The organism is Rhizobium sp. Root483D2 (assembly GCF_001426685.1).
GTDB lineage: Bacteria > Pseudomonadota > Alphaproteobacteria > Rhizobiales > Rhizobiaceae > Pararhizobium > Pararhizobium qamdonense.
This window is the reverse complement of sequence record NZ_LMFB01000044.1, coordinates 227-83,225: the sequence shown is the minus strand read 5'-3', so window position 1 is coordinate 83,225 and position 82,999 is coordinate 227. Positions and strand designations below refer to the sequence as shown.

The following is an 82,999-nucleotide window of genomic DNA, read 5'->3' as shown; positions in this document are numbered from 1 at the left end:
GGTTAGAGTGCCGGCCTGTCACGCCGGAGGTCGCGGGTTCGAGCCCCGTCACTCGCGCCATTTTCCGCTAAGATTTCAAATGCAAGTGTGATTTGAAAGCCGGCAGGACCTTAGGTCCCAGCCGGTTCTTGCCGTTTTCCTCGGCCGCGCTCGCCCGTGTCAAATGCGGATGGCGCGCGTCTTGACGTAGATATGCGCCTCGATCGCCGCTGCGATCAGATCCTGGCGGGCGAGTTCCGGCGGCTGTTTGCCCCGGAAGGAATCGAGGCAGGTCATCACCGCCAGCTTGTAGCTGGGGCCACGTTTCTTCGGCCATCCGTTCAAAAGCAGATCGGCAGCCTCCAGCGAGCTGGAAATGGTGATCACGTCTTGGCGATCGTTCATCTCGAGTAAAACACTCTCGTGCCAAACAATATTATCCATGAAATATGCCCTCTATTAGAAACACATTACACAACCAATCTTGCGTGAAGGTTGTGATTGTTCTTCAGGGTTGCAAATCAAGCGGAAGAGAGCCTTCGGTGTCACGCTGCCCGTGTTTGAATATTCGGGAAGGAGCGGGGTGGGGATGCCTCACCCATGCAAAAGCCGGATAGGGGCCATGCAGTCTTGTTGCAGCTCGGGTTTTCCGGCCGGGTGCGCCCGCGTCCCCGTCTTGCGCGCATCTGGCGTCCAGGTTTCAATCGATTTGACGAGGCGCGACCTTATGTCCCCGGCATTGCCGCACAGGGGTTTGCCGGTCAGCCCTGCATGCCCCGGCCGGGATTCCACGGTATTTGCGCCTGCCTGCCGGAGATGCTAGCTTTTGGCGTGTCTTCATTCCCGCCACACGAGGGGGTGAAAACCGTTCTGAAGGCTTGCACAGCGGCGCTGGCTGCGCTAACCACTCTGGCGTTGCAACATATTTTTCGGCCTGTGAGCCTTTGTTTTGCGCTTCTCCAGCGCGCCTCGCAGGCAGGGACGGATACAATGACAGACCTTCTCGGCTCCTACATTCCGATCGCGATTTTCATCGGCATTTCGCTGGTTATCGGGCTGGCGCTGCTGATTGCGCCGTTCGCCGTCGCCTACAAGGCGCCCGACGATGAAAAGCTTTCGGCCTATGAGTGCGGCTTCAACGCATTCGACGATGCCCGCATGAAATTCGACATTCGATTCTACCTCGTGTCGATTCTCTTCATCATCTTCGACCTCGAAGTGGCGTTCCTGTTTCCCTGGGCGGTGTCGTTCAAGGATATGGGCTGGTTCGGCTTCTTCTCGATGATGTCGTTCCTCGGCGTGCTGACAATCGGCTTTATCTATGAATGGAAGAAGGGAGCGCTGGAATGGAACTGACATCCAGCACGACGCTCGTCGCGCCAAAGCCGAAGGGGATCGTAGATCCCGCAACCGGCCAGCTGATCGGCAGCAATGACAAATATTTCGGCGAGATCAACAATGAGCTCGCCGACAAGGGTTTTCTGGTCACCTCGACCGACGAGCTGATCAACTGGGCCCGCACCGGCTCGCTGATGTGGATGACCTTTGGTCTCGCCTGCTGCGCCGTGGAAATGATGCAGATGTCGATGCCGCGTTACGACGCCGAGCGTTTCGGCTTTGCACCGCGCGCCTCACCGCGCCAGTCCGACGTGATGATCGTCGCCGGCACGCTGACCAACAAGATGGCTCCGGCTCTGCGCAAGGTCTATGACCAGATGCCCGAGCCGCGCTACGTCATCTCGATGGGCTCCTGCGCCAATGGCGGCGGCTACTATCACTATTCCTATTCGGTGGTGCGCGGCTGTGACCGCGTCGTGCCGGTTGATATCTATGTGCCGGGCTGTCCTCCCACGGCAGAAGCGCTCCTCTACGGTGTGCTCCTGCTGCAGAAGAAGATCCGCCGCACAGGCACGATCGAACGGTAAGGGCAGGGGACTTGAACATGAGTGAAGCCCTGAACGGACTTGCGACCTATATCCGCGAAACGCGCGGCGCGCTGATTTCGGATGCCGTGATCAGCTATGGCGAGCTGACGCTGACATCGACAGCGGACAATCTGATTGCGCTCCTGACGTTCCTGCGCGATGACGCCCGCTGCGGCTTCATCAACTTTACGGATATTTGCGGCGTCGACTGGCCGCAGCGTCCCGAGCGTTTCGACGTCGTCTATCACATGCTGTCGCCGAAGCAGAACCTGCGCATCCGCGTCAAGGTCGCAACCGGCGAAGACCAGCCCGTGCCGTCGGCCTGCGCCGTCTATCCCGGCGCCGACTGGTTCGAGCGGGAAGCCTACGACATGTACGGCATCCTCTTCACCGGCCATCCGGACCTGCGCCGCATCCTGACCGACTATGGTTTCGAAGGCTATCCGCTGCGCAAGGACTTCCCGACAACCGGTTTCGTCGAGGTTCGCTACAATGACGAAGTCAAACGCGTCGTCTATGAGCCCGTCGAACTGAAACAGGAATTCCGCAATTTCGACTTCATGTCGCCCTGGGAAGGAACGGATTATGTTCTGCCGGGGGATGAAAAGGCGAAACAGTGAGATGGTAGTTAGCCGGTAGTCGGTAGTGATTAGAAGGAGTCTCGGTGGCGATCGGGAAAATCAGCTCCTACCGTGATTTGAAAGTTTGGCAATTGGCGATCGATATTTCGGTTGCCAGTTACGAAGTGACGCAGAGCCTTCCACGGGAGGAATTGTATGGACTGACAAGCCAAATCAGACGTTCAGTCTCATCGGTGGCAGCCAATATTGCCGAAGGTTATGGGCGCGAAAACAGAGGCTCGTTTGTCCAATTTCTGAGAATTGCCCAAGGGTCGTTGAAAGAACTAGAAACGCACTTGATCATCGCGGGAAGGGTCGGCCTGATACAGCCGATTGTTTTGAGCGAATTGTTGGAGAGGTGCGATGAGAACGGAAAAATGCTGGGTGCTCTCATACGGACCGTCCAGCGCAGTAAAGTTGATGAGCAGGATCGCGGATGATCACTAACCACTACTCACTGGTCACTAATCACCGCAAGCGCGGAGCGCGATGAAATGAACGAACATAACGTCCGGAATTTCAACATCAATTTCGGCCCGCAGCATCCTGCGGCGCACGGCGTGTTGCGGCTTGTGCTGGAGCTTGACGGGGAAATCGTCGAGCGGGTCGATCCGCATATCGGGCTTCTGCATCGCGGCACTGAAAAGCTGATCGAGACCAAGACCTATCTGCAGGCCGTGCCCTATTTCGACCGTCTCGACTATGTCGCGCCGATGAACCAGGAGCATGCCTATGCGCTGGCCGTCGAGAAGCTGACGGCGACCGAGGTGCCGATCCGTGGCCAGCTGATCCGCGTGCTCTATTCCGAAATCGGCCGCATCCTGTCGCATCTTTTGAACGTCACGACGCAGGCCATGGACGTCGGTGCGCTGACGCCGCCGCTCTGGGGTTTCGAAGAGCGCGAAAAGCTGATGGTGTTTTACGAGCGGGCCTGTGGCGCGCGCATGCACTCGGCCTATTTCCGTCCGGGCGGCGTTCACCAGGACCTGCCGCATGAACTGGTCGAAGACATCGGCAAGTGGATCGATCCGTTCCTGAAGACCGTCGACGATATCGACGAGCTTCTGACCGGCAACCGCATCTTCAAGCAGCGCAATGTCGATATCGGCGTCGTGACGCTGGACGATGCCTGGGCCTGGGGCTTTTCCGGCGTCATGGTGCGTGGTTCGGGGGCAGCCTGGGACCTGCGCAAATCGCAGCCCTATGAATGCTATGCCGACATGGATTTCGATATTCCGATCGGCAAGAACGGCGATTGCTTCGACCGGTATCTGATCCGCATGATCGAAATGCGGGAATCGGCCAAGATCATGCGCCAATGCGTCAATCGCCTCTTGGGCGACGCCAAGATCGGCCCGGTCTCCTCGCTCGATGGCAAGATCGTGCCGCCTAAGCGTGGCGAGATGAAGCGCTCGATGGAAGCCCTGATCCACCATTTCAAGCTCTATACCGAAGGCTATCATGTGCCCGAGGGTGAAGTTTACGCGGCTGTCGAAGCGCCGAAGGGCGAGTTCGGCGTCTACCTGATCTCCGACGGTACCAACAAGCCGTATCGCTGCAAGATCCGCGCGCCGGGCTACGCCCATCTCCAGGCCATGGATTATATCTGTCGCGGGCATCAGCTGGCGGACGTCTCCGCCATTCTGGGTTCGCTTGATATCGTGTTCGGCGAGGTGGATCGTTGATGCGCAGGATGGTCCTGACACTCTTGGCCTCAATGCTTGCTGGAGCGCCTGCCTTTGCGCAGGAAACCGCGCCGGCGGCCGGTGATCCCGCGATGAGCAATTCATCGGGCAGCGGCATGGGCCGGCTCTTGAGCCAGGGTTATGAGATCAGGGCCGCAGTGCCGAACGGCACGCGCTACATCGTATTTTTGCAAAAAGACCAGTCAGCCTATGCCTGCGAATTCGTCACCCTGACGACATCGCGGTGCGGTTCGATTAACTGATAAGGTGCGGGAAGAATGTCCGTTCGTCGACTAGCCGAAGAAAATGTCCAGCCAGCGGCCTTTGCGTTCAGCAAGGACAATGCCGCTTGGGCACAGGCCACCATCCAGAAATATCCGAAGGGCCGCGAGCAATCCGCTGTCATTCCGCTGCTGATGCGGGCGCAGGAGCAGGATGGCTGGGTCACCAAGGCGGCGATCGAAGGGATCGCCGACATGCTGGACATGCCCTATATCCGCGTGCTCGAAGTGGCGACATTCTATACCCAGTTTCAGCTGAAGCCGGTCGGCACGCGCGCCCATGTTCAGGTCTGCGGCACGACGCCTTGCATGCTGCGCGGTTCGGAAGAGCTGATCAGCCTGTGCAAGAAACGCATTCATCCCAACCCGCTGACGCCGAACGAAGCCGGGACGCTGTCCTGGGAAGAGGTCGAGTGTCAGGGGACGTGCGTCAACGCACCCATGGTGATGATCTTCAAGGATACCTATGAGGATCTGACCGTTCCGCAGCTGGAATATATCATTGACAGTTTCGAGGCAGGCAAGGGCGCCGAGGTCAAGCCCGGCCCGCAGATCGACCGGATCTTCTCGGCGCCGGAAGGCGGTTTGACCACGCTGCTGACCGAAGTCAAGAAACCCGCTGCACCGCGTGCCGAACAGGCGAGCAACGGCGCGGCTGTCAGCACGCCACCGTCGAATGCCGGACGTGCCAAGACAGACGCACCGGAAACCGATCCCGCTTTGAAAACCCCTGTCACGGCAAAGTTCGAATCCGCTGCAAATGACAAGGTTGCCGGCGAAACCAAGGTTGAGGGCGGCGCGAACGCAAAGCCTGCTTCCGCCAGCGCAAAGCCGTCGCTCGAGGACAAGAACCGTCCGGCCGGCATCGCCAAGCCCGACGCTGTCGATGACCTGAAGCTGATCTCCGGCGTTGGCCCGAAGATCGAAGGCACGCTGCACGAACTCGGCATCTTCACCTTCGCGCAGGTCGCGGGCTGGAGTGGCGCGGAGCGCGAATGGGTGGACGGCTATCTGAATTTCAAGGGCCGCATCGACCGCGACGATTGGGTCAAGCAGGCTGAAGCGCTGGCCAAGGGCGGCGAAGCCGAATACATCAAAGTTTTCGGCAAGAAGCCGCGATAAGTTAGGTGAACCATGCTCGACGATAAAGATCGCATTTTTACCAATATCTACGGCATCCATGACAAGTCGCTCAAGGGCGCCATGGGCCGTGGCCACTGGGATGGCACCAAGCAGATCCTGGAAAAGGGCCGTGACTGGATCATCAACGAGATGAAGGCTTCCGGCCTTCGTGGACGGGGTGGCGCGGGCTTCCCGACGGGCCTGAAATGGTCCTTCATGCCGAAGGAAAGCGATGGCCGGCCGCATTATCTCGTCGTCAATGCCGACGAATCCGAGCCCGGTACCTGCAAGGACCGCGATATCATGCGCCACGATCCGCATACGCTGATCGAAGGCTGCGTGATCGCGAGCTTCGCGATGGGTGCGCATGTCGCCTATATCTATGTGCGCGGCGAATATATCCGCGAGCGCGAAGCGCTGCAGGCGGCGATCGACGAGTGCTATGACGCCGGTCTTCTCGGCATCAACAACAAGCTCGGCTGGGACATGGACATCTACGTCCATCACGGCGCCGGCGCCTATATTTGCGGCGAGGAAACAGCGCTGCTGGAAAGCCTCGAAGGCAAGAAGGGCCAACCGCGCCTGAAGCCGCCATTCCCGGCCAATATGGGCCTTTATGGCTGCCCGACGACGGTCAACAACGTCGAATCGATCGCGGTTGCCCCGACCATCCTGCGCCGTGGCGCGTCCTGGTTTTCGGCCATCGGCCGTCCGAACAATGTCGGCACCAAGCTGTTCATGGTGTCCGGCCATGTCAACAAGCCGTGCACGTTCGAAGACGCGATGGGCACGCCCTTCCGCGAGATGATCGAGCGCCATTGCGGCGGCATCCGCGGCGGCTGGGACAATCTTCTGGCCGTCATCCCCGGCGGTTCGTCCTGTCCGGTGGTGAAGGCCGAGGACATTATCGATGCGCCGATGGATTTCGACGGCATGCGCGACGTCAAGTCGTCGTTCGGCACGGCCGCGATCATCGTCATGGATCGCTCCACCGACATCATCAAGGCCATCTGGCGTCTGGCTGCTTTCTACAAGCACGAGAGCTGCGGCCAGTGCACGCCATGCCGCGAAGGCACGGGCTGGATGATGCGTGTCATGGAGCGCATGGTGCAGGGCCGCGCCCAGAAGCGTGAAATCGACATGCTGTTCGATGTCACAAAACAGGTCGAAGGCCACACCATCTGCGCGCTCGGCGATGCCGCTGCATGGCCGATCCAGGGCCTAATCCGCAATTTCCGTCCCGAGATGGAAGCGCGTATCGACGAATATACCCGCAATTCCTCATCGCACGGCGCGGTGCTGGCAGCGGCGGAGTAATCGGCATGGCTGGACCGGGAAACGAAACGGGCAAGGGCACGCAGACAGGATCTGCCGGATCCTCGGCCGTGCCTCCGGCCGGCAACGATCCGTTCGGCGTTGCCGAATGGTTGAAGGATATGCCCAAGGTTCCGCTGCATCCGCTGATGCAGCATCCGGCGGCAGCGATGGCAGCGGCAACGGCGATCGGTTTCGGCGTGACCAGCCAGATCGCCGGCTTCATGCTCGGAGCGATGCAGGGATTGGCGCAAACGGCGCAGAAGACCGGCGTTGCCGCAGATGAAAACCAGGCGGGAACGGTTTCCCAGCCGGTGGAAACATTGGTCGCGGCCGTCAAGCCGCAGCCGGTCGCAAAATCGGCGGCGCCGGTGAAGGCTAAGGTCAAGGTTGCGGCCAAGGTCAAGGCTGTAGCGAAGACCCCGCCGGTCGCGGAAACGCCGGCGGTGGCAGAGCCGGTTGCTGTTGCGCCGGGCAAGGCCGAAAAGCCGAAGCGGCAGAAGGCCGCCCGCGTTGCCGAAACGCAGGCGGATGATCTGAAGCGGATTTCCGGCATCGGACCGAAGCTGGAACAGGTTTTGAATGGAATGGGCGTGCGGCGTTATGCCGATGTCGCGTTGTGGAGCGATAAGGACGTGCAGCGTTTCGATGACGCCCTGGGTTTTGCCGGCCGCATCGCGCGCGACGGCTGGGTCGAGCAGGCAAAGGCCCTGATCAAGGGTTGAGATTTGAGTTTCGGGCGGGGCCGGTGGTGTTCGCTCAACAGGTTAGCGTGCCTTTATAATATCTGTTCGCCGCTTTGGCTGGCGAATGAACGACAGGATTGAGTGCGAAGATGGCAAAGCTGAAAGTCGACGGAAAAGAGATCGAGGTCCCGGATCATTTCACGCTGCTGCAGGCGTGCGAAGAGGCCGGCGCCGAGGTTCCGCGCTTCTGTTTCCACGAGCGGCTGTCGGTCGCCGGAAACTGCCGCATGTGTCTGATCGAGGTGAAGGGAGGGCCGCCGAAGCCGGCAGCCTCCTGCGCCATGGGCGTGCGCGACCTGCGCCCCGGCCCGAACGGCGAAGCGCCGGAAGTCTTCACGACCACGCCCATGGTCAAGAAGGCCCGTGAAGGCGTGATGGAATTCCTGTTGATCAACCATCCGCTGGATTGCCCGATCTGCGACCAGGGTGGCGAATGCGACCTGCAGGACCAGGCGATGGCCTTCGGCGTCGATTCCACCCGTTACAACGAGAACAAGCGTGCGGTCGAAGACAAGTATATCGGCCCGCTGGTCAAGACGGTGATGAACCGCTGCATTCACTGCACGCGCTGCGTCCGCTTCACCACGGAAGTCGCAGGCATTGCCGAACTCGGCCTGATCGGCCGTGGCGAGGATGCCGAGATCACCACCTATCTCGAGCAGGCGATGACGTCGGAACTTCAGGGCAATGTCGTCGATCTCTGCCCGGTCGGCGCTCTGACCTCCAAACCCTACGCGTTCAACGCCCGTCCGTGGGAACTCGGCAAGACCGAATCGATCGACGTGATGGACGCCGTCGGCTCGGCCATCCGCGTCGATACGCGCGGCCGCGAAGTCATGCGCGTCATGCCGCGCGTCAATGAAGAGATCAACGAAGAGTGGATCTCCGACAAGACCCGCTTCATCTGGGATGGCCTGAAGACGCAGCGTCTCGACCGCCCCTATGTAAAGAAGGACGGCCGTTTGCAGCCTGCCAGCTGGAACGAAGCCTTCGCCGCCATCAAGTCGGCGGTTTCCAGGACCAGCGGTGAGAAGATTGGCGCGATTGCCGGCGATCTGGCCTCGGTCGAGGAAATGTTCGCGCTGAAGGCGCTAATCTCCTCGCTCGGCTCGGCCAATATCGACTGCCGCCAGGATGGTGCCGCACTCGATCCGGCCTCCGGCCGCTCGAGCTACCTCTTCAACCCCACGATCCAGGGCATCGAAAGCGCCGACGCGCTGTTGATCATCGGCTCGAACCCGCGCTTTGAAGCCTCTGTCTTGAATGCCCGTATCCGCAAGCGGTTCCGGATGGCCAATTTCCCGATCGGCGTGATCGGAGAACAGGCCGAGCTGCGTTATAGCTACGACTATCTCGGCGCAGGCACAGATACGCTGTCCGAACTGGTGTCCGGCAAGGGCAAGTTCTTCGGCGTTCTGCAAAATGCCAAGCGCCCGATGGTCATCATCGGTCAGGGCGCGATCTCCGGCGGCAACGGCGCTTCGGTTCTGGCGTCTGCCGCAAAGCTTGCGGGCGCCATCGGCGCCGTCACCGAAGACTGGAACGGTTTTGCAGTCCTCCACACCGCCGCCTCGCGCGTCGGTGGCCTCGATCTCGGCTTTGTGCCGGGCGAGGGGGGCAAGACTGCCGCCGAGATGTTGACCGGCACCGACGTTCTGTTCCTGCTCGGCGCCGACGAAATGGATTTCTCCGGCAAGACCGCCGGCTTCACCGTCTATATCGGCTCGCATGGCGACGAAGGTGCCCATGGTGCCGACGTCATCCTGCCGGGTGCGACCTATACCGAAAAGTCGGGTCTCTGGGTCAATACCGAAGGCCGCGTCCAGATGGGCAACCGGGCCGGTTTCGCGCCGGGCGATGCCCGCGAGGACTGGGCGATCATCCGGGCGCTGTCCGACGTGCTCGGCAAGAAGCTGCCGTTTGATTCGCTTGCAGAATTGCGCGGCAAGCTCTACGCGGCACACCCGCATTTCGCTGCGATCGACATGATCGAGACGGGTGTTAGCGGTGAAATTGCCGCACTTGCACAAAAAGCCGGTGAGATGGCCAAATCGGCGTTTGCGTCTCCGGTGAAAGACTTCTATTTGACGAACCCGATAGCACGCGCTTCCGCCGTCATGGCTGAATGTTCGGCTTTGGCACGCAACAACTTCAAAGCTGCGGCGGAATGAGCGCGAAGGAATAAGACGAAAATGGACGCTTTCATTTCGACCTATGTCTGGCCAACGGCCATCATGATCGGCCAGTCGCTGCTGCTTCTGGTCGCGCTTTTGATCTTTATCGCCTACATCCTTTTGGCTGACCGCAAGATCTGGGCAGCGGTGCAGATGCGCCGTGGACCGAATGTGGTAGGCCCGTGGGGACTTTTCCAGTCCTTCGCCGATCTTTTGAAGTTCGTCTTCAAGGAACCGGTCATTCCAGCCGGTTCGAACAAGGTTCTCTTCCTGCTCGCGCCGCTGGTTTCCGTGACCTTGGCGCTCGCAGCCTGGGCGGTTATCCCGCTCAATGCCAACTGGGTGATGGCCAATATCAATGTCGGCATCCTTTATGTCTTCGCCATTTCCTCGCTCGAGGTTTACGGCGTCATCATCGGCGGCTGGGCATCGAACTCGAAGTACCCGTTCCTCTCGGCACTGCGCTCGGCTGCCCAGATGGTGTCCTATGAAGTCTCGATCGGCTTCGTCATCGTGACCGTGCTGCTTTGCGCCGGTTCGCTGAATCTCACCGATATCGTGGATTCGCAGCGTGATGGTTTGGGCACGATGATGGGCCTGCCGGGTTCGTTCCTGGACTGGTACTGGCTGCCGCTGTTTCCGATGTTCATCATCTTCTTCATCTCGGCGCTGGCTGAAACCAACCGTCCGCCCTTCGATCTCGTCGAAGCGGAATCGGAACTGGTCGCCGGCTTCATGGTCGAGTATGGCTCGACCCCGTACATGATGTTCATGCTCGGCGAATATGCCGCCATCTGCCTGATGTGCGCGCTGACGACGATCCTCTTCCTCGGCGGCTGGCTGCCTCCGGTCGATGTGTGGTTCCTCAACTGGGTTCCGGGCATCATCTGGTTCATCCTGAAGTCTTCGATGGTGTTCTTCATGTTCGCCATGGTGAAAGCCTTCGTGCCGCGCTATCGCTACGACCAGTTGATGCGGCTGGGCTGGAAGGTCTTCCTTCCGCTGTCGCTCGCCATGGTCTTCATTGTTGCAGTCACGCTAAAACTGGTGGTGTGGGCCTGATGCCGATATTCCGTTTCGCAAAATCAGCCGGCGCCTCCCAGGCCGGCATGTTTGGAGGTTGATGATGGCAAGTCTGTCGCAAGCCGTCAGTTCGCTGTTCCTCAAGGAATTCGTCAACGCGTTTTTCCTGTCGATGCGCTATTTCTTCGCGCCGAAGGCAACGCTGAACTATCCGTTTGAAAAAGGGCCGATCAGCCCGCGTTTCCGGGGTGAGCATGCGCTGCGCCGGTATCCGAATGGCGAGGAGCGTTGCATCGCCTGCAAGCTGTGCGAGGCAATCTGTCCTGCCCAGGCGATCACCATCGAAGCCGGCCCGCGCCGCAACGACGGCACGCGCCGTACGGTCCGGTACGATATCGACATGGTGAAGTGCATCTATTGCGGTTTCTGCCAGGAAGCATGTCCGGTGGACGCGATCGTCGAAGGTCCGAACTTCGAGTTCGCCACCGAGACGCGCGAAGAGCTCTACTACGACAAGGACCGGCTGCTTTCCAACGGCGACCGTTGGGAGCGCGAAATTGCCCGCAACATCGCAATGGACTCGCCGTACCGGTAAGACCTTGCGAAGGGGACTGCGCCTGCCGTTTCAAGGCAGGCGTTACACTGATCTTGGGCGTGGCCGGCATGAACCGGTGCGCCAGTGGGAAGGATGGCATTTGGCCATGCCTGCCCGGGGAAGACGAAAAAGGCACCGATCATGGGTCTGCAGGCTCTTTTTTTCTATCTTTTTTCATTCGTCGCGGTTGCGTCGGCGTTCATGGTGATTTCTGCGCGGAACCCTGTTTATTCCGTGCTGTTCCTCATTTTGACGTTCTTCAACGCGGCCGGCCTGTTCCTTCTGACGGGCGCCGAGTTTCTGGCGATGATCCTGCTGGTCGTTTATATCGGCGCGGTTGCGGTTCTCTTCCTCTTCGTGGTGATGATGCTCGACATCGACTTCACCCAGCTGAGGTCGGGCGTTTTGGAATATGCGCCGGTCGGCGCGCTGATCGGCCTCATTCTGGCAGCCGAACTGATCATCGTGGTCGGCGGCAGCTCGTTCTCGCCTGAAATCGCCAAATCGATCTCGATGCCGATCCCGGCAATCGCCGATCGCTCCAACACAGCCGCACTCGGCGACGTGCTCTATACGCACTACGTCTATTTCTTCCAGATTGCCGGCCTGGTTCTTCTGGTCGCCATGATCGGCGCCATCGTCTTGACGCTGCGCCATCGCGACAACATCAAGCGCCAGGATATTCCCACACAGGTTGCCCGTTCGCCCAAGACCGCTGTCGAAGTGGTCAAGGTGAAGTCGGGGCAGGGCCTTTAAGACGGACGCGAGGTCAAGGAACACATCATGGAAATCGGTATTTCCCACTATCTGACCGTCAGCGCCATCCTGTTCACGCTGGGCGTCTTCGGCATCTTCCTCAACCGGAAGAACGTCATCATCATCCTGATGTCGGTGGAACTCATCCTGCTTGCAGTCAACATCAACATGGTCGCCTTCTCGTCGTTCCTCAACGACATTACCGGCCAGGTGTTCGCCCTGTTCATTCTGACCGTCGCGGCCGCGGAAGCCGCCATCGGTCTTGCAATTCTCGTCGTCTTCTACCGCAACCGCGGCTCCATCGCCGTGGAAGACGTCAACATGATGAAGGGCTGAGCGGCCAATGAATACGATTATTCAAGCCATCGTCTTCCTGCCGCTGATCGGCTTCGTGATCGCGGGCCTGTTCGGCACGTCGATCGGCGCCAAGGCATCGGAATACGTGACCACCGGCTTCATGATTATTGTCGCTGTCCTGTCCTGGGTGGTGTTCTTCCACGTCGCGCTCGGCGAGACGGAGATGATCAAGGTCACCGTGATGCGCTGGATCCAGTCTGGCAGCTTCGATGCGGAATGGGCCTTCCGGGTCGATACGCTGACGGCCGTGATGTTCGTCGTCGTCAACACCGTGTCCTGCCTGGTTCACCTCTATTCGATCGGCTACATGCATCACGACCCGCATCGGCCGCGCTTCTTTGCCTATCTGTCGCTGTTCACCTTCGCCATGCTGATGCTGGTCACGTCCGACAACCTGTTGCAGATGTTCTTCGGCTGGGAAGGCGTGGGTCTGGCGTCCTATCTGTTGATCGGCTTCTGGTACAAGAAGCCGTCGGCATCGGCTGCGGCAATGAAGGCGTTCATCGTCAACCGCGTCGGTGACTTCGGTTTTGCGCTCGGCATTTTCGGCGTCTTCGTGCTGTTTGGCTCGATCAGCTTTGAAACCATCTTTGCCGCCGCTGCCAGCTACCTGCCGGCTGAAGGCGCTGCTGAGGGTGGCGAGGCTGTCATCAACCTGTTCGGCATGCATCTCGACAAGGCCAGCGCGATCACCGGCGTCTGCCTGCTGCTCTTCATGGGCGCGATGGGCAAGTCGGCGCAGTTCCTGCTGCACACCTGGCTTCCAGACGCCATGGAAGGCCCGACGCCTGTCTCGGCGCTGATCCATGCCGCAACCATGGTGACGGCCGGTGTTTTCCTCGTCGCCCGCATGTCGCCGCTGTTTGAACTGTCCCACACGGCTTTGATGGTCGTCACCGTCATCGGCGCGATTACCGCGTTCTTTGCGGCAACCGTTGGTCTCGTCCAGAACGATATCAAGCGCGTCATCGCCTATTCGACCTGCTCGCAGCTCGGCTACATGTTCGTGGCGCTGGGAACGGGCGCCTATGGCGCTGCGATCTTCCACCTGTTCACGCACGCCTTCTTCAAGGCTCTGCTGTTTCTGTGCGCCGGCTCGGTCATCCATGCTGTCGATGGCGAGCAGGACATGCGCCACATGGGCGGGCTTCGTCCGCACATCAAGGTGACCTTCGCCATGATGCTGATCGGCACGCTGGCCATCACCGGCGTCGGCATTCCGTTCACCTCGTTCGGTTTCGCGGGCTTCTTCTCGAAGGACGTGATCATCGAGGCGGCCTATGCATCGCACTCGCCGGTCGGCGGTTTCGCCTTCACGCTTCTGGTCATTGCGGCGCTGTTCACGAGCTTCTACTCGTGGCGCCTGATGTTCCTGACTTTCTTCGGCAAGCCGCGCGCCTCGCATGAGGTCATGCACCACGTCCACGAATCGCCGCAGGTCATGCTGATCCCGCTCTACATCCTGGCCTTCGGCGCCGTCGTGGCCGGTTTCCTCGGCGAGGGCTATTTCTATGGCCACGAATATGCCGAATTCTGGCAGGGCGCGTTGTTCACGCTGCCGGGCAACGAACTGGTCGATGAGTTCCACCACGTTCCGGCCCTGGTTGCGCTGAGCCCGTTCATCGCCATGATCCTCGGCTTCGTTACCGCCTGGTACATGTATATCCGCTCGCCGGAGACGCCGAAGTACCTCGCCGAGCAGCATCGCGGTCTCTACCAGTTCCTGCTCAACAAATGGTATTTCGACGAACTCTACGATTTCCTGTTCGTTCGTCCCGCCAAGCGCATCGGCACCTTCCTGTGGAAGGAAGGCGATGGCCGGATCATCGACGGCTACGGCCCGAACGGCATTGCCGCGCGCGTCATGGACGTGACTGACCGCGTCGTCCGCCTGCAGACCGGTTACCTCTATCACTATGCCTTCGTGATGCTCATCGGCATCGCGGCGCTCGTTACCTGGATGATGCTCGGGAGCTCCTTCTGATGACCGATTGGCCCATTCTCTCCGCGGTCACCTTCCTGCCGCTGGCCGGCGTTGCTCTTCTGCTTCTGACGCGTGAAGACAGCGCTTCTGGCCGCCGCAATATCCTGAACATCTCGTTGCTGACGACGATCGTGACGTTTCTCGTCTCCTGCTGGATCTGGTGGAATTTCGACAATTCGAACCCCGGCTTCCAGATGGTCGAAAAGCACGCCTGGCTCGGCACCGGCATTTCCTACCATCTCGGCATTGACGGCATTTCCATGCTGTTCGTCGTGCTCTCGGCGTTCCTGATGCCGTTCTGCGTCGTGGCCAGCTGGCTGTCGGTCGAAAAGCGCCTGAAGCAATACATGATCGCCTTCCTGCTTTTGGAAGTGTTCATGATTGGCGTCTTCGTGTCGCTCGATATCGTGCTGTTCTACGTGTTCTTCGAAGCCGGCCTGATCCCGATGTTCATCATCATCGGCGTCTGGGGCGGCAAGGACCGCGTCTACGCCTCCTACAAGTTCTTCCTCTACACGCTGCTCGGTTCGGTTCTGATGCTCCTCGCCATCATGGCGATGTACTGGCAGGCCGGCACGACCGATATCGCCGAATTGCTCGCCTATCAGTTTCCGCGCCAGATGCAGACATGGTTATGGCTCGCCTTCTTCGCGTCATTTGCGGTGAAGATGCCGATGTGGCCGGTCCATACCTGGCTTCCCGACGCGCACGTTCAGGCGCCGACGGCGGGGTCGGTCATCCTGGCCGGCGTTCTCCTGAAGCTTGGCGGTTACGGCTTCCTGCGCTTCTCGCTGCCGATGTTCCCGCTGGCGTCGGAATATTTCGCGCCCTTCGTCTTCACGCTCTCGGTCGTCGCGATCATCTACACCTCGCTGGTGGCGATGATGCAGTCAGACATCAAGAAGCTGATCGCCTATTCGTCGGTTGCGCACATGGGCTACGTGACCATGGGTATCTTTGCCGCCAATACTCAAGGCGTGCAGGGCGCGATCTTCCAGATGCTGTCGCATGGCCTGGTGTCCGGCGCGCTCTTCCTCTGTGTCGGCGTGGTCTATGACCGCACCCACACCCGCGAGATCAGCGCTTACGGCGGCCTCGTCAACAACATGCCGAAATATGCGGTTGCCTTCATGGTCTTCACCATGGCCAATGTCGGCCTGCCGGGCACGTCCGGCTTCGTCGGTGAAATCACCGTGCTGCTCGGTGCATTCCGTGCCAATACCTGGGTCGCGTTCTTTGCCACGACAGGTGTCATCCTCTCGGCGTGTTATGCTCTGTGGCTCTACCGCCGGGTGATCTTCGGTACATTGGACAAGGACAGCCTGAAATCGCTGCTGGATCTTTCCGGCCGTGAAAAGGCGCTGCTCTATCCGCTGATCGTGCTGACCATCTTCTTCGGCGTCTATCCGGCTCCCGTGTTCGATGCGACGGCAGCCTCGGTGGACGTGCTTATCAACAACTACACTGCGGCCGTGCAGGCAGCGCATGACGTTGCGCTTTCGGCGAAATGACGACAGGACGGGATTGAAATGACTGCTGAAACATTCCTCGCTAGCCTGCACCTGTCGACGCCCGAGCTGATCCTTGCGGTTGGCGCCATGGTGTTGTTGATGATCGGCGTCTTTTCCGGCGAGAAATCGTCGGGTTTGGTGACGTGGCTTGCCGTTGGCCTGCTCGCCGTTTCCGGCGTCTGGCTGGTCTGGCAGACCGGCGACGGTCAGGCCTATAACGGCGCGTTCCTCTCCGATCCCTTCGGCAAGTTCATGAAGGTGCTGACGCTGTTCGGCTCCATGGTGGCGCTGATCATGTCGGCGGGCGAGGCGCGTTCGACCGGCATCGACCGGTTCGAATTCCCGGTCCTGATCGTGCTGGCAACGCTCGGCATGCTGCTGATGATCTCGGCCAACGACCTGATCTCGGTCTATCTGGCGCTCGAACTGCAGTCGCTGGCGCTCTATGTCGTCGCCGCCATGAACCGCGACAACCTGCGTTCCACGGAAGCGGGCCTCAAATATTTCGTGCTCGGTGCCCTGTCGTCCGGCATGCTGCTCTACGGCATGTCGCTGGTCTATGGCTTTACCGGCCATACCGGCTTCGACGGTATTGCCGCTGCCCTCTCGGCAGAAGGCCGTTCGCTTGGCCTCATCTTCGGCCTGGTCTTCATTCTGGCCGGCGTTGCCTTCAAGATCTCCGCCGTTCCGTTCCATATGTGGACGCCGGACGTCTACGAGGGTGCCCCGACACCGGTGACGGCCTTCTTTGCCGCCGCGCCGAAGGTTGCGGCCATGGCGATGCTGATCCGGCTGGTCATCATGCCGTTCGAGCCGATCGTCACCGACTGGCAGCAGATCATCGTCTTCATCTCGATCGCCTCGATGCTGCTCGGCTCGTTTGCCGCCATCGGCCAGAAGAACATCAAGCGGCTGATGGCCTATTCGTCGATCGGCCATATGGGCTATGCGCTCGTGGGCCTGTCCAGCGGCTCGATGGCCGGTGTGCGCGGCGTGTTGATTTACATGCTGGTCTATATGGTGATGACGCTCGGCACCTTTGCCTGCATCATGGCGATGAAGCGCAAGGACGGAAATCACGTCGAAAGCGTCGATGATCTCGCCGGCCTGTCGCAGACCAATCCGCTGATGGCGACCGTGCTGACGGTGATGATGTTCTCGCTCGCCGGTATTCCGCCGCTTGCAGGCTTCTTTGCCAAGTACTTCGTGTTCATGGCGGCGATCGAAGCGCATCTCTATGCCCTGGCGATCATCGGCGTTCTCGCCTCCGTCGTCGGCGCCTATTACTATCTGCGCGTCATCAAGCTGATGTGGTTTGATGATCCGAAGGGCGAATTTGCGCGTCCGTCGGGCATCTTGCGCCTGGTCTACGGCCTTTCCGGCCTGTTCGTTCTCGCCTATGTTCTGATCGGTGGACCGATCGGCACGGCGGCCGAAGTTGCAGCGCGGACATTCTTTTGACAGGACAGGACCGGATCGGCAGGGTTTCGCTCGATAATTTCCGCCATACCGCTCTGGGCGATGTCGGATCGACGAATACCGAATGCCTGATCCGGGCGCGTGCCGGTGATCCGGGCCTGCACTGGATCACCGCCGCGCGGCAGATATCCGGCCGTGGGCGCCGGGGCCGCCAATGGGCGTCGGAGCCGGGCAATTTGTACGCCTCGCTCCTTCTGATCGATCCGGCGCCGATGGAAAAACTGCAATCGCTGCCGCTTGCGGTGGCCGTTGCCGTCCACAGGGCAATCCAGGCGGTGATGCCGTCAGGCTCCAATCCGGTCTCGATCAAATGGCCGAATGATATTCTGATTGCGGGCAAGAAGTGCTGCGGTATCCTCTTGGAAGGCGAGGGCTTGCCGGACGGGCATCACGCGCTGGTCATCGGCTGCGGCATCAATGTCGCGCTGGTGCCGGAGCAGGGGCTTTATCCGGTCACCAGCCTGCAGGCGGAAGGGTCTGCCGTTTCGCCGGATGAATTGTTTGCCCATCTGTTCCGCAGCATGGCCGATGCGTTGAACACCTGGAACCGCGGCGACGGCATTGCAGAGATTATCGCACAATGGCGGTCCGCAGCAGGCGGTATCGGCCAGAAGATTACAGTCAACCTGCCGGATCGCTCGCTTTCCGGACGGTTCGAAGGCATAGATGAAGACGGCCGGCTGATGCTCGATCTGGGAGCAGGCACGGTTCAACGCATCGCCGCAGGCGATGTATTTTTTGGATAGACCCCATTTGGGGTGACATAAGGCGCAATCAATCAATGAGCAAACAAGACGAACTCGTCTTCCTGCCGCTGGGCGGAGTGGGGGAAATCGGCATGAACCTGGCCCTTTACGGCTATGGTTCGCCCGCCCACCGCCAGTGGATCATGGTCGATTGCGGCGTGACCTTCCCGGGCCTCGATCTGCCCGGCGTCGATCTGGTGCTGCCCGATATCCGGTTCCTTGCCGAAGAGCGCAAGAACCTCAAGGGCATCATCATCACCCATGCCCATGAGGATCACTATGGCGCGCTGGCCGATCTGTGGCCGGGCCTCAATGTCCCGGTTTATGCCTCGCCGTTCACGGCCGGCATGCTGGAAGCCAAGCGCTCCTACGAGCGCAGCCGCGCCCAGGTGCCGATCACCATCTTCAAGGAAGGCGACCGCATCAATGTCGGGCCTTTCGAAATCGAAGCCGTCGGCGTCAACCATTCGATCCCCGAGCCGATGTCGCTGATCATCCGCACGCCGCTCGGCAATGTCGTGCATACCGGCGACTGGAAGATCGACCATGCTCCGTCGCTCGGGCCCTTTACCGATGAAGCGCGGTTCCGCGCGATCGGCGACGAGGGCGTTCTGGCGCTGATGTGCGACAGCACCAATGCCATGCGCGATGGCGTCTCCCCCTCGGAAGAGGAGGTTTCGACCAGCCTCACCAAGATCATCGAGGACGCCAAGGGCCGCGTGGCGATCACCACGTTCTCCTCCAATGTCGGCCGCATCCGCTCGATCGCCAAGGCATCGGCTGCGGCCGGCCGCGAGGTCCTGCTGCTCGGCAGCTCGATGAAGCGCGTCTGCGACGTCGCCCGCGATGTCGGGCTGATGGAAGGGCTGAACCCCTTCATCGCCGAGGACGAGTTCGGCTATATCCCGCGCGACAAGGTCGTGGTGATCCTGACCGGCAGCCAGGGCGAATCGCGCGCCGCACTTGCCAAGATCTCGCGCGACGAGATGCGCAATGTGGCGCTGACTGCAGGCGATACCGTGGTGTTTTCATCGCGCGCCATTCCCGGCAACGAGAAGGCGATCAACGATATCAAGAACGGCCTCGTCGAACAGGGCATCCATATCGTTACCGATAGCGAAGCGCTGGTCCACGTCTCCGGCCATCCCCGCCGCAACGAACTGCAGCAGATGTATGCCTGGACGCGCCCGCAGATGCTGGTCCCGGTCCACGGCGAAGCCGCGCATCTGACAGCACAGGCGGAACTCGGATTGCAGTCGGGCATCAAAACCGTTCCGAAGGTGCGTAACGGCGACATTCTGCGTCTGGCACCTGGACCGGCCACCGTCATTGGCGAAGCCCCGCATGGGCGGATCTACAAGGACGGCAGCCTGATCGGCGACTTCGAGGAAATGGGCATCGGCGAACGCCGCAAGCTGTCCTTTGCCGGTCACGTCGCCGTCAACGTCATTCTGGACGCGCGCTACGATTTCGCCGCCGACCCGATCGTCGTTCCGATCGGCCTGCCTGAATTCGATGACGAAGGCGAAGACATGAACGATACGCTCTATGACGCGGTCCTGGGGGCTGTCGAAAGCATCCCGCGCGGCAAGCGCAAGGATATCGCCATGGTGACGGAAGCCGTCCGCCGCGCCATTCGTGGTACGGCCAATGACGTCTGGGGCAAGAAGCCCGTTGTCACCGTGTTCATCAACAAGCTCTGACGGGTCTCCGATGCTTGGACGTGTCAACCATATCGCTCTTGCCGTTCCGGATCTTGCCGGAGCGGCGGAGCGGTACCGGTCGATGCTCGGTGCCTCGGTGACCGCTCCGCAAGCGCTGCCAGAGCACGGCGTCACCGTTGTGTTCGTCACGCTTGATAATACCAAGGTCGAACTTCTTGAGCCGCTCGGGGAGGCGTCACCGATCGCGGCTTTCCTTGCGAAAAATCCGGCCGGCGGCATGCATCATATCTGCTACGAGGTCGAGGATATCCATGCCGCCCGCGATAGCCTGATTGCGGCCGGGGGCAGGGTGCTGGGCGATGGAAATCCGAAGACCGGCGCGCATGGCAAGCCTGTGCTGTTTCTCCATCCGAAGGATTTCTTCGGGACGCTGATCGAACTCGAACAGGTGTGACAGAAGACCGCGTGCCGGTATTTATCGGACAGGGTGTTTGTCGGGCGTTCAGTGAGGCGCTATAAGGCGCCATGCCAGCGCGCACGAGACATGAGGCGAGACATCTATCTCCCCTCGTAACGAGAGACGACCATGCCGATCTTTTCCACCTTTGCGATCTACTTCATCATCTGGTGGCTGGCGCTGTTCATCGTCCTGCCGATCGGCTTGCGCACGCAGGCGGATGAAAACGAGGTGGTGCCGGGCAGCGTCGAAAGCGCTCCGGCGCGTTTTCGTGCGTTGCGGGTGTTTTTGATGACCTCGGTTCTGGCGGCTATTATCCACGCCGCCTGGTATATCCTGTCCGTGCGGCTGGGCTACGGCCTGGATTCCATCCCGCAATTTGCGCCGAAGTTTTACTGAGGTTGACGCTTCCGGCAGGCGGACCGCGCCGTTGACGCTGCCACAGAATTGCCGCGATTGAGGCGGCTTCCATTTTCTGGATGAACACAACCTGTGTAAAAGTCAAAAAAAAACAAGGCTGAAAGCCTTGTTCTTTAAAGTATCGCGTGATCCTTATCCGTTGCCGGTGGCTGCGTGTAAACGCGCCTAAGATCTTATCCTCCCAAGACTTGACCGCGAAATCGACAAGAATTTAATCTCCCTGCCTCTTTTGTGGGCCAAAACTAGCCCAAACATTATGCGTTGTCATCCCATTTTTTTGCATTTTTGCTACACTTGAGTAAAATTTTTCCGTTGACAACTTCTGTCAAAATCCTGTTACTACCGTGCCTTTTTGACGCAGGTATTTTTGTTTTTTCACTCCTTGAAATGCAGTGCCCGCTTGCGCTTTCTGCCAAAAGCGATGACGGGTTTTCTTCCTGCTGCGAAGCGTCTATGAACGCGTGAGCGCGGTGCATCCTTTCTCGTGGAATCAGCTGTCCGGATCGTCGCGGCAAACAGTCAAACGGCAGTGTCCGGTTTGCGCGGCTGACGCGCGCGGGGCCTGCAGGCTCAACGTTATTTCGCCCGATTCAACCGATAGTGCGAAGTGCTTTTAACTTCTGGAACCCGTTCATGCGCCTGTCCCGCTTTTTCATGCCCATTCTGAAGGAAACCCCGAAGGAAGCGGAAATCGTCTCGCACCGGCTGATGCTGCGTGCCGGCATGGTGCGCCAGCAGTCGGCCGGCATCTATACGTGGCTGCCGCTCGGCAAGCGGGTTCTCGACAAGGTCACCAAAATCATCCGCGAAGAACAGAACCGCGCCGGCGCCATCGAGCTTTTGATGCCGACGCTGCAATCGGCCGAACTCTGGCAGGAAAGCGGCCGCTATGACGCCTATGGCGACGAAATGCTGCGGATCAAGGATCGCAACAAGCGCGACATGCTCTATGGACCGACCAACGAGGAGATGATCACGGACGTGTTCCGCTCCTACGTCAAGTCCTACAAGGACCTGCCGCTCAATCTCTATCATATCCAGCTGAAATTCCGCGACGAACGCCGTCCGCGGTTTGGCACCATGCGTTCGCGCGAGTTTCTGATGAAGGATGCCTATTCCTTCGATCTCAACCGCGAAGGCGCTGTTGACAGCTACAACCGCATGTTCGCGGCCTATCTGCGCACATTCGCGCGGCTTGGCCTGCGCGCCATTCCGATGCGGGCCGATACCGGCCCGATCGGCGGCGATCTCAGCCATGAGTTCATTATCCTGGCCGATACCGGTGAATCGGAAGTCTTCTGCCACAAGCACTTCCTCGATTTCGATATTCCGGCCGATGATACGGATTTCTGGGACGCAGCTGCGATGAAGGCGATCTTCGACAAGTGGACTTCGCTCTATGCCGCCACCTCGGAAATGCACGACGAGGCGGCCTTCAATGCGATCGACGATGCCTCAAAGGTTTCGGCGCGCGGCATCGAGGTCGGTCATATCTTCTATTTCGGCACCAAATATTCCGAGGCTATGGGCGCCAAGGTTCAGGGCCCCGACGGCAAGGAACACACGGTTCACATGGGCTCCTACGGCATCGGCCCGACCAGGCTGGTTCCCGCCATCATCGAAGCCTCGCATGACGAGAACGGCATCATCTGGCCGGCTTCGATCGCACCGTTCGACGCGGTTGTGATCAACATGAAATCCGGCGACGAAGCATGCGACGCGGCGTGCGAAACCATCTATGCTGCGCTCAACAAGGCAGGATTCGACACGCTCTACGACGACAAGGACGACCGCGCCGGCACCAAGTTTGCCACCGCCGACCTGATCGGCGTTCCCGTGCAGATCATTGCCGGTCCGCGCTCTGTCGCCAGCGGCGAAGTCGAACTCAAGGACCGCAAGACCGGCGCCCGCGAAACATTGACGATCGAGGCTGCCATCAACAAGCTGACCGCCTCGAAATAAGGGACCAAGGAATGAGCGCCGCGACGCTAGAGCAGGAAAAGGCAGCGACCGCAGAGACGCCGTCGAGCCGTCCGTTTTCCACATTCGAGCGCATGGTGGCCTGGCGCTATCTTCGCTCGCGCCGCAAGGAAGCATTCATTTCGGTGATCGCCGGCTTTTCCTTCATCGGCATCATGCTCGGCGTGGCAACGCTGATCATCGTCATGGCCGTGATGAACGGTTTTAGAACCGAGCTGATCTCGCGCATTCTCGGCATCAACGGTCACATGATCGTCCAGCCGCTGGATGGCCCGCTCGATAATTATGCCGACCTTGCGACGAAGTTTTCCGGCGTCAAGGGCATCACCATGGCGATCCCGATGATCGAGGGGCAGACGCTCGCCTCCGGTCCGGGCGGTGCTGGCACCGGGGCGCTGGTGCGCGGCGTGCGCGCCGACGACCTCGCCAAGATGAAGTCGATTTCCGATCACATCCAGTCCGGCGATCTCGTCGGTTATGCCGCAGGCACCGGTGTTGCGATCGGCTCGCGCATGGCCCAGCAGCTCGGCATCACCGCCGGCGGCACGATCACGCTGGTGGCGCCGGAAGGTGATATTACGCCCATGGGGGTAAATCCCCGCGTCAAATCCTACACCGTCTCGGCCATCTTCGAGATCGGCATGTCGGAATATGACGCCTCGATCATCTTCATGCCTCTGGAAGAAGCCCAGCTTTATTTCAATGCCGAAGGCATCGCCCAGTCGATCGAACTGTTCGTCACCAATCCGGACCTGGTCGATGACCTGCGCCAGCCGATCGAGGATGCGGCCGGGCGACAGGTGCTGATCAGCGATTGGCGCGACCGCAACAAGACCTTCTTCTCCGCGCTCCAGGTCGAGCGCAACGTCATGTTCATGATCCTGACGCTGATCGTGCTTGTGGCGGCGCTCAATATCGTGTCCGGCCTGATCATGCTGGTCAAGGACAAGGGGGCTGATATCGCCATCCTGCGCACGATGGGGGCGTCGTCGGGCGCCATCATGCGGATCTTCTTCATGACCGGGGCGGCGATCGGCATTGTCGGAACCTTGGCAGGCGTGCTTTTGGGCGTGATTGTCTGCCTCAATGTCGAATCCATCCGGCAGTTCTTCTCCTGGATTTCAGGAACGACATTGTTCAATCCCGAACTCTATTTCCTAAGCCAGCTTCCGGCCGATATGAACCTTGGCGAGACCACATCGGTCGTCGCCATGGCCATTGGCCTGTCCTTCCTTGCCACGATCTTTCCGGCCTGGCGCGCTTCGCGCCTCGATCCGGTTCAGGCTCTGCGCTACGAATAATTGGGGATTACATCAACGATGAATGCGCGCGTGGCATTGCAGCTTTCCGCCGTCGAACGTCATTACAGCCAGGGCGAAGAAACCCTGTCCATCCTGAAGGGCGCGGATTTTTCGCTGTTTGGCGGACAGACGGTGGCGCTTGTGGCGCCGTCCGGCACCGGCAAATCGACACTTCTGCACCTGGCAGGCCTGCTGGAACGCCCGGATGCAGGCGAAGTTCTGATCAACGGCCAGTCCTGCGGCGCGCTCGGTGACGAAAAGCGCACGGCGATCCGCCGCAACGATATCGGCTTCGTCTACCAGTTCCACCATCTTTTGCCGGAATTCACCGCGATCGAAAATATCATGATGCCGCAACTGATCGCCGGCCTGAACAAGGCAGAGGCGCGCGAACGGGCGGCGGCCTTGCTGGATTACATGCGCATCGGCCACCGCGCCGAGCATCGTCCGTCTGAATTGTCGGGCGGCGAACAGCAGCGCGTCGCCATCGCGCGGGCCGTTGCCAATGCACCGCTGGTGCTTCTCGCCGACGAGCCGACCGGAAACCTCGATCCGGAAACCGCCGGCTATGTCTTTGAAGCCCTGGAGGCCCTGGTCCGCCAGTCGGGTCTTGCGGCCATGATCGCCACCCACAATTACGAACTGGCATCCCGCATGGACCGCCGCGTCACCATCGAGGACGGCAAGGTCGTCGAGCTCTAAGGTTGCGGTTGCCTGCCGGTTAGAGGCGGGTCTTATGCCTATTCGATACCACAGGCCGTTTGGCCACGATCGTCGGACCAATCCTTGAGCAGCACGATTTCGCCCTTGGTGGCGACGGGTTTGCCGCTGCTCTTTCCCTTGCCGGTCAAAACGTTGAAATCGCATTCCGCCGTATTGTCGGGATCGAGCGTGTCGTAGGACGTGTAGGTATAGCCGGCAACGACGAAGTCGAAGTTGCGATAGGCGACCGTCAGCTTCTGTTCCCAGCGGTCCCGGCCGACGGAATCATTGTGGGTGTTGATCAGGATCGAGCCGTTGGCAAGAGCGGTGATCGACGGTGCCCTTCCTGCCATGGTCAGATCTCCCCAGACCTTGTTCGCAACGACGGTTTTCAGTTTCAGCCGGTCGGTGTCGCCGTCGTTCAGGTAGATGTAAACGGAATTGTCATCCTCGCCGCTGCCGTCTACCGGTGCCACCAGCATGGCGAGGTCCGATGTGCCGTCCTTATCCCAGTCGCCGGTCGCGGCAAAAATGATGCGCTCGGGATCGATGGCATCGGCTGCCTGCGGGGCCGTGGCAGACAGGCTGAGACATGCCGTCATGACGGCCAGTGACATCTTCATCGATCATTCCCCGATTTGAATTGTAGGCAGACTAATCGGCGGCCCGGCCGCCGTCCAGATGCCGGATGGCTTTGCCGGCGGCTGTTCAGACATTGTTTACCATCTCCCTTTTCCTGCGGCGGCAGATTTGCAGTTGCTGCTTGACGCATGAACATAAATAGAACATTATAAGAACATAACGGAAAAGGGAGCCGACCAATGACTGACTTCATTCGTGATCTCGCCGCTTTGACCTCCATCGCCATGTTCATCGCCAGCTTTTCAATCATCGTCATGGGCATGTAAAAACGGGCGCAAGCTTTCGCCATGTCAGCGCATTCACCAGTCCGCGGCCCTGGCAGACGGCCCAACTGTGGACAAGATGGAGCAGGTTTGAAAATGCTGCCCTGAGGCGGATGAAAACTGGACATCTGCGGATGGAAACGGGATATCCTGAGGCCTTCACGGGAATCGGGGTGCACCATGGCAGATGCGGTCAACGGCAAGCAGCGGGATAGCGCCACGCAGGGCGGCGTCTCTCCCCAGTTCGTCCATCTTCGCGTTCATTCCGCCTTTTCGCTGCTCGAAGGTGCTTTGCCGATCAAGAAGATCATCGGCAAGGCTGTTGCCGACGGTCAACCGGCCATCGGCATTGCCGATACCAACAATCTGTTTGCCGCACTGGAATTCTCGCAGAAATGCATGGACGATGGCCTGCAGCCGCTGATCGGCTGCCAGTTGTCGATCGACATGGAAGATGAGGGCGAGGGCGACAAGCGCGGCCATGCCCAGCATCTGGCCAAGCTGCCGGCGATCGTGCTGATTGCCGCAACCGATGCCGGTTATGTCCGGCTCGTCGATATTGTCAGCCGGGCCTATCTCGGCGGCGAAAGCAATCAGTCGGTGCGCATTGCGCTGTCCTGGCTGCAGGAGGGCGGGGCGGAAGGCCTGATCGCGCTGACCGGCGCGTCCGGCGGTCCGGTCGATATGGCCTTGAAGTCCGGTCACCACGCGCTGGCGGAAACGCGGCTGAAGACGCTTGCCGCCGTGTTTGGCGACCGCCTCTATGTCGAGCTTCAACGTCACGGCAAATATGATCGCCGCCATGAGAACCGGGTCATCGATCTCGCCTACAAGCTCGAATTGCCGATCGTGGCAACCAACGAGCCGTTCTTCCCGTCTCCGGCCGAGTTCGAGGCGCATGATGCCCTGATGGCCGTGGCGCACAATGCGATGGTCTCGGATGACACGCGCTTTCGCCTGACGCCGGATCATTATCTGAAGAGCCGCAAGGATATGGCAACCCTGTTTGCCGACCTGCCGGAGGCGCTGGAAAACACCATCGAGGTCGCCAAGCGCTGTTCCTTCGTGTTGAAGACGCGCGGGCCGATCCTGCCGCGCTTCACCGGAGCCACGGATGATCCGGCAGAAGCCGAGCGCGCCGAGGAACTCGAACTGCGCCGCCAGGCTGTCGAGGGGCTGGAAGACCGGATGCAGAAGCTCGGACTGTCGGCTGGCTATAGCGAGAGCGATTATCGCGAGCGGTTGGATTTCGAGCTTTCGGTCATCGAGAAGATGAAGTTTCCGGGCTACTTCCTGATCGTTGCCGACTTCATCAAATGGGCAAAGATGCAGGATATTCCGGTCGGGCCTGGCCGCGGCTCGGGTGCGGGCTCGCTGGTCGCCTATGCGCTGACCATCACCGACGTCGATCCCTTGCGCTTCTCGCTGCTGTTCGAACGCTTCCTCAACCCGGACCGCGTCTCGATGCCGGACTTCGACATCGACTTCTGCCAGGACCGGCGCGAAGAGGTGATCCGCTACGTCCAGCGCAAATATGGCCGCGAACAGGTGGCGCAGATCATCACCTTCGGATCGCTGCAGGCGCGCGCGGCACTGCGCGACGTCGGCCGCGTTTTGGAAATGCCCTATGGCCAGGTCGACAAGATCTGCAAGCTGGTGCCCAACAATCCGGCCAACCCGACACCGCTGTCGAAGGCGATCGAGGAGGAGCCGCGCTTTCAGGAAGAAGTTGACAAGGAGCCGGTGATCGGCCGCCTGCTCGATATCGCCCAGAAGATCGAAGGCCTCTACCGCCATGCCTCGACCCACGCCGCCGGTATCGTCATCGGCGACCGGCCGTTGTCGCAGCTGGTGCCAATGTATCGCGATCCGCGCTCCGACATGCCGGTCACCCAGTTCAACATGAAATGGGTCGAGCAGGCCGGCCTCGTCAAGTTCGACTTCCTCGGGTTGAAGACCCTGACCGTGCTGAAGGTCGCCGTCGATTTCATCCGGAAGCGCGATATCGAGGTCAAGCTCGAAGCGCTGCCGCTCGACGACCAGAAGACCTACGAAATGCTGTCCAAGGGCGACACGGTCGGCGTGTTCCAGGTGGAAAGTGCCGGCATGCGCAAGGCGCTGATCGGCATGCGGCCGGACTGCATCGAGGACATCATCGCGCTGGTGGCGCTCTATCGGCCAGGTCCGATGGAAAATATTCCGGTCTACAATGCCCGCAAGCACGGCGAGGAAGAGATCGAATCGATCCATCCGAAGATCGATTATCTGTTGAAGGAAACCCAGGGCGTTATCGTCTACCAGGAGCAGGTGATGCAGATCGCCCAGGTCCTGTCGGGCTATTCGCTCGGGGAAGCCGATCTTCTGCGCCGCGCCATGGGCAAGAAGATCAAGGAGGAGATGGACAAGCAGCGTGCCCGTTTCGTCACGGGCGCAGTCGATAACGGCGTCTCCAAGCCGCAGTCCGACCTAATCTTCGATCTGCTCGCCAAGTTCGCCAATTACGGCTTCAACAAGTCGCATGCCGCAGCCTATGCCATCGTCTCCTACCAGACCGCCTATCTGAAGGCGCATTTCCCGGTCGAGTTCCTGGCGGCGTCGATGACGCTCGACATGTCGAACACCGACAAGATCAACGATTTCCGCCAGGACGCCAACCGGCTTGGCATCGAGGTCATCCCGCCCTCGGTCCAGACCTCGTTCCGACGCTTTGAGACCGGCGAAAACCGCATCTACTATTCGCTCTCGGCCATCAAGGGCGTCGGAGAGGCTGCTGTCGATCATATCGTCGAGGTGCGTGGCGATGAGCCTTTTGCCGATCTTGAGGATTTCTGCCTGCGGATCGATCCGAAGCTGTTGAACCGGCGGGTGTTCGACAGCCTCATTTGTGCCGGGGCCTTTGATTGCTTCGGCTATGACCGCGCCGAGCTTGTGGGTGGCCTCGACCGTATCCTGGGGTTTGCGCAGATTGCTCAGGCCAACAAGATCAGCGGCCAGAGCGATATGTTTGGCGCCGGCGCGGCGACGGGGCCGGAAAAGATCAACCTGCCGCCCTATGCGCCGTGGCTTGCCTCTGAAAAGCTGCACCGCGAGTTTCAGGTCCTGGGCTTCTATCTCTCGGCGCATCCGCTCGATACCTATAATGTGCTGCTCGCCAAGATCCGTGTCCAGACCTTTTCCGATTTCGCGGCTTCCGTCAAAAAAGGTGCGACGGCCGGGCGCCTGGCCGGAACAGTCACCTCGAAACAGGAGCGCAAGACCCGAACCGGCAACAAGATGGGCATCATCGCCTTTTCCGATTCGACCGGCCAGTTCGAGGCCGTGCTGTTTTCGGAAGCGCTCCATCAGTACCGCGACCTGTTGGAGCCGGGCAAATCACTCGTCATGACGGTGCAGGCCGAAGAGCGGCCGGAAGGCATCGGGATGCGCATCCAGACGCTGCAATCTCTGGAAGAGCGGTCACTGCAGATGCAGAAGGCGCTGCGCGTCTATGTCCGCGATAGCGGCCCGTTGCGCTCGGTCGCGGCGCATCTGAATACCCGTGGCGATGGCCTGGTGTCGTTCATCGTCATCAAGGACAATGGCCAGCGCGAGATCGAGGTGGAACTGAACGACCGTTACCGCATCTCGCCGGAGATCGCGGCGGCGCTGAGGACAGCGCCCGGCGTCATCGACGTCGAACTGGTCTAGAGCCTCGTAGGAGGCTGTAGAGCCGCATTTGTCTTGCGAGGCTCCAGCGTTTTGCAGCTTACGATTTCGAGCGGCTGCGGGTCACGGTGACGAAATCGGTACCGTCACCGGTTTCCTGGCCAAGTCCCATATCGGAAATGGTGAGGGATGAGCCTTCGGCAAGCAGCTCCTCGATGCGGCTGCGCGTCTCGTCCGGCACGGTGATGCGCGCCAGCGTGCGCCTGGCGGCATTGAACGCCGCCGGGTCTTCCTCGACGGTGATGCCAAGCCGCTTTTTCATCGGCCCGGAGAGGGCGTTGTCAAGCGTCATGGCGAACCAGGCGCCTTTGCCGGTCAAGGCATCAATATCCTGGAACTGGAAGAAATGGGTGCCGAGCGCCACGTCCGGCTGCTCGATCAGGACAGGCGTTTCAAACAACGGCTCGAAATCGCGGCGAACCAGAAGCTGGCCGTTCGGCGGCTTGCCCTTGCCCGCCTTGGCGTAGAGCGCGTCGATGAAGGCTGTTGTCGGCTTGCCGTCGATGGGCAGGTTTTCTGCTGTCTGGAACGCCTTGATGGCATCGCTGGTCTGCACGCCCGTATATCCGTCGGCAAGACCTGCGGCATAGCCGAGTTCGTTGAGCAGGTTCTGGATGTCCATGGTGATTTCACGCGTGCCACGATGGGTGATCAGCATGCGGATCGGCGGCTGCTTCTGCGCCTCCGCCACAACAGGTTTTTCTGCGGGAGGTTCGATCGTGGCGACTTCGACAGACTCGGTATGGACCTGTGACACGCCCGGACGCAACGTTGCATCCGACAGCAGCTCCGGCTCTTTTCCCTTTGGCTGGAACAGGAACGGATCGGAGATTGCGGCGGGCGTCAGTTGGCGGTCGGAAATCAGCACATGCACGCCGCGCCCGGTCATCTTGAACAGCTGTTTGGCAAAGGCATCCGGCATCCGCACGCAGCCATGCGAGGCCGGGTAGCTCGGAACGTGATTGGATGCATGCAGCGCAATGCCCGACCACGTCAGCCGCTGCATGAACGGCATCGGCGCGTTTGAATAGATGTTGGACTTGTGAAAGCGGCGTTTTTCCAGGATCGAGAAAATCCCCGTCGGCGTCGCGTGACCGGCCTTGCCCGTCGAGACATTCGAGGTGGCCACAACGGTATCGCCGTCATAGACCACCAGCGATTGCTGGTCCCTGGAAACGACGATCTGCAGGGGAGCGGGCTCGCCGGCAAAGGCGACGCTGGCAGACAGGGCGATTGCGGCGCCGAGACCGAATGTAAAACGCAAGACCATGGACAACATCCGCACGCAAGAAACAGAAGATGAGCCTAGCTTGAGAGGTTTAAGGAAACTTTGCTGTTTCGCCGGGAACACGGGACGCGTGTTATTTTCGCCGGCCCTTGCCGAACGTATAGCCGGTTTCGACCGTCGCCTTGCCGAACTTGTCGCGTAACGCGTTGATGGCGGCTTCTGCGGCGGCGCGCCGCGTGGCCTGCGTATCGATGAGATCCGGCGGATCGGCACGATCCGGATTGGAGAGATCGGAAACGCCGATCCCGATCAGGCGGAATTTCGTGCCGTCGGTTTCCTTGTCCAGAAGCTGCATGCCGGTGCGGAATATCCGGTCGGCAAGGCGCGTCGGGCTGTCGAGACGGCGGTTGCGCGTCCGGCTTTTGAAATCGGCCGTCTTCAGCTTGAGAACGACGGTCTGGCCGGCAATATCGGCCTTGCGCAGCCGGTGCGCCACCTGTTCGCTCAGCCGGCGCAGATGCGTCACCAGATCGTCATAGTCGCAGAGATCGTCATTGAACGTGGTTTCCGAAGAAACGCTTTTGGCTTCCCCATCGATATCGACGGTGCGCTCGTCCTGGCCACGCGACAACCGGAAAAGCCGCTGGCCCATCGTGCCGTAGCGCTTCATCAGGGTCGTTTCCTCCATCGTCTGCAACTGGCCGATGGTGCGGATGCCGTCGCGCTCGAGGGTCGCTGCAAAGGCCTTGCCGACGCCCCAGATCAGCGTTACCGGCCGGTCTTTCAGAAAGTCCAGAGCCTCGGCAGCACCGATCACGGAAAAGCCGCGCGGTTTCTGCAGGTCGGACGCCACCTTGGCGAGGAACTTGCAATAGGACAGCCCGACCGAAACGGTGATGCCGACCTCCTGTTCGACCCGGCGCGCGAATTTGGCCAATATGCGGGCAGGGGGATCATGATGCAGCCGCTCGGTGCCCTTGAGTTCCAGGAAGGCCTCATCGATCGACAGCGGCTGAACCAGTGGCGTCAGCTCCTGCATCAGCGTGCGCACCTGGCGCCCGACGCGCACATATTTCTCCATGTCCGGCTTGATGACGACGGCCTGCGGACAGGCCTCCAGCGCCTTGAACATCGGCATGGCCGAGCGGACGCCGTGGATGCGGGCTATATAACAGGCTGTGGAGACGACACCACGCTTGCCGCCGCCGATAATGACGGGCTTGTCGGCAAGCTCCGGATTGTCGCGTTTTTCCACCGAAGCGTAGAAGGCGTCGCAGTCGATATGGGCGAGTGTCAGCTGATAGAGCTCGGCATGGAACAGCACGCGCGGACTGCCACAGGCCCGGCACCGGCGAATGCCGGCAGGCTGGCCCGTCAGGCAGTCTCGGCAAAATCCCGGAAATTGCTGCGCGTCTGTTTGCATCGATCAGAACAAAAGTTGAACATTTTCACGATACGCCCTAAGCTGACGAGTCTCAAGGCATGGAAAGGCAATCTTGATGACCTTCCCAGGAAAGGTGCGCGTGGTGGGAGAGGCGGAACGTGACCAGCTTTGCGCTCAGCATCTGGCCGCGGCCAGGCGTTCACTGCAAAAGATGCGTCCGGATGATCGCGGCTACATCCGTCCAGCTGTCGGCCTTGGTGATGCCGTCGCCCGGATCGGGCGCCATCGCCCGGAATTGGGCGTTGGCCATCAGGTTGATCAGCAGGCAATCCGGCGCATGGGTCTGCACGGATTTGAGATTGCGCAGGATGTCGTCGATGAAGACCAGCGGCACATCGCGGGCATCGTGCAGGCGCTTGATGATCGGCCCCTTCGCGTCTTCGCTGGCAAGCAGAGGATAGTGCAGGCCATGACGGTCGAGCAGCGCGCGGCGCGTGGCGCTGTGGCGCGGCGGCATCGCCGTCAGGAAGATGATATCCGCGTCCTTGGAAAGCCCTTCCAGCGTATCGACCACGCAATCGGCCGGCGTCTGCCACTGGTCCTGCAATTTGAAGAATGTCTCCAGCAGCTCGCTGGTCATCGCATCCTCGACGGGAAGACCGGTGTCGATCTCGACGATATTGCCGTTCAGGCGGAAGGAGCGGGGCAGGAGATCGCGGCCGCACGAGCGCAGGAAGTTGCTGAACGGCGTCAGGAATTCGAGCACGACCTCATCGATGTCGCAGACGATCAGCGGCCGGTCCGCCAATTGGATATGGTTGAGATCGAGCATATCCGTCACGGTCAGAAATCTCCCGGATTGTCCGGGCCGGACAAGGTGAAATGCGCACGCACGACATCTTCGGGCGGCGTGCCGGTCGCCTCACAAAAAGCCATGAGGGTCGGCTCGTGGCCCATCAGGAAATCGACGACACCGGCAAGGAAACCGGGATCGGCGGCAGACTGGCGCAGCGACGATGGATCGGTGCCCGTCAAGGCCAGGAAACGGCCAAGCAGTTCCGGCTCGTTGGCAAGCCAGCCAAGGATGGCAATCGCTGTTTCTTCGGCTGGGGTCACGTTCTCTCGTCCTTATCGCATCCGGGCAATTTTCTGCGGAATATTACCGGTTTTTCAACCAAATCGCTTTAGCTTCAAGCTTCCGGGTCAGTCAGCCCAACCGCGCCGCAACTTATAGCGATGCGGCGGCCATGCAAGCCGGAACCGTAAATCAAGGGATCGAAATGCCCAAACAGGTTATGATTGTTGAAGACAATGAGCTGAACATGAAGCTCTTTCGTGACCTGATCGAGGCATCCGGATACACGACGATCCAGACCCGGAACGGTATGGAAGCCCTTGATCTTGCACGCAAACACAAGCCGGACCTGATCCTGATGGACATTCAGCTTCCGGAGGTTTCGGGGCTTGAAGTGACCAAGTGGCTGAAGGAAGACGACGAATTGCATGTCATCCCGGTGATCGCCGTTACGGCGTTCGCGATGAAGGGCGACGAGGAGCGCATCCGGCAGGGCGGCTGCGAAGCCTATGTCTCAAAGCCCATCTCGGTGCCGAAATTTATTGAGACGATCAAGACGTATTTGGGCGATGCATGATGCAGCGCCAGGGGCTTGCGCTGCCCCTTAACGATATTCTTGCGCGGGAAACGGCCATGACAGTTGAACCGGCTGTCCGTTTCAGGCGCCTATTGGCAGGAAAGATTGCATGACTGCACGGATCCTTGTCGTCGATGACATCCCGGCCAACGTCAAGTTGCTCGAAGCGCGTCTTGTGGCCGAGTATTTTGACGTCCTGACGGCGGCCGACGGCTATGAGGCTTTGGCGATCTGCGAGAAGCAGCCGGTCGATCTCATCCTGCTCGATATCATGATGCCGGGCATCGACGGGTTCGAGGTTTGCGAGCGGCTGAAATCAAACCCGCGCACCGCGCATATTCCCGTTGTCATGGTGACGGCGCTCGATCAGCCCTCTGACCGGGTGAGGGGACTGAAAGCCGGCGCTGATGATTTCCTGACCAAGCCCGTCAACGACCTGCAACTGATGTCGCGTGTCAAAAGCCTGGTGCGGCTGAAAAACGTCAGCGACGAACTGCGCCTTCGCGCCGAAACGGCCCATAGTGTCGGCCTGCAGGACATTACGGCGACGGACCGTCCGGATGAGTTCGGCAACGTGCTGCTCGTCGATGGCCGTGGCAGCTCGCAGGAGCGCATCATCCGCGCCCTGAAGCCGGTCGCCGACGTGACGGCGATGTCGGATCCGCAAGCCGCCCTGTTCGAGGCCGCCGAAAACAGTTTCGATCTGGTCATCGTCAATTCCAATTTTGACGACTACGATCCGTTGCGGCTCTGCTCGCAGCTCCGCTCGCTGGAGCGCACGCGCTACATTCCTCTTCTGATCATCGCAGAGCAGGGCCATGACGATATGGTGGTCCGCGCGCTCGATCTCGGCGTCACCGATTATCTGATGCGGCCAGTCGATCCCAACGAGCTGGTGGCCCGCAGCCTGACGCAGATCCGCCGCAAGCACTGCAATGACCGGCTACGCGCCAGCGTCAAGCAGACGATCGAGCTGGCGGTCACGGACGGGCTGACCGGCCTGCACAATCGCCGCTATCTCGACAACCATCTGAAGCTCCTGATCGACCGCGCTCTTGCCCGTGGCCGGCCGCTGTCGATCTGCATCACCGATATTGATCGCTTCAAGAGCGTCAACGACACCTACGGTCATGATGCCGGAGACGAGGTGCTGCGCGATTTCGCCCATCGCGTCCGTTCCACGGTGCGCGGTGCAGACCTTGCCTGCCGGTTTGGCGGCGAGGAATTCGTCGTCGTCATGCCCGACACACCGGCGGATGCGGCCGCAGCCATTGCCGAGCGCCTGCGCACTATCGTCGAAGACAGGAGTTTCGCCCTGCCGGGTTCCGATATGCCTCTGTCGATCACCGCATCGCTTGGGATCGCAACGCTTAATCCGGGCGGTGATACGGCCGAAGCTTTGCTGAAGCGCGCCGACACCGCACTGTATCAAGCCAAGAACAATGGCCGCAACCAGGTAGTCGCCGCTGCCGCCTGAGCCAGATCAGGACAGTGCTTAGGCCCCTGTGCGGGTTTTTCCACAGGAAAAAAGAAAAATGTTCCCGGTTGTGTAATATGTTTACCGGTAAGCGTGTGCGCGTGTTTTTGATCGTGCATGAGTAGTAAAATTACGCAATTTTACCTGCTGTCTATACGCGAAAAATCAATGGTTAATTCTAGTTAACTCAAATAGATCATATAATTCAGATATTTAAATATTTCGAAAATCTCATTGAAGAGTTTCGCATTGCCATTTTCCCATTCTATGAAAAAGTAACCGCACGTCGAAATGACAATTTATTGAGAATCAACCGATAGCGGGATTGACGCTGGACGGTATATTAAGCAATGGTTGATTCAACCGTGGCGCGCACCTCCCTGTGCCATAGTTGAAATTGCATTGATTTTTTTTTATTTTCGGTCAATTCTCCTTCTCAAGGGAGAAACAGCTCCCATCAGTTACCCCATGATGTCAGGTCCGCCGCATCTCCTGGGTCGTGGGGTTTGTCGGCTGATCTGTTGCCAATGCGGTTCCTCGTGCCGCGGCGGCGGTCAGCCGACGCCCATTAAAACGCCGTCCCTGTCACCGGGACGGCGTTTTTTGTTTTAGGCCGCAGGCCAGGGAACCACCCTCTATTTCCATAAGGCGAACAGAAAAAAGGCGCCTGGCTTTTCAGCCGGCGCCTTTTCCAATTCCATCAGGTCAACCGGATCTTACTTGATCTTGGTTTCCTTGAATTCAACGTGCTTGCGTACGACCGGGTCGTACTTGGTGAAGGACATCTTGTCCGTCTTCGTACGGCTGTTCTTCGAGGTAACGTAGAAAGTCCCTGTGTCGGCCGTCGACAGCAGCTTGATCTTGATTTTTGCAGCTTTCGCCATGGTCGTCCTGCCTTTATAAAAAAACAAAGCCGCGGACTTCCAAGGGAAGGGTCCCGGCAAACTTGGCGCGAAACTACAAATCGCGCCCGAAAAGTCAAGTCCGTTTTGGATTGAAAACGATTCTCACCACGGAAAGTACCACATAAAGCCCGAAGAATCCGGCGATAGCCCAGGCAAAACCGTTATTCCCCGAAATATCCATGGCGGCGCCGATCGCTTGCGGTCCTGCCACCGTTCCCACCGCATAGGAGAAGATGAAGGCGGCATTGGCGGCGGCAAGGTCGGCGCCGGTGAGGCGCGAGCCGAGATGACTGAGGCCCACCGTATAAAGGCCGGAGACGCTGCCGCCCCAGAAGAGGAGCACGATCGCCATCAGCCACCAATTGCCCTGCAGGAGCGGCAAGCAGAGCGCGCCAACAAGGCCAACGACGGTCATCAGCGCCAAGAGATTGCGCCTGTCCTTCATCCGGTCGGACAGCATGCCCAGCGGAATCTGGAAGATGACATTGCCGATGCCCATGACGGTCAAAAGCAGCGCTGCCTGCGCTTCGGAAAAGCCGCTGCGGGTGCCGTAGATCGGAAACAGCGACAAGCCCCCCGATTCGACCGCGCCGAAAATGAACACGGCGGCTGTGGCCGTCGGCACCAGGAAGACGTAGCGCATGAAATGCAGCTCCGGCTTCTCGTCCAGTTGCGGGCTTTCGTTGCGGGCAAGAAAGATCGGGATGGCGGCCAGAAGAATAACGCCGGCGCCGAAGGCGAAGGGCAGGATGCCCTCGCTGCCGAGAATGGAAAAGAGCAGGGGGCCGGCGGCAAAGCCGAGCGAAAGAACCGTGCCATATATGCCCAGCACAAGCCCACGGCGGCTGGGCGGGGCTGTGGCATTGATCCAGAATTCCGACAGCACGAACAGCACGGTGATGGCGCCGTGAAAGACGACGCGCAGTGGAAACCACAAGAGGAAGTTTTCGATATAGTAGAAGCCGAGCGCACTGATTGCGGCAAAGACGATGGCGAGCAGCATGGTGTTGGCAACGCCGAACCGGTGGGCGATCTTCGCCGTCACCGTTGCCGCCGCCATCGAGGCCAGGCCTGCCATGGCGGAATTCAGCCCGATCATCGTCGAGGAGATGCCGCGCTTTTCCATGATGATGCTGAGCAGCGGCAAGCCGAGGCCGATTGCGATACCAACAGCCGAGATGGCGGCAATGGCAGCGACCAGCGATGGCCAGTGTATTTCCTCAACTGGCGCAGGCGTGCCGGACGGCGGCTGTGACATGCAATGATTTTCCCTAAAGGAGGTCTCGGACGAAGCGCCCATGACGGGTGTAGTAGAACGGAACCGGTCTCCCGAAGGGCAGAGATGCGTCGGATTGAAGACTTGCCCGCAAATCCGCAAGGATGATCCCGGTAATGTCCGGCAATCGCACCTGCGAGACATCGTTCACATCAATCCATCTCAAATCTTCGAGCTCCCGGCTGTCGCGGATATCGCGGGGATCGACGCCCGCCTCGTCCGTGAACAGGGCAAAGAAGTGGGTGTCGAACCGTCGCGGATGTCCCGGCGGCGTAATTGCCCGTGCCATATAGCGCAAGTTTGTGAGATCGGGAAGAAAAGGTAACGGAGTGTTTCCGAAGCTTTTGGTGCCGACAGCGATACTTGCTTCTTCATGCAGTTCCCGAAGGGCCGCAAGCGGGATGGCGCGGAGGCGGCTTTCGGAGGCTGCGTGCTTGTAGGCGGTCTTGAGACGCTCCAGCACCGCCGGATGCATGTCGCCGTCAAAGGCGAGCCTGTGATCGTCCCTGTCGCGGCGCCCGCCGGGAAAGACATGCAGGTCGGGCATGAAGACATGCGCCTTGTGCCGCCTGCCGACGAGAACCCGCACGCGATCCTGCGAGCGGTCCAAAAGCATGACCGACGCGGCCTCACGCGGCCGCAGCGATCGGGTTTTGACAATGTCTAACGGCGTGCCGCCGGCAGAACCGTCGCCGCTGGTCGTCACGCAGCCCGGTCCGGTGCCGGCAGAACGTCAGCCGGCTCGTCGTCGTGATCGCCAAAGCCATGCATCTTCAAGGCCCATTGCAGGCCGACGACGGCGCCCTTGACCGGCTGCATCAACGCGAGCGAGCCGATCACGGTGATCGGCACCCAGATCGCCAGGTGCCCCCAGTTCGACAGAGGCAGGATCATTTCGGTGGCCATGAAGCCGCCGAGAACGATATGGCCCATGATGGTGACGACGATATAGGGCGGAAAGTCGTCGGCGCGATGCTGGTCCAACTGCTGGCCGCAGGCCGAGCAGGCAGGCACCGTCTTGAGGAAACGGCCGAACAGCTTGCCGCTGCCGCAGGCCGGGCATTTGTTCAGGAGTCCGCGCTTGATCGACCGTCCGACCGGACGTTCGCTTTCGCCTGTCTGCTCGAAGCGGACGGTGTCCGGAGTGCTGCCAGTTGCCTGCATGTCCATATCCTCAATCTGTGGACGCAAGGCCGAGCCTCACATCCTCTATCGCTTGCCGCGCGGTGGTCGCGTCCCCGGCATCTTGCGAGCGCCGCTGCGATCCCGGCGGCCGGACTTGTGGAAGGAGCGCGTTGCCGTCGGCATCTTGCGTCCTTCGCTGATCATCTCGAAGCGGAGCGCGCCGGCAAGCGGCACGGCTTCCACCAGTTTGACGCGGATCTGATCGCCAAGACGATAGCCAAGTCCGGTTTTTTCGCCGGAAAGGGCCTGATGGGCCTCGTCATAGATGAAATAATCGCGTCCCAGCGTAGATATAGGCACGAACCCGTCGGCGCCATAGGCCGGAAGGGTGACAAATAGTCCCGCCTTGGTCACACCGGATATGCGTCCATCGAATTCCTCGTTGACGCGGCCGCTGAGGTGATGGGCAATCAGCCGGTCGACCGTATCGCGTTCGGCCGCCATCGCCCGGCGCTCGAAGGTGGAAATCTCGGCGGCGATATCGTTGAGCGTGGCTTCCTCGGCCGGCGTGATGCCGCCTTCGCCCAAGCCCAGAGTGCCCACCAGCGCGCGATGCACGATCAGGTCGGCATAACGGCGGATTGGCGAGGTGAAATGGGCGTATTTCATCAGGTTCAGGCCGAAATGGCCGATATTTTCCGGGCTGTAGATCGCCTGGCTCTGCGACCGCAGCACCATCTCGTTGACCATCGTCTCGTAGGGCTTGTCCACCGCCTGCGACAGGATGCCGTTGAAATGGTTGGACCGGAGATTGCCACCCTTGACGAGCGACAGGTCGAGCGTCGCCAGAAACTCGCGCAGCGTCTCCTGCTTGGCCAGCGACGGCGCATCATGGACGCGGTAGACCAGCGGCTGGCGCTTGATCTCCAGCGTCTCGGCGGCCGCCACATTGGCCTGGATCATCATTTCCTCGATCAGCTTGTGGGCGTCGAGGCGGTCCGGCACGAAGACGCGGTCAACGGTGCCGTCGGATTTCAGCACGATCTTGCGTTCGGGCATGTTGAGTTCGAGCGGCTGGCGCCGGTCGCGGCCGCGCGTCAGGATCGCATAGGCGTCCCATAGCGGCTTCAGGATCGGTTCGAGCAGCGGTCCGGTCTGATCATCCGGATTGCCGTCGATCGCCGCCTGCGCCTGATTGTAGGAGAGCTTGGCGGCACTCTTCATCATGATGCGATGGAAGGTGTGGCCGGCCTTGCGGCCTTCCTTGGAAAAGCGCATGCGCACGGCCAGAGCCGGCCGGTCCACACCCTCTTTCAGCGAGCACAGCTCGTTGGAAATCCGCTCCGGCAGCATGGGCACGACGCGGTCGGGGAAATAGACGGAATTGCCGCGCTTGGCCGCCTCATGATCCAGCGCCGATTTCGGCCGCACATACCAGGAGACATCGGCGATCGCCACGGTGACGATGACGCCGCCTTCATTGTCGGGAGACGGATCGGGCTCGGCATGAACAGCGTCGTCATGATCCTTGGCGTCGGCGGGATCGATGGTGATCAGTGGCAGCGCACGCCAGTCCTCGCGATGCGACATGGTGGCGGGACCGGCGGCATCGGCTTCCTTGATGACGCCCTCTGGAAAGATATAGGGAATGCCATGCGCATGGATGGCGATCATCGAGATCGCCTTTTCGGTGGCGACCGAACCGATCACGGTCTTGACGGCGGCGCGCGGCAGACCGAAGCGGCCGGACCGCACGATTTCCACCTCGACCAGATCGCCGTCCTTGGCGGGTCCCTGATGCTCGGCCTCGACCTGCATTTCTTCGCCGCGTTTCTCGATCGGCATGATCCGGCCGCCGCCGCCCGGCATTTCCCGGAAGACGCCCAAAGCTGCGTTGTTATTGCGCTTGCGGTCGAGCACCTTGATGATCCGCGCCGTATAGGCCGGGCCGCCGCGATCCTTTGCGGGGAAAATTTTGGCGAGCACCCGGTCGCCGATGCCGCCAACGGGCATCTTGCCCTTGGACTGGCCGATGCTCGACTGGCGGATGGAAACGGCCGGTGCCACGCCGGCATCCTCCGGCCATTCGGCGGGACGGCCGATCAGTTCGCCATCCTTGTCGCGGGTGGTGATGTCGAGAACGGTGACGGGGGGCAGGGCGCCCGGACGCACCAGCGAATTGCGCTTCTTTTCCAGAAGCCCATCCTGTTCCATCTCGCGCAACAGCGCTTTCAGCTCGATGCGGGTGTCCCCCTTCAAACCGAAAGCCTTGTAGATCTCGCGTTTGGAGGCCTTGTCCGGGTTTTCCGAGATGAAGCGCATCAGCACGTCGCGCGGCGGCACGGCACCGTGAATGATCACGGTGCCGTCTGCGGGCATGATGACCTTCTTGCCCGCGCGTCCGATCCGGACTGCGGGTTTTCCGGGCCGTTCGGTACGATCGCGCGGGTCTTTGGTCACGGTCAGTCTTTCTTCGCTTTTGCAGCCGTCTTCGGCTTTGCCGCTGCCTTTGGCTTTGCTGCGGCTTTCGGTTTGGCCGCAGCCGTCTTCGGCTTGGCAGACTTTGCCGTGGCCGCACCGGTCTTGGCGGCAGCCTTTGACTTAGCGGCCTTGGTTGCCTTGCTCTTGGCCGGCTTGATGCCGCCCTTGGCGATGCGTTCTGCGATCAGGAGCAACGCGTCTTCCATCGTCACCGAGACCGGATCCTTGCCCTTCGGCAGGGTCGCATTGACCTTGCCCCAATTGACGTAGGGACCGTATTTGCCGTCCTTGACCGTAATCGGTCCGCCATCGGGATGATCGCCGACTTCCTTCAGCGGAGCGGCAGAGGCGCCGCGTCCGCCGGGACCCTTGGCCTGCTTGTCGGCAAGAACCGAGACCGCACGGTTAAGCCCGATGGAAAACACATCCTCGATGCTCTCGACATTGGCATATTTGCCGTCATGCAGGATGAACGGCCCGTAGCGGCCAAGGCCCGACGAGATCATCTTGCCACTTTCGGGATGCGCGCCGATATCGCGCGGCAGCGACAGAAGCGCCAGTGCCTTTTCGTGATCGATGCTCGCCGGTGTCCAGCCCTTGGGCAGGCTCGAGCGCTTGGCTTCCTTGCCGTCGCCGCGCTGGACATAGGGTCCGAAACGGCCGGAGCGCAGGGTGATTTCCTCGCTTGTATGCGGGTCCTTGCCCAGAGCCAGCGGCTCGCTGGAGACCGATGCCTCGTCGCCGCCATTGCTGTCGGATGAAAGCTGGCGGGTGAAGTTGCATTCCGGATAGTTCGAGCAGCCGACGAAGGCGCCGTATTTGCCGAGCTTCAGCGACAGCTTGCCAGTGCCGCAGACCTGGCAGATGCGCGGATCGCTGCCGTCCTCGCGCTTGGGGAAGACCAGCGGGGCCAGTTCCTCGTTCAGCGCGTCGAGCACGTTGGTGACGCGCAGTTCCTTGGTGTCTTCGATCTGGGCGAAGAAGTCCCTCCAGAAATCGCGAAGAACGTCTTTCCAGTTCAGTTCGCCAGCGGAAATCTGGTCGAGCTTTTCTTCCAGCGACGCCGTGAAATCATATTCGACATAACGCGCGAAAAAGCTTTCAAGAAACGCCGTGACCAACCGGCCCTTGGCCTCGGGCACCAGCTTGCGCTTGTCGTTGGTGATATATTCGCGGTCGAGCAGCGTCGTTACCGTCGCCGCATAAGTGGACGGGCGGCCGATGCCGAGCTCTTCCATCTTCTTGATCAGCGATGCTTCCGAATAGCGCGGCGGCGGCTCGGTGAAGTGCTGGGTCGAGTTGATCTTCTGCTTGGCGAGGTTTTCGCGGGCATTGATCTGCGGCAGGCGGCCATCCTCGTCGCCGTCGTCGCTTTGCTCGCCATCTTCCTTCTGGTCGGTATAGGCGGCGATGAAACCGTCGAACCGGATGACCGAGCCGACGGCGCGCAGGCCAGCTTTCTCGCCCTTGTTGTCGGCGGTGATCTCGGCGGTGGTCCGCTCGATTTCAGCCGACGCCATCTGGCTGGCAATGCCGCGCTTCCAGATCAGGTCGTAGAGACGCAGCTGGTCGGCATCGAGAAACTTGCGCACATGGTCGGGAATGCGGGTGAAGTCGGTCGGGCGGATCGCCTCGTGCGCTTCCTGGGCGTTCTTGGCCTTGGTCGAATAGAGACGCGCCTTGTCCGGCACGTAGCGGCTGCCGAACTGATCGCCGATGGCGCTGCGCGCCGCCTCGATCGCTTCTGCCGCCATCTGCACGCCGTCGGTACGCATATAGGTGATGAGACCAACCGTCTCGCCGCCGATATCGATACCTTCGTAAAGCCTCTGGGCGACCTGCATTGTGCGCGATGCGGAGAAGCCGAGCTTGGAGGAGGCAGCCTGTTGCAGAGTCGAAGTGGTGAACGGCGGCGACGGATTGCGTTTGACCGGCTTGGCTTCGATGCTTTCCACCGTATAGGCAGCGCCGTCCAGCAAAGTCTTCAGCTTGCCGGCGTCCTCGCCATTGGTCACGCCGCGCGGCGGCAGGCGGCTGCCGCCGGCCGAAACCAGCCGGGCCTCGAACTCGTCGCCACGCGGCGTCTTCAGGAGCGCCGAAAGGTTCCAGTATTCTTCCGAGATGAACCGTTCGATTTCGGCTTCCCGGTCGCAGACGAGACGCAGCGTCACCGATTGCACGCGGCCGGCCGAGCGGGCGCCGGGCAACTTGCGCCACAGGACCGGCGACAGGTTGAAGCCGACGAGATAATCGAGCGCCCGGCGTGCCAGATAGGCATCCACCAGCGGGATATCGATATCACGCGGATTGGCCATCGCATCGAGCACGGCCTTCTTGGTGATGGCGTTGAAGACGACGCGGCTCACCGGCTTGTCGCCGATCAGCTTCTTCTTGCGCAAGAGATCCAGCACGTGCCAGGAAATTGCTTCTCCCTCGCGATCCGGGTCGGTTGCCAGAATGAGGCGGTCGGCGGATTTCAGGGCGTCGGCAATATCCTTCATGTGTTTGGCGGATTTGGTATCCACTTCCCACAGCATGGCGAAGTCGTCATCCGGCAGCACCGAGCCATCCTTGGCCGGCAAATCACGGACGTGACCGAAGGATGCGAGCACCTTGTAGCCGGGCCCCAGATACTTGTTGATGGTCTTCGCCTTTGAAGGCGATTCCACGACGACGACATTCATGGTCATATTCTCAAAGCAACCGTTCAAAGCTGTGCCAGGCCGGAAAGAGGCGGCACAATGGGAAATATCGATGCCCCGACATGGACAGGGATTCGTCTGCGGTCAAGTGCTGCACCCAAAATAAGCGGTCACAACGAGATGCAACCTATGAGCGATTGCACGCATATTGCAATTAAAGATAAATGCTATAGAGTCATTGACGTGTAGTTTGCATCTCTCGGGGCATCGGCAGAAAGCGATGCTTGTGGGGCCTTATCCGAAGGTGGCGGCCAACACAACGGGGAGGGTGTTGCATGGTGTTCCGCTCGGCCAATGCTTGCATGTCAAAAGGCGGGTTCTGAATGCACCACAAGGAGAATAGATGATTCCAAGTTCAACCGGGACCGCCAAGACAGAAGCGCAGGCCCGTGAAAAGATCGCCTATATCCGGCACATGCTTGGAGAGTTGCGTGGTGTCGCCGCTAGCGAGAGTGCGGATATGCTGTGCTACCTGATCGAAATGGCCTATGTCGAGGCTGGCGACATCCTGTCAGGCAAGCGCCCATTGTCAATCTCCAATGCTGAGAGAAACAAGGCCGCCGGGATGCCGGTGAAGCCGTCCGGCAAGATCCAGTTCTAGAAGGACAAGATAGACGGCGGACGCCGCAAGCCCCGTATGGCGGATGATGTCGTCGATCTCGACCGGCGTTGGCCCGAGCGCATTGGTGATCCGCATGCGATCGTTGGCATCCGGCGGCGGTGCCATCGGCCCGCCATCATGCTCGCCCGGTTCCTCCGCCTGCGGCGGCGTGAAGAGGTCGATGCGGCTGAGAGGGGCGAGCGCCTGCAGGATATCCTGCGCCTCCGTCGTCACGGTCGCGCCATCCTTCAACAGACCGTTGGTGCCCTGGCACCGGGGATCGAGCGGCGATCCCGGCACGGCAAAGACCAGCCGTCCGAAGTCGGCGGCATAGCGCGCGGTGATCAGCGATCCAGAGCGGGCTGCCGCCTCGACCACGGCAAGCCCGAGGCTGACACCGGCAATCAGCCGGTTGCGACGCGGGAAATCACGGGCGCGCGGTTCCCAGCCGAATGGCATTTCGCTGATGGCGAGGCCATTCCCACGCGTGATCTCGTCGAGAAGGCCGATATTTTCGGGCGGGTAGGGCTGATCCAGACCACCGGCCAGGGCTGCGATCGTTCCCGTTTCCAGGCTCGCCCGGTGTGCTGCCGTATCGATGCCGCGCGCAAGCCCCGATATGATCGAATATCCGGCGCGCCCGACATCGCGCGCAATCATCGCCGCAAATTTCGTGCCGCTGATCGAGGCATTGCGCGAGCCGACAATGCCAAGCGAAGGGAGGGTGCCGGTGGCTGCGTTGCCTTTCACGGCCAGAAGCGGCGGAGCACCGTCGATCTGGCGCAGCGCCGGAGGATAATCCGGTTCGCCGATGCCGATGAAGCGGGCGCCGAAGCGATGGGCCGCAGAGAGCTCCTTTTCCGCCTCGGCAATGGAAGCCACCCGGATGGCGCGGGTGGAACCGCCGCGGCGCGACAGTTCGGGCAGCATTTCGAGCGCGGTTTCCGCAGAGCCGAAATGGTTGATGAGATCGCGAAAGGTGGCAGGACCGACATTGTCGCTGCGGATCAGCCTCAACCAGGCAATTCTTTGTCGTTCCGTCAGCGCAATTCCGTTTCGTCCTGCGCTGCCATCCGACATTCTTGTCCTATCCCTTTTGCCCGATCCGGCTTTCGGTCCCCGCCAGAAGCCGCTGGATATTCGCCCGGTGCTTGATCCAGGTGATGACGCTCATCACCACGAACAGCAAACCGATCTTTCCATAGCCCGTTGCCAACAATACAACCGGAACGATCAATGTTGCAACCAGCGCAGACAACGAAGAGTAACGGGTGATTTTCGCCATCGCCAGCCAGATGGCCGCAAACAAAAGAACCATGACTGGCGCCAGACCAAGCAGCACGCCGATATAGGTCGCAATGCCCTTGCCACCCTTGAAACCCAGCCAGACGGGATAGAGATGACCGATGAAGGCAGCGAAACCGGCGGCAATCCCCGCCTCGATCCCCCAGCGTGAGGCAATGGCCGCAGCGGCAGTTCCCTTCAGGGCATCCAGCAGCAGCGTGGCTGCGGCAAGTTTCTTGTTGCCGGTGCGCAGCACATTGGTCGCGCCGATATTGCCGGAACCGATCTTGCGGACATCGCCGAGCCCGGCCATGCGGGTGAGGATGAGGCCGAAGGGGATCGAGCCGAGCAGATAGCCGAAGATTACAGCCCCGGCTGTTAGCGCCAGCCCGAGTTGCCAGGAAAATATGTCAGCCACCGATCGCCTCCCCATTTCGTCCCCAGTGGACGTTTGCCCCTCACCCTGGCCCTCTCCCCGTAAACGGGGCGAGGGGACGACAGAGGTTGCCGCACATCCCGTCTCCCTGCTTGCGGGGAGACGGTGCCCGAGAGGGCGGATGAGGGGCAGCGCGTCGCTCAATCAGAGTGAATGAACCAGTTTTCCCGCAACATAGGTTTGAACGGCCCGGCCGGTAAAGCGGGCATTTTCGAAAGGTGTGTTTTTTGAGCGCGACACGATCGCATCCTTGCCGAACAGCCAGGGCTCTTCCAGATCGATCAGGGTGATGTCGGCCTTGGCGCCGGGCTTCAGCGTGCCGGCATCCAGCCCGAAAATCTGCGCCGGCCGCGTCGACATGGCATCGATCAGGCGCATCAAAGGAACGTTGCCGCTGTGATAGAGGCGCAAAGCCGCTGCCAGCATGGTCTCCAGCCCGATCGCGCCATCGGCGGCATCGGCAAAGGGCAGGCGCTTGGTATCGACGTCCTGCGGATCGTGCGAGGAGACGATGATATCGATGGTGCCGTTGGCCAGAGCTTCCACCATCGCCACACGATCGTCCTCGCCGCGCAGCGGTGGCGACAGCTTGAAGAAGGTGCGGTATTCGCCGATATCGTTTTCGTTCAGCGTCAGATGGTTGATCGAGATACCGCAGGTGACGTTGGCGCCGCGCTTGCGGGCCGTCGCAATGGCCTCGGCCGATTCGGGCAGGGAGATCTTTGCGGCGTGATAGGCACCCTTGGTCAGCCCGGCGATGCGCAGGTCGCGCTCGAGCGGGATAATCTCGGCCTCGCGCGGAACGCCGGAAAGGCCGAGCCAGCTGGCGAGCAGCCCCTCGTTCATGACGCCTTCGGCACCCAGATATTTGTCACGGGTTTCCAGCGAGATCACAGCCCCGAATTCGCGCGCATAGGTCATGGCGCGGCGAAGGACGAGCGTGTCGTGCACTGGGCGGCGGCCATTGGTGAAGCAGACCGCGCCTGCCTCGCGCAACAGGCCGAACTCGGTCATTTCCTCGCCATCGAGATGCTTGGTCAGCGCGGCTGCCGGATACACGTTGATCAGCGCCTTGTCGCGCGCCGTCTTCTGCACGAACTGCACCAGCGCGATATCGTCGATGACCGGGTCGGTATCCGGCATGGTGATGATCGAGGTGACGCCGCCGGCGGCGGCCGCGCGTGATGCGGATTCGATGGTTTCGCGGTATTCGCCGCCGGGCTCGCCGACGAAGACGCGGGCATCGACCAGGCCGGGCACGGCAATCAGGCCGGTGCAATCCTTGACCTCGGCGCCTTCCGGAACCTGGGTCCCGGCAGACTGTCCGGCAGCAACGATCCGGCCGTTTTCGACCATGATGTCGCCGGTTTCATCGAGATTGCGCGAGGGGTCGATGATGCGCAGGTTCTTCAGGACGAGGTTGCTCATGTGCGCAGCCCCTGATTCTGGGAAAGAAGAAGCGTTTCCATCACCGCCATGCGCACGGCAACCCCCATTTCGACCTGCTGCTCAATCACGCTCTGCGGACCGTCGGCGATCTCAGAGGCAATCTCGACGCCCCGGTTCATCGGACCAGGATGCATGACGAGCGCGTCGTCCTTGGCCGCTTTCAGTTTTTCGGCATCCAGCCCGTAATAGCGGAAATATTCGCGCACCGAGGGCACGAAGGACCCGGCCATGCGCTCGCGCTGCAGGCGCAGCATCATCACCACGTCGGCGTCTTTCAGGCCTTCCTCCATCGAGTGATAGACCTCGGCACCCATATCGGCGATGCCGGAGGGGAGAAGCGTTGCCGGCGCGACCACCCGGACGCGGGCGCCCATCTGGTTGAGGAGCAGGATATTGGAGCGGGCGACACGCGAATGCAGAACGTCGCCGCAGATCGCGACGATGATGCGCGACAGCTTGCCCTTGGCGCGGCGGATGGTGAGCGCATCGAGCAGCGCCTGTGTCGGGTGTTCGTGCTGACCGTCGCCGGCATTGACGACGGAGCAGGACACTTTCTGAGCAAGGAGCGCTGCGGCACCGGCGGACGAGTGGCGAACGACCAGCACATCCGGGTGCATCGCGTTCAGCGTCATCGCCGTGTCGATCAGCGTTTCGCCCTTCTTCACGGAGGAATTGCTGACCGACATGTTCATCACATCGGCACCAAGCCGCTTGCCGGCGAGTTCGAAGGAAGATTGCGTCCGGGTCGAGGCTTCGAAGAACAGGTTGATCTGCGTCAGGCCGCGCAGCGTCGAGGTCTTCTTTTCTCTCTGGCGGGAAATCTTGACGGCTTCATCGGCCCGGTCGAGCAGGAGCGTGATGTCCTGTTCGTTCAGGCCCTTGATGCCGAGCAGGTGGCGATGCGGAAAGAAATCCATGGGGAGCCGCCTCATTTGGTGAAGTTGCGTGGGTCTATAATGACTGCAGCGCGGCCCGGCAAGGCGAAGGCCGCGCAAACCGGCCCCATCCCCACGCTTTTATGACCCCCGCTTTCTGCCCATCGGGTACCATCAGCAAATTGTTGCGGGCAGCGGCATTTATCGCGTGCCCCTCCTGTTCCTAAGGATCGGGACTTGGGTTAGAAACGCGGCATGACTCTGAACCGCACCGAACAGAAACTCGCCGATCTGAACCAGCCGAAACCCTGGTCAGGGATCAACGCCTTCCGCTCCGACCCTTTGCTGGTCGATATTGCAGCGTCGATGCCGCGTCCGCTGCGCGATGATTTCGAGACCATCGGGCGTTATGTGACCTCGCCCGAGGCGCAGGATCTGGCGCGCATGGCCAATGAAGGCCTGCCCAAGCTGCGCACCCATGGGCCGCGCGGCGAGCGGCTCGACATGGTCGAGTTCCATCCCGCCTGGCACGCGCTGATGCGCCGCTCGGTGACATCGGGCCTGCACGCCTCGGCCTGGGAAAACATTGCCGACGAGCGTGGCCGTTCGCACAAGGCACGCGCGCTGCGCTTCTATCTGACGGCGCAGCTTGAATGCGGCCATCTCTGCCCGCTGACGATGACCAGCGCCTCGGTGGCGGCGATCTCGGCGTCGCCGGCCGTGCAGAAGGAATGGGCGCCCAAAATCCTGTCGCGCAAATATGATTCGTCCAACCGGCCTTGGATGCAGAAAGCCTCCGTCACCATCGGCATGGGCATGACGGAAAAGCAGGGCGGCACGGACGTGCGCGCCAATACCTCGACGGCCGAGCGGGTGGGCGAGGGCATCTACCGGCTGAACGGCCATAAATGGTTCATGTCGGCACCGATGAGCGATGCTTTCGTGATGCTGGCGCAGACCCGTGACGGTTTGGGTTGCTTCCTCGTGCCGCGACTGCTGGAAGACGGCTCGGCCAACGGCTTGCGCTTCCAGCGCCTGAAGGACAAGCTCGGCAACCGGTCCAATGCGTCCTCCGAGGTCGAATTCTCCGATACGTTCGGCTTCGTGCTCGGCTCCCCGGATGCAGGCATCCGCACCATTCTCGACATGGTGACGCTGACGCGCCTCGATTGCGCACTGGCCTCTGCCGGCATGATGCGGGCGTCGCTGGCCGAAGCCGTGCATCATGTGCGCGGCCGCAAGGTGTCCGGCAAGGCTTTGGTCGCGCAGCCGATGATGACGCGGGTTCTGGCCGACATGGCGCTTGATGTCGCCGCCGCCAGCGCCTTGTCGTTCCGTCTTGCCGAAGCCTTCGACCGGGCGCGCGACAGCGCCGAGGATGCGGCCTATGCGCGGATCATGACCCCGGTTGCGAAATACTGGAGCTGCAAGATTGCGCCGGCGCTGATCGCCGAGGCGATGGAATGCATCGGCGGCAGCGGCTATGTCGAGGAACGCCCGATCGCCCGGCATTACCGCGAAGCCCCGGTGAATGCGATCTGGGAAGGGTCCGGCAACGTCATGGCGCTCGACGTGCTGCGGGTTTTGACCCGTGGAAAAGACCTGTTCGAACTGCTGTTCCAGGTGATCAGCCGCGATCTCGGACCCTCCGCCAAAAAGACAGTCGATGTGTTGCGGGCGGCGATGTCGCTTTGCGAGCGCGATGAAGGGGCGGCCCGCATGCTGGTCGAACAGCTGGCGCTCGCTGCCGCCGCTGCCGAACTCTACCGGCTGGGGGCAGGGCGGATTGCCGATGCCTTCCTCGAATCGCGGCTGGCTGCCGGCTGGCGCTCGACCTATGGCATGCTCGATTCGCGCTTTGATTCCGCTTATATTGTCGATCTGCTCTATCCGGCGGCGATATAGCCGGTCACCGTCAGCACCAGCGGAATGGTAAAGAACGACACGACCGTCTGGACAGTGGCGACGGCCGCATAGAGCGGCGCGTCGCCGCCCATCTGCTTGGCAAGCAGATAGCAGTTCATCGCTGTGGGCACACTGGCGCCGAGTGCGATGATCAGCAGCGCATCGCCGCGGATCCCCATGAAATAGGCGGTGCCGACCATGAAGACCGGCATGACGATCAGTTTCAGAGAGACCGCGAGCAGCGCAACGAGGCTTGGCCGCAGCGCATCCGAGACCTTCAGTCCGGCCCCGACCATGACAAGCCCGAGGCTGAGCGACGCGCTCGCCAGCATTTCGACGGCGGTCAAGACCGGGCCGTAGACCGGAACCTGAAAGAAATTCAGGACGATACCGATCACCGAGGCGACGATCAGCGGATTGGTGGCGATCTTGAAGGCAAAGAACCGCAAACCCTTCGGCCCGCCATTGAAAGCGATCAGCACGCCGACATTGTAGAGATTGATGGGAATGATCACCAAGGTCATTACCAGCGCCGTCAGGCTGAGACCGAGCGGCCCGTAAAGCTTCTGGGCGATCGCCAGCGCCATGAAACCGTTCCAGCGCGTTGCCGTCTGGAAGATCGAGGTAAACGCGGCGGAAGAGACGTGGCGGGTGCGCAGCAATGGCCACAGCAGCAACAGCGCGCCCGACATCAGGGTGATGCTGCCGATCGTCGCAAGCGCGGTCGCGTCGGTCTTCGTGCCTGCGAAATCGGCAGTTGCCAGCGTCGAAAAGAGCAAGGCGGGGAAAAGCACGTAATAACCGAGCTGCTCCAGTCCTTCCCATAGCGAGAGATCGACCAGCGATGAGCGCTTCAGCCAGACGCCCAGCGAAACCAGCAGGAAGATCGGCAGGATGCTTTCGAAGATGATCGTCATGGGGGAGGAGGCCTGCAGCGGGAACGAGCCCACCGATAGCCGCTTGTCCACAGCCCGGCAACCGCACGGATTGGAAATTAACCTTAACAAATGGTTTACGTTGCGCCCTCAAGGTTAACGGTCAACAGTGGGGTGAACGGGCAAGAGTGGCCCCGGCAGGATTTTAACGCTTTGTGGAGTGGAGCACGTTCGGTGAGAACTGGCTTGGTCATCATCATGACGATGTTTTTTGCGAGCCTTGCGCTCGATCTGGCGGTTCCGGCTGTCATCCTCGTGAGCTTGCTCGCGCTGGACTGGATTTCCGGGCAGGCGCGGCGCGGCGTATTCATGGAGGGGAGGACGGCATGAAGTGGTTCTTCATCCTCTGGGCAGGCCCGGTCATTCTTTTGACCGCCTGGTATGGCCTTTCCTATTACGACATGAGCTTCGGCTTCTTCATGCTGACGCGTCAGACGCATGACCTGGTCTTCACCATCTATGGCAATGTGCTGGGCATTCCGCCCGAAACCATTCCGCCGCTGGTGGCACGCGCCATCGCCTTCGACAGCCTGCTGGTGTTTGCCATCATCGCCTACCGCAAGCGCCGGGAAATCCGCGCCTGGTACAAGAGGCGGTTTCCGCCGGCTCAGCCGTCTGAGGCAGCAGCAGCGCCCTTTGCCAAGGATGCCAATCTGTCCAGCGCGCCCTGAAGAATGAAGGATGCGGCGGCCGAATCGATCCGGTCGGCCCGCTTCTTGCGCGAAACATCCATCTCGATCAGCACCCGCTCGGCCGCAACCGTCGAGAGCCGTTCGTCCCAGTAGATGAACGGCAGGTCGGTCTTCTGCGCCATGTTGTGCACGAAAGCCCGGGTCGCCTGCGCGCGCGGACCGGCCGAGCCGTCCATGTTGATCGGCAGGCCGATGATGAAGGCGGCAATTCTCTCCTTCTCAGCCAGGGCCAGCAGCGCCTGCGCATCCAGGCCGAACTTCACCCGCTTGATCACCTCGCGCGGCGTGGCAAACCGCCGTCCGAGATCCGACACCGAAATGCCGATCGTCTTGGTGCCAAGGTCGAGGCCCGCGATGGCCTGGCTCGGCAGGAGGGTGGATGCGAGGTCTTCGATGCTGAGAACAGCCATGTGATTTGCCGATTCGGTCTTTAAGGATTACTCGGGTGATCCATATCCCTATCCCGCCGCCAAATCATCCCCGCAATAAATTCTGACCGGCCCCCCCAACCGGAAACAAAGGAGTATTCTTATGAAGATCAAATGGCTCGGACATTCCGCGTTCCATCTCGAAACCGCCAAGTCGAAAATCCTCATCGACCCGTTCTTCACCGGCAATCCGTCCTTCGACGAATCCTCGCGCAAGGATGCGGCCTCGGGGCTCACCCATATTCTGCTCACCCACGGGCACGGTGACCATGTCGGCGATACGATTGCGCTTGCCAAGGAAACCGGCGCCACCGTGGTTGCCAATGCCGATCTTGCCGCATGGCTGGGCTCGAAGGGCGTTCAGGCAATCGAAATGGGCAATACGGGCGGCACCATACATCTTAACGGCTTTTCCACCACCTTCGTCAATGCGCTGCATTCGTCCGCGCAGCTGACTGAAGACGGCGTGTCGCATTCGCTGGGCAATGCCAATGGTTTGGTCCTGCATTTCGAAGACGAGCCAACGCTCTATCATATGGGCGATACCGATATCTTCTCCGACATGGCGTTGATCCAGGAACTGCATCAGCCGGAGATCGGCCTCGTGCCGATCGGTGACCGCTTCACCATGGGCGGTGCCGTGGCAGCCCTTGCCTGCCAGCGCTTCTTCAAGTTCGCCACGGTTCTTCCCTGCCATTATGGCTCGTTCGGCATCATCGACCAGACGCCGGACCTGTTCATCGCCGGCATGGACGGCGCTTCCGCCAAGGTCGAGGCGCCTGCAGTCGGCGGTATTGTTGCCGTCTAAGCGGCTTGTGCATGCATTCCCCCGTTGCGTGGCAGCACTGCGGCTATTATAGCGGGGGAAAGTTCCTTGAAGACCGGAGACACCCATGTCCGTAGACCTCGCCACCGTGAAGCGCGTCGCGCATCTTGCCCGCATTGCCGTGACCGAAGAGGAAGCGCAGCGCATGACCGGCGAACTGAACGGCATCCTCGGTTTCGTCGAGCAACTGTCCGAGGTGAATGTCGATGGCGTCGAGCCGATGACATCCGTGACGCCGATGGCCATGAAGAAGCGCGTCGATGAAATCACCGACGGCAACAAGGCCGGCGATATCGTCGCCAATGCCCCGAACGAGGATCGCAATTTCTTCCTCGTCCCGAAGGTTGTCGAATAAGCCTCAGCCGCCGCCGCCCGAACGCCCCCGTTTTTGAAAGCCTGCCATGACCGACCTGACCCGCCTGACCATTGCTGAAGCGCGCACCAAGCTGAGCGCCAAGGAAATCTCCGCCGTCGAACTGACGGAGGCCTATATCGGCGCGATCGACGCAGCCAATGGCGCGCTGAATGCCTATGTGGTGACGACGCCGGACAAGGCGCGCGAGATGGCCAAGGCCTCCGACGCCCGCATTGCCAGCGGCAAGGCCGGCGCGCTCGAGGGCATTCCGCTCGGGATCAAGGACCTGTTCGGCACCGAAGGCATCCACACCCAGGCCTGCAGCCACATTCTCGACGGCTTCAAGCCGCGCTATGAATCGACCGTCACCCAGAACCTGTGGAACGACGGCGCCGTCATGCTCGGCAAGCTGAACATGGACGAGTTCGCCATGGGCTCGTCGAATGAAACATCCTATTACGGCCCCGTGATCAATCCGTGGCGTGCTACGGGCTCGAACCTCGATCTGGTACCCGGCGGCTCCTCTGGCGGTTCGGCCGCAGCCGTCGCAGCCTTCCTCTGCGCCGGTGCCACCGCCACCGATACCGGTGGCTCGATCCGGGGGCCGGCCGCCTTCACCGGTACGGTCGGCATCAAGCCGACCTATGGCCGCTGCTCGCGCTGGGGCATCGTTGCCTTTGCCTCCTCGCTTGACCAGGCCGGCCCGATCGCCCGCGACGTGCGCGATGCGGCCATCCTGTTGAAATCCATGGCCAGCGTCGATGCCAAGGATACGACCTCCGTCGATCTGCCTGTGCCGGATTACGAGGCTTCGCTCGGCCAGTCGTTGAAGGGCATCAAGATCGGTATCCCCAAGGAATACCGCGTCGATGGCATGCCGGAAGAGATCGAAACCCTGTGGCAGCAGGGCATTGCCTGGCTGAAGGATGCCGGTGCCGAGATCGTCGATATCAGCCTGCCGCATACGAAGTATGCGCTGCCTGCCTATTACATCGTCGCGCCCGCCGAAGCATCCTCCAACCTTGCCCGTTACGACGGCGTTCGCTATGGCCTGCGCGTCGATGGCAAGGACATTGCCGACATGTATGAAAAGACCCGCGCGGCCGGTTTCGGAACCGAGGTCAAGCGCCGCATCATGATCGGCACCTACGTCCTGTCGGCCGGCTATTACGACGCCTATTACCTGCAGGCGCAGAAGGTCCGCACCTTGATCAAGCGCGACTTCGAACTGGCCTTCCACGCCGGTGTCGATGCGATCCTGACGCCCGCCACACCATCGTCGGCCTTCGGCATCGCCGATGAGGACCTGGCATCCGATCCGGTCAAGATGTACCTCAACGACATCTTCACCGTGACGGTCAACATGGCCGGTCTTCCGGGCATCGCCGTTCCCGCCGGTCTCGACCACAAGGGCCTGCCGCTCGGCCTGCAGCTGATCGGCAAGCCGTTCGAAGAGGAAACGCTGTTCAAGACCGCGCATGTGATCGAACAGGCCGCCGGAAAATTCCAGCCGGCGAAGTGGTGGTAGAAACGGGCTTCCGTCTTCGCAACATGACTGCCTCGGATGCCGGGGCGGTCGCGCTGATCGGCTTTGAGGCCTGGAAGTCGAACCGTGTTCACAGGAACTGGTTCGAGCCCGCTGTTGAAACCCGTGTCGAAAATGGCTTTCTGACATTTGCCAGCCGTCCGGACGCGGAAGTCGTCGTGGCGGTTGTGGCTGACGCGCTGATCGGCTGGGGCGCCCGCGACAGCCGTGAGCATCCCGGCGACCGGTCGCGCGGCTGGGACTATATTTCCGACATCTGGATTGCGCCGCCGTGGCAGGGCAGGGGCGTCGGCTCCGCGCTGATCGGCGAGCTTCTGGCCCGCATGCGCTTTGAGAACCTGGGCGTTGCCAGCATCGAAACCGATATTTCCAATCGCCCGGCTTTGTCGCTCTACCGGAAGCTGGGCTTTACCGAGGTCTGGCAGGGCAGCGAATTTTCGCCCTCGCTGGGATTGGATCAGGCCAAGCTGCGTCTGGAAAAATCGCTGCCGTGATGCTCTACTTGCTGCGGAAGGGAACCGCTGCATGATCATCATCCGCCTTGCGCGCGAAAATGAAGTCCCGGCCCTTGCGGCGATCGGGCTCGATGCCTGGGAAAAGGCCGTTTCCGGCGTTGCCGATGCGCAGGCCATGCGCCAGGTGGCCGAATTGTCCTTCCTCTCCTTTCTCAGATCGAAGTGGTTTTCGGTTGGTGTCATCGAGCATGGCGGCGCGATTGCCGGCTGGGCCGCGCGCGAGGACGATGACGGCACGATCTCAGACCTTTGGATCGAGCCTTCGATGCAGCGGCAGGGCTTGGGCTCCGCGCTGCTTGCCGATCTGGAAGAGAGGATTCTGGCCAGGGGTTTTGAGGCTGCGATCATCCGCACGCATGCGCAAAACGACAAGGCGATCGGGTTTTTCCGAAAGCACGGCTATGCGATCAGTTCGCTGTCGACGGCCTATGCACCCAAGCTCGACCGGGATGTGGAATCGGTCGGCATGAAGAAAATGCTGGCAGAGCCGATCGTCCACGATAGCCAGCAATGGTTTTGAAAGTGGAAACCGGCGCGGCCCGTTAAGCGTCGCGCCGGTCTTGTTTCAGCGGTTGTTCAGTTGTGCGCGCACGAGAACGAGGCCGCGCTGGGTGATTCGGTAAGGCTTGCCGCCCGACGACGAAATCGCTTTCTTCCGCTTCAGCTTGCGAAACATATCAAGACCAAAGCCCGGATAGACCCAGCCGTCGCGGGTAAAGCAACGGACCCTGTCGATGGTCTTGCCGTCGGTGCGCAGGATTTCGATGCGGCCGCCCTGGGCCATGAGATGTAGAATACGCTGTTCTTCGCGTGAAATGTCCATTGATGTTGAGATCCGAAAAGCGTTCGTGCGAACGCATGAAAACGGGTCTGCCGTTCTGTCGAACGCCAGGGCTTCGTTTTCCGGCCCGTGCCCGCAAAGGATCTTCGCAGGCAGGGCCTTCAGGCAATCTCGGATATCGGGAACATCAAAACTCCATAGGACGGCGTTTTTTAAGCCAAGGATATCGGCCCCGTCAAGAATGGCCTGAAAACATCAGCGACTGGTGCATGCCGAGGCCGGCCATGACCCCGTCGGCCGAAACCAGGGTGATATTGCCGAAGGCGCGGGCATTGTCGCCGGCTGCATAGACCCCGGCGACGCTGGTCGCCTTGACGGTGTCGGTCGCTATTATCATGCCGGCGGGCGTTTCGGTGAGGGTGCAGCCGAGGCTTTCGGCGATCGTGCCGCGCCTGTGCAGATCGGCGGCAACGAAAAGCGCCTTGACGTCGAAGGTGCGGCCGTTTTTTAGCCGCACCCGCAGCCTGTCGCAGGTGCCGGCCTCGATAACATCGACCGTTCCGGGCTGGAGGCTGACCTTGCGCCGTTCAAGCAGCGCAAGCGTTTCTTCGTCCGGCTCCGGCATGCCGTTGGTGAAGAGGGTCACATCGCCCCAGTCGGCAACGACGGCCGCCTGATGCGCCGACATCGGTTGTGTCGAAAGAACGCCGATCGGACCGCCGCCGATTTCGTAGCCGTGGCAATAGGGGCAATGCAGAACCGTCTTGCCCCAGCGCTCGGTGAGGCCGGGAATATCGGGCAGGCGGTCTTCGATACCACCGGACAGAAGCAGGCGCCGCGTGGTGATCGGCTCATGTCCGGCAACATCGACATGGAAATCATCGATCGTGCCTTGCGCAGCGTGAGCTTCTCCGTTGAGGAAGGTCACCGTCGGATAGGCGGCAAGCTGAGCGCGCGCATCGGCGAGGATTTCCAGCCCAGATTTGCCGTCGAGCGCCAGCACGCCGTGGGAATGGGCGGCAAACCGGTTGCGCGGCGTGCCGCTGTCGATGATCGTCACGTGCCGCCGGGCCCTAGCGAGAATATAGGCGGCCGACAATCCGGCAAAGCCGCCGCCGATGATGACTGCATCCTGTTGCATGGTCTTTCCTTTCATAGCTCCGCCCGCCGGAAACATCGTGGGATTCCGGTTCGGTGGACATCTGTGTTGATATGACGATCAGCCGGGCCGTGTTTCAGCCGGGCTGTTTCAGCGCGGCCCTGTGTTCGGCAAAGCGCCGTTTGAAATCATCGGCAAGCGTTGCGAGCGTCACCTCGCCAAGACGGGCGATCAGCATGGCTTCGGCATCGCGAAAGGCATCGTCGAGCGCATGGTTGACCGCCTGCTCGACCAGGCAGCCGGGGCTTTCGCTGACATTGCCCATCTGGAACAGCATGGGTTCGCCGAGCGCCGTGTAGATGTCGCGCATGGTGACGTCCTCGAGCGGGCGGCCAAGCGTCCATCCGCCGCCATGGCCACGGCCGGAGGTGACGAGGCCCGCCTCGCGCAGCCCGGCCATGGTGCGCCTGACCACGACGGGGTTTGTATGGAGGCAAAGCGCAAGCTCGTCCGAGGTCATCGGACGGCCGCGTTCTGCCATGTGAAGCAGCGCGTGCAGCACTGCGGAAAGACGGCTATTTCTTTTCATGTAATAATAATAGTTACGAATCGTCGCGAAAGTCAAGCGGCGGCGGTCATGGGGCGAGGCGTCCGTGAAGGTCAGTCATGTCTCAGGATTGGAAAACGTGCCCGGCAAGCACCCATGGCAGGGCCAGAAGCCCGACGGAGGCAACGGCCGCATGCAGGATGAGGATTGCCGTCAAACGGGTGCGAAAAGGTTCCTTGCGGCTCTTGTGGCGCAACAGCCGCTGGGCGGCGAACGCGCCGAGACTGCCGCCGAAGAGGGCAAGGCTCAAAAGCTTGTGTTCGGGAACACGCCATGCGCCACGGCGCGCCGCCGCCTTGTCCCACCAGAAGACGCAGAACGTCACGATGTTGACGGCAAAGAGCAGGCAGATGAGCGCAAGGCAGATGGTCATGGCAGACAGAGTGCCGCAAAAAATTGAACAGATCGCAAACGCCCGGTTCTTGCGCACCAAACCGCCCTGCAAGGTGCGACAAGCCTTGCACGCCATAGCCAATTGTTCTACCCAGAGACACACGAATTGAAGCTTACAGAAGAGCATTCCATGACCCTGGTCGACGTCCGCATCTCAGAACCGAAACGCTATATTCCCGGCGCCACTGGCGACTGGGAAGTCATTATTGGCCTGGAAGTCCATGCTCAGGTGACCAGCAATTCGAAGCTGTTTTCGGGTGCGTCCACGACATTCGGCAATGCGCCGAACTCCAATGTTTCGCTTGTGGACGCGGCCATGCCCGGCATGCTTCCCGTCATCAACGAGGAATGCGTCAAGCAGGCGGTGCGCACCGGTCTGGGCCTCAAGGCGCAGATCAACAACCGCTCGATCTTCGACCGCAAGAACTATTTCTATCCGGATTTGCCGCAGGGCTACCAGATTTCCCAGTTCAAGGATCCGATCGTCGGCGAAGGCAAGATCGTCATCTCCGTCGGCCCGGACCGCCAGGGCCAGTTCGAGGATATCGAAATCGGCATCGAGCGGCTGCATCTGGAACAGGATGCGGGCAAGTCGATGCACGACCAGAGCCCGACCATGTCCTATGTCGATCTGAACCGGTCCGGCGTGGCGCTGATGGAAATCGTCTCCAAGCCCGACATGCGCTCCTCCGATGAAGCCAAGGCCTATGTGACCAAGCTGCGCTCGATCGTGCGCTATCTCGGCACCTGCGACGGCAACATGGACGAAGGTTCGCTGCGCGCCGACGTCAACGTCTCCGTGCGCCGTCCGGGCGAGGATTTCGGCACGCGCTGCGAAATCAAGAATGTCAATTCCATCCGCTTCATCGGCCAGGCGATCGAATATGAGGCCCGCCGCCAGATCGGCATTCTGGAGGATGGCGGCTCGATCGACCAGGAAACCCGGCTGTTTGACCCGAACAAGGGCGAGACCCGCTCGATGCGCTCCAAGGAAGATGCGCATGACTATCGCTATTTTCCTGATCCGGACCTTCTGCCGCTCGAATTCGACGATGCCTTCGTCGAGGAACTGAAGGCACATCTGCCGGAACTGCCCGACGACAAGAAGGAGCGCTTTGTGCGCGATCTCGGCCTGTCGGTCTATGACGCCTCCGTGCTCGTGTCGGAAAAGGCGATCGCCGATTATTTCGAGGCCGTGGCCGCTGGACGCGACGGTAAGATTGCCGCCAACTGGGTGATCAACGACCTGCTGGGTGCCTTGAACAAAGCCAGCAAAGCCATTGAAGAGACTCCGATTTCCCCAGCCCAGCTCGGCGCCATTCTCGACCTGATCAAATCGGAAGTGATCTCCGGCAAGATCGCCAAGGACCTGTTTGAAATCGTCTGGACCGAAGGCGGCGACCCGGCCGAACTGGTCGAGAGCCGCGGCATGAAGCAGGTGACGGATACGGGCGCCATCGAAAAGGCCGTCGATGAGATCATCGCCGCCAATCCGGACCAGGTCGCCAAGGTTCAGGCCAAGCCCTCGCTCGCCGGCTGGTTCGTCGGCCAGGTGATGAAATCGACCGGCGGCAAGGCCAATCCGCAGGCCGTGCAGGCGCTGGTCAAGGCCAAGCTTGGCATCGAGGAGTAAGCAATTCCGGGAAACGTGTGAAACGGTTTTCCGTCCGGAATTGCAATGAGACCACCGAGCAATTCCAGAAAAAGTGTGAAATGGTTTTCCGTCCGGAATTGCGATTGAAAGGCCTAAAATATGTTTTTCGTGCGCACAGCCACCGAGCGCGATCTGGCGAAAGTCTCGGCTCTTCTGGGTGAGACCGCGCATGCGGCCTATAATGCGCAGTACGGTGCCGCAAAGATCGACGAGATGACGGCCAAGTGGCATTCAGTAGCGGCGCTGAAGGCCAATTTGCAGCGCAAGAACGGCGAATTCCTCGTGGCCGACGATGGCAAGGTGATCGGCGGCATGGGCTTTGCCTCGATGTCGGAAAGCCTGCATGAAACGGCCGTCCTGCATCAGCTCTATGTCCTGCCGCAATTTCAACGGCAGGGCATTGCCCGCGATATCTTCGCTGAACTGGAAACCTGTTTTCCTTATGCGGGAACGATGCGGGTCGAGGTCGAGGAAAACAACGCGAAAGCCATCGGCTTTTACGAGGCGCATGGCTTTGTCAGGGCAGGGGCGGGCGCCGGCACATGGGGTATTCCCACAATCGCCATGGAAAAACCGCTGGACTGACGCCCAATGGTCCTGTGAGCGGGTGGGTTCGGGCCCTCTCATTCCGGCTTCAGGATTCGGTTGAAATAACGGCGCTGCAACGGAATCACTGGACAAGCGGCAGGCTGCGCGGCATAAGCGGGGCAGTACTCTCGGATATCCCGCGCGTTTGTTTGGCGCGGTCAAGGACGGACATCATGAAGTCTCTGCTGCAGATTTTTACCTGGTGGAATGGACAGACGCTCGGCACCCGCTTTCACACCTGGCGCTTCGGCAAAAGGGTCGGCGAGGATGCCGCCGGCAATGTCTATTATCAGGGCGGCACGGATTCCGAAGGCCGTACCCGCCGCTGGGTGATCTATAACGGCTATGCCGACGCATCGGCCATTCCGCCCGGCTGGCACGGCTGGATGCACCACCGCACCGACGTTTCGCCGGCCGATGAAAGCTACACGGCACGCGAATGGCAAAAGCCGCACCAGCCGAACGGCACCGGCTCCGCCCAGGCCTACCGGCCGCCGGGCTCGATCAACGCCACGGGCGAACGTCCGCGCGTCACCGGCGACTATGATGCCTGGACGCCACGCTCCTGAACGGGATTTGCAAACAGGTCTTTGTGATTGTTGATTGCACCGCAGGCATCATGCCTCGGCCACATTTGATGTTTAGCGCCTGAGACCCGGCACTCTGGCCGGGGATTGCGCGGGAGACGGGCGTTAGAATGGTCATTTCAAGTCAGCGACTTCTCAAGCGCCGGATGTCTGCGGCAGCCTCGCTGTTCGCGATTGCCGGCACCGCTCTCCTGTCGATGACGACGGCCGCTGACGCAGCGCGGATCACCAATCCCGTTGCCGTCTTTTCCGGGATCGACAAGATCACCGGCCGCATCACCACCTTCGACGTCTATATCGGCGAAACCGTGCAGTTCGGCGCTCTCCAGGTGACACCGCGCGTCTGTTACAGCCGCGACGATACCGAAGCGCCCAAGACCGACACTTTCGTCGAGGTCGACGAGATCACGCTCGACCGCAAGATCCGCCGCATCTTCACCGGCTGGATGTTTGCCGACAGTCCCGGCCTGAATGCCGTGGAACATCCGGTCTATGACGTCTGGCTGAACAGCTGCAAGGCAAAATCCGACCTGCCACCGCCGGATTCCGCTGCCAAGCAGTAATGTTTCGAGGATCGCGTTGATCATCGAAATCCGCACTGATCCGTTTCCCAATGACGACCAAATGAATGCGCTTTCGGTCGCCGCCTAGCGCGAGGCTGAGCCCCGTGGTTTGCCACTGTCCTGTCGCGCAGCCTTGCCCCTGTCGGCGCCTATGATGACGGACAGTTGATCGGTTTCGTCAATGTCGCCTGGGATGGCGGCATCCATGCTGCGGTAAAGTTCGGAAATATTTTTGGGCTGGGTTGCCCCTCACCCTAACCCTCTCCCCGCCTGCGGGGAGAGGGGACGGACGGAGTTTGCCGCTGGTTCCTTCTCCCCGTCAAAACGGGGAGAAGGTGCCCGACAGGGCGGATGAGGGGCTATTGCCGGGGTATGCAAAGGGCAATAAGCGACGCCAGCCGAGCGGCATTCAGAACTTCAGATGCGGCGTTGCAATCGCCCGCGCCAGCATTTTCTCATAGCGCGCTTTTGGCACGTCGATGGCGCCAAAGTTCTTCAGGTGTTCGGTGGTGAACTGGGTATCGAGCAGGACAAAACCCTGTTTGCGTAGCCTCTGGACCAGATGCACGAGGCAGATCTTCGAGGCATCCGTGCGGCGCGAAAACATGCTTTCGCCGAAGAAGGCCGAGCCGAGCGAGACGCCGTAGAGGCCGCCGACCAGTTCGCCATCCTCCCAGGCCTCGACGCAATGAGCGTGCCCCATGCTGTGCAGCGTCGCATAGAGCGAGCGGATCTTGGCGTTGATCCAGGTGGTCGGGCGGTCGGGGGCAGGGGCGGCGCATCCGTCCATCACCTGTTCGAAAGCCGTGTCGTAGCGGATCTCGAAGGGCGCACGCCGGATCGTCTTGGCAAGGCTTTTGGAAATGTGGAAATCGTCGAGCGGGATGATGCCGCGCAGTTCGGGCTCGACCCAGAACAGTTCGGGATCGTCAGCGCTGTCTGCCATCGGAAACAGGCCGATGGAATAGGCCCGCAACAGCAAATCCGGGGTAATGTCCGGTTGCCTGCTGCGGGTCCCTTTCATTTAAAACCTCATTCGGCCGTCTGGGCCAGATAGTTTTCCAGCCAATGGATGTCGTAGTCGCCGTTGGCAATGTCCTGATTGTTGATCAGGTCCTGGAACAGAGGCAAGGTCGTCTTGATACCGTCAATGACGAATTCGTCCAACACGCGGCGCAGGCGCATCATGCATTCGACGCGGGTGCGCCCGTGCACGATCAGCTTGCCGATCAGGCTGTCGTAATAGGGCGGAATCTTGTAGCCCTGATAGACGCCCGAATCGACGCGAACGCCAAGACCGCCAGGCGCATGGAAATGCGTGATCGTGCCGGGAGACGGCACGAAGGTGCGCGGATCCTCGGCATTGATGCGGCACTCAATGGCATGGCCGGAAAAGACGATCTCGTCCTGCGTCACCGACAGACCACCGCCGGATGCGACGCGGATCTGCTCGTGGACCAGGTCGATGCCGGTAATGGCTTCCGTGATCGGATGCTCCACCTGCAGGCGGGTGTTCATCTCGATGAAGAAGAACTCGCCGTTTTCGTAGAGGAATTCGATCGTGCCGGCGCCGCGATATTTCAGCTTGCGCATGGCATCGGCGCAGATTTCGCCGATCTTCATCCGCTGCTCGACATTAAGCGCCGGCGAATTGGCTTCTTCCCAGACCTTCTGGTGGCGCCGCTGCAGCGAGCAGTCGCGTTCGCCCAGGTGAATGGCATTGCCTTCACCGTCGCCGACGACCTGGACTTCGATATGGCGCGGCTTGCCGAGGTATTTTTCCATATAGACGGCATCATTGCCGAATGCGGCGAGCGCCTCGGAACGGGCCGTGGACACCGCCTCGGAGAGTTCCTCCTCGTTCTTGGCCACCTTCATGCCGCGTCCGCCGCCGCCGGCAGTGGCCTTGATCAGCACGGGGAAGCCGATTTCACGGGCGATCTCCAATGCGTTCTCAGGCTTCACTTCGCCGGCAGAACCGGGAACGACGGGAATGCCGAGCGACTTTGCCGTTTCCTTCGCCGTGATCTTGTCACCCATGATGCGGATGTGATCGGCGGTCGGGCCAATGAAGGTAATGCCATGCGCGTCGAGAATATCGGCGAATTTGGCATTTTCCGACAGGAAGCCGTAGCCCGGATGCACGGCGTCGGCGCCGGTGATCTCGCAGGCGGCAACGATCTGGTGGATGTTCAGATAGCTGTCGCGCGACGGCGGCGGGCCGATGCACACACTCTCGTCGGCAAGGCGCACATGCATTGCGTTGGCGTCGGCGGTCGAATGGACAGCCACGGTTGCGATGCCGAGTTCCTTGCAGGCGCGCAGCACCCGAAGGGCGATTTCGCCGCGATTGGCGATGAGGATCTTTGAAATCATCTGCGCGGCCTATTCGATGACGACAAGCGCTTCGCCGTACTCGACCGGTGCGCCGTCTTCAACGAGGATTTCCGTTACCTTGCCGGAGCGGGGCGCCGGGATCTGGTTCATCGTCTTCATGGCTTCGATGATCAGGATCGTCTGGCCTTCCTTGACGGTGGCGCCGACTTCAACGAAGGGGCGCGAGCCGGGAGCCGGCGACAGATAGGCGGTACCGACCATCGGGGCGGTCAGCGCGTTCTTGGAGGTTCTCGCTGGTTCCGGAGCGGAGACCGCAGAAACGCCGGCGGCAGCGATCTGGACGGGGGCCGCGACCGGGACCGGTGCGGACACGTATTGCGGCGTGCCGGCGCGCGAAACGCGGATACGCAGGTCGTCCTGTTCCACTTCGATTTCGGTGAGATCGGTTTCGTTCAGGATGTTGGCGAGATCGCGGATCAGCGACTGGTCGATGCCGGGTTTCTTGTCAGCCATGGATATGAGCCTCGTGTTCTTTTTATTTCGTGTGTTGTGTGAGTGTCTTTAGCGCATTGAGCGCCAGAATGTAACTGTCGGCGCCAAAGCCGCAGATCACGCCTTTGGCTGCCGGTGCCAGCATCGATTTGTGCCGGAACTCTTCGCGGGCATGAACATTGGAAAGGTGCACTTCGACGACCGGAATGCAGATCGCCTTGGCCGCATCGTGCAAGGCGATCGATGTATGCGTGTACGCGCCGGCATTAATAGCGATGCCCTGCGCCACGCTGCCTGCCTCATGGAACCAATCGATCAGCTCGCCCTCATGGTTGCTTTGGCGGCAAACGACGTTGAGACCGAGCGTATTGCCATGCTCGACGCACATGGCCTCGATATCGGCCAGCGTCTGGCCCCCATAAATACCGGGCTCGCGTTGACCGAGCGCGTTGAGATTGGGGCCGTTCAGCACGAAAATGGTCGATGGCATAAGGGATCCGGTCCGATAATCGAGCGCTACCTATAGACCGGTGAACTGCCAAGGAAAAGCCCTTTGGCCCCCCTCGGCATTTGTCCACAAGCCATAACGTGCAGCTTTGCCCAAAATATGAGCTTAGCAGACAGTCTTGCCGCAGGTACGGACGTTGGTGACTTTAGTTTCAATTTCTTCGGCACCGACAGCACCGTAGACGGCTTCCTTGCCGATCACATAGGACGGCGTGCCGGTAATGCCGAGATCGTTGGCCAGCGTGTAGACTTCCTTGACGGCGTCGTCCTGGGTATTTTCCGCCATCTTCTTGCGCAGATCGGCCTCGGGAACGCCGAGGCCCGTGGCAACGGCCATGGCCGTCTCTTCATTGGCGCGATCCTCGCCGCCGAGCAGGGCGCGGTGGAAATCGCCGTATTTTTCCGGTGCGATTGCGCGGAATGCCGTGCTGACCTTATGGGCGGCCATCGAATCCGGTCCGAGGATCGGCAGTTCCTTGAGGACGAAGCGGACGTTCTTGTCCTTTTCCAGAATGGTTTCCATGTCCGACAGGGCGCGTTTGCAATAGCCGCAATTGTAGTCGTAGAACTCGACGATGGTCACATCGCCTTTGGGGTTTCCGAGCGTCACGTCGTAGGGCGACTGAAAGATCGCCTTTTCATTGTCGGTAATGGCAGCCTGCGCCTGCGCCGACTGTTCGTCGGCCTGCTTCTGCTTCAGCGCCTTTTGCGCCTCCAGCAGGATTTCCGGATTGGCGACGAGGTATTCCTTGATGAAATCGCCGATTTCCTGCTTCTGCTTGGCATCGAGCGCGTATGCGGGCGAAATGGCGGCACCCGCTGTCAAAAGGATGAGCGAAGCGGCGATGATCTTGCGGGCGTTGAATGCCATGATGGTCCTCGTTGTCTTTCGTTGCTGCAGTCTGTCGTTCAAGTGCTAAGGCTGCGTCAACAGGCTTGTTTGAAGGACAACAGAATATCCTTGCCGACCATAGGGCGGCGCGGTGCCAAACGAAACCGCAAAATCGGCGGAAATGCGGCGTTCGTGCACTTGTGAAGCCCTTTGCGATCAGGCACATGCCTGTCACGTCAAAAATATCGAGGATGTGCCGTTGAAGCCCCTTTCCGTTCGCAGCGCCGTCGAGCCTTTCCATGCCATGGACGTTCTGGCCGAAGCCACCAAGCGGCGCGAAGCCGGCTATCCGGTGATCTCGATGGCGGTCGGCCAGCCGAGCCATCCTGCACCGGAGGCGGCTCTCAAGGCCGCCCGGGCGGCGCTTGACCATGGCCGCCTCGGCTATACCGACGCACTCGGAACCGCGTCCCTCAGGATCGCAATCGCCCGGCATTATCGCACACGCTATGGCGTCGAGATCGATCCCAGGCGCGTCGCCGTGACGACGGGGTCGTCGGCCGGTTTCAATCTGGCATTTCTCGCGCTGTTTGATCCCGGCGATTGCGTTGCCATTGCGCGGCCCGGCTATCCCGCCTATCGCAACATTCTTTCAGCCCTCGGCCTGACGGTCGTCGAGGTCGAGACGGACGCCGAAAGCGGTTTCACGCTGACGCCGCAAAGCCTGGAGGCGGCAGCTGTCCAAGCGGGCAGGCGGCTTGACGGCGTTCTGCTCGCAAGCCCAGCCAACCCGACCGGCACAGTCACGGGCCGGGCCGGGCTGAAGGCGCTCGCCGATTATTGCCACGCCAACGATATCGCCTTCATCTCGGATGAAATCTACCACGGGCTGACATTTGCCGGCGACGAGACAACGGCGCTTGCCGTGACCGATGAAGCCGTGATCGTCAATTCGTTCTCGAAATATTATTGCATGACCGGCTGGCGGATCGGCTGGATGGTGCTGCCGGAAGAACAGGTCCGCGCTTTCGAGCGGATCGCCCAGAGCCTCTATATCTCGCCGCCGGAACTGTCGCAGATCGCCGCGGAGGCAGCGCTTGGCTGCGAGGCGGAGCTGGATATCTACAAGGCATCCTACGCCGCCAATCGCGACCTTCTGCTCAAGCGTCTGCCCGAAATCGGCTTCACCATCGCCTCGCCGATGGACGGCGCCTTCTATGCCTATGCCGATGTCAGCCGCTTCACCAATGACAGCATGGATTTCGCCCGCACGATGCTGGCGCAGATCAATGTCGCGGCCACACCGGGGCTCGATTTCGACCCGCTTGAAGGACATCGCATGATGCGGTTTTCCTATGCCGGCGCGCCGGACGACATAGCCGAGGCGATGAACCGCATTGCCCGTTGGCTCGCGTGATCCTGTAACGATTTCAGGATGTTAACAGTTTTTCCGGATTCAGTTCGTGACAACCTTGAATCAGCTTGGCAACGGGACCGGCAGCGCTTTCATGCGCGCCCGGCGGACGCGCATGGCTTGATCGCATGCCAAATTCCCTGCCTCAGCGGCAGATCCGGATTGTCTCAACGACCGGGTTGCCATCCGCATCCGTCTTGCGGACCGTCTTGGTCACACAGACCGGTGCAAAGGCGGTGTCATAGCGTCCGTAGTAAAAGTCGTTATAGCGCTGGCGGCTGTTGCCGTCGGCCTGTGATGTCGCAAGCGAAATCGTGGGAATGGCGACGAGCGCGGCGGCGGTAAGGAAAGGCCGCATGTTTGCCTCCTCTGGTTCACGCCGGACAAGCCCATCCCGTCCGGCTGCGCCCACTCTGCAACTGTCGCGATATTTTCACAGTTCCTCATGGAACAAGGCCGCAAAACGAAAAAACCGGCCAATCGCTTGGCCGGTTTTTTCATGTCTCAGGTATCAGAAGCGGCTCAGAAGAAGCCGCGCTTCTGCCACCAGCCACCCTTCTTGGGCTTGGCCGGATCAGCGTCGCCATCGTCCTTCTTGACGGTGGACGACTTGACCACCGGCTCGCTGGCAATCGTGTCGATGTCGCGATTGGCGCGCACCGGCTTCGTTTCGTCGAGCTTGGTTTCCTCGAGATCCGCAGCCGCTTCTTCGACGGCCGGTTCCTCGGCGGGAACAACCGCTTCCGGCTGTGCTTCGACGGCGGCCTGGGCGTCCGCATCAGCGGTCGCAACAGGTGCAGGCTCGGCAGGGGCCGCCTCGACGGCGGCAACGGCCTTCTTGCGGCTGCGCTTCGGCTTGGCCGGCTTCACGTCTTCCTCGGCAGCAACCGGGGCTTCGGTGATCGCTTCGACAGCAATGTCTGACACAACGGTTTCGCTGGATACCGTAGCAGCAGCCTCGGTCTCTGGCGCGTCGGCTGCGGCATCTTCACCCGCGCTTTCGCCGTCGGCTGCAAGGTTTTCACCCTCTGCCTCGTCCGGACGATTGCGGCGGCCGCCACGCTTGCCACGGCGGCGGCGCTTGCGCTTCTGGCGTTCTTCTTCGCTCAGGCCCGCGTCCTGTGCATCGTCGGCACCAGCCTGTGCTGCAACGTCCTCGGCCTCGTCCTCGTCGCCATCCTCATCGGAGGCATCGTCGGAACGGACACCGGCTTCAGCACCCTGTTCGCTACCCGGACGGCCACCGCGCCGGCGCCGGCGGCGCTTGCGCTTGCGGTTGCCCTGTTCGTCGCTCTGTTCGGCAGGTGCGCGTTCGCTACGCTCGGCCCGCTCAGCGCGTTCCGGCTTGGCGTCCGCCACAACCTCTTCTTCGTCCTCGATATCCTCTTCGATAACGATATCGTCGTCCTCATCGATTTCCGGCTCGAACTGGATGATCTGCTCGATCTTCACCGGGTTCTCGACGGCTTCGCCGCGATCGATGGCGAAATGCTGGGCGCCGACATGTGCGTCCGCCTCGATGATGATCTGGACGCCAAAGCGCTCTTCATAATCGATGATCGTGCCGCGCTTGTGGTTGAGCAGGTAAAGCGCGATGTCCGGTGTCGTGCGCACGGTGATGTTGTGCGTGGTGTTCTTCAGCAGGTATTCTTCGACGCCGCGCAGCACATGCAGGGCGACAGAAGACTGCGAGCGCACATGGCCCGTGCCGTTGCAATGCGAGCAGATCTGCATCGTCGATTCGAGAACCGAGGCGCGGATACGCTGGCGCGACATTTCAAGCAGGCCGAAATGCGAGATGCGGCCGACCTGGATGCGGGCGCGGTCGTTCTTGAGGTGATCCTTGAGGCGCTTTTCAACCGAACGGTTGTTGCGCTTTTCCTCCATGTCGATGAAGTCGACGACCACGAGACCGGCAAGGTCGCGCAGGCGCAGCTGGCGGGCGACTTCTTCGGCAGCTTCCAGGTTGGTCTGGAGTGCGGTGTCTTCGATCGAGTGTTCGCGGGTCGAACGGCCCGAGTTGACGTCGATGGCAACAAGCGCTTCGGTCTGGTTGATGATGATGTAGCCGCCAGACTTCAGCGTCACCTGCGGTACCAGCATCCGGTCGAGCTGGGCTTCGATGCCCGAGCGCGAGAAGATCGGGTGCACGTCGCGGTAAGGCTGAACCACCTTTGCGTGGCTCGGCATCAGCATCTTCATGAAGCCCTTGGCTTCCTTGTAGCCTTCCTCGCCGGCAACGATGATCTCGCTGATATCCTTGTTGTAAAGGTCGCGGATCGAGCGCTTGATCAGGGAACCTTCCTCGTAAACGAGGCAGGGGGCCGTGGAGGACAGTGTCAGCGTGCGAACATTTTCCCACAGGCGCATCAGGTATTCGAAGTCGCGCTTGACTTCGACCTTGGTGCGGTTGGCACCGGCGGTGCGCAGGATGACGCCCATGCCCTGCGGCACGTCGAGCGCGCGGGCAATTTCCTTCAGGCGCTTGCGGTCAGGCAGGTTGGTGATCTTGCGGGAGATACCGCCGCCACGCGCCGTGTTCGGCATCAGGACCGAATAGCGGCCAGCGAGCGACAGGTACGTGGTGAGTGCCGCACCCTTGTTGCCGCGTTCTTCCTTGGCCACCTGCACCAGCAGGATCTGCCGGCGCTTGATGACTTCTTGGATGCGGTACTGCTTGCGCGGACGGCGGTTGACCTGCCGGTCCGGCACTTCTTCCATCGCATCTTCGGCGCCGACGGATTCGATGACTTCCTTTTCTTCATGATGACCATCGTCATCATCGTCGTCATCATTGTTGCGGCGTCCGCCGCGTGTGTCTTCCGAAATGCTGTCGGTATCGACCATGGCGGCCATTTCGCCGTTATTGCCTTCGTCGCCGTCCGTATCGGTGGCAGCTTCAGCGGCTGCAGCCTTCTTCGTGCGGCGCGGACGCTTGGCCTTTGCTTTCGGTTTTTCGTCCGCCTCGGCAACGAGATCCGGAGTGGATGCGGGTTCCAGCGTCTCGACAGCGTCTTCGGCAGTCTCGATCACTTCGACCACGGTTTCTTCGGTGGTTTCTACCGTTTCCTCATCCGAATCGGGACCGAGATCCGTGCCGGTCTCGACATGCTCGATGTCGTCGTCACGGCGCGCCTCTTCGGCTTCCTGCCGCAACAGAGCCTGCCGATCCGCGAGCGGGATCTGGTAGTAGTCGGGATGGATTTCGGCGAAGGCCAGGAAGCCGTGCCGGTTGCCGCCGTAATCGACGAAGGCGGCCTGCAGCGACGGCTCGACGCGTGTCACTTTCGCAAGATAGATATTGCCGCGGATCTGTTTCTTGTGTTCGGATTCGAAGTCGAATTCTTCTATGCGGTTTCCGCGTACGACAACGACGCGCGTCTCTTCAGCGTGAGACGCATCGATAAGCATTTTCTCTGCCATGTAGGTGGTGCTCCTCGGCGCACCCTGGAAACGGCAGGAAAATAGCGTCCCGGAGGAGACTTTCCATGCAGCTCAGGTTTTTCGCCGGATGTGAATGTTCCTGTAAGGTAGGGGAGATGGTCCAACAGCCAGACGGCAGCCGGAACTAGTCTGTTCCGGGGCCTGTTTACTTCTGACCGATACTGCTGGGACAACGTTAATGACCAAACAAGAATGCCAATGTAGTAGGCCTTGACGGCCCGATGAATGTGCCCGGTCACGGGCCTGCGGTGATCGTCACCATAAACGCTCCGGCCACCGCCGGAATTTCTCGATTCAGCATGCTAAGACAAAGTGGAGCGACGGCGGATGAAGCGCGACTGCTTGTGCGAGACGTGATCTGCGTTGAAGCGGTTTTACCCGTCCCGATCACGCTCTGGCGCCAAGGCTTAAAAAACCCTTTGGCTGCCGGTCGTCGATTCTATCCCGTCAACACTTTCTCCCTGAAAGGCTTTTATGTTTTCTATGTCACAATGGCAAGGGAAAAGCCGAAACCGCCATAATATTGATTGATTCGCTTGTCGGGGTGTGTACTGCCGGGTCGTCGCTTTCGTGCCGCTTGGCCGCGCCCTGGAGACGCTGTAATAGCGTGGGAAGAGGGTGGTTCGCACATCGGAAAATGCCGGAAAGCAAGTTTTGGTTAACCATATCGCGTCATGGATGGTACAGGCAAACACACATGCTGCAGGCTCTGTGCCGGAATGAGACGTCGCGGCCAGATCGCGGAAGACGTTGTGCCGGATGCTCGCGGGTGTGTGCAATGAAGGAAAAGCGGATTTGATCCTGTCAGCGATGATACGACGGTGCCTGCTCGGCCTCATGCTTGTGTCTGCAGCCCCTGCCGTGCATGCAGCCGATGAACCTTTGCTTGCCTATAACGCCCGCATCGCCGGCGACGATGCCCGGACGCGCGTTGTCATCGATTTCGACCGCAAGCCGATTTTTCTCGTCCATTACCTTGCCAATCCGCCCCGTGTCATCGTTGATCTGCCGGAAACCTCCTTTGGCCTGAAGCCGGAAGACCTGAAGGCGCGCGGCCTGTTCACCGAGATCCGCTACGGCGCCATGGGGCCTGGAAGTGCCCGCGTGGTGCTGACGGCAACCAAGCCTGTTGCGGTCACCGTGGCCGATGTGAAAGCGGACGAGGAGGGCAGGGGGTTTCGCCTTGTGCTCGATGCGGAACGGGTGAGCGCGGAACGGTTTTCCAGCCTGATGGAAGAGCAGAAATGGACCGGCACTGTCGCCACCGCAAAGACCGACCGGCTGGTGGAGCCGGCCGCACCCGGCGCCTTTGTCGTTGCTGTCGATGCAGGCCATGGCGGTATCGATACCGGCGCCATCGGCAGCGAGACGAAGATGGAAGAAAAGAGCGTCACGCTTGCCTTCGCCACCCAGCTTGTCGAGACGCTCAACAAGGAAAAAGGCGTCAAGGCGTTCCTGACGCGCGACAAAGATGAGTTTCTCTCGCTGCCGGAACGCGTCCAGGTCGCCCGCCAGCACAGCGCCAACCTGTTCATCTCCATCCATGCCGATACGCTGAAGCAGCGCGATATTCGCGGCGCAACCGTCTATACCATCTCCGACAAGGCCTCCGATCACCTGGCAGCCAACCTTGCCGCCCGCGAAAACCTCTCGGACGAGATCGCCGGCGTCACCTTCAAGAGCGAACCGGCCGAGGTCGCCGATATCCTGATCGATCTGACGCGCCGCGAAACGCAGGCGTTTTCCGTCAATCTGGCCCGCTCCGTCGTGTCGTCCTTCGAGGGGCAGATCAACCTGATCAACAATCCCCACCGCTATGCCGGGTTCCGCGTTCTGCAGGCGCCGGATGTGCCGTCGATCCTTCTGGAACTCGGATTTCTCTCCAACAAGGAAGACGAAAAGCTCCTCGTCGATCCCGTTTGGCGCGCCAAGGTTTCCGGCCTTCTGGCCGTCGCCCTGCGCAGCTATCGCGGCGAGGCAGTCGCAAATGGCGGCTGAGCCCCGGTGGAGCGGGGTTTGATCCACCGGAATTCCGTGATTTGATCAGCAAATAACATCTGTTGTGATTTGTGTCGCCGGGGTAACAGCGATATGGCTTTCAACGGGATGACCTATGTTTAATCGGCGATAAGCCCTATTTTGCTCACAATCCGGTCGCTATCGGAAAGCCTGAATTGCGCGGCAGGTGATCTGCAAGAGAATCGCCAGCCGTAAACATGCAACGTCGGGAGCGTGACCGTCATCCGGAGCGCGTTCATTCGTTGTTTCATACGCTGGCGTGATTGCATTCGGACAAGGTGCGGGTTAGGCCAACCTCCAACATGTGCATCCGCATAGATAAACGATAACTGGATACCGGTACCTGGCTGATGATCAGACTGATTGGATATTTCTTCGGCATTGGCGCATTCATGGTGCTCGGCGTTGCCGCAGCGGCTGCCATTTATCTTGGCCATGTGACCAAGGACCTGCCAGATTATGAGGTCTTGAACAGCTACGCGCCGCCGGTAACGACGCGCGTGCATGCCGGCAATGGCGCGCTGATGGCCGAATATGCCCGCGAGCGCCGCCTCTATCTGCCGATCCAGGCCATTCCGGACCGCGTCAAGGCGGCCTTCATTTCGGCCGAAGACAAGAATTTCTACCAGCATCCCGGCGTCGATATCACGGGTCTCGGCCGCGCCATCTTCGTCAACCTGCAGAATTTCGGTTCCGGCCGCCGTCCGGTCGGCGCTTCGACGATCACCCAGCAGGTGGCCAAGAACTTCCTCCTGTCCGCCGACCAGACGATCGACCGCAAGGTCAAGGAAGCGATCCTGTCCTTCCGCATCGAGCAGGCCTACAGCAAGGACCGCATTCTCGAACTGTATCTCAACGAGATTTTCTTCGGCCTGAATTCCTACGGGATCGCCGGCGCAGCGCTCACCTATTTCGACAAATCCGTGACCGAATTGACGATCGCCGAGACGGCCTATCTCGCCGCATTGCCGAAGGGTCCGGCAAACTATCATCCGTTCCGCAGAGCCGAAGCGGCCATCGAGCGCCGCAACTGGGTAATCGACCGCATGGTCGAGAATGGCTATGTCGCCAAGAGCGATGGCGAGGAAGCCAAGAAGCAGCCGCTCGGCGTCAGCGTCCGCCGTGGCGGTTCGCATCTGTTTGCCTCCGATTATTTCGCCGAGGAAGTCCGCCGCCAGATTATCCAGCGCTATGGCGACAATGCTCTCTACGAAGGCGGCCTGTCGGTTCGCACGTCGCTCGACCCGCGCATTCAGGTGGAAGCGCGCCGCGCGCTGCAGAACGCGCTGGTGTCCTATGACGAGCGCCGCGGGTTCCATGGTCCGATGAAGTCGATCGAAATCGGTGGCGACTGGGGCGAGCCGTTGGGCAAGCTGAATGCGCTGTCGGATGTTCCCGAGTGGAAACTGGCTGTTGTCCTGTCGGTTGATGGCAATGGCGCCGATATCGGCATCCAGCCGGACAAGGATGCAGGCGGCAAGGTCGGCGCCGATCGCGTCACCGGCCGTATCAGCGCCAAGAACATGCAATGGGCCTACCGTTCCTCGACCGGCGATCGCAAGACGGCCAGGTCGCCGGAAGGTGTGGTTGGGCCCGGCGATGTCGTCTATGTCGAGCCGACCGATGCAGCCGGCGAGTTTCGCCTGCGCCAGCCGCCGAAAGTGCAGGGCGGCCTTGTCGCCATGGACCCGCATACGGGCCGCGTTCTGGCCATGGCCGGTGGCTTCTCCTATGGCCAGTCGGAATTCAACCGGGCAACGCAGGCCATGCGCCAACCGGGATCGTCCTTCAAGCCCTTCGTCTACGCGGCAGCGCTCGACAACGGCTATACGCCCGCGTCGGTCATCCTCGATGCGCCGTTCGAACTCGTCACCGGCGGCCAGGTCTGGCGTCCGGAAAACTATGGCGGCGGTTCGGCCGGCCCCTCGACGCTGCGGCTCGGCATCGAAAAGTCCCGTAACCTGATGACGGTCCGGCTCGCCAACGACATGGGCATGAACCTCGTTGCCGAATATGCTGAACGTTTCGGCATCTACGACAAGATGCTGCCGGTTCTCGCCATGTCGCTCGGCTCGGGCGAAACGACCGTGCTGCGCATGGTCTCGGCCTATTCGGTGCTCGCCAATGGGGGCAAGCAGATCAAGCCGTCGATGATCGACCGTATCCAGGACCGGTACGGCAAGACGATTTTCCGTCATGAAGAGCGCACCTGCGACAATTGCAATGCTGCCGATTGGGAAGACCAGGAAGAGCCGGTGCTCACCGACAACCGCGAGCAGGTGCTTGACCCGATGACCGCCTACCAGATCACGTCGATGATGGAAGGCGTGGTCACGCGCGGAACTGCGGCCGGCAAGATCAAGCTTGATCGCCCGGTTGCCGGCAAGACCGGAACGACCAATGACGAAAAGGATGCCTGGTTCGTCGGCTATACGCCGGACATGGTGGCAGGCCTTTATCTCGGCTTCGACAGTCCGGCACCGCTTGGCCGTGGCGGCACGGGCGGCAGTCTCGCTGCACCGGTCTTCAACGATTTCATGCAGGCAGCCATTGTCGGCACGCGCCCGAGCAAGTTCGTGGTTCCGGAAGGCATGAGCCTCATCCCCGTTAACCGCAAGACCGGCATGGCGGCGGCCGATGGCGATCCCGACACGATCATTGAGGCCTTCAAGCCCGGTACCGGCCCGGCCGAGACCTTCTCGGTCATCGGTGGCGCCGATCAATATATCCCGCCGGAAGAAATCCTGAAGGCATCGCCGCAGGCAAACGACGCCATCAACCGTGGCTCCAGCGGACTGTTTTAACCCCATCCTTCCCCTTTGCTGACGCCTGCCGGTCTTTACATAACCGGCAGGCGTCGCTATTCACGGCGCACATTCCATAAAGAGCGCAAGAAGCAGGATCATGCGGACCGAAATCGAGAATATTGTCGACGAAATCAAGCAGGCCATAAGCCTGCTGAGGAGGCATCTTTGACTGGGATCAGGCGGTAAGACGGCTGGACTGGTTGAACAATAAATCCGAGGACCCAAACCTCTGGAACGATGCGGCCGAAGCGCAGAAACTGATGCGGGAACGCCAGCATCTCGATGACGGCATCACCAGCGTGCGCGCTTTCGAGCAGCAGATGCAGGATGCGATCGATCTCATCGAACTGGGTGAGGAAGAGGGCGACGCCGATATCGTCAAGGAAGCCGAGGACGCCTTGCGCGTCCTGCGCACCGAGGCCGCCCGCCGCCAGGTGGAAGCGATGCTGTCCGGCGAGGCCGACAGCAACGACACCTATCTCGAAGTCCATTCCGGCGCCGGCGGCACCGAGAGCCAGGACTGGGCGAATATCCTCTTGCGCATGTACACGCGCTGGGCGGAACGCCAGGGCTATAAGGTCGAACTGCTCGAAGTTCACGATGGCGAAGAAGCCGGCATCAAGTCGGCGACCCTCCTGGTCAAGGGACACAATGCCTATGGCTGGCTGAAGACCGAATCGGGCGTACACCGCCTGGTGCGCATCTCGCCCTTCGACAGCAACGCGCGCCGCCACACCTCGTTCTCGTCGATCTGGGTCTATCCCGTCATCGACGATTCGATCCAGATCGATATCAACGAGAGCGATTGCCGCATCGACACCTACCGGTCGTCGGGCGCCGGCGGCCAGCACGTCAACACCACCGATTCGGCCGTGCGCATCACGCATATGCCGTCCGGCATCGTCGTGCAGTGCCAGCAGGAGCGCTCACAGCACAAGAACAAGGCGAAGGCCTGGGACATGCTGCGCGCCCGTCTTTACGAAGCCGAACTGAAGAAGCGTGAAGACGCCGCCAATGCCGAGGCGGCCTCCAAGAGCGATATCGGCTGGGGCCACCAGATCCGCTCCTACGTGCTGCAGCCCTACCAGCTGGTCAAGGACCTGCGCACCGGCGTTGCCAGCACCGCACCCGACGATGTGCTCGACGGCGACCTTAACGAGTTCATGGAAGCCGCACTCGCCCACCGCGTCAATGGCGGCGCCGATGCCGTGGTCGATGATCTGGCATAAGCCGGGTTTTCCATCGTGTAAAAATCACAAAAGCCGGGCGCAAACCATCGCCCGGCTTTTCTTTGATTTTACCGATCAGTTGGTTGCGCGCTCGACCTTGATATCCCCGACATCGTCGATCAGCACCGTCCAACTCTCCGGTTCGCTCGCCGCCGGGTCCGTTTTCAGATAGACCGTGGCAAACAGTCCCGGCTGGGCGGCAAGGCCGTCCGATGTATCCGGCCTGATATCGGTAACATAGGCTTTCATCGCGGAAAACTCCTCAAGCTCTGCCGACGAAACCACTTTCGGACCGGACGTATCGAGCGCCACCTGCTGCAGGAAGATGTGGGCGTTACCCTCCGGCTGGCGCACCGCAACCAGCTTGTAATAGCCACGCTGGGCCGCAGACGCAGCTTCAGGCTGACTGCTTGGCGCCGTGCCTGCCTGTTGATTGGGAACGCCGAGCGGATCGCTGCTTTCCTCCCAGAACCCGGTGCTGGTCACGAAGATGATATTGGCAGGCATCAGCACGGTCTCGTCTGCCCGCGCAGGCGATCCCGCTGCCAGAGGCAGCGCCAGACCAAGGGCAGCCAGGCAGCAGAGCGAAAGCGGGGCTGCACGCCGTCTATCTTGCCGGGGCGAAAGCACGCTGGAGCGTTGAATGGGGAGCATCGTGAGGCCTTCGGTAAACGCGTGTAACAGCTGGATGCTCTGGTGCCCCGATCCGTTGCAGGCTTCAAGGCACATACAACTCTGCCATAGTTTCAGGCGGGAATCGATTCGAAATCAAGGCATTGCGGCGGGGAACGAAGACCCTGCCTGAGGGATCGCGCAGCACTTCAGTTTGAAAACTGTTCTGCAAGAATGCGGTCCGACCAGGAATAATCCGGGTCCGAAAGGATGTGCGCCGTCTTGTTTTCCGATTCGGCAATGCGAACCTTCACCACGGACTTGACCTCGATATGATCGGCGACCGCGTTGACCGGGCGTTTTTCCGGCTCGAGAATTTCGATATCGACGGTCACTTTATTGGGGAGCAGCGCACCACGCCAGCGCCTCGGCCGGAAGGGGCTGACCGGCGTTAGCGCCAGAAGCGGAGCCTCAAGCGGCAGGATCGGGCCGTGCGCGGACAGATTATAGGCCGTCGAGCCGGCCGGCGTGGAGAGCAGCACCCCGTCGCAGATCAGTTCCTCCAGCCGCACCCGGTCATCGACGACCACACGCAGCTTTGCCGCCTGATAGGATTGGCGGAAAAGATAGACTTCGTTGATCGCCAGCGCCCTAAAACTGTTGCCGTCCGTGTCGATCGTCTGCATCTCCAGCGGCCGGAATGTGTTCTCGACCGCTTCTGCCAGGCGTTTGTGCAGGTTTTCGGTGCTGTAGCGGTTCATCAGAAAGCCGATCGAGCCACGGTTCATGCCGTAGATCAGCTTGCCGGAATTCATCGTTTTGTGCAGCGTCTGCAACATGAACCCGTCGCCGCCGAGCGCCACGATCACATCAGCACCGTCCGGATCTTCTTGGCCGTAAAGCGCAATCAACTCCTCCGCCGCCGCCTGGGCTTCGTCGGTTGCGGAAGCGGCAAAGGCGATGGTTTTAAACGTGCGAGCCATGAAATGCCTGTCTGCTTTAGGAAAAAGGACCGTTACATGCGCAAAGGCCCCGAATATGCATCATCTTAATGTCCGGCAGAAGACGCCGCTGGACAGGATGCAAAGACACATCATGCACAAAAGCCCATGCCGTGAAAGGAAAGAGTGAGGCTCATACCCGCCAGTGCTCTGTGACGTCACGCACCATGATCGAATAGTGCCGGCTGATAACCGGCGCGCCGTGATTCGCGCGGCAATTCGGGTTGATTCTCAATGGCATTGCAAAGCGTTTGAAGCCACAAATCCATCTGGCATCACCAATTGGCAAGCCAGCGAAAAATCCGGTAAACCTGGATTATGTCGAGGAAAAATGGTGCCCCCACCAGGACTCGAACCCGGGACCCCCTGATTACAAATCAGGTGCTCTACCAACTGAGCTATAAGGGCAGCACTTGCGGCAGGGAGTTACCATATTCTGATCGCGTGTAAAGCAAAAATGCGATTGTGCGGCTGCTTTTTCGTGGAGACGGCGGCTGCATAGGCGCGGAGCGTTATTCTGCGGCTTCGAGCATGGCCGCTGGCGGGTCGATTTCGGTGCAGCGCGACATGGCGCTTGGCAGGTGGTCGGCAATAAAATCGATGAGGGCGCGGACCGAGGGCAGCATGCCGTGGCGGGAGGTGAACACCAGGTGCGCAATGGTGGTGTTCGAGCACCAGTCCGGCAGCACCGGCATCAAAACCCCGGTGCGGATGCCCCGGTTGCAGAGATGATCGGGAAGAAGGGCGATGCCGATGCCCTCGATGGCGGCCCGCTCCAGAATGCCAAAATCGCCGCAACCGATCACCGGCTGATGGGCGATGTCGCGTTTCGTTCCGTCGGTATGGTTCAATTGCCAGGTATCGGTCAGATGCTGTTCGTTCATCGACAGCGTCGGCAGGGTGCCGAGCGTATCGATCGTCACATTGCCGATCCGCGCCATCAAGGCGGGGCTTGCGACGAGAAACTGGCGGGCCTCGCCGAGCTTGCGCACGATCAGATTGTTGTCGGTATCCAGCTGGTCACGCGCCCGCAGCGCAACGTCGATGCGCTCCTCGACCAGATCGATCCGCCGGTTGGTCGCGGTGATCAGCAGGCGCACGCCGGGATAGCGGCGGTGAAAGGCCGGCAGGATATGGCCGACAATTGGCGCAAAACCGATCGGGCAGGCCAGCCGCACGACGCCGGTGGGCTCGCTCTTGGCGGCGGCGACCACCGCTTCGGCGGCCTCGACGCCCGACAGGATCGTCTCGCAGCGCTCGTAGAAGGCCTGGCCGATATCGGTGACCCGCAGCTTGCGGGTGGACCGTTCGAGCAGGCGCACATCGAGCTGCTGCTCCAGCCGGGCGACATGCTTACTGAGCTTGGATTTCGGAATGTTGAGGACACGGGCGGCGGAGGAAAAGCCCTTGTGTTTCACCACGGCGGCAAAGAGCGCGAGATCGTTCAGGTCCTGCATGTCACACCTTCATGTCCATTAAGTATTGGTTCCATTGTTTCTATCAGGAAACGGCTTGTCGAAAAAGGGGCGGCTTATCGGCCGATTGTTTTAAATTCATATGTGTTGCACCCAAACGCCACGCAAGCACACACAAGCCATAAGGTGCCCGCCATGAACATTCTGCATCTCGACTCCGGCATTCTCGGAGACCATTCCGTTTCGCGCCGCCTGACGGCATCGATCGTCGCGCGCATCAAGGCTGAGCGCCCCGGTGATAGCGTCACCTACCGCGATCTGGCCGCCGCGCCGCTCGCCCATCTCAACGGCTCGCACCTGATGGCGGCATCCGCCAATCCGGAGGGCCTGGATGCCACGCTGGTGTCCGAACTGGATGCCGGCCGCGCCTCGCTCAACGAGTTCCTCGCTGCCGATGTCGTCGTCATCGGTGCGCCGATGTACAATTTCGCCATTCCGAGCCAGCTGAAGACCTGGATCGACCGCATCCTCGTTGCGGGAACGACGTTCCGCTACACCGAGGCCGGCGTTGAAGGCCTTGCCAAGGGCAAGAAGATCATCGTCGCCTCGACCCGTGGCGGCCATTATTCCGGCGCGTCGCCGATCAGCGCCATGGACCACCAGGAAACCTATCTCTCCACCGTGTTCGGTTTCATCGGCATCACCAATGTCGAATTCGTGCGCGCCGAAGGCCTGGCCATCAGCCCCGATTCCAAGGAAGCGGCCATCACGGAAGCGGAAAAGGCCATTGCCGGTCGCGGCCATTTCGATATCGCTGCGTAACCACCCGCTTCGCTTGCTTCAATGAAAAGCCGGGTACACGCTGCCCGGCTTTTCTGCGTCCCGCCGCTTCAGCGCGGACTGGACACGTCTGTCCCGAGCGGATAGAGCCCGGGTGACACGGCGCAAGCCGGAAAAGAGAGATGGGAATGACAGATGACGGATGTCCGCGACAGCAACGGCACAATCCTGAATGACGGGGACAATGTTACCCTGATCAAGGATCTCAAGGTCAAGGGCACGTCGGAGACCCTGAAGCGTGGCACGATGATCAAGGGTATCCAGCTGACCGGCAATCCCGACGAGGTCGATTGCCGCCATGCCAAGATCAAGGGGCTGGTGCTGCGCACCGAATTCCTGAAGAAGGCCTGATTCCGGGAGCGGCTGACCGTCATAAGCCCCATAGCCCGGCGTGCCGGGCGGGACTCGACGCTCCGCATTTTTGTATTACACTTTGTTTATGAAAACCGCTTCGGCATGGCGGATGATGGCGGTTGTTTCGTTCCTTGCCGGACTGATACCGGCTGTGTCTCTCGCCGCACCGCCGGATGCCGCCTGCACCTGCCGCAACCGGGACGGCTCCAAGCTCGAACTCGGCCAGACCGCCTGCATCCGGGTTGGCGATACCGTCTATCTGGCGCGCTGCGAAAAAGAACTCAATGTCACGACATGGCGAAAGCTTCGGGAAGGGTGCCCCGAAGCGCGCTTATCTGTTGCGCTGATGCCGTTGACAAACGAGCGGCTCAGGCTTTCGCCAAATGGCTGCGGGCGGCATACATGGCGATCGCGGCTGCATTGGAGACATTCAGCGACTTGATGGCGCCGGGCATGTCGAGGCGGGCCAGTGCGCTGACCGTCTGGCGCGTCTTCTGCCGCAAGCCTTTACCTTCGGCTCCCAGAACAAGCGCGATCTTTGCGCCCGACAGCGTCTCTTCCAGTGGCGCCGGACCTTCCGAATCAAGCCCGATCGAGACGAAGCCGAGCTTGTGCAGCTCTTCCAGTGCGTCGGCGAGATTGGTGATCTGGATGTAGGGGATCATTTCGAGGGCGCCGGAAGCAGATTTGGCCATGACGCCCGATTCGGTCGGGCTGTGACGCTGCGTGGTGATCAGCGCGCCGGCATTGAAGGCGACGGCGGAGCGCATGATGGCGCCGACATTGTGCGGATCGGTCACCTGGTCGAGGACGAGGATCAGCGGGCTGTCATTGAGCGCTGAAAGCCGGCGCACGGGCAGGGGGACCGTTTCCAGCATCGCACCCTGATGGATCGCGTCGGGCCCGAGGATCTTGTCGAGGTCCTGCGGCGTGACGATCTCGACTGGAAATCCGAGCTCTTCGACCGGGCCGGTTTCAAGCCTGACCAGCGCGTTCTGGGTCACCGAAAGCTTGGTGATCTTGCGCTCGGGATTGTCGAGGGCGGCGCGCACCGTGTGGATGCCGTAGAGCAGCACCTGATCCGGCGCCAGTTGCGGTGCCTTCCAGTCGGGCGCCGCACTCCTCTTGCGCTTGTCCTGCACGGGCGTTGGAATTTCGCCGCGCTCGCGTTTGCCGTCGCGATGGGCGCGGCGAAGAGTGGCGTAATGGGTGTCTTTGGCGTTCTTGTCGCCCGGATTATCTTTGCTCATGCCCGTCTTATACTGACGATGCGGTTCGCGTGGAACCGTTTTTCGCGAAATCGGCGGCTCACGATCTTTATCGCGATTTTCCCAACTTTTTCTGAGGCGCCGTGTTGACAGGATGAAACGGGGCCGTCATATACCCGGCGCAGATTGAGGCAACGGCTTGCCCCGGCAAACAACACCTTGATCTGCAAAGCTTGGTCGCTTGATCCCGACAGAATAATGGAGGGATGCCCGAGTGGTTAAAGGGGACGGACTGTAAATCCGTTGGCTCAGCCTACGTTGGTTCAAATCCAACTCCCTCCACCATTCTGTCACACGGATCTTGACCCGCGGGTATAGCTCAATGGTAGAGCAGCAGCCTTCCAAGCTGAATACGCGGGTTCGATTCCCGCTACCCGCTCCATCAAAATGCCTCCCCCCTTCACGCGCCTATTGTGCTGCTTTAACAAAGTCCCGCAAATTGTTGATTTGCGTCCGCTTCCGCGTTTGATGCCGGCGCCATTGGAATTGTGCGGGATCGTCCCTACATAGGCATCATCAAGGCCTCAAGGGCTTGACAGCGCGCAAAATAATTAAGTCTTGCGCATTCCGCCTGAAACCCTTAAACGCCTCCCCAAACCGGCGCCGCCGGTATGGTGCATTCTCATTGATCACAGGAAACTTGACCCC

80 protein-coding genes, 3 tRNA genes and 1 pseudogene are annotated in these 82,999 nt (G+C 60.6%); 50 read left to right on the top strand and 34 right to left on the bottom strand.

All coding sequences use genetic code 11. From position 1 onward, the window contains the following. Window positions 1-159 precede the first annotated feature (159 nt). Entirely contained in the window at window positions 160-423 is a 264-nt protein-coding gene (locus tag ASD32_RS27540) for a DUF982 domain-containing protein (protein ID WP_082546960.1), read from the bottom strand. Window positions 424-969: 546 nt separating this feature from the next. On the opposite strand from ASD32_RS27540, the gene ASD32_RS27535 reads away from it, so the two are divergent. From ASD32_RS27535 to ASD32_RS27420, 24 genes are all read left to right on the top strand, one after another. After that, on the top strand, window positions 970-1,335 hold the full coding sequence (locus tag ASD32_RS27535) for an NADH-quinone oxidoreductase subunit A (protein ID WP_037107729.1): 366 nt from the start codon (window positions 970-972) through the stop codon (window positions 1,333-1,335). Continuing rightward, window positions 1,326-1,904, top strand: coding sequence for an NADH-quinone oxidoreductase subunit B (locus tag ASD32_RS27530; RefSeq protein ID WP_060641223.1), 579 nt, complete (start codon window positions 1,326-1,328; stop codon window positions 1,902-1,904). The genes ASD32_RS27535 and ASD32_RS27530 overlap by 10 nt, the downstream gene beginning before the upstream one ends. A gap of 17 nt (window positions 1,905-1,921) precedes the next feature. Next, complete coding sequence (locus ASD32_RS27525) at window positions 1,922-2,524, top strand: NADH-quinone oxidoreductase subunit C (RefSeq protein ID WP_060641222.1); 603 nt, start codon at window positions 1,922-1,924, stop codon at window positions 2,522-2,524. Window positions 2,525-2,574: 50 nt separating this feature from the next. After that, a complete protein-coding gene (locus ASD32_RS27520; RefSeq protein WP_060641431.1) occupies window positions 2,575-2,964 on the top strand; it encodes a four helix bundle protein in 390 nt (129 codons plus the stop codon). Between the two features lie 54 nt (window positions 2,965-3,018). Continuing rightward, window positions 3,019-4,209 carry an NADH-quinone oxidoreductase subunit D gene (locus ASD32_RS27515; RefSeq protein WP_060641221.1) on the top strand — a complete coding sequence of 397 codons (1,191 nt, stop codon included), beginning with the start codon at window positions 3,019-3,021 and terminating at the stop codon, window positions 4,207-4,209. Window positions 4,210-4,217: 8 nt separating this feature from the next. Next, on the top strand, window positions 4,218-4,472 hold the full coding sequence (locus ASD32_RS27510; RefSeq protein WP_060641220.1) for a hypothetical protein: 255 nt from the start codon (window positions 4,218-4,220) through the stop codon (window positions 4,470-4,472). Between the two features lie 15 nt (window positions 4,473-4,487). Then, window positions 4,488-5,612 carry an NADH-quinone oxidoreductase subunit E gene (locus tag ASD32_RS27505; protein WP_060641219.1) on the top strand — a complete coding sequence of 375 codons (1,125 nt, stop codon included), beginning with the start codon at window positions 4,488-4,490 and terminating at the stop codon, window positions 5,610-5,612. Window positions 5,613-5,624: 12 nt separating this feature from the next. After that, window positions 5,625-6,929 carry an NADH-quinone oxidoreductase subunit NuoF gene (nuoF, locus tag ASD32_RS27500; protein ID WP_060641218.1) on the top strand — a complete coding sequence of 435 codons (1,305 nt, stop codon included), beginning with the start codon at window positions 5,625-5,627 and terminating at the stop codon, window positions 6,927-6,929. A gap of 5 nt (window positions 6,930-6,934) precedes the next feature. After that, window positions 6,935-7,651, top strand: a complete 717-nt coding sequence (locus ASD32_RS27495; RefSeq protein WP_060641217.1) for a hypothetical protein — start codon at window positions 6,935-6,937, stop codon at window positions 7,649-7,651. A gap of 110 nt (window positions 7,652-7,761) precedes the next feature. After that, window positions 7,762-9,843, top strand: a complete 2,082-nt coding sequence (nuoG, locus tag ASD32_RS27490; protein ID WP_060641216.1) for an NADH-quinone oxidoreductase subunit NuoG — start codon at window positions 7,762-7,764, stop codon at window positions 9,841-9,843. 21 nt (window positions 9,844-9,864) lie between these two features. Then, on the top strand, window positions 9,865-10,908 hold the full coding sequence (nuoH, locus tag ASD32_RS27485; protein WP_060641215.1) for an NADH-quinone oxidoreductase subunit NuoH: 1,044 nt from the start codon (window positions 9,865-9,867) through the stop codon (window positions 10,906-10,908). A gap of 64 nt (window positions 10,909-10,972) precedes the next feature. After that, entirely contained in the window at window positions 10,973-11,464 is a 492-nt protein-coding gene (gene nuoI, locus ASD32_RS27480; protein ID WP_060641214.1) for an NADH-quinone oxidoreductase subunit NuoI, read from the top strand. 141 nt (window positions 11,465-11,605) lie between these two features. Continuing rightward, window positions 11,606-12,220, top strand: a complete 615-nt coding sequence (locus ASD32_RS27475) for an NADH-quinone oxidoreductase subunit J (RefSeq protein ID WP_060641430.1) — start codon at window positions 11,606-11,608, stop codon at window positions 12,218-12,220. Between the two features lie 27 nt (window positions 12,221-12,247). After that, window positions 12,248-12,556 carry an NADH-quinone oxidoreductase subunit NuoK gene (gene nuoK / locus ASD32_RS27470; protein WP_037169335.1) on the top strand — a complete coding sequence of 103 codons (309 nt, stop codon included), beginning with the start codon at window positions 12,248-12,250 and terminating at the stop codon, window positions 12,554-12,556. Window positions 12,557-12,563: 7 nt separating this feature from the next. Further along, the gene (gene nuoL / locus ASD32_RS27465) at window positions 12,564-14,561 is read left to right on the top strand and encodes an NADH-quinone oxidoreductase subunit L (RefSeq protein WP_060641213.1); all 1,998 of its coding nucleotides are present in this window, start codon (window positions 12,564-12,566) and stop codon (window positions 14,559-14,561) included. Then, window positions 14,561-16,072, top strand: coding sequence for an NADH-quinone oxidoreductase subunit M (locus tag ASD32_RS27460; RefSeq protein ID WP_060641212.1), 1,512 nt, complete (start codon window positions 14,561-14,563; stop codon window positions 16,070-16,072). Before nuoL ends, ASD32_RS27460 begins: the two co-directional genes overlap by 1 nt. Before the next feature lie 18 nt (window positions 16,073-16,090). After that, window positions 16,091-17,533, top strand: coding sequence for an NADH-quinone oxidoreductase subunit NuoN (gene nuoN, locus ASD32_RS27455; RefSeq protein ID WP_060641211.1), 1,443 nt, complete (start codon window positions 16,091-16,093; stop codon window positions 17,531-17,533). Continuing rightward, window positions 17,530-18,297 (top strand): biotin--[acetyl-CoA-carboxylase] ligase, encoded by a 768-nt coding sequence (locus ASD32_RS27450; protein WP_060641210.1) that lies wholly within the window; start codon window positions 17,530-17,532, stop codon window positions 18,295-18,297. Before nuoN ends, ASD32_RS27450 begins: the two co-directional genes overlap by 4 nt. 35 nt (window positions 18,298-18,332) lie before the next feature. Then, on the top strand, window positions 18,333-20,000 hold the full coding sequence (locus ASD32_RS27445) for a ribonuclease J (RefSeq protein WP_060641209.1): 1,668 nt from the start codon (window positions 18,333-18,335) through the stop codon (window positions 19,998-20,000). Window positions 20,001-20,010: 10 nt separating this feature from the next. After that, window positions 20,011-20,415 carry a methylmalonyl-CoA epimerase gene (gene mce / locus ASD32_RS27440; protein ID WP_060641208.1) on the top strand — a complete coding sequence of 135 codons (405 nt, stop codon included), beginning with the start codon at window positions 20,011-20,013 and terminating at the stop codon, window positions 20,413-20,415. Window positions 20,416-20,547: 132 nt separating this feature from the next. Further along, complete coding sequence (locus ASD32_RS27435) at window positions 20,548-20,817, top strand: DUF1467 family protein (RefSeq protein WP_060641207.1); 270 nt, start codon at window positions 20,548-20,550, stop codon at window positions 20,815-20,817. A 654-nt stretch (window positions 20,818-21,471) separates the two neighbouring features. Further along, on the top strand, window positions 21,472-22,800 hold the full coding sequence (proS, locus tag ASD32_RS27430) for a proline--tRNA ligase (protein ID WP_060641206.1): 1,329 nt from the start codon (window positions 21,472-21,474) through the stop codon (window positions 22,798-22,800). An 11-nt stretch (window positions 22,801-22,811) separates the two neighbouring features. Next, entirely contained in the window at window positions 22,812-24,119 is a 1,308-nt protein-coding gene (locus ASD32_RS27425) for a lipoprotein-releasing ABC transporter permease subunit (RefSeq protein WP_060641205.1), read from the top strand. Window positions 24,120-24,137: 18 nt separating this feature from the next. Further along, on the top strand, window positions 24,138-24,821 hold the full coding sequence (locus ASD32_RS27420) for an ABC transporter ATP-binding protein (RefSeq protein WP_060641204.1): 684 nt from the start codon (window positions 24,138-24,140) through the stop codon (window positions 24,819-24,821). Between the two features lie 38 nt (window positions 24,822-24,859). On the opposite strand, the gene ASD32_RS27415 is transcribed toward ASD32_RS27420, so the two are convergent. Further along, window positions 24,860-25,444: a hypothetical protein gene (locus tag ASD32_RS27415; RefSeq protein ID WP_082546958.1), complete on the bottom strand. Its 585-nt coding sequence runs from the start codon at window positions 25,442-25,444 to the stop codon at window positions 24,860-24,862. A 462-nt stretch (window positions 25,445-25,906) separates the two neighbouring features. Here ASD32_RS27415 and dnaE point away from each other — a divergent pair, with 462 nt between their 5' ends. Continuing rightward, window positions 25,907-29,413, top strand: a complete 3,507-nt coding sequence (gene dnaE / locus ASD32_RS27410; protein ID WP_060641203.1) for a DNA polymerase III subunit alpha — start codon at window positions 25,907-25,909, stop codon at window positions 29,411-29,413. Between the two features lie 58 nt (window positions 29,414-29,471). On the opposite strand, the gene ASD32_RS27405 is transcribed toward dnaE, so the two are convergent. The 4 genes from ASD32_RS27405 to ASD32_RS27390 form a co-directional block, all read right to left on the bottom strand. Further along, the gene (locus ASD32_RS27405) at window positions 29,472-30,701 is read right to left on the bottom strand and encodes a L,D-transpeptidase family protein (protein ID WP_060641202.1); all 1,230 of its coding nucleotides are present in this window, start codon (window positions 30,699-30,701) and stop codon (window positions 29,472-29,474) included. 91 nt (window positions 30,702-30,792) lie between these two features. Then, window positions 30,793-32,082, bottom strand: coding sequence for a DNA polymerase IV (locus ASD32_RS27400; protein ID WP_060641201.1), 1,290 nt, complete (start codon window positions 32,080-32,082; stop codon window positions 30,793-30,795). Window positions 32,083-32,242: 160 nt separating this feature from the next. Continuing rightward, window positions 32,243-32,875, bottom strand: coding sequence for a hypothetical protein (locus tag ASD32_RS27395; protein ID WP_060641428.1), 633 nt, complete (start codon window positions 32,873-32,875; stop codon window positions 32,243-32,245). 11 nt (window positions 32,876-32,886) lie between these two features. Further along, window positions 32,887-33,159 (bottom strand): DUF3572 domain-containing protein, encoded by a 273-nt coding sequence (locus ASD32_RS27390; RefSeq protein ID WP_060641200.1) that lies wholly within the window; start codon window positions 33,157-33,159, stop codon window positions 32,887-32,889. Window positions 33,160-33,323: 164 nt separating this feature from the next. Between ASD32_RS27390 and ASD32_RS27385 the strand changes: the two genes are divergently transcribed. After that, window positions 33,324-33,695: a response regulator gene (locus tag ASD32_RS27385; protein WP_060641199.1), complete on the top strand. Its 372-nt coding sequence runs from the start codon at window positions 33,324-33,326 to the stop codon at window positions 33,693-33,695. Between the two features lie 109 nt (window positions 33,696-33,804). Further along, the gene (locus ASD32_RS27380; RefSeq protein ID WP_060641198.1) at window positions 33,805-35,172 is read left to right on the top strand and encodes a PleD family two-component system response regulator; all 1,368 of its coding nucleotides are present in this window, start codon (window positions 33,805-33,807) and stop codon (window positions 35,170-35,172) included. A gap of 716 nt (window positions 35,173-35,888) precedes the next feature. Here the strand turns inward: ASD32_RS27380 and rpmG are convergent. From rpmG to topA, 6 genes are all read right to left on the bottom strand, one after another. After that, the gene (gene rpmG / locus ASD32_RS27375) at window positions 35,889-36,056 is read right to left on the bottom strand and encodes a 50S ribosomal protein L33 (RefSeq protein WP_037107821.1); all 168 of its coding nucleotides are present in this window, start codon (window positions 36,054-36,056) and stop codon (window positions 35,889-35,891) included. Window positions 36,057-36,150: 94 nt separating this feature from the next. Beyond that, window positions 36,151-37,335, bottom strand: a complete 1,185-nt coding sequence (locus ASD32_RS27370; RefSeq protein WP_060641197.1) for an MFS transporter — start codon at window positions 37,333-37,335, stop codon at window positions 36,151-36,153. 13 nt (window positions 37,336-37,348) lie between these two features. Then, the gene (locus tag ASD32_RS27365; RefSeq protein ID WP_162252716.1) at window positions 37,349-37,969 is read right to left on the bottom strand and encodes an NUDIX hydrolase; all 621 of its coding nucleotides are present in this window, start codon (window positions 37,967-37,969) and stop codon (window positions 37,349-37,351) included. A gap of 86 nt (window positions 37,970-38,055) precedes the next feature. Continuing rightward, window positions 38,056-38,517 carry a DUF983 domain-containing protein gene (locus ASD32_RS27360; RefSeq protein WP_060641427.1) on the bottom strand — a complete coding sequence of 154 codons (462 nt, stop codon included), beginning with the start codon at window positions 38,515-38,517 and terminating at the stop codon, window positions 38,056-38,058. Window positions 38,518-38,562: 45 nt separating this feature from the next. Beyond that, window positions 38,563-40,938 (bottom strand): ribonuclease R, encoded by a 2,376-nt coding sequence (gene rnr, locus ASD32_RS27355; RefSeq protein WP_060641195.1) that lies wholly within the window; start codon window positions 40,936-40,938, stop codon window positions 38,563-38,565. Between the two features lie 2 nt (window positions 40,939-40,940). After that, window positions 40,941-43,643: a type I DNA topoisomerase gene (gene topA / locus ASD32_RS27350; RefSeq protein WP_060641194.1), complete on the bottom strand. Its 2,703-nt coding sequence runs from the start codon at window positions 43,641-43,643 to the stop codon at window positions 40,941-40,943. Window positions 43,644-44,004: 361 nt separating this feature from the next. On the opposite strand from topA, the gene ASD32_RS29280 reads away from it, so the two are divergent. Next, window positions 44,005-44,262 carry a hypothetical protein gene (locus tag ASD32_RS29280; RefSeq protein ID WP_082546957.1) on the top strand — a complete coding sequence of 86 codons (258 nt, stop codon included), beginning with the start codon at window positions 44,005-44,007 and terminating at the stop codon, window positions 44,260-44,262. Here the strand turns inward: ASD32_RS29280 and dprA are convergent. The 4 genes from dprA to ASD32_RS27330 all read right to left on the bottom strand — a co-directional run bounded on the left by dprA (window position 44,191) and on the right by ASD32_RS27330 (window position 48,348). Next, complete coding sequence (dprA, locus tag ASD32_RS27345; RefSeq protein ID WP_060641193.1) at window positions 44,191-45,342, bottom strand: DNA-processing protein DprA; 1,152 nt, start codon at window positions 45,340-45,342, stop codon at window positions 44,191-44,193. The genes ASD32_RS29280 and dprA overlap by 72 nt on opposite strands. Before the next feature lie 7 nt (window positions 45,343-45,349). Continuing rightward, entirely contained in the window at window positions 45,350-45,979 is a 630-nt protein-coding gene (gene plsY, locus ASD32_RS27340) for a glycerol-3-phosphate 1-O-acyltransferase PlsY (RefSeq protein ID WP_082546956.1), read from the bottom strand. Window positions 45,980-46,126: 147 nt separating this feature from the next. Next, window positions 46,127-47,410, bottom strand: a complete 1,284-nt coding sequence (locus tag ASD32_RS27335) for a dihydroorotase (protein ID WP_060641191.1) — start codon at window positions 47,408-47,410, stop codon at window positions 46,127-46,129. Next, on the bottom strand, window positions 47,407-48,348 hold the full coding sequence (locus ASD32_RS27330) for an aspartate carbamoyltransferase catalytic subunit (protein ID WP_060641190.1): 942 nt from the start codon (window positions 48,346-48,348) through the stop codon (window positions 47,407-47,409). The genes ASD32_RS27335 and ASD32_RS27330 overlap by 4 nt, the downstream gene beginning before the upstream one ends. 213 nt (window positions 48,349-48,561) lie before the next feature. Here ASD32_RS27330 and ASD32_RS27325 point away from each other — a divergent pair, with 213 nt between their 5' ends. Beyond that, complete coding sequence (locus ASD32_RS27325) at window positions 48,562-50,211, top strand: acyl-CoA dehydrogenase family protein (protein WP_060641189.1); 1,650 nt, start codon at window positions 48,562-48,564, stop codon at window positions 50,209-50,211. Here ASD32_RS27325 and ASD32_RS27320 read toward each other — a convergent pair. Further along, complete coding sequence (locus ASD32_RS27320) at window positions 50,193-51,128, bottom strand: AEC family transporter (protein ID WP_060641188.1); 936 nt, start codon at window positions 51,126-51,128, stop codon at window positions 50,193-50,195. The genes ASD32_RS27325 and ASD32_RS27320 overlap by 19 nt on opposite strands. Window positions 51,129-51,332: 204 nt before the next feature. Between ASD32_RS27320 and ASD32_RS30190 the strand changes: the two genes are divergently transcribed. Together ASD32_RS30190 and ASD32_RS27315 are read left to right on the top strand one after the other, a co-directional pair. Further along, on the top strand, window positions 51,333-51,476 hold the full coding sequence (locus ASD32_RS30190; protein ID WP_162252712.1) for a hypothetical protein: 144 nt from the start codon (window positions 51,333-51,335) through the stop codon (window positions 51,474-51,476). Next, window positions 51,473-51,817: a DUF6105 family protein gene (locus ASD32_RS27315; protein WP_060641187.1), complete on the top strand. Its 345-nt coding sequence runs from the start codon at window positions 51,473-51,475 to the stop codon at window positions 51,815-51,817. The genes ASD32_RS30190 and ASD32_RS27315 overlap by 4 nt, the downstream gene beginning before the upstream one ends. Here the strand turns inward: ASD32_RS27315 and ruvX are convergent. Next, complete coding sequence (gene ruvX, locus ASD32_RS27310; protein ID WP_060641186.1) at window positions 51,754-52,248, bottom strand: Holliday junction resolvase RuvX; 495 nt, start codon at window positions 52,246-52,248, stop codon at window positions 51,754-51,756. The two genes, ASD32_RS27315 and ruvX, sit on opposite strands and share 64 nt — an antisense overlap. Window positions 52,249-52,369: 121 nt before the next feature. Between ruvX and ASD32_RS27305 the strand changes: the two genes are divergently transcribed. The 5 genes from ASD32_RS27305 to ASD32_RS27285 all read left to right on the top strand — a co-directional run bounded on the left by ASD32_RS27305 (window position 52,370) and on the right by ASD32_RS27285 (window position 56,028). Beyond that, complete coding sequence (locus ASD32_RS27305) at window positions 52,370-53,074, top strand: metal-dependent hydrolase (protein ID WP_060641185.1); 705 nt, start codon at window positions 52,370-52,372, stop codon at window positions 53,072-53,074. An 85-nt stretch (window positions 53,075-53,159) separates the two neighbouring features. Beyond that, window positions 53,160-53,447, top strand: coding sequence for an Asp-tRNA(Asn)/Glu-tRNA(Gln) amidotransferase subunit GatC (gatC, locus tag ASD32_RS27300; protein ID WP_060641184.1), 288 nt, complete (start codon window positions 53,160-53,162; stop codon window positions 53,445-53,447). 46 nt (window positions 53,448-53,493) lie between these two features. Then, window positions 53,494-54,975 (top strand): Asp-tRNA(Asn)/Glu-tRNA(Gln) amidotransferase subunit GatA, encoded by a 1,482-nt coding sequence (gene gatA / locus ASD32_RS27295; RefSeq protein ID WP_060641183.1) that lies wholly within the window; start codon window positions 53,494-53,496, stop codon window positions 54,973-54,975. Then, the gene (locus tag ASD32_RS27290) at window positions 54,969-55,487 is read left to right on the top strand and encodes an N-acetyltransferase (protein ID WP_156383401.1); all 519 of its coding nucleotides are present in this window, start codon (window positions 54,969-54,971) and stop codon (window positions 55,485-55,487) included. Before gatA ends, ASD32_RS27290 begins: the two co-directional genes overlap by 7 nt. Before the next feature lie 31 nt (window positions 55,488-55,518). Continuing rightward, the gene (locus ASD32_RS27285; protein WP_060641181.1) at window positions 55,519-56,028 is read left to right on the top strand and encodes a GNAT family N-acetyltransferase; all 510 of its coding nucleotides are present in this window, start codon (window positions 55,519-55,521) and stop codon (window positions 56,026-56,028) included. Between the two features lie 45 nt (window positions 56,029-56,073). Here ASD32_RS27285 and ASD32_RS27280 read toward each other — a convergent pair whose 3' ends face one another. From ASD32_RS27280 to ASD32_RS27265, 4 genes are all read right to left on the bottom strand, one after another. After that, a complete protein-coding gene (locus ASD32_RS27280) occupies window positions 56,074-56,331 on the bottom strand; it encodes a YjhX family toxin (protein WP_060641180.1) in 258 nt (85 codons plus the stop codon). 193 nt (window positions 56,332-56,524) lie between these two features. Beyond that, window positions 56,525-57,430 (bottom strand): NAD(P)/FAD-dependent oxidoreductase, encoded by a 906-nt coding sequence (locus ASD32_RS27275; RefSeq protein ID WP_060641179.1) that lies wholly within the window; start codon window positions 57,428-57,430, stop codon window positions 56,525-56,527. Between the two features lie 94 nt (window positions 57,431-57,524). Beyond that, window positions 57,525-57,977 carry an Rrf2 family transcriptional regulator gene (locus tag ASD32_RS27270; protein WP_060641178.1) on the bottom strand — a complete coding sequence of 151 codons (453 nt, stop codon included), beginning with the start codon at window positions 57,975-57,977 and terminating at the stop codon, window positions 57,525-57,527. Window positions 57,978-58,059: 82 nt separating this feature from the next. Further along, window positions 58,060-58,368 carry a DUF1294 domain-containing protein gene (locus ASD32_RS27265; protein WP_060641426.1) on the bottom strand — a complete coding sequence of 103 codons (309 nt, stop codon included), beginning with the start codon at window positions 58,366-58,368 and terminating at the stop codon, window positions 58,060-58,062. 150 nt (window positions 58,369-58,518) lie between these two features. Between ASD32_RS27265 and gatB the strand changes: the two genes are divergently transcribed. From gatB to ASD32_RS27245, 4 genes are all read left to right on the top strand, one after another. Continuing rightward, window positions 58,519-60,021, top strand: coding sequence for an Asp-tRNA(Asn)/Glu-tRNA(Gln) amidotransferase subunit GatB (gene gatB, locus ASD32_RS27260; protein WP_060641177.1), 1,503 nt, complete (start codon window positions 58,519-58,521; stop codon window positions 60,019-60,021). A 120-nt stretch (window positions 60,022-60,141) separates the two neighbouring features. Then, a complete protein-coding gene (locus tag ASD32_RS27255) occupies window positions 60,142-60,627 on the top strand; it encodes a GNAT family N-acetyltransferase (protein ID WP_060641176.1) in 486 nt (161 codons plus the stop codon). Between the two features lie 176 nt (window positions 60,628-60,803). Continuing rightward, window positions 60,804-61,199: an NADH:ubiquinone oxidoreductase subunit NDUFA12 gene (locus ASD32_RS27250; protein ID WP_060641175.1), complete on the top strand. Its 396-nt coding sequence runs from the start codon at window positions 60,804-60,806 to the stop codon at window positions 61,197-61,199. A gap of 128 nt (window positions 61,200-61,327) precedes the next feature. Further along, a complete protein-coding gene (locus ASD32_RS27245; protein ID WP_060641174.1) occupies window positions 61,328-61,780 on the top strand; it encodes a DUF2155 domain-containing protein in 453 nt (150 codons plus the stop codon). 409 nt (window positions 61,781-62,189) lie between these two features. Here the strand turns inward: ASD32_RS27245 and aat are convergent, their stop codons facing one another. The 5 genes from aat to ASD32_RS27220 form a co-directional block, all read right to left on the bottom strand. Further along, window positions 62,190-62,804 carry a leucyl/phenylalanyl-tRNA--protein transferase gene (aat, locus tag ASD32_RS27240; RefSeq protein ID WP_060641173.1) on the bottom strand — a complete coding sequence of 205 codons (615 nt, stop codon included), beginning with the start codon at window positions 62,802-62,804 and terminating at the stop codon, window positions 62,190-62,192. Window positions 62,805-62,812: 8 nt separating this feature from the next. Continuing rightward, window positions 62,813-64,156, bottom strand: a complete 1,344-nt coding sequence (accC, locus tag ASD32_RS27235) for an acetyl-CoA carboxylase biotin carboxylase subunit (RefSeq protein WP_060641172.1) — start codon at window positions 64,154-64,156, stop codon at window positions 62,813-62,815. Window positions 64,157-64,165: 9 nt separating this feature from the next. Beyond that, window positions 64,166-64,630 carry an acetyl-CoA carboxylase biotin carboxyl carrier protein gene (gene accB, locus ASD32_RS27230; protein WP_060641171.1) on the bottom strand — a complete coding sequence of 155 codons (465 nt, stop codon included), beginning with the start codon at window positions 64,628-64,630 and terminating at the stop codon, window positions 64,166-64,168. A 22-nt stretch (window positions 64,631-64,652) separates the two neighbouring features. Then, window positions 64,653-65,099, bottom strand: coding sequence for a type II 3-dehydroquinate dehydratase (aroQ, locus tag ASD32_RS27225; protein ID WP_060641170.1), 447 nt, complete (start codon window positions 65,097-65,099; stop codon window positions 64,653-64,655). Between the two features lie 123 nt (window positions 65,100-65,222). Continuing rightward, complete coding sequence (locus ASD32_RS27220; protein ID WP_060641169.1) at window positions 65,223-65,987, bottom strand: DsbA family protein; 765 nt, start codon at window positions 65,985-65,987, stop codon at window positions 65,223-65,225. Between the two features lie 220 nt (window positions 65,988-66,207). On the opposite strand from ASD32_RS27220, the gene ASD32_RS27215 reads away from it, so the two are divergent. After that, window positions 66,208-67,365 (top strand): aminotransferase class I/II-fold pyridoxal phosphate-dependent enzyme, encoded by a 1,158-nt coding sequence (locus ASD32_RS27215; RefSeq protein WP_156383400.1) that lies wholly within the window; start codon window positions 66,208-66,210, stop codon window positions 67,363-67,365. Window positions 67,366-67,507: 142 nt separating this feature from the next. On the opposite strand, the gene ASD32_RS27210 is transcribed toward ASD32_RS27215, so the two are convergent. Both ASD32_RS27210 and ASD32_RS27205 read right to left on the bottom strand, forming a co-directional pair. Continuing rightward, window positions 67,508-67,720, bottom strand: a complete 213-nt coding sequence (locus ASD32_RS27210; protein ID WP_060641168.1) for a hypothetical protein — start codon at window positions 67,718-67,720, stop codon at window positions 67,508-67,510. A gap of 164 nt (window positions 67,721-67,884) precedes the next feature. Then, a complete protein-coding gene (locus tag ASD32_RS27205) occupies window positions 67,885-70,785 on the bottom strand; it encodes a ribonuclease E/G (protein WP_060641167.1) in 2,901 nt (966 codons plus the stop codon). Window positions 70,786-71,027: 242 nt separating this feature from the next. Here ASD32_RS27205 and ASD32_RS29910 point away from each other — a divergent pair, with 242 nt between their 5' ends. The 4 genes from ASD32_RS29910 (at window position 71,028) to prfB (ending at window position 76,861) form a co-directional block, all read left to right on the top strand. Continuing rightward, window positions 71,028-71,327 carry a hypothetical protein gene (locus ASD32_RS29910; RefSeq protein WP_156383399.1) on the top strand — a complete coding sequence of 100 codons (300 nt, stop codon included), beginning with the start codon at window positions 71,028-71,030 and terminating at the stop codon, window positions 71,325-71,327. Between the two features lie 316 nt (window positions 71,328-71,643). After that, complete coding sequence (locus ASD32_RS27200; protein ID WP_244490303.1) at window positions 71,644-72,804, top strand: N-acetylmuramoyl-L-alanine amidase; 1,161 nt, start codon at window positions 71,644-71,646, stop codon at window positions 72,802-72,804. Between the two features lie 371 nt (window positions 72,805-73,175). Then, window positions 73,176-75,629 (top strand): penicillin-binding protein 1A, encoded by a 2,454-nt coding sequence (locus tag ASD32_RS27195; protein WP_060641166.1) that lies wholly within the window; start codon window positions 73,176-73,178, stop codon window positions 75,627-75,629. A gap of 100 nt (window positions 75,630-75,729) precedes the next feature. Continuing rightward, window positions 75,730-76,861, top strand: a protein-coding gene (gene prfB, locus ASD32_RS27190) for a peptide chain release factor 2 (protein ID WP_156383397.1) whose coding sequence is annotated in 2 segments (ribosomal slippage) — window positions 75,730-75,798 and window positions 75,800-76,861 — 1,131 coding nt in all. Because the reading frame shifts where the segments join, the coding sequence is not laid out codon by codon here. Window positions 76,862-76,936: 75 nt separating this feature from the next. On the opposite strand, the gene ASD32_RS27185 is transcribed toward prfB, so the two are convergent. The 4 genes from ASD32_RS27185 to ASD32_RS27170 form a co-directional block, all read right to left on the bottom strand. Continuing rightward, a complete protein-coding gene (locus ASD32_RS27185; RefSeq protein WP_244490296.1) occupies window positions 76,937-77,515 on the bottom strand; it encodes a hypothetical protein in 579 nt (192 codons plus the stop codon). A gap of 167 nt (window positions 77,516-77,682) precedes the next feature. Beyond that, entirely contained in the window at window positions 77,683-78,456 is a 774-nt protein-coding gene (locus ASD32_RS27180; RefSeq protein ID WP_060641164.1) for an NAD kinase, read from the bottom strand. 350 nt (window positions 78,457-78,806) lie between these two features. After that, window positions 78,807-78,882, bottom strand: a tRNA-Thr gene (locus tag ASD32_RS27175). 104 nt (window positions 78,883-78,986) lie between these two features. Beyond that, complete coding sequence (locus ASD32_RS27170) at window positions 78,987-79,931, bottom strand: LysR family transcriptional regulator (protein ID WP_060641163.1); 945 nt, start codon at window positions 79,929-79,931, stop codon at window positions 78,987-78,989. Between the two features lie 153 nt (window positions 79,932-80,084). On the opposite strand from ASD32_RS27170, the gene ASD32_RS27165 reads away from it, so the two are divergent. From ASD32_RS27165 to ASD32_RS30900, 3 genes and pseudogenes are all read left to right on the top strand, one after another. Beyond that, entirely contained in the window at window positions 80,085-80,711 is a 627-nt protein-coding gene (locus ASD32_RS27165) for an FMN-dependent NADH-azoreductase (RefSeq protein ID WP_060641162.1), read from the top strand. A 153-nt stretch (window positions 80,712-80,864) separates the two neighbouring features. Continuing rightward, entirely contained in the window at window positions 80,865-81,080 is a 216-nt protein-coding gene (locus tag ASD32_RS27160; RefSeq protein ID WP_060641161.1) for an alkylphosphonate utilization protein, read from the top strand. A gap of 88 nt (window positions 81,081-81,168) precedes the next feature. Further along, window positions 81,169-81,435 (top strand): annotated as a pseudogene (locus tag ASD32_RS30900) (hypothetical protein); the annotation flags it as partial. 16 nt (window positions 81,436-81,451) lie between these two features. Here the strand turns inward: ASD32_RS30900 and ASD32_RS27155 are convergent. After that, entirely contained in the window at window positions 81,452-82,333 is an 882-nt protein-coding gene (locus ASD32_RS27155; RefSeq protein ID WP_060641160.1) for an RNA methyltransferase, read from the bottom strand. A gap of 218 nt (window positions 82,334-82,551) precedes the next feature. On the opposite strand from ASD32_RS27155, the gene ASD32_RS27150 reads away from it, so the two are divergent. Both ASD32_RS27150 and ASD32_RS27145 read left to right on the top strand, forming a co-directional pair. Continuing rightward, window positions 82,552-82,636, top strand: a tRNA-Tyr gene (locus ASD32_RS27150). A 23-nt stretch (window positions 82,637-82,659) separates the two neighbouring features. Then, window positions 82,660-82,733 (top strand) — tRNA-Gly (locus ASD32_RS27145). The last annotated feature ends 266 nt before the right edge of the window (window positions 82,734-82,999 follow it).

Excerpts from the sequence above, each read along its gene's own strand:
- ASD32_RS27540 (WP_082546960.1), bottom strand. The coding sequence starts at position 423 with ATGGATAATATTGTTTGGCACGAGAGTGTTTTACTCGAGATGAACGAT.
- ASD32_RS27535 (WP_037107729.1), top strand. The coding sequence starts at position 970 with ATGACAGACCTTCTCGGCTCCTACATTCCGATCGCGATTTTCATCGGC.
- ASD32_RS27530 (WP_060641223.1), top strand. The coding sequence starts at position 1,326 with ATGGAACTGACATCCAGCACGACGCTCGTCGCGCCAAAGCCGAAGGGG.
- ASD32_RS27525 (WP_060641222.1), top strand. The coding sequence starts at position 1,922 with ATGAGTGAAGCCCTGAACGGACTTGCGACCTATATCCGCGAAACGCGC.
- ASD32_RS27515 (WP_060641221.1), top strand. The coding sequence starts at position 3,019 with ATGAACGAACATAACGTCCGGAATTTCAACATCAATTTCGGCCCGCAG.
- ASD32_RS27510 (WP_060641220.1), top strand. The coding sequence starts at position 4,218 with ATGGTCCTGACACTCTTGGCCTCAATGCTTGCTGGAGCGCCTGCCTTT.
- ASD32_RS27505 (WP_060641219.1), top strand. The coding sequence starts at position 4,488 with ATGTCCGTTCGTCGACTAGCCGAAGAAAATGTCCAGCCAGCGGCCTTT.
- nuoF (WP_060641218.1), top strand. The coding sequence starts at position 5,625 with ATGCTCGACGATAAAGATCGCATTTTTACCAATATCTACGGCATCCAT.
- ASD32_RS27495 (WP_060641217.1), top strand. The coding sequence starts at position 6,935 with ATGGCTGGACCGGGAAACGAAACGGGCAAGGGCACGCAGACAGGATCT.
- nuoG (WP_060641216.1), top strand. The coding sequence starts at position 7,762 with ATGGCAAAGCTGAAAGTCGACGGAAAAGAGATCGAGGTCCCGGATCAT.
- nuoH (WP_060641215.1), top strand. The coding sequence starts at position 9,865 with ATGGACGCTTTCATTTCGACCTATGTCTGGCCAACGGCCATCATGATC.
- nuoI (WP_060641214.1), top strand. The coding sequence starts at position 10,973 with ATGGCAAGTCTGTCGCAAGCCGTCAGTTCGCTGTTCCTCAAGGAATTC.
- ASD32_RS27475 (WP_060641430.1), top strand. The coding sequence starts at position 11,606 with ATGGGTCTGCAGGCTCTTTTTTTCTATCTTTTTTCATTCGTCGCGGTT.
- nuoK (WP_037169335.1), top strand. The coding sequence starts at position 12,248 with ATGGAAATCGGTATTTCCCACTATCTGACCGTCAGCGCCATCCTGTTC.
- nuoL (WP_060641213.1), top strand. The coding sequence starts at position 12,564 with ATGAATACGATTATTCAAGCCATCGTCTTCCTGCCGCTGATCGGCTTC.
- ASD32_RS27460 (WP_060641212.1), top strand. The coding sequence starts at position 14,561 with ATGACCGATTGGCCCATTCTCTCCGCGGTCACCTTCCTGCCGCTGGCC.
- nuoN (WP_060641211.1), top strand. The coding sequence starts at position 16,091 with ATGACTGCTGAAACATTCCTCGCTAGCCTGCACCTGTCGACGCCCGAG.
- ASD32_RS27445 (WP_060641209.1), top strand. The coding sequence starts at position 18,333 with ATGAGCAAACAAGACGAACTCGTCTTCCTGCCGCTGGGCGGAGTGGGG.
- mce (WP_060641208.1), top strand. The coding sequence starts at position 20,011 with ATGCTTGGACGTGTCAACCATATCGCTCTTGCCGTTCCGGATCTTGCC.
- ASD32_RS27435 (WP_060641207.1), top strand. The coding sequence starts at position 20,548 with ATGCCGATCTTTTCCACCTTTGCGATCTACTTCATCATCTGGTGGCTG.
- proS (WP_060641206.1), top strand. The coding sequence starts at position 21,472 with ATGCGCCTGTCCCGCTTTTTCATGCCCATTCTGAAGGAAACCCCGAAG.
- ASD32_RS27425 (WP_060641205.1), top strand. The coding sequence starts at position 22,812 with ATGAGCGCCGCGACGCTAGAGCAGGAAAAGGCAGCGACCGCAGAGACG.
- ASD32_RS27420 (WP_060641204.1), top strand. The coding sequence starts at position 24,138 with ATGAATGCGCGCGTGGCATTGCAGCTTTCCGCCGTCGAACGTCATTAC.
- ASD32_RS27415 (WP_082546958.1), bottom strand. The coding sequence starts at position 25,444 with ATGAAGATGTCACTGGCCGTCATGACGGCATGTCTCAGCCTGTCTGCC.
- dnaE (WP_060641203.1), top strand. The coding sequence starts at position 25,907 with ATGGCAGATGCGGTCAACGGCAAGCAGCGGGATAGCGCCACGCAGGGC.
- ASD32_RS27405 (WP_060641202.1), bottom strand. The coding sequence starts at position 30,701 with ATGGTCTTGCGTTTTACATTCGGTCTCGGCGCCGCAATCGCCCTGTCT.
- ASD32_RS27400 (WP_060641201.1), bottom strand. The coding sequence starts at position 32,082 with ATGCAAACAGACGCGCAGCAATTTCCGGGATTTTGCCGAGACTGCCTG.
- ASD32_RS27395 (WP_060641428.1), bottom strand. The coding sequence starts at position 32,875 with ATGCTCGATCTCAACCATATCCAATTGGCGGACCGGCCGCTGATCGTC.
- ASD32_RS27385 (WP_060641199.1), top strand. The coding sequence starts at position 33,324 with ATGCCCAAACAGGTTATGATTGTTGAAGACAATGAGCTGAACATGAAG.
- ASD32_RS27380 (WP_060641198.1), top strand. The coding sequence starts at position 33,805 with ATGACTGCACGGATCCTTGTCGTCGATGACATCCCGGCCAACGTCAAG.
- rpmG (WP_037107821.1), bottom strand. The coding sequence starts at position 36,056 with ATGGCGAAAGCTGCAAAAATCAAGATCAAGCTGCTGTCGACGGCCGAC.
- ASD32_RS27370 (WP_060641197.1), bottom strand. The coding sequence starts at position 37,335 with ATGTCACAGCCGCCGTCCGGCACGCCTGCGCCAGTTGAGGAAATACAC.
- ASD32_RS27365 (WP_162252716.1), bottom strand. The coding sequence starts at position 37,969 with ATGCTTTTGGACCGCTCGCAGGATCGCGTGCGGGTTCTCGTCGGCAGG.
- ASD32_RS27360 (WP_060641427.1), bottom strand. The coding sequence starts at position 38,517 with ATGCAGGCAACTGGCAGCACTCCGGACACCGTCCGCTTCGAGCAGACA.
- topA (WP_060641194.1), bottom strand. The coding sequence starts at position 43,643 with ATGAATGTCGTCGTCGTGGAATCGCCTTCAAAGGCGAAGACCATCAAC.
- ASD32_RS29280 (WP_082546957.1), top strand. The coding sequence starts at position 44,005 with ATGATTCCAAGTTCAACCGGGACCGCCAAGACAGAAGCGCAGGCCCGT.
- dprA (WP_060641193.1), bottom strand. The coding sequence starts at position 45,342 with ATGTCGGATGGCAGCGCAGGACGAAACGGAATTGCGCTGACGGAACGA.
- plsY (WP_082546956.1), bottom strand. The coding sequence starts at position 45,979 with ATGGGGAGGCGATCGGTGGCTGACATATTTTCCTGGCAACTCGGGCTG.
- ASD32_RS27335 (WP_060641191.1), bottom strand. The coding sequence starts at position 47,410 with ATGAGCAACCTCGTCCTGAAGAACCTGCGCATCATCGACCCCTCGCGC.
- ASD32_RS27330 (WP_060641190.1), bottom strand. The coding sequence starts at position 48,348 with ATGGATTTCTTTCCGCATCGCCACCTGCTCGGCATCAAGGGCCTGAAC.
- ASD32_RS27325 (WP_060641189.1), top strand. The coding sequence starts at position 48,562 with ATGACTCTGAACCGCACCGAACAGAAACTCGCCGATCTGAACCAGCCG.
- ASD32_RS27320 (WP_060641188.1), bottom strand. The coding sequence starts at position 51,128 with ATGACGATCATCTTCGAAAGCATCCTGCCGATCTTCCTGCTGGTTTCG.
- ASD32_RS27315 (WP_060641187.1), top strand. The coding sequence starts at position 51,473 with ATGAAGTGGTTCTTCATCCTCTGGGCAGGCCCGGTCATTCTTTTGACC.
- ruvX (WP_060641186.1), bottom strand. The coding sequence starts at position 52,248 with ATGGCTGTTCTCAGCATCGAAGACCTCGCATCCACCCTCCTGCCGAGC.
- ASD32_RS27305 (WP_060641185.1), top strand. The coding sequence starts at position 52,370 with ATGAAGATCAAATGGCTCGGACATTCCGCGTTCCATCTCGAAACCGCC.
- gatC (WP_060641184.1), top strand. The coding sequence starts at position 53,160 with ATGTCCGTAGACCTCGCCACCGTGAAGCGCGTCGCGCATCTTGCCCGC.
- gatA (WP_060641183.1), top strand. The coding sequence starts at position 53,494 with ATGACCGACCTGACCCGCCTGACCATTGCTGAAGCGCGCACCAAGCTG.
- ASD32_RS27285 (WP_060641181.1), top strand. The coding sequence starts at position 55,519 with ATGATCATCATCCGCCTTGCGCGCGAAAATGAAGTCCCGGCCCTTGCG.
- ASD32_RS27280 (WP_060641180.1), bottom strand. The coding sequence starts at position 56,331 with ATGGACATTTCACGCGAAGAACAGCGTATTCTACATCTCATGGCCCAG.
- ASD32_RS27275 (WP_060641179.1), bottom strand. The coding sequence starts at position 57,430 with ATGCAACAGGATGCAGTCATCATCGGCGGCGGCTTTGCCGGATTGTCG.
- ASD32_RS27270 (WP_060641178.1), bottom strand. The coding sequence starts at position 57,977 with ATGAAAAGAAATAGCCGTCTTTCCGCAGTGCTGCACGCGCTGCTTCAC.
- ASD32_RS27265 (WP_060641426.1), bottom strand. The coding sequence starts at position 58,368 with ATGACCATCTGCCTTGCGCTCATCTGCCTGCTCTTTGCCGTCAACATC.
- gatB (WP_060641177.1), top strand. The coding sequence starts at position 58,519 with ATGACCCTGGTCGACGTCCGCATCTCAGAACCGAAACGCTATATTCCC.
- ASD32_RS27255 (WP_060641176.1), top strand. The coding sequence starts at position 60,142 with ATGTTTTTCGTGCGCACAGCCACCGAGCGCGATCTGGCGAAAGTCTCG.
- ASD32_RS27250 (WP_060641175.1), top strand. The coding sequence starts at position 60,804 with ATGAAGTCTCTGCTGCAGATTTTTACCTGGTGGAATGGACAGACGCTC.
- ASD32_RS27245 (WP_060641174.1), top strand. The coding sequence starts at position 61,328 with ATGGTCATTTCAAGTCAGCGACTTCTCAAGCGCCGGATGTCTGCGGCA.
- aat (WP_060641173.1), bottom strand. The coding sequence starts at position 62,804 with ATGAAAGGGACCCGCAGCAGGCAACCGGACATTACCCCGGATTTGCTG.
- accC (WP_060641172.1), bottom strand. The coding sequence starts at position 64,156 with ATGATTTCAAAGATCCTCATCGCCAATCGCGGCGAAATCGCCCTTCGG.
- accB (WP_060641171.1), bottom strand. The coding sequence starts at position 64,630 with ATGGCTGACAAGAAACCCGGCATCGACCAGTCGCTGATCCGCGATCTC.
- aroQ (WP_060641170.1), bottom strand. The coding sequence starts at position 65,099 with ATGCCATCGACCATTTTCGTGCTGAACGGCCCCAATCTCAACGCGCTC.
- ASD32_RS27220 (WP_060641169.1), bottom strand. The coding sequence starts at position 65,987 with ATGGCATTCAACGCCCGCAAGATCATCGCCGCTTCGCTCATCCTTTTG.
- ASD32_RS27210 (WP_060641168.1), bottom strand. The coding sequence starts at position 67,720 with ATGCGGCCTTTCCTTACCGCCGCCGCGCTCGTCGCCATTCCCACGATT.
- ASD32_RS27205 (WP_060641167.1), bottom strand. The coding sequence starts at position 70,785 with ATGGCAGAGAAAATGCTTATCGATGCGTCTCACGCTGAAGAGACGCGC.
- ASD32_RS29910 (WP_156383399.1), top strand. The coding sequence starts at position 71,028 with ATGAATGTGCCCGGTCACGGGCCTGCGGTGATCGTCACCATAAACGCT.
- ASD32_RS27200 (WP_244490303.1), top strand. The coding sequence starts at position 71,644 with ATGCTTGTGTCTGCAGCCCCTGCCGTGCATGCAGCCGATGAACCTTTG.
- ASD32_RS27195 (WP_060641166.1), top strand. The coding sequence starts at position 73,176 with ATGATCAGACTGATTGGATATTTCTTCGGCATTGGCGCATTCATGGTG.
- ASD32_RS27185 (WP_244490296.1), bottom strand. The coding sequence starts at position 77,515 with ATGCTCCCCATTCAACGCTCCAGCGTGCTTTCGCCCCGGCAAGATAGA.
- ASD32_RS27180 (WP_060641164.1), bottom strand. The coding sequence starts at position 78,456 with ATGGCTCGCACGTTTAAAACCATCGCCTTTGCCGCTTCCGCAACCGAC.
- ASD32_RS27170 (WP_060641163.1), bottom strand. The coding sequence starts at position 79,931 with ATGCAGGACCTGAACGATCTCGCGCTCTTTGCCGCCGTGGTGAAACAC.
- ASD32_RS27165 (WP_060641162.1), top strand. The coding sequence starts at position 80,085 with ATGAACATTCTGCATCTCGACTCCGGCATTCTCGGAGACCATTCCGTT.
- ASD32_RS27160 (WP_060641161.1), top strand. The coding sequence starts at position 80,865 with ATGACGGATGTCCGCGACAGCAACGGCACAATCCTGAATGACGGGGAC.
- ASD32_RS27155 (WP_060641160.1), bottom strand. The coding sequence starts at position 82,333 with ATGAGCAAAGATAATCCGGGCGACAAGAACGCCAAAGACACCCATTAC.